This window comes from Desulfoferrobacter suflitae, from assembly GCF_022603395.1.
GTDB lineage: Bacteria > Desulfobacterota > Syntrophobacteria > Syntrophobacterales > Syntrophobacteraceae > Desulfoferrobacter > Desulfoferrobacter suflitae.
Genome location: NZ_JAIBKA010000012.1, coordinates 57672 through 167378 on the forward strand (window position 1 = coordinate 57672; position 109707 = coordinate 167378).

Sequence of the window (109707 nt, forward strand, 5' to 3'; positions counted from 1 at the left end):
CTGGTTCCAGCACTTGAAATGCCTGCTGCGATAATCCCCGTTGAATTTGTTCACAATACGTTGGAATTCGTATCGAGGTAGGAGACGTAAGAATTGACCAAGAACATATGGATGACGCGGCATAGGATGGCCATGGTTGGTTCCAGATCATCGTCAGTATGCTGTCCGGTAAAAATGTAACGCCCGGCAGAGAAAACATATCAGAATTCCAGATTTTTTGGGAAGGTTGAAATTTAATCTAAAAAAGGAAATATCCTGATTATCTTTTTAAGTACAAAGGCTTATTGTGGTCACGAAAAAGTTAACCGGACAGCAGTGAGCAGATTCAAACTCAGTGGTGCCCCGTCAGAGTCAGGTGTTTAATCGGAAGAATCTTTTTTAACCGCCTCTGCCACTTCTCTTTCTCCTTATTGCACATCGCCTATGCCTGCCATTTGCATGGCGTCATCTCTGTTTCTATTGTAGCAACAAGGTCGCAAAAGGCAAAGGATGCTCTGTCTACTGAAGTCATTCGCGTGGCTGATCAGCGCTCTGGCGCAGTCTTGCTTGTTTTTGTGGAAGTAAAATTGTACCTGCCGTCCGCGATGAGCTTTAAAAAAACCGCTTGACGCAAACACGACGGATGACTATTTTTCGATAAGTGGCGAATTATAGGAGATGACGATGCGCGACTTTATGGCCATAACCAAAGCCCTGGCAGATCAAAACCGAGTGACCATTTTGCTCGCCCTGCAAAGCTGCGAACTGTGCGTCTGTCAGATTACTGAGCTGCTGAGGGTGGCACCTTCTACGGTTTCCAAACACCTGTCTATCCTCAGGCAGGCGCGCCTTGTGGAGGATCGCAAGGACGGGCGTTGGGTCTACTACCGGTTGGCCGGGGAAGCTGCTCCTCCGGAGGTGCGGGAGGCGCTGGCATGGGTTTGTCGTTGTCTTGCCGACACTCACTGAGTGCAGGAGAACAAAAAACGGTTGGAGGTGGTTCTTGCAGCCGATGCGGACACGAACAAACTCTGTAGAGCGTAGGAAGGCCATTGAGGGGGAACAAAGGCATTTTCTTGGTGCATACACCTCCAAGCTTTGGAGTGTATTAGTGCCTCGATATTTTAGTGAATATAGAGTGCAGAAAGGAGCCTATCATGTTCAAATTGGAAATATTCGATCCTGCTATGTGCTGTTCGACGGGGGTATGCGGCCCCGTGGTCGACCCCGTACTGCCACGCTTCAGCGCCGACCTGGAATGGCTGAAGAGCGGGGGCGTGGTGGTGGAGCGGTTTAATCTCGCTCAACAACCGCAAGCTTTTGCTGCGAACGAAACGGTCAAGCAGGCAATGAAAGAAGATGGAATGGAGTGTCTTCCGCTCATCCTGCTGGACGGGCGCATCGTGAGCCGAGGGGCTTATCCCGGCCGGCAAGAACTGGCTGAGCTGCTTGGTTTGCCTGCACCGCGGGAGCCTAACCCGGTGCTGCTTCCGATGGCGGACCTTGAGTCCGCGTGTGACCCGTCTTCCAATTGCTGCTGAGTTGAAAGGAAAGTAAAATGAAAATTATCGATAACGCATCCCGATATTTATTTTTCACCGGTAAAGGGGGAGTGGGTAAGACCTCGCTCTCCTGTGCCACGGCGATTGCTCTGGCCGATTCCGGCAAACGTGTGCTGCTGGTGAGCACCGACCCGGCCTCGAACCTTGACGAAGTGCTGGGAGCTCGGCTTTCATCGACCCCCACCCCCATCGGCTCTGCACAGGGTTTGTGGGCCGTTAACATCGATCCCGAAGCGGTTGCCGGTGATTACCGAGAGCGGATGGTGGCCCCTTACCGTGGCGTGTTGCCCGATGCCGCCGTTGCCAGCATGGAGGAGCAGCTTTCCGGGGCCTGCACCGTGGAGATCGCCGCTTTTGATGAGTTTTCGAAACTGCTCGGCGACCCGGCCGCCACCGCCGAATTTGACCATGTGGTTTTCGACACCGCCCCCACCGGCCACACTCTTCGCCTGCTGCAGCTTCCTGCCGCCTGGAGCGGTTTTCTGGAATCCAATACCGGCGGAACGTCCTGTCTTGGACCTCTCTCCGGGCTGCAGCAGCAGCAAGCGCTCTATGCAGCCACACTGCAGACGCTGACCGATGGCGCCAAAACCACCCTGGTACTGGTGACCCGCCCTGAACAATCGGCGCTGGCAGAGGCCGACCGGACCAGCGCGGAGCTTTCGGCTTTGGGGGTCGCCAATCAACATCTTATTTTGAACGGCGTTTTCCAGGCTCGAGATGCACAAGATGCCATTGCACGAGCGATTGAGGCGCGCGGCCAAGAGGCGCTCGAGCATTTTCCGCCCGGCCTGGCGGGTCTCCCGTGCAGCCAGGTGCCGCTGCTTCCTTTCGGTCTCATCGGGGTGGACGCCCTGCGGGCCATACTGCATCCGGAATCCGCCCTGGCCCGAATTTCCACCGATGGATTAACGGCATCCACCAATGGAAACGGCTTGCAACCGCTCTCCTCACTGGTTGCCGAGATGGCCCGTCCGGGCCGTGGGGTTTTGATGGCAATGGGCAAAGGTGGTGTGGGGAAAACCTCCATTGCATCAGCCATTGCCGTCGAGCTTGCGCTGCAGGGATACGGCGTGCACCTGACCACCACGGATCCGGCCGCCCATCTCGACATGTCGCTGACCAACAGCGTGCCCGGCTTGAAAGTCAGCAGGATCGACCCGGTTGCGGAAACGCTCGCTTACAGGCAGGAAGTGATGGCGAGTGCGGGGAAGGACTTGGATGCGGAAGGGCTGAGGCTGCTTGAGGAAGATTTGCGCTCACCCTGCACCGAGGAGATCGCCGTATTCCAGGCCTTCGCGCGCAGCGTCGCGGAAGGAGAGGACGGATTCGTGGTGCTCGATACCGCCCCCACCGGCCATACGCTTTTGCTGCTGGACGCCACCGAGGCATACCATCGCCAAGTGTTGCGAACCAGGAGCGATTTGCCCGATGCGGTGAGACATGTTCTGCCCCGGTTGCGCGATCCCGAGCTCACAAAGATTTTGCTGGTCACCTTGCCCGAGGCGACCCCGGTTCACGAGGCTGCGCTGCTGCAAAAAGACCTGGATCGAGCAGGCATCAGCCCGTTCGGATGGGTCATCAACCAAAGCCTCACGCCTCTGCAGGTGACTGACCCGGTGCTTTGGGCCAAACGCGAGAGCGAGTCTTCCTATATCCACGAAGTGGTGGAACAACACGCGGCGCGTGCGGCCCTGCTGCCCTGGACGAAACAGGCACCGAGTCTGCTTGAGTGGCTGCGCATGCTGATGAACGGTGCGCAATCTAAGCGATGATGCGACTATCAATTGCCGTACACTCGATGCATGCATTGAAGTATGGCGCTTGAGATTTTTTGAATCGCGTTCTCACCTCCATTGTCTGCTGGAGGTGGGAATCCGCATTCGGTGCGCGAAACAATCGATCAATTCTACACCTCAGGGTGTCCCACAGGAGCATATCCCAGAAGGATTCTACCGAGGTTTTTTGATCCTTTAATCACTTTGTTTTATCTTTAGGCCTTGATCATCGTTTCGGTCGGACCATATCCGTTCGTGCTGAGGTATCGAAGCACGAACGAGCCTGTTCACCCTTCGATACCTCAGGGCGAGCAGAAATACATTGGACGGTGGCCGAGACGATGATCAAGGCCTATCATCACTTATGGGTTTTTACCGGTACCAGTCAGCGCGTGTCAGTGGTAAGGCGGCTTTGCCTCGGTCCAGTTTGGCCAGTAGCGTCTGATAGACATTGATCTGGCCTTTTTCAAAGCCGTAGGCGGAGCCGGCCATATACAGCCGCCAGACCCGGTAGGTGACTTCGTCCGCCGAGCTGCACGCCTCATCGTGCTGCGCTTCCAGGCGCCGCACCCAGTGGCGAAGGGTGAGCGCATAGTGCTCGCGCAAATTTTCCACGTCGCGCACCTCGAAACCGCTCAACTCGGCCACCCGCAGGGTGGAATTGATGGGCAGCAGATCACTGTCGGGAAAAACGTAAGTATCGATGAAGCTTGGACCGATGCGTTTGCGCTCGGTGGCTGAGCGACCGATGCCGTGGTTGAGAAACACGCCTCCCGGCTTGAGCAGCCTCCATGCGCGGTTGAAATATTCGAATAGCTGTCCTTCGCCGACATGTTCGAACATGCCCACGCTGACCAGCTTATCGTAGCTTTCGGGCTCATCGATGTCGCGATAGTCACGTACTTCGACCCGGCATCGATCCGCCAATCCGGCCTCGCGAATACGCTGGTTGGCCAGTTCCGCCTGCGGTTTGCTGAGAGTGATGCCGAGCACCCGCACCTGATATTCCCGGGCGGCGTGCATCACCAGCCCGCCCCAGCCGCAGCCGATATCGAGCAGCCTCTCACCGGACTTGAGTCGCAACTTACGGCAGAGGTAGTCGAGCTTTCTCTGCTGCGCCGTATCGAGATCCTCGTCAGGAGATTCAAAGTAGGCGCACGAATAGTTCATCAGACTGTCGAGCCATAAGGAAAAGAATTCATTGGAGACGTCGTAATGGTAGGTGACCGCCTGCCGATCGCGTTCCTTTGAGTGGCAGGCACCTTCGAGCTCGGCCGGCCGGCGGCCATTGACAGATCGGTGCCCATTGCGCGGCAGCTGCAGCAGCAAACCGGCACACCGCAGCCATTTGCCGGCATTCTTGCGCGGGTCGGCGATATGGTCTCTGAGGGCAAAGACGGACTCGATGTCGCCTTCCACATCAAAATCGTCATATAGGTAAGCCTCGCCTAATGTGACATCATTGGGCAGCCAAAACATGTTGCGCAGAGCCCCCGGATGGCGAATCACCAGGGTGAAGCGGGTCGGCCGGCCCGGCTCGGCCTCCCAGGTAGTGCCGTCCCAAAAGCGCACGGCAAAGTCGCGCGGCCGGCAGTCTCCGAGCAGGTTCTGAAAAAATGAGAGGCTTGTTCGAACCAGCCTGTCAGGCTTGTGCTGAGTTTGCAGGGTCATTGTTTCCTCCTTTCTTTAAAGCACACCTTTTCGACCTGATTGGATACCCTTCGACACCTCAGGGCAGGCCCGAGAGGAGAGTGGAAGACCTGCCGGGTTTCCCCGCCGCCCGCGGCAGGATGCGGCCGACAGGTGCTATCTTGAATCCGCCCCGGCGTGGGTAACAGGGGGTCTGTGGTGTGAGCGAATTCAAGGCCCCGGCAGCTCCATTGCCCTTTATATGACCTGCCCTGAGCTATTGAAGGATATCTAACGGGTCTTCTACTGCATCCTTGCATGTATACATTATTGGCGTTCGCTCCTTTCCGGAAGCAGGAGGCTAGACGCTGCAGGCTAGAACCCAAAAACCGGAAGACAAGGTTGAAAGTTTCTGTTCACCGTTCACTGCTCACTCCCTAGATCCCGCCCATATGTTGCTCCACATACTCCTTAACGGCGGCCTCATCCAGCAATTCTTTGAGCTTCTCGAAGCACTCCTCATCGCGGCCGATCTGCGGCCAGATGGCAGGGAGAACTTCCATAATCAGCCCTTTCTGATGTACCGGGCTCCAATTCACAGCGGTTGTTTTGATTTGTTCGAAGTCCATTTTATCCTCCTTTCCTGATGCAGGCTGCGGCTTTTGGCATCTCGGCTGCTCACAATGTCAGATAGGCGGCGATAATTGGGAGGTAGATTTCAACCAGCCGATAGCTTTGATCCAGAATGCCGTACGTGCGCATTCGACCAACCATTTGACTGAGCTCTTCTGCCGGGATTTGAAGCTGCTCGGAGCAGGCCGCGACCCTTTTGCGGATTTCTTGATAGCCCTGCCCGGGAAAAGCGCCCAGAGAGTCCGGGTTGTCAACTAGGAGCCGAAGAAAAGTGCGAATGGCTGTCTCCGGCACCGTGACCGACTGGGTGAAGCGGCAGAATTCGCGAACTTCTTTGGGCACTGCATCGAGCTTCCGGCGCAGTTCCTTGATTCGGCGGTAGCGGAAATCCATCTCTCCGTGAAGCATTTCCCGGTCAAACTCGCCCTCGGGATATTCGGCCTTGATTTCCGACAGCAGGTTTTGACATTCGGCGAGCTGTGTTTTCAACGGCATGTTCATGACATATCCTCGTTTTCCGCTAAATTTTTTTTGGCTCTGGCAGATTCGAGCAGTGCGCGCAGAAACCTCACGTAAGCGATGCTACGGTAGCACCTCTTGGCCGCGAGCTTGTGGTTTGCTCTTCTGGCAGATTGCCGGGCCAGTTCCTGCCTGATTTGGTCTTCGTTCCAGCTTCGTGCAAGTGCCGCCAGGACCACATCCACCTTTTCGTAAGGGCCTAAGATTTCCTCGTCGCCGATCCCGCCGAACCCCGGTGAGGGCGGCTGCGCAAGCAGATAATCGGGCAAGCCCAAATATCCTGCGGTGCGGTAGACTTGGGATTTATAAATTCCGGCGAGAGGCGCATAGTCGCCCATAGTTGCGTCGTCAACACCCTGCTCGACGAAGAAGCCGAGCGAGACCTCGGTCAGATTGGCACAAACGACAACCAGCAGATGGTGGTCCGCGGCAAAGTTTTGCAGCACTTCCATGCGAACCCGATGGGCAGTAGTGAGAGCTTGATAATGGCGCGTTATCCATGATGGGGCATTTGCCGACATGATCTGCAAGATGATATGCCTGCGCACTTTTACCGGCAGCCACCTAAGCAAAACCTTCATTCCCATTGTGGTCAGAAAACGCGATGGCGCCCCCAGTCGCCTTTCCGCCTGCTCGATCCGGTGTGTGAGGTCAATCCGCTCGAATTCGGCTCCCACCACTCGGTAAACTTCGGAATTGTAGTACTCTCCTTTCACTCTTGCATCGATCATCTGCAACGCGGCTACACGGCTTTGCCCCGAGTGCCGCAACGCTCGAGCGCAAAGGGCCGCCGCAAGCGCGCTGTCGATCCCGCCGCTGGCGCCCAGGGCGACCCCCTCAAGTCTCCTGGAATCCATTTTCGCTGCAAGCTCCGTGTGGCAGGATCGTACGAAGTCGGCAGCCGGAAACTTGAAAAGCTCCTGCTCGATGCTCGGCATTGGGTTCGCCTGCAAAGCCTCTGTTTCATTTTCAACATGCCAGTGTGCCAGGGAGGATTTCATCTGTTCCTCTCATTGCAGTTGCAGGCTGCTCGGAGTTCAGCAGCATGCATCATAGGATAGAACATCGACCTGCCAGCAGGGGTCAAGCAGTTCGGCCAGGCGTTGGTCGTAGGTGAGCATGCATCCGCGGTATTGCGAGTCTGCCAGCGCATCGGCTGCTTCCTTATTAAGCGGTCGGGCGCCCGTAGTTTGAATGGCGTGGTAGGCAAAACCATAATGATCGCGTATGGGGCAGGGACGGAACAGATTTTGAACCCGATCCGGAGGTTGCGCGTAGCCGTAAGCAGCCTGCCAGCCGCGGATGGCGCAAAACAGCTCGGATTCCAGGACTGACGAGATGGAGCCATTTTTCCGATAGATGTCATGGATGTTATCTACATAATAAGGGAAGAAGACGCATGGCGCCACGTTGCCGTTCCAGTCGATGTGCAGGTAGCCGCCCGGACGTCCTGCGGCGATGCACCCGACCGACATGGGGCCGCCGTTCCAAAAGTCGATATAAAAGAGCTCCCTTTCTCTAAGCAGCTGCATCTGTCGCTGCAACATGAACAATCTCTGCTCCGGTGTGACTACCAGGTCGAAGGTATAACTTCGGCCGATGGGCATATATTGAAAAATCCAACCGTAAGCGGCCCCCTGCAGATCGAAGAAAAACCGAACGAAGGATTCGGATACGATCAGTTCTGCGTTGTTGCGCGTTGCCGTTACCGAAATGCCGAACGGCACACCCGCGCCGCGCAGATTCTCCATAGCTTCGAGCACACTCTGAAAGACCCCTTGGCCGCGCCGAGCATCTGTTTCCTCTTTAAAACCTTCCACCGATATGGCCGGTGTCACATTACCGAGATCGGCCATCCTGCGGGCTACTTGCCGGGTTATGAGGGTGCCGTTGGTGAAAACAAGGAAATAGTTGTCCGCGTTTTGTTGCAGCAGCTCCCAAAGGTCTTTGCCTTCGCTGCGATAGAGCCACGCTTCACCGCCGCTCACAACGGTGAAATGAGAGCCCCAGAGCTCGGTTTTTTCGCGAATAACCCGCTGCAGCACCGAGTAGCTCAGCGATTTCGCCTTGCTGGCGCGAGCGGCCGCATAGCATCCGGTGCAGCGCAGATTACATTTCTCTGTCGGGCTGACGATGAGAAAGCCCGGCGGCTCGTAGCCGTGTTTCAGCTGGAACGTTTCCGTGCGGGCCGGGTCGGCTATAACGAATTTTTCAACGAAGGTGTCGAGCAGCGAACGTCTTTCCGCGTCGCATATGCGCCCGCGCGCAAGGGCCCGTGCTCCGCTGCGCAGCAGGTTGCGCATACCGAGAAAACGCATTTCCTGAACTTTTTGCGGCCGATGGTCGGCATTTTGACTGACAATATAGTCCTCCAGCGCCCGCTCTGCCTTCTCCACCGCCTGGCGGCGAAACAAGTTGTTTTTGAGGCCCACTTTCATGAGGTTCTTTGACAACGCCTGTCGGAAGTTTCGATCGCTCATAACCGCCCTCTCTTTATAGTGTCAACCTGTTGATTCGGTTTTCATGGCAGGCTTGCCGTCTTTTCAGCGACCTGTCAGTGAGGAAATTGCGGTCAATTTGCCCAGGACCTCTTCCACCTCTCCAGTCACATTGGCGATTACCCGGAGGCCGCGCCTTTCCAGCCAGCACTGGGTGGCTTGGTCGATGCCGTTGCAAACCAACGTGGTTACCCCCAGGGACAGCAGCTTATTTCTCCTATCCACCAGGGACACCGCCGCCAGCGGCATGATCATCGTCGAACCGGGCCGCTGCTGTTGCACTACCACCACCATCAGCTCCGGGGCGGTGGAGAAATGGGGTGAAACACGCTCTCCGTACAATGGTATGGCGATGGTCATCGATCGGCTCCCAGATTCCCGTTGTGTTGTGAGATACAGTAGGCAATTTTAGTGCCACACCTCAAAAGTGGAATGAGGGCAACACTTCCGCGGTAAGACTGCGGATTGAAGCTGCTTTTGAGGATGGCGTGGTGATGAGTCAAAGCAGAAGTGGAACTGTTGCAGTGAATCAGTTGCAGATTTGCAACGATATATAGTGAGCAGTGAACGGTGAGCAGTGAACAGAATAGTGGGGATTTCACTGATTGGGTGGGACTGATGGGCTGGGGTGGTTTTCAGGGGGAGTCGATGTGCAGTTTCTTGATCTTGCGCCACAGAGTGGTGCGGCTCACCCCGAGCTCGCGCGCTGCAGCGATTTTGCAGCCGTTATGCGTTGCCAGAATTTGGCGGATGGTGCGGGCTTCGGAAGATTCCAGCGGATTGACGGGAAACGAGGCATCAACAGGCCTTTTGGCTTTGTCCAGAAACTCCTGCGGCAAATGCTTTGTTTTGATGAGCGGTCCTTTGCACAGCACGTAGGCGTGTTCCAAAATGTTTTCGAGCTCCCGCACGTTTCCGGGGAACTGGTAATTCAGCAACAGCTCCATGACCTCCTCGGTGACTCCCGAAACACGCTTTCCCTTGATGGAGCCCAGCCTGGCGAGCAGGCGGTCCACCAGCATCGGAATATCTTCCTTGCGCTCGCAAAGGGGGGTCAATTCCAGTTTGATGATGTTCAGCCGGTAGTAGAGGTCATCGCGAAAACTTCCCGCATCCATCAGTTGTCTGATGTCTTTATGGCTGGCCGCGACGATGCGTACATCGACCTTGATGGGAGTGGTTCCTCCCAACGGTACGAACTGCTTTTCTTCCAATACGCGCAGCAGCTTGACCTGAAGGGCGGGGGAAGTGTCGCCGATTTCATCCAGAAAGACCGTGCCACGGTTGCCCAACAAGAACCTGCCCGGTTTGTCCTTTCGCGCATCGGTGAAGGCACCCTTGACATAGCCGAACAATTCGGATTCGAGCAGGGTGTCGGGAATGGCCCCGCAGTTGATTTTAACCAGCGGCTGGTCTTTCCGCGGGCTCAGCTCATGAATCAATCGGGCCACCAGTTCCTTGCCCGAGCCGCTCGGCCCCTGGATCAGCACCGTGCTGTCGCTTTCCGCCACGTCCGGCAGAATTTCAAAGAGTTTTTGCATCGGAGCGCTCTTGCCGATGAGGTCCCCCAGGCGATACTTTTCTGAAACGGCGGTTCGCAGAGTTTCTATCAGGGAGAGGTCCCGGAATACCTCCACCATGCCCAGAACTTGACCCTCATCGTCACGCAGCAAGGCCGTCGAGATGCTGACCGACACTTCGCTGCCGCTTCGGTTGATGATCACCGCCGGCTGATCGTATACGGGCTCCCCGGTTGCCATGGTCTGCCTGAGGGGGCAGTGAGTCTGACAGATGTCCGCGCGAAACACGTCGAAGCAATAGCGGCCGATGGCTTCCTCCGAGCTGAAGCCGGTGATCTGTTCCGCAGCTCGATTGAAAAAGCCGATGATGCGCTGGTCCCTGCCCACGGCAAACACGCCGTCGTTGACACTTTCCAGTATGACGCAACACGCCGATGCTTTCTCGCGATCGTTGCAAAGTATTTCCCGGTGCATTTCACTGCAATTGCGGGGTGGCTGCTTTGTTTCCATAGACAGTAACAGTGCTCACTTCATCAAGGGTCATTCATGTGCTCTGGAGTCGGCGATAGATTGCATCATCATTTCTTTTCCCCACTAAGGCTACCTTGAGACAATCTTGCTCGACCCGATAGAGAATTCGATATTCTCCAATGTCGGCTCTTCTATAGGGATAGCCTCTAAGGGGAGAAGAATCAGACGGCTCCGGGTCTTCCATGAGCGCCGGAATCTTATTAAAGATTTGGCGATATTGCCTTGCCGGCAATGGACGCAGGAACTTCATCACCTGTCTTGTAATGCTAAGCTTTAACACGGAGGGAGCTTTCAATGAATTCCCTGGTTTCCGCTTCGCTCAAATACCCCTCTGCCTCCGCGGCTTTCGCCCTTTCCCCCCAATAAGCATCTTCGAGCCTGGTGAGACGTTCGTATTCCTTCATCGACATCAGCACAGCTACCTGCTGGTTGGTTTTTTCAACCACAACCGGTTCCACCAAAGCCACTTGCAGATAATGGCCCAGCTTGTTCTTCATCTCAGTTGCTTTTACGGTTACCATGGTCAACACCCTTTTCTCTCAACCCACTTTGACTATTTTAGCTATTATAGCTGCTTCATCTTTTTCTTTCAACTTCGTTAACAACCAACGCGACCACGAATCATTTGGGTGCCTCCTTTATCGTGGCTTTTCTATCTCCTCATCTAAGGCTATGATAGCTAGGATCTTTGGGCACAATCAACGGGCCAACGGGCGGTTTTTCATCTCTTCTGCGCATCCCCAAGAATAGCTCTCGGCCGATTGGCGAAATGAGGTTGGTGGTCGGCTTCCGTTTACGCAAAGGCCCACCCTGAGTCCTGCTCTGAATTATCGAGGGCTATTTTGGGAAAGCACAGCTGATGATTCTTGAGGTATAAATTCTGCATATTCAATTCGGTGAGCAGCAGCCATTGGGGGCCTCGTCCGTTCACTGTTCACTGTTCACCGTTCACTGTATCACCGGCAATGCCATTGGGGAGAACTTTCAGATGTTCAAAAAAATTCTATTTGCCACAGACTTATCGCCCGCTTCCGAAGCCCTCATCCAATGTGCCGGCGAGCTCAAGACAATCGGCATGGAAGAGGTGGTGCTTGCTCACATCATCTATGTTGCCAACCGGCCTGGAGTGGGTGAAATGCTGGCCCAGGATGCACAGCCGGACCTGGATCGGCAAAAGGAGATTTTGCAGCAGCAGGGCCTGAAGGTCACCTGTGAGCTGATCGTCGGCCCGGTCGGTTTGCCGGCTGTCATTTTAAACGACCTTGCGGGCAAGTATGGCGTTTCAGCCGTCCTCATCGGTTCCCACGGCAAGGGTATCTTTGCGCGCGCCGCTCTCGGCAGCGTCTCCTCACGACTGCTTGAAATCACTGCTTACCCGGTGCTGCTTGCCCGGATCGGCATCGGGGAGGAAGAGAAGTGTTTTTTGCAGTGCGAGCGCCTGCTTGCGAACTTGCTGTTCCCCACCGATTTTTCCGATACGGCCGAGCGGGCTTTTTTCTACTTGGGATCTATCGTGACAGCTGCAAAATGTCCGGTAACGCTTCTGCACGTGCGCAACCGAGATGCCGTCCAGCCTCATTTGCTGCACCGTCTGGAGGACCTCAAACAACTCGATTTATCCCGCTTGGGCAGGATGAAAACCAGGCTCGAGTTACTTGGATCGAGCCGCGTTGCCGTAGAGGTCGGCTACGGCGTTCCCAGTCGGGAAATCATCGAGAGGGTGGGTGGAGGTGATTTCTCGATGATTGTCATGGGAGGCCGGGGCAAGGGATATATCAAAGAAGTTTGTCTGGGCAGTGTGGCCAATGAGGTTGCACAGCATAGCAAGGTTTCCGTGCTGTTCATCTCGGCAATACGCTAGGAAGCTGTCCGAGAATGCGTTTGCCATTGTTTCCGTTATTCCCGCGGGCATTTGGCGGGAATGACCGGGGGGGATCCGGTGAGCGCGTGGTGAAACCGTGCTACTCATCGAGTTCATTTTTAAAAACTATTCGGCTGCGGCCAGTGGCCGTGCGTTGACCCGAGAGGACGAGGATGAGCCATGCGAAAACGCGGCTGCGGGCATGGAGCCGGCTGCGCCACATGCCTCTGCGCTACCGGCTCAGCATGGCTTTCTTTCTGCTCGGTTTTGCCGGCACTGTTACCCTGGTAACTTTGGCCATCCTGAGCCAGAATGAACTCATCGGCCAGCAGGAGCGCGAGCGATTGCACGGTTATGCCCGAGCCTTCGAGTACAACCTGGATCTGCAGGGGCGATGGGCGGTGAGCCTTGCTTCCAGCTTTGCCCGCAATCCCGAGGTGGCTTTTGCTCTTGCCCAAAAAGACCGCTATCGGCTGATCAAGCTTTGTTATCCTTCCTACCTCTTTATGCAGCAACATTACGGCATCACTCAGTTCAACTTTCACGTGCTGCCGGCGAGGAACTTCCTGCGTTTGCAGCGATTGTACGAATTCGGCGACGATTTGAGCTATCGCAGCACCATTGAAGCGGCAATATCCGGCAAGACAGAGATATTCGGCCTGGAAGAAGGCTTGACCGGCTATGGTATGCGCGGCGTAGCACCGGTCTTTTGGCGCGGTGAAATGATCGGTACGATTGAAATCGGTTTCAGCGTGGGGATGCCCCTGCTCGCCGAAATGAAAAGACAGTTCGGAATTGAGGCTTTGCTCTTGATGCCTGATACGGACAAAGGGTCTTTTTCCGTCTATGCCGGCACTCTGCCCGAATCTCTTGATCGCAAGGGCTGGCAATATATGGCCGCCTTTCAAAGCGGCAAGCCGCAGCTTTTGCTGCGCTCGTTTGGCGGCTCGTCCTATGCCGTGCTGGTTGCAGCCGTGCATGATTACAGTGGGAAAACCGCAGCCCTGGTGGAGCTGGCGGTGGATCGCGCGGCCGCTCTTGCTCTAAACGAGCATTATCGCTACCTATTGCTCGGCGTGGGAATGATCGGGTTGCTTCTCACCGTTGCCGCCACCTATTTGATCAGCGCCTTTTTCGCAAAAGATATCGAGGCCATGGTGGGAATTGCTCAAAAGATCGCCGCGGGAGGTGAGGTCCGCCCTCTAGCCGCCGGGCCTTCGGGCGAACTGCGCTTGCTGGCTGAAGCCTTGAATGAAATGCTGGCATCTTTGGACAAATCACGCCGAGCGATGCATCGATACAAGGAAAATCTGGAGCATAATGTGCAGCTGAGGACCAAAGCCCTGCGCGAATCGGAGGAAAAATACCGAACTCTGGTGGAGAGTGTTCCGCTGGTGGTTTACCGGCTGCTTGGCAACGGTCGAACCATTTTTGTGAGCCACTTTATTGAAGAACTGATGGGCATTTCGGTTCAACAGGTCATGCAGGATTTGAACTTTTGGAAAAACAAGGTGTGTGAGGACGACCGGCAGCGCATTTGGCCGCTTATGGACGGCTGTCTGCAGGACGGGCATCTGTTTAGGGCAGAGTATCGAATGTACAATGCCAAAGGGCAGGTCTTGTTCGTTATGGACTATGCCCTGCCGGTCCTGGACGAAGAGGGAAAGGTGGAATCCGTGGACGGCATCCTGGTGGATGTGAGCGACCGCCGTCGGCTCCAGCAGCAAATCATTCAAACGGAAGAGCTACGCACGCTGGCCGAGATTTCCGCGCGTCTCGCCCATGAAATCCGCAACCCATTGGTTGCCGCCGGCGGTTTCGCCCGAAGGCTGTTGGAGAAACTGACCGAAGAAGACGCGAATCGCGCTTCGCTGGCCATCATCGTTAAAGAAGTGGCACGGCTTGAAATGATCCTGGACAAGACCATCAAATATCTTCGACCTTTTGAGCTGCACCGGCAGCGAACGTCCCTCAACGCGCTAATCGTCAAACGGTTGGAGCGCCACCAGCCGCTGCTTGCAAGATGTTCCTGCGGTGTTGAGCTGAGTCTGGCCGGCCAGCTGCCGGACGTTCTCCTGGATCGGGATCTGTTCGGCAAAGCCGTGGAAGATATTTTTTTGGCGCTTGCAGGTTACTGCCGGGCTGGCGAAGGGCTGCAGGTGCTAACTTACCAGCGCAGGGAAACGGTCCACCTTGAAATTCAGGCTTTTGCCGCATCAGTTACCGACGACGATCTGGAGCACTTCTTTTATCCCTTCGCCAGTCGGCCGGGGTACTTTGCAGCAGGCGATCTGCCCCTCGCCAAAATGGTTGTACACAAGCACCAGGGGATCATCGAGCTGCGGCGCAAACGGCCGCACCAGATTGTCTTGACCATCACTCTGCCGGTTTAGACGGTGAGCGGTGAAGGGAGTTGATTCTTTGCCTTGGTAAGGCCAAAGGGGCCAAAACAGGCGGCTCATCGTGGATTAGCGTCATCGTGTCGCTCTGCAGCCGTTTGCCCTGAGGTATCGAAGGGCAACCCACCCGTTCGTGCTTCGGTACCTCAGCACGAACCGAGCGCGTAAATTACGGTAATCTGCGATGAGCCGAAATTGTTAAGAGGAAAGTGTTGGACACTCCGGTTTTCCAGATTCACCACCTCTCGGCTTTGGCAGGAAAAGACTTGCCGAGGTATGCGCTGATTTCGGTTTGGATCTTCCGGAGATATTTCATGCATTGTCCAGGAAATGAGTAAAAGCTGACTCAACACAGAGCGTTAAGAAGATAGCAGCCAAAAACAAATATGGAACCAATGGATATCTTGGAGATAAGAAGAGACGTAAACAAAGATTCTTAACCTTAAATTATGGCAGAGGGCGGTGTTAACGATTTCTTACCCATTTGAATCTCAACCTTCCTTTCTCAAGTCTTATGATTACAAATATCGATCATAGGCCGTTTCCATGAGTGCCATCATTTGCCGATAGCGCTGACCGACTTCGTTTTCGTCAGCCTTATGAACTGCATCGGCGAAGACGTCCACGGATTCGGAAAACCTCTCCAGTGCTTCCGTATCCCGGATAATCGCCCCCGTGCCGTCAACGGGATGTGATACGGCCCGTTTCTTCAGATCCAGAAGCGTTTGAACCGCAGGTGTGATTTCAGCGAGATTTTTGTCCCGGACCTGCTGTTGCAGCGACTTGGCGGCCTTGCGAAATCGAAATAGAACATCGGTAGTCAGTTCAATGCCGGCTTTTTGATTCATTTCAACGAAATTCCGGCAAGTGCGGCCACAAGAGGAGAAAGCGGTTTTCACATCCTTGGTTTCCACCGCCTTGAGCATTTGCCGCATATTGCCTTCAACCGCCTGAGCGGCTTCTTTCCAAGCCATATTTTGGGCAAAAACCGGAGGCGTAGCATCGGCATGGTCCTTGAGAAATCTTTGCCAGCGATTCAGCGCGAGGGCCGTTTTCGCTTCCGCTTTATGCAAGAGGCCATCTTCATCTTTCGCTTCCGCATCAATCGTCTTGATCTTTGCGCATGCGGAGCGCAACGACCGCCGCACCTGGGAAATTTCCGATAAGTCGCTGTGTTCGGGAGTATGACTTGACGTTGCGCCAAAGACGACAGGCGCCGAAACGCCCAGCAAGATGATCAGGCAAACAGCGACCGCTGTCATTAGGGTTGAACTCTTAGTATCCACCATATCCAGATTTCCTTTCTAATTTACCCGTCCGTTTGAAAGTTTCTTCCTCTCAGAGACCGAAAGGCACGCTGCTCTCGCGGCTTTGCTGAGCATCCCATAGCATTTTATAAACCCCATTTCGATTCAGCAGTTCCTGATGCTTACCCGACTCGGCGATTTCCCCCTGCGAAAGCACGACAATACGGTCCATTTCGGCAACGGTCTTCAACTGGTGAGTAACCACAATGGTGGTTTTTCCCTTGGTCAATGATTTCAACGCCTCGCTGACTTTTTGTTCGGAAATGGGGTCGAGTCCCGTGGTCGGTTCGTCCAGCAAAACAATGGGAGCATCGCGCAAAATCGCGCGGGCTATGGCGATCCGTCTTTTCTGGCCGCCCGACAATCCGGCTCCCCCTTCACCGAGGTGGGTGCGGTAGCCTTGCGGCAGCTTCCGGATAAATTCATCGGCCCCGGCGGCCCTTGCCGCACGAGCAACTTCGAGCTCGGTTGCTCCGGGCCTTGCCATGGCGATGTTACCCCTGATGCTCAGGTTGAAAAGATGCGAGTCCTGGAGTACAATAGCTAACTGAGTGCGAAGCGAGGAGCACGCTAAAGCGCTTATATCAAGTCCATCGATTCGTACCGTCCCCTGCTGTGGACTGTAGAGTTTCATGATCAGATGAAGAATGGTGGATTTGCCGTTTCCAGAATCCCCGACGAGTGCAACTCTCTGTCCCTCTTCGATGATCAGGCTGAAGTCGCTCAAAACGGGGCGGTCCTTATGGTAGCCAAAAGTCACCCGCTCAAGTTCAATGCGACCCTTCAAAGCGAGCTTCTTCCCCAACTGCTGTGTTCGCCGGCATTCTTTATCCAAAGGCCTTAGCTGCATGACTTCTTCGATTCGCTCCAGGGCGGATGCGGACTTCGCCAGCCTGTTTGTAAATTTGGCAATTTCCCGAACGGGTTTGAACAGGCTGTTCACATAGGCGATGAAGATTGTGAGCTGGCCGATGGTGAGATCTCCGTGGAGGATTCGCAAAGCTCCAACAAGAATAACGACCATTGATGTTACCCCAACGAGTGTGTCCATTGATGCGGTTAGCATGCCCTGCAGCCGCCCCGCCTTTACTCCCTGGACGGCACTCTCTTGCCCCCCCGTCAAAAAATCCCCTATCATTTTATTTTCAACGGAAAGCACCGTGACCGCCCGATGATTGTAAAATGCCTCCTGGACGTTCGCGGCCAGGGCACCCTCGATTCGCATCTGTCCTTTCACAGCTTCCCTGGCCCGCTGCATGAAAAGCGCATTGGCCCAGCAGGCCATGGGAACAACGAACACCAGGGTAAGGGCAAAACTCCAGTCCATGACAAAGCTCACGATCAGGATTCCTAAGACCAAAGGAAAGCTTCGGATGCTGACAATGAGGAGAGCCTCCAGCACATCCTGAATATGCGCCGTGTCTTTTGAGATTCTGCTGGTGAGATCACCCGTCCGAGCCCCGTCGAAAAATCTCTGGGGAAGAAACATGAGATGAGAGAACAGGTTGCGACGAACGGCAAGAATCACCTGCTGGCTCAAGCGCGCAAGAGCAAGATTTTGGAGATACAGCAGAAAAGCGTTCAGCAGATAGATGCCGAGAAGTATTGTCAGGTACCCGAGAAGAAACCTCACGTCCGGCGAGGTAAAAAACTGGCTGATGCGGGCTGCCGCAAGCTCCATCACACCGCCGGTAGGCCTGAAGTCATGGCTTATGGTCGGGCTTTTGACAACGTAGTCGATAATGACACGAACCGGCCAGGGCTGGGCCAAAGTAAGGATCGTCTGGCCTACGAGGCAGAATACGACTGCAGTCGCTAGCGCCCAGTGGCCCCTCAAGGCAAGGAACAGCTGGGAATTCCTGATGAGTTGAAGGTAGCGTTCGAGTCGGCTGTTCATCATCTCCATAATCACACGATCAAAAACAATAATTAATCATGGTAAACCCCCGGCTTTGCCGGGGGACTCCCAGAGTTTGACAATTCCGGGATTGTACGAAAGCCTTCCTATTGTGAACCGCTCAAAGTTTACAGAAAGGAAAGCTTTCGTATGGATGAATATCAAAGTCTAAGCCACACCGTCTGGGACTGCAAGTACCATGTAGTATGGATTCCCAAGTACCGAAGGAAGAATCTCTATGAACAGCTTCGAAAGCATCTGGGCCAAATGCTTAGACAGCTTGCCATGCAAAGAGAGAGCAAGATAGTGGAAGGGCATCTCATGTTGGACCACGTTCACATGCTGATCAGCATACCACCCAAGTATAGTGTTTCGCAGGTGGTAGGTTTCATCAAGGGCAAGAGTGCTATCCATGTTGCAAGGAGCTTCCTCGGGAGAAAGAAAAACTTCACTGGCCAAAGTCTATGGGCCAGAGGATACTTTGTATCTACGATAGGCAGAGACGAGCAAACTATTCGCGAGTACATCAAAAAGCAGGAGGCTGAAGATCGAAGGCTCGACCAACTGCATATGTTCAGAACTCTTGATCTCTGGCACTGCTATGTTCATCGGATTCTATTTAATAACAGACCCTTACCAATTTTCCTATGTTCCAAAGGCCGGAAAATGCTGGTGACACCTCTCGGCTGAAAGGTGTCAGGAAAAAACTTGCTACTATTTACACAAACCATTGAGAGGCAGGCGTTTATTAGTTTCATGACTAAAGATTTCCTGCCACCTTGGCACCGAATGACGTCATTATAACCGGCGAAGGTGTCACCTTAACTTCCCAGAGGTAAGGAGTTCTGATGTTTGAGTAGCTGCCACCTTTAGGTGGCTAATGGTTTACAACCGCTTTGAGCGGTCCACACTTTCAAGCCTCCGGCTTTGCCGGAGGTATTTGACTAATATGAGAATTCAGAATTCAGGAGTCAGAATCCAGAATGAAAACCAACAATTCCCCGGCATACTCCAACCATTCTCACGTTTTGTAGTGTAGTGGCCGGGCTATGGGGGTTTATCCGGAGTCACCATTATGGTGTGCCCAGAAGGTCGGTCCGCTGTCCGGCACATACCCATGGCAAGTCGCGTGCCAGGTTGCACTGATTGTGCCGGCAGGAAAGGCAAGCTATTGAAAAGACAGGTTAGATGGCCTGCGGCACACGATGCACCGGGGTGCGGGTAGCATGGCACAGAGCGGCAATGAATGTCGAACCGCTGTCCGGAGGTTTTTGAAAATTGTCAATAAATTTAATTAAATATCAATTCGACAGATCCTGTCGTGATTAATACGGAGCTCGACATAAATGTCTACGATGCACGCCCGACACCTGGCAACCTGTTTCGGGCACCATCAGGGCCGAGCGTGGATTTGCGGATTGGCATCAACCTTGCTTTTGTAAAGATTCGATCACTTGGCCACAGGAGGTTGATATGCGTCAACAGACAGGAATCGGACTGGCTCTAAGCGGCGGCGGGGTCAGGGGGCTTGCGCATGTAGGGGTTATCAAGGCCCTGGTGGATGAGCGAATACCCATCCATTTCGTTTGCGGGACAAGTGTGGGGGCGCTCATTGGCGCCGCCTTCGCCGCCTGTTCTGATGTAAAAGACTTCGACCTACGAGTTTCGGAGATTATCCGACACAATGACAAGCAGTTCCGCAGCCTCTCAGCACTTTCTCCCTTGTTGGCCGGTCCACAGTCGGAAGATCTTTATGCCAGGATTTCGCAGCGCTTTTGGCGGCAACTTTTATTCAATCTTTTGTTTTTCCGAAAGGCTTTGATCACGCTCGATGAGGCAATGGATTTTGTCAGTCTTTTTGTCCCCGACATAGATATTCGAGAAACGCTGTTGCCTTGCGCAATCACGGCGGTCGATCTGGTCTCGGGTAAGCGGGTGGTGTTGACGGAAGGGCCTCTGATCAAAGCGGTTGCAGCGAGCAGTGCGATTCCGGGGATAATGGCCCCGGTGCCCTGGCGGGATCGGCTGTTAATCGACGGAGCGGTATTGGATCCAGTCCCCGCTGAAACGGCGCGCTGTTTTGGAAAGCCCCCTGTCATTGCGGTGGATGTTTACAGCTCACCGCGAACACAAACCGGATTGCAGGATGGAATCGAATTGCTTTATCGGACCTTGGAAGTCATGAGCCTGCAAATCGCAGAATGGCAGTCTCAAGGCGCGGATCTGCTGTTGCGACCGGTTGACGACAAATTTTCTTGCGGAGAGGAGAGGTCCATTCAAGAATGGATCGACTGCGGAAAGATCGCGGTCCAGGAACTGCTGGGGGCAATCAAGAACTTACTGGACAAGCCGGTGCTTGGCAGTTTGCCTCGTACTGCAAAGAAATTTCGCCATGATGGCGCACGACGATCACACCGGCCGAATTTTCCGCTTTCGAGCATCCAAAACAGGTCGGCCTGAAAGACAAGGCAAGTGTTAACGGTCCCATCAAGGAACAATATATCTTCATGGGCATTGCTCAGCGTTTTGATCGTTTCTATCGGGGCAGTGGTAAACAGTGAGTAGTGAACTAGAGGGGGGACGATGAATGGTCGGATGATCACCTGGAGTTATATTTTAGTGCTCGACACATGGCGCCCCACATGATTAAGTTCAGGAGTATTATTCAACAGTTCCATTAGGTGGATGCAACAACTGCAAGCGGATCTGTCGGCGAGAAAGCGGGGTGAACATGGCAGTCTATGACCTTGTGATAATCGGTGCAGGACCGGGTGGGCTGGCTTGCGCCATCAAAGCGGTGGAGCTTGGGCTCAATTATGCGCTGCTCGAAAAGGGGGCGCGGCCCTTTCAGGGCATCGTCGATTCCTATCCCAAGGGCAAAAAGGTGTTTCCAACCATTCCCAAAGACGAGACGGGGCCTTATCCAATCCCCGGCCTGGAGCCGGGCGCCGAACATCCTCCCATCGAAGAGTATCTGGAAACCATTGAGAAATGCATCGCGAGGCACCGGATCGATGTTACTCTTATGGAAGAGTTTCAAGAGCTTGCCAGGGAACAAGGGCAGTTCGTGGTGGTTACCCGAACCGGTCGATACAAGACCCGGAATGTAGTCCTTGCTTTTGGCAGCAACGTCCCCATAGATCTGGGAGTTTACGGTGAAGCCAAAACCATCGCCCGCACCCTCGGCAATCCGGAGGATCACATAGGGGCCCCGACATTGGTGCTTGGGGGCGGCAATGCAGCGGCAGATGTGGTCTCCACTCTGTCCAAGGCGAAACGAGCCCAAAACGACGATACTCCCGTCTACTGGGGGCACCGCAAGGAACATTTCAAAATCGATAAGGATGTGGCCAGAGATCTGGGTGAGGAAATTCTTCTCGGCGGACATATCAAGATCCTGCAAGGGGCTGTACCCAAGATCGGGGAAGTGGACCAGGACGGCGTCGAACGACTCATCATCCAGACCCAGCAGATACCACTCCAGCAGGGCGTTCAGTTGCAGCAGGGAATGAGCTTTCCGATGCGCAACGTGATCGCCTGCATCGGAACCCAAGCGCCGGCGGCCGTGTTTGATCGGTTGGGCCTGCAGCAGATCACTTGCACCGAAGGGGTTTGCAGGATCGGCAAGGAAGGGGCCAAGCTCATCATGCTGACGCGCCATTTTGAAACCACCAGCAAAGGGATCTATGCCATCGGTGGAGCCGTCAGTCCCGTGTTTATGCTTATAGAAGAAGAAGGAACCTTGAAGGAACGCAAGCATTCCAATCTCATCTTCAGTGCGGTTCGAGACGGAGTTGTGGTGGCCGAGCATATTGCCGGCAAGATGAGCATAGGCTAGGAGCTTGTCGGAGAATTGACTCGTTGCCCCGGTTTGTCATTCCGGCATGTTTCCAGCCGGAATCCAGCCACACCCAAATCCAACAGTGGCGCTGGTGTGGATTCCGGCTTAATCCCGCCCCGGCGGGACTGCCGAAATGACGGTGTGAGCTACAAACTGTATTCTCAGACAAGCTCTGGAAGCACGTTCGGGATGGCCGGTATTTTGCCGCTTCACCTACCTTGGATTTGTTTTGAGTATGGAGTAGGAATCAACATGGAGATAATACCATGAGCATCCGGGAAATCACCTCATTGACCATGCTAATTTCTTTTGTACTTTGTGTCCTGACGAGTGTCGTACTCTATATTACGCCGCACGGCCGCATCGCATACTGGACGGATTGGCGTCTATGGGGCTTGAGCAAGACGCAATGGAGCGACTTGCATCTCAATCTCGGTATTCTGCTTTTATTGGCTGGATTGCTGCACGTTTACTACAATTGGAAACCGATAACCGCCTATTTGAAGAACAAGGCAAAAGAGATGCGGGTGTTTACTGTAAATTTCAATGTGGCTTTGGTTCTTACCCTTATTGTGGGTGTCGGCACTTATTATTCAATTCCACCAATGAGCACGATAGTTGAGTTGGGCGAATCAATCAAAGCCTCGGCCGGCATCAAGTACGGCGAGCCGCCTTATGGCCGTGCAGAGCTGTCCTCCCTAAAGATGTTTACCCAAAAAGTCGATCTTGACCTGCCCACAAGCATCGAGTTGCTTCGAAAAGCCGGCATCAAGTTTGACAATGAAACACAAACTCTGGCAGAAATTGCAAAGAAAAATGATCTTTCGACAAAACAGCTGTATGAGATCATTAAGCCTGCAGTTCGCAAGGAGCAAAGCCTCGGAAGTCCCGGTATGCCGGACTCACCGCCTCCCGGGTTTGGCAGGAAGAGACTTGCCGAGGTTTGCGCTGATTTTGGTCTGGAGCTCCCGGAGATATTGGATGTATTGTCGGGGAAAGGAGTACAAGCCGACGCAGTGGAAAGCATCAAGGAGATAGCCGCAAAAAACAATATGGAGCCAAAGGCCATTTTTGAGATAATCAAAGACTTGAGCAAAGGACCGTCTTCCGGATGAGCCGCGTTGCCCAGTGAAGGTGTAAGCTGCGGCCCGTTTCTTTAAAATCGGAAGCGTTTAGACAGCAGGTGTGACATTCTAAGACGATGCTCAGGGCGCTTGACTCGAGTGGAGGGCGTTGATCAGCATGAAGACGGCGGCGGCAAACGTTGTCCAGGCAAACAGCAGTTTGAGGCTTTTGGGTTTTGTTTCTAAAGCGAGTTTGCCGCCGAGCATTCCACCGGCAACCGTTACGCTTGCCAGCGGGATTGCCCACATGGGATCAAAATCGCCTTGCAGAGCATGACCGACAAATCCCAGAGATGCCGTGGCGGCAATCAGTGTTGAAGCGGTCCCGACGGCAATGCGCATGGGCACTCCACATACCAGCACCATTAAAGGCACCAGAAAGGAGCCGCCCGATACGCCCACCATCCCGGAGCCGAATCCAGCCAGAAGGATTACCGGAACAGCCACCAAAAAATTGACCGAATAGCCAAATGGTTTTGCGCCGAGTCGCCAAAAACCGAATCTCCCGCTCGGCGCCTCCTTGATGGCATCATTGACCGGGAGAAACATCAAGATCCCTGCGAGGAACAGCATCAACGCGAAGACAATTTTCAACGCAAACCCGCTGAAATGATGGGAAAAGTAACCCCCGGCGAGAGCTGCCAGCGCGGACAGTGGTCCGATAAAAAAGGCGATGGGCCAGGCAACCATTTTGTGTTTCTGGAAAACGAGCAAGGCCGCCAGAGCGGTTACGGCCAGGATAAACTGTCCCGTGGTTGCAGCTTGATGCATCGGCATGCCGGCAACGACCAGAGTTAAAACATAAAAATTGCCGCCGCCGCGTCCCGCCATGGTCATCACCACGGCCAGGATAAAAATGACAGACGCTACTGTGATAAGTTCCAGCACCTTTTTCCTCCAATTGGCCGTCTGCTCCGCCCTTTGCCATTGGCGACCTTGGAGCCGCAGTGCCAAAAAGCGAAGGGCTCCAGAGACTTCCCCTGCACGAATGCTATCCCGCTCTAATTGTCTGGTGTAAGTTGAGCAATTTTTATTCCAAGTCTTATGGTGGTTTTGCGTATTGCCCCGCGGCGGTTGCTTGCTGTCTTTTTAGCTCGAATCCGAAGTACCCAAAATATCATATAATTTCCTTGACATACCGAACTTGAAAAGAACCGATGATGGTTCCTTTATTCAGGCGTTGGGCATAAAAGTTGCCTCTACTCAACTTGAGGCTTTGCAGTATTCGGGTTCAGGTAAATGGCCAGTCGGTTCGACACTGCAAGAAGATGGCTATATGCATGCCATATGAAAATCCCGAGAAAGGAAGGTTCAATCCATGGAAAAGCATTTTTTGATCACCGTTGGAGATGATCCGCAGTATCTTTATGGAGCAAAATTTATGGCCTTTTTTTTCAAAGACAAAACGGGGCTGAAACTCAATCTGCTCTATATGGCGTCGCGCTTCGACTGCATTTGTGAATCTGACAACCCACGCCTGCATGAAATCAACGCGCGACTGGCTGAAATTTATCGCAAGAAGGGAGAACTGGCGCTGAAGGAAAGCAGAAGAATTCTACAAGAGCACGGCTTCTCTAGCCGTCAAATTAGCACCAAGGTTTTTGACTTGATACACGATGTGGTCCAGAACACCGTCGAATATGCCAGGGTCGGTGCTTATAACGCGCTGCTCCTGTGCAGACGTGGCTGCTCCGTGTTTGCAAAGACCTTTCGCCCCATCGTGAGTGAAGCCATAATCGATCTTCAAATTGATTTTCCGGTGTGGATCATCAGACGCCCTCAGCCTGATCGGAAGAACGTACTGCTTTGCGTGGATGGCTCGGAGGCAAGTTTGCACGCTGCGGATCATGTCGCATTTATGCTGGAACAGCAGGAACAGCACAAAATCATTCTCTTTCACCTGCGGCGCGAGGAAAGCGGCGATCCCGAGACAGTGCTGGATCAGGCTCGGCAGAGGCTGACCGAGCGAATCGAGAGCCACCGAATTGATACACTCCTCATTCAGGGCGGTCGAGTATCGGAGACCATCCTCAACGAAGCAACCAGAGAAGGGTTCGCCGCGGTTGCCATAGGCCGTCGCGGCCAAAGCGCCGGCAGCCCGGCTGAAAAGCATATGGGGTCCACCTGCATCAACCTGCTCCATAACCTCGAAGGCGCGGCTCTGTGGGTGAAATGGTAAGGATTGATCCTATGAAGATTTGCACACACACTCATCGCGGCTTAGCGTGTATACACCATCCAGCCCTCGTGAGGGATCTTAGCATTAACGGATGGCTGACTCTTCGATACCCTAGAGAGAGCGGTTAGAAGCGATAGGAGCGCGCTAATCCGCGATGAGCGAACTTGCATTACCGGCTCACGGACTCAAATATCAATTAACTTACGTTTCTCAGCACCTCAGTGCTTCTGTGAGAAGTCATCCCCAAAGGACCTTTTCAAAAGATAATTCAAGACGGTCCTTATGCGGTGTACCCGGAGTCTGCCTTTGCCTATTTGACGGCAGCGCCTTCTGACTGCCCATTGCATGCTGCCCTCACAGCCGCCTTCACTTGTTCGATTTCTTCACGTTTGAGCTTAAAGTTCTTATTCTTTTCGATGCCGTGTTCAGTGAGAACCACGTAGCCTTTAACAGTTATTTGGGCGTGCTCCAGGATCGCCTTGGTGCAGGCCACCGGACAACCGTCGATGGCGACCATTTGGGGCACATCCTTGGCGGATTGTACAAAACCGCTCAAGTGAGCACCGATGCCCGCCAGGCAAAACATTTTACCGAAGCCTTCCTGAGTGAGCTCGACGGCGGCCTGATTAGTCAGCTGCCCCACGTTGGAGGCGCCCGAGCATGCCAGAATCATAATGTTTGAACCGGGTGTACAACAACCTTCAGCCATTTTGTTCCTTTCTCTTTTCGTTTGAAGCGGGCGGGCTAAAAACGCAAATGAGGCCCCACCGGCTACCCATGAGTAAATTTTTCCCTGCCAGTTTCTAATCGCTTGCTTCTTGCTTCCTGCTTCCAGCCTCGACCAAATACCTCCCCAGAGCAGTCGAAAGCCCGTCTCAGCTCTAGGTGCCACCTGGGGTGGTGAAAATCATGCCCAAATCCTGGAGTAAGAATTGATGCCATTTTTATTCCGTACTTCTCGCCACTTTCAGGAATGCTTTTCTCTGTGATTGAACCGATTGACCGATTTTTTCCTTGAACCATTCATGGATCTTTTTAGTTGGAACTGCTTGAAGCGCTGTTTGGATTGCGTCCTGGGTCGTCTTCGATAGAAAAGCTGAAAATGATAGGAGCATGGATGTAAAACCACTTTTGACTTGATCTTGTTCAAGGGTCTTGAACTTACCAATAGCCGATTCAAGGACTTCGCTGCTTCCAAGCAGAACTTCGTCTGGTTTGGCATTTAATGATTGTTGTTCTACAAAACAAATCAATTCAGCGCGAACCCGGTTTGCTCGATCGTCATTGCCGCATTCCTCGATAGCAGTTTCCAAGTCGATACTGCAATAGCGGTAGATTCCAACGGACCTCACGAAATCAACGGCACTCTCGACCACATTCATCAGAGTGCTCCAGCTACCAATTTGTTCACGGTATTCGTGCAGCCAACCAAGCTTTTCATTCATCCGGGTGAGATCGAGTCCATCATTGCTGACTCCTCGATCCAAGTAATTGAGCACATCTTGTCCCCATTGGACCAACTTATCCACGTTCATGTAGCGCGCCTTGCTCCTCTGGTTGGGTGGAGCGAACGCCATTAGATTCGTTTGCTGAACTTTCTTGGCAGTCTGAGCGGCGCTTTGAGTAAACTTGATCCAGTCTTCGTCGTCTTGAAGTTCGCGCTTTAGCAGGACGGCTCCCTTGTGTTTGATATCGTAAATGTAGCATGTGTTTTGGTACTGGCGGCAGAATCTTTCAATTCCCGACTTTATGTCCGGCCCGTAATCACCCACGATTTGCCGAGGCACCCCGGTTTTCTCAATCGTTTTAACAAGCTGTTCATACACGATGGCGCCGTTGGAGTGCGTCACGGGCAACAACGCAATCGGTTCCACATCTTCATGGGTCAGGCGAAGCTCAACAGCCGGCAAGGAACTCTGGCGAATCCCCACAATGACTAAACACTTCTCACTTCCCAGTTGAACGGTGTGGTCCACTATCCATATCCAGTCCGTTGCTTTCTCCTTTGCTCGCTCAAGCTTATAGTAGCCCAAACGAAGCAACCAAAACCGACCCGCATACCAGGACGGAGTCGATCTACCGAGTCCCAAAGAGGATGAAATGATCTTGAGAATCCGACTTGCCCCTCTCAGACTCGATCCCCCTGATAAAACAAACTCCACGAAAAGAGAGATATGCGCGATGGAATAGGTATGAAACGTTGGGACGATGTCGAATTTCTCACAGCCAGGGATGCTTATCGTTTTTTTTCCTGCAACTCTTCGAGCTCCTTTTCAAGCTTCTTCACCCTTTTTTTAAGATCTGCCTTGCGCTTCTCCAAGTACCGAATCTTGTTGCTCAGCAATTTGATCTGGTACTTTGCGCTCAGGCATTTGGCCTTCCATTGGTCACGGCTTTCTTCAAAAAATTTGATGAGCTTGCGGGCCGGGCTTCTGTAACAATCACTTTCAGATTTCGAGTTCTTATCAAGCATGGATCGGTTCCTCCTAAAAGATGAGAGCCTAAAATTCTATCCATACTTGAATTTATTCAAAAAGTCCCGCACAATCGACTTTGTTATGTTGAAAATACAACAACAGTTCGGAACAATTCTCGGTTGAAATATTTGAGCATATCAGGGACGATTTTCACCACCCCAGGTGCCACCTAGCGGTAAATTGGGCACTCCCAAAAATTGCACGCACTGGCCCGACCGCCGTCACCGCCAACTCCGGCTTCGCCCGTATAAATGAAGGCAAAGCTGGATATCGATGCCGCTTCGGAAAGTATCAACTTGTTGTTGAATGTGACATCACAGATGTTATCGAGAGATCCAGTGGTGACCAGCGCGCGGTTATTGATGATGGTATTTTCTTGATCGGCAAAAACGATGCTCAAATTGAAATAGCGCAAGCCCACAAAGTTGCACGTTAAATGGCCGGCAAAATGGACGCTCCCGACGATTCGAAACTCCTCATTTTCTAACGTGTACTTGTAGGTGATTGTAAGGTCCCTGATAAGGTAGCTTCCCGCTTGTGATTTATTCGCTACAATAGGAATTTCCCGACCCTGTTTTATACGAGCCCCCTTGTAGGTTAATAAGAGTCGTCCTGCGCAGCCATAAATCGTGAAGACCGTGAGCAACGCTGCCGGTATAGCAACAAATCTGAGTACCGGGATGACTTTTATCAATGTTTGCCTCGCACCATCTCGCCAGTTATTCGATACCGCGTAAGCTTAAAAACGTTTTATTACCGCTTTTTCATTGGGTTTCGCTCCAAACCGACCGACCCGCAGCAAACCCTGCCTTCAGTTTCTAGTTTCTCTCCTCTAGCCTCCAGTTTCTCGCCTCTCGCTTCCAGCTTCCAGCCTCTAACTAATCCACCCTTTGACTTCTTCCTTGGTGGGCACCTTTCCAACCGACTTGACTTCACCATCGACCACCACGGCCGGGGTGCCGAACACTCCATATTCGCCGATCTTCAATACATCCGTTATCTTATCTATGGCGGCCTGCATGCCCAGTTCACTCACAGCCTCGTTGACCACCTTTTCGGTTTGCTGACATTTTGCACAGCCAGGACCCAAGACTTTGATTTCCATCTGTATTCTCCTTGTTATCTACCTTTTGATTACGATGACTGGTTTCCTGCTATGTCGGATGACATGCTCGGAAACCGAGCCGAGGAGCATTTCCTTAAGGTTGCTGCGACCATGGGAGCCCAAAATGATGGCATCCACGTTTTCCTGCTCCTCGACCTCTAGGATTTTGAGTTGCGGAACACCTCTTTCAATTCGTGTCTTAACCTTGAAATGCGCTTCTTTTAGAGCGGCTTCGAACGGTGCAAGGCCTTCTCGTGCTTCCTCTTCCTGTGCCCGATAAACGCTTTCCAGAAACGCCGCGACTCCTTTTCCCGGTGTCTCCAAATGAGCGTGAGTGCCGGGAAAAAAGTGTTTATGGTATTGCGAGAGGCTTTCCGCGTTGCTTTGACTGATCACCCGCAGCAGCACCACTTCCTTGACGCCTCCACTTTTCATGGCAAGCAGACAATTGAGGGCCTTCTTCGACACATCGGAAAGATCAGTTGGGTAAAGAATTTTCTTGAACATTTCAGCTACCTCCCGTAGGGATCAAGTGTTGCTCGCAGGCTCTCTAGCGAAAGTAATGCCCGAAGATCATGCCGCAGATGGTAGACATGATTACGACCAGAGTCACAAATACCACGGTCTTTTTGGTTCCCATGACGCTGCGGATCACCAGCATATTGGGCAAGGAAAGCGCCGGCCCTGCCAGAAGCAGCGCCAGGGCCGGTCCCTTGCCCATGCCCGAGCCGATCAGTCCCTGCAAAATGGGCACCTCGGTCAGTGTGGCGAAGTACATGAATGCCCCCACAATGGCGGCAAAAAAATTCGCTCCGAGAGAATTTCCTCCCACCAGCCCGCTCACCCACTTGGAAGGGATGAGCCCTTCCGTGCCGGGCTGTCCCAGCAAGAGGCCGGCCGCCAGCACGCCGCCGAACAGGAGCGGCGTGATCTGCTTGGTAAAGCCCCAGGTAGAAAGAAACCACTCCTCGGTTTCTCCGCGGGTGGTGGTGATGATTACGGTGAGGGCAATGATGCCGGCCCCGAAGGCAATCAGTGGCTCATGCGGGAAGGCGAACGCCAGGGCCGCCACAATGACGCCGGCAATGACCACCTTGACCGCCTTCACCCGAAACCAGATGCTGAGCTCTACGCCGAAGACCACCGCAAAGGCCCCCGTCAACCACCATTTAACCTCGTATATTGCATTCCAGAAGCCCACCGGATCGGACGGCCGGCCCCAGGTGGCGGAAATGAGAAGGCCCACCATGGTGGCAAAATAGATCACATTCTGCCACAGGGGCCGCTCGACCTCGGCGGTCGGAAGGTGCAGGGCAGCCTCGGCTTTCTGTTTTTCTTCCTTGATGAATATGAGGTACATGAGGAACCCGATCACTAAAGCGAAAATAATGGCCCCGACGGCGCGGGCGATGCCGAGCTCAAGGCCGAGGATTCGGGCGGTGAGCACAATGGCGAGGATATTTATGGCCGGCCCCGAGTAGAGAAAAGCAATGGCCGGTCCCAGTCCGGCGCCGCGCTTCCAGATGCCGGCGAAAAGCGGCAGCACGGTGCAAGAACAGACTGCCAGAATGGTGCCCGAAACGGAGGAGACCCCGTAGGCGATGACCTTCTTGGCGTTGGGTCCCAAATAGCGCATCACCGCCGCCTGCGATACGAAGCAGGAAATGGCTCCGGCGATGAAAAAGGCCGGCACCAGGCACAGCATCACATGCTCCTGGGCATACCACTTGGCCAGGGAAAGGGATTCCATTATGGCGTTGGTGAACCGCTCGCTGTCCATGGGAAGATAGAACAGCACCAGAAAAGCCCCCACGATCAGCGTCATGGGCATCCAGATGGTCTTCCAGTCGATGCGGCTCGGCTCTACTTCCTCCCGGCTTGCCACTGCGTCGCCGCCGATCATTTCCTTGCCGGACACTTGCGTGTTACTCATTATTTGCTTCTCCTTATCGATCTCATCAAGAAACTTTTTGGTTTGCGCAGTCAGGAAAAACGGCTCATTTTGCTTCAGCAGCCCAGCCGAAGGCTTCCCGCTGGTATGCTTGGATGACCTCCCTGGCCGGACCGCGTCGATTGTCCAGTACGACTGCGCCCCTATCTTCCAACCATTGTTTACAAGCGCTCTGCATTCCTCCACAGATAATCGTCTTGACGCCAAGGTCGATCAATCGGGCCGCCAACTCCATGGCGCTACTTTCGCCCAAATCCCAGACCGCTTGCTGGATGATTCGACCGTTCCCCAGTTCGATCAACAAAAACCGTGACGAAGAACCGAAGTGCGGCGACACACGGTCTTGGAAAAGGGGAGTCGCGATCTTCATCGGCGCAGGCCTTTACCCACTCAACCTCTCATAAAAAGAAACGACCAAAGACCAGACCCACCGTTGCACTCATAACGACCGTAAGGAAAACGAAGACGGCAGTTTTTTTGAATCCGAACACACTATAGATCACCGCAATGCTCGGCAACGATAGTGCCGGGCCGGCCAAAAGCAAGGAAAGGGCCGGACCCCGCCCCATCCCGAGGCCGATCAACGCCTCCAAGATCGGAATTTCCGTGAGGGTGGCAAAGTACCACATGGCTCCCATAAGGGAAGCCGCCAAATTCGCCGTTAGACTGTCCCCCCCAACCCATCCTGCCACCACAGTTTCCGGGATCAAGGCACCGACAAAGCCGGTGACGAAAACTCCCCCGAACAGCAAAGGTATGATCAATCTGGAAAACTCCCAGGTTTCTCTCAGCCACGCGTTCACCTCCTGTCGGTCGAACCATCTCCACACCATCAGAGCCGTTGCCGCCAGGAATGCCAATGCGAAATACCATCGGTTCACATACACCCACTTGGCCCATTCGTAGCCCGGCGCAGTGTTGAATTCGCTTGTGGCTATTTCGCTTTTGGGAATATCGAGCTTCATGCCCCTTCTAAGGTCTCCGACGGGCTCTTTCAGTTGCACCCGCAACGTTTCGGTCATCTCCAACAGCACATCGACCTGCATCTTGGTTCCGTCGGTCTTTTGAATGATTGTCCAGGTCGGGTTGGCCCAGTCGCTGAAGACCAGAAAAAGGATCATCGAGGCCAGAAACAAAGCGGTTTGCAGCAGGTTGCGCCGGCTGGGAGGTGGATCTGGAAGGTGCATCACGGCAGCCTCGCGGCGCTCTTCCTCCTTGTGAAAGATGGCTGCCATGATGACGCCGATGATGACCGCAAAGACAACGGAGCCGATCACCCGGGCGATACCGAGATCGAACCCCAACACTCTGGCGGTTAGAAAGATGGCAATGACATTGATGGCCGGTCCCGAGTAGAGAAACGCCGATGCCGGCCCGAGTCCCGCACCGACCTTGTAGATGCTTGCAAACATGGGCAGGACGCTGCAGGAACAAACCGCCAGCACGGTCCCTGAAACCGAAGCTACCGAATATGCTTCGATTTTATTGGCCCTCGGTCCCAGGTGGCGCAGCACCGCTTCCTTGGAAAAAAAGCAGGCAATAGCGCCGGCGATGAACATGGCGGGTACTACGCAAGCAAGCGTGTGATTGCGCGCGTACCACTGCAGCATGTAAAATGCGTCCATGATCGCCCCCTGAATCTTGGGATCGGTAAAATTCAGAAAGTAGGCAATCAGGAAAACGGCCAGCAATCCTATGAAAAAGCGCCAATCTTTGCTCATGAAGCACCTCGCAGAGTGTGGGTCCGCACGCCAGGTTCTACGGACATGTTCCTGGCAAAGCGATCATTCGAGCCCGACTTTGCCGTCGCGGTTAGTAATGGCAATCTTTGTGCCAGGCCGATAGGGATTGCTAAATTATGGAATTACGAGAGCTTAGAGAGTCAGGAGGAAGGGATTCAGGGATAAATGAAGCTTCGACGTGTCAAAGAATGAAACTGTGTCATGAAACGTTTCAAATCACTCGGCCATCAGCCCGTGCTTTTTCATTTTGCGCCATAGGGTGCTGCGACTGATGCCGAGAGCGCGGGCTGCCTCTACACGGTTGCCCTGATGGTGCAGCAGGGCAGAGCGAATCTGTTCCGCCTCAGGGTCCGACCCGGCAGTGGAGTGATTTGGGAGCGACGTCCAATTTTCAGCATCCTTTTCCAGCAGCTCTTTTGGCAGGTGTTCCACGTCGATCAGGTCGCCCTTGCAAAGGATGAACGCATATTCGATGACGTTGGCGAGCTCGCGAATGTTGCCCGGAAACGAGTGACGCATGAGTCGTTCGAGCACTTCGGGAGTGACGGTGCGAATCGAGCGCCCCTTGCTCAGGTTGAATTTTTCTATGAAGTGTGCCACCAGCAGCGGGATGTCTTCTTTTCGTTCGGCCAGGGACGGTAGGCTGATTTTCACCACGTTGAGCCGATAGTAGAGATCTTCGCGGAATTCTCCGCCGCGGCTCAGTGCCTTCAAGTCGACATTGGTTGCTGCGATCACGCGAAAGTCGGCCTGTCTGGCTTTGCTTCCACCAAGCGGGGTGAATTCCCCCGTTTCGAGCACCCGCAGCAGGTCGGCTTGAAATGCAAGGGAGGTGTTGGCGATCTCATCAAGGAACAAGGTGCCCTGATGGGCCAGCATGAAACGGCCTGGTTTATCCCGGTGGGCGCCGGTAAAAGCGCCTTTCGAGTGGCCGAATAGCTCCGATTCCAGCAGCGTATCGGGCAGGGCAGCGCAATTGACGGCGACAAAGGCGCCCTTGCCTCTGGCACTGAGGTTGTGAATCGCCCTTGCCACGAGCTCCTTGCCGGAACCGGTCGGCCCCTCGATCAAAACGGTGCTGTCACTTTGGGCAATGTCCGGCAGAACGGAAAGGATTTCGCGGATTCTGGGATGTTGTCCCACGATGTCGGCAAAGCTGTAGTTTTGGTTCAACTCTTTGCGCAAACGTTCCATGTCGGTCAAATCACGGAATATTTCCACTCCTCCGGTGATCTTGCCCTGCTTGTTCTTGAGGACGGCGGTGCTGATGCTGATGGGCTTTTGCTCGCCGTCCTTGCTGATAATTAAGGCGTTGTAATGGGACCGGGGTGACTGGGTTGCCAGAGTTTCATCCAGAGGGCATTTTTTTTCACACACATCCGCTCGGAAAATGTCGAAGCAATACTGACCAACGGCTTCCTCCTTGTCGAACCCGGTGATGAGCTCAGCCGCCCGGTTGAAAAAAGTGATCTGGTTGTCGAGATTGATGGTGAAAACACCCTCGCCGATACTATCAAGAATAGTACAGCAGGGAGAACCGCCCTCAAAGGGATTCTCGCAGAACAAAGGGCCGGTCGGGACGGACGAGGAAGCATCCTGTTGATCGTGTCTTAAGCTCGGATGTTTTGATTTATTTTTCATCGTGCAAAAGGTTTCCTATCATCTCGTATACATAGGCGGCAGTTGTAAATGTAATATTCTCTCTGATGAACGCCAAGGGATAAATGCTTTCGATGGTGGCCGAAACGATATCATAACCGGTCATCGTTTGCCTGAAGGAAATTGAATCGACTGAAGACCGGGGTGGATCCCGGACATATGCCGCGAAAAATTTAGGTTGACACTGTCAACTAAATCGTCTATTATTTTTTCGGGAGGAAATCGGATGAATAAGACGCAGATGCCTGAGCTAAGCCGTGCACTGATTGAGATTGTTTGGCATTTCGGCCCCAAAGGTTTGGACGGCCAATGCTGTGAAAATCTGTCGTTGCCGGAGTTTTTGGCGCTCGATAAGGTGGCCGGCACGAAAGATTGTCCGGTGCAGGAGGTGGGGCACGCGCTTGGATTCACCAAGAGTGGAGCGACCAGGATTGTGAACCGGCTGGAAAAGAAAGGATATGTGGAGAAAGTCAGATCCGATGAAGATGCAAGGGTTTGTTGTGTAATTGTGGTTCATCCGGTTAATGAGTACCCGGAGTTGAAAAAAGAAAATGGACATGGCAATAACCCCAGTTGTTTGACTGTGATCGAACAACGGGAGGGGAAATCAAGCCATGTCCACATCCATACTTTACCATGCTTTCGGTCTGAAGGGTATTCACTATGAATCCACTCACTTTTTGGGAGATTGTATTTACATCAATGCCCGAATGACAGATCAATATGTGAGATGTCCAGAATGCAGAAATCGAAAAGCCAGCTTCAAAGGCCAGAAAAGAAGACTTCTGCGTATGAGTCCCATTGGAAGGAAGAGGTGCTTCTTGGACCTTTTGCTCCACCGACTCAAATGCCTCAGGTGCGGACATCTTTGGTGGCCCACTCTGCCCTTTATGGATGGCAAACACCGTTATGTCAGGTCCTTCGCACTGACAGCTTTGGATCTTTTGAAGTTCGGCACCATCCGTTCGGTCGCGGAGTACCTGGCAGTGGGCTGGGATCTTGTCAAACAGATCCACAAGGAGCGCCTCTCTTTGCTCTACAGGTCGGTTCCCTTGCATAAAGTCAAATACCTTGGAATTGATGAGTTCAGCATAAGAAAGGGCCATGAATACATGACCATTTTCGTCAATATCGAGGATGGAAGAATTCTGCATGCCGTTGAAGGCAGAAGTAAAGAAAAGATCCAACCCTTCATCGAAAAGCTCTCCAAAAAGGCAAAGAAACTCACTGCGATCGCCATGGACATGAGCGGAAGTTATTATTCTGCTGTACGTGGGTGGCTGCCTCATGTTGATATTGTCTTTGACCGTTACCACGTATCGGCTCTCATGAACCAGGCCATTGATGAAATCCGAAGAGGCCAGCAAAGAGAATTGGACAACCTCGGACAAAAAGCTCTCAAAGGGAATCGCTTCCTACTCTTGAGAAACTATGATTCCCTTGAGCCTGATCGCAAGGCCCGACTTGATGCCCTCCTTAAGGCCAATCACCCCCTTTTCATTGCTCATTCCATGAAAGAACAGTTGCGACTCTTTTGGGACGAGGACTTTGACAGTGCAAAGAGCTTCCTTGAAGTGTGGATTAAGGATGCCATGCAATCTGGAATCGGCCCCCTTGCCAAGGTGGCCAAAACTCTGGCTGGCTACAAAACAGGGCTTCTCAACTATTTTAAATATTCTATCACCAGTGCCGTTGTCGAAGGAACCAACAACAAAATCAAAACCCTTAAAAGGCAGGCGTATGGGTTCCGAGATATGGTCTACTTTAAATTGCGACTCTATCATCTCCACACCCAGAGGTACTCATTAACCGGATGAACCGTAATTGTAACCAAAGATGGGGAAAGGATTCTCAAATCGGCGACCGAGAGGTATTCGAAAGAACTTGAAAGAATAGTTTCCCGGATGCCCGAAGAATCGTTGCCCAAAATGAAAGAATTGCTCATCACCATGGCCAGGCTACTGAAACAGTAATTTTTTTTCGAACATAGGTTGATAATGTCAACTATTTGGAGGCTGGAATGAACACCTTTATCGCGACCCTTGAATACTTTATAATCATTACAGCGGAGTTGACGGTCCTTTTTCTCGGTATCAGCGCAATCGTGGCGTTGGCATTGATGTACATCCCTCAGGAGAAGCTCAAGGCATGGCTTTCCAGGCGGGGCATTTTAGGTAATTTGCTGGGCGCTGCGGTTGGCGCATTAACCCCTTTTTGCGCTTGCTCGACCATTCCGATGACATTGGGAATGCTCAATGCGGGAGCCCCTTTTGGACCGGTCATGTCGTTTGTCATTGCTTCGCCGCTTCTCAATCCAATTATCCTTACCATGATTGCAACACTCATGGGCTTGAAAGCAAGCCTCACTTATTTTGCTATAACTTTTTTAGGCTCGGTTGTTTTTGGCGTGCTTTTGGAAAAAACCGGTAGCGCCAGGTATGTCAAGAACGTGCGATTGAAGTCCAGTTGTTGCGGCGCCACAATCGAGGCTGTCCCTGCCGCTTTCTCGATCAAGGTCAAAGTTGCAGCAAGGGCGGCCTGGGGGGATTTTAGAGCGGTCTTGATCTATCTCCTCATAGGCGTTGGCATTGGCGCGGGTATTTACGGCTATATCCCGCAAGAATTTGTCGCCCAGCTCGCAGGACCGCAGAACCCGTTCGCCATTCCCGTTGCCGCGGTAATCGGCGTTCCTCTCTACATCCGTGCGGAAACAGCTATTCCCATTGGCTTAGCCCTGTCGCAAAAAGGCATGAGCATGGGGGCGGTTATTGCGCTCATTATCGGCGGAGCCGGGATGGCCATCCCGGAAATGGCGATGCTCATGAGTATATTCAGAAAGCAACTGGTGGCGTCCATCGTTGCGGTCATTTGGGCGACGGCGGTTATCGGCGGCTATGTGTTCAATGTGATCGGGTGATTTCTGCAGGAGATCGACCAAAGACATTTCTAGAGAAAGGAGACATTCATGACAGAGCGAAAGTCGGAAAAAGGGTTTTTCAACAAACTGTTTGGCCAAAAAGGCAGCTGCTGTTCTTTTCAGGTCGAAGAAGCGCCGCAGCCAGGCAGTGACGATGTGGCAGAGGAGAAGCACAAAATTAACAACATTGAAGTGGTTTCAGAAGATGAAGCCGGAATGGGTCGAGATTGAACATGAACTAGATTAAGATTTATCAATGGATCAAATTTGCCGAGGGCAACCTGCCGCCTGATTGGATTGGCAAGTCGATGGCACTGCGGTGTATGCAAAGGCATGTTGGCAGAGAGCCCTCGATCCTTCATCGGATTCATTGGAGTCATTTTAAACCGCATATTTTTCGTGATTGGTTTTCAGTTCCTCTCTGGCTTTTTTTATGAGCTCATGCTCTTTTATCAAGCGGTGAATATGGCTCACGGGAGGAAAGCTGACGGCATGTGCGGGGCAGATGTTTGCACAGGTTACACAGCCAACCGCACAGCTGTCGGGATCTTTCACTACGGCCTTTTTGTCTTGGTAGTCGTAGCGGAAAACCAACCTACCGCATCCCGTTACGCAGAGTCCGCAGCCGATGCACAATGTTTCATCGACGGTCGGGTGCCACGAGATCTTCTCCCGGGGTATGCCATGCCAGGGTTTTAATTTAGCATCCATCCTACTCCTCCTGTGAGTTAGTGCCGTTAAAGAGTCAATGAACCTTTCTGCTTCGAATACTCATTTTGACATACCCTTATATAGTGGACTGGAGCCCTCTTCGTCCGCTTTGTGTTCCAGCTTGTGCAGCGTCTGTTTCGACCTGGAGGTCGGAATGGCCTTGTCGGCCAAAAATACCAGGTGTTCAATGACAGGTGACAGAGCCGCGGCGGGAAACCCAAGAAGCGCTTCTCCCGGTGCTATATCAGTTGCTTCCCGGCAACCGTAACAGCCGTAGCCGAAGTTCAAACGGTTTTCCAAGTAGGGGACAATGGTGCTGTCCACGCATGCGTTTTGGAGGACCGCTGTGGTGGACATGACGCGCTGCCCGCCGGTGGCATGAAGATAAGAGAGCACAATCCACATGAGCCTTTCGACCAGGTCCTCGACCACGACAATGTCGGGTACGTACAGTGAGGCTTCCAAAGGAAAGAGGTGCAGTGCCTCAATTTGTCCGGGCGGCAGCGTCGGCATATCGGCGAACATCCTTTTGCCGACGGCCTCATCCGAAACAATCCCGAATCCGACAAGGGTCTTGCCGGACTGCAATCCGACCGGTCGCTTGCGAAATCCAAATGCCGCCGCTGCAGCCGGACAGGAAATGCCCTGCCCATCGAGCACCACATCGTCACCTCTGCGGGCCAGCATCAAGGCCTGGCAATAGCGATGGCGCCTCAACCGTGTCGCTCTCTCGGGCCATGGTTCAGCTTTCCGCAGCAGCCTCACCCCGACCGGCGAGTTCGACAATCCCACAGCTGCAATCATTTTTCGACCCGCAGCCCGGATTTCATCGATTTCCATTTGCCGACTCATCTTTTACTCCTCAAGGCTCATAAATTGCTTCACTTTATTCATCCACCCTGGAGCCTCCAGCACGCTCTTTTCACGCCTGGCCCCGACGGAGACATTTTCCTTGAAGGATGTGGACCACCGTGGAGTCCACCAAGCCCATCCCTTCAAGCGATATTCTGCCCAGATTGCGGATCGATTGTTCGGCCGAGCAACCGACGATCCCGTCTTCCATGGAGATGCCGTAACCGGCAAGGGCCATGAAAGCCGAACGCATGGCCGTATCCGCTCCGGTTACGATTTTCATGGAGCAACCCGGCTTGGCTCCGTCACAGATGATACCCGAGAGATCCGCAATGATATTGTGGACGGCGCAGGTGATTTTTTCCATGTCGATTCCGGCCGTCTGGTAGACGATGGCCGTCGCTGAAGCGATGCCGGCGGCAATGGTGCAGCCGCATACTACGGACAGCTCCCCCGTGAAGCATTTGATATAGGAATTCACAGCGTGGCTGACGGCAATGCTTTCCTGGATGCGGGGCAGCTCAATCGATCTCTCCCGACCGACCAGATACGGCAAAAGAATGGTGAGCACGCCCTGGTTGCCGGAGCCGCCGCTCGTCATCACCGGCTCCGCAAGGCCACCCATGCGGGCGTCAACTGCAGAGGCGACCCGCTGTTTGACCCGGTAGAATAAATCGTCGGCCATAAGGCCTTGTTTCATCATCTGCTGCAACTGATAGGCGTTTCTTTTCAGATCGACGCCTTTTTCCGATATGGCCAGGTTCATGTCGATGCCGCGCTGGATATACGAGCGTGATTCATCATCCAAGCTGATGACCTCGCGCAGCACCTCCTCCAGTTTCATTGCCCTGAGCCTGTCTCGGTAGCCTCTGGTCTTTCTCCCGGCATGGTGATGGACCTCGATGACAGACCGCCCGTCTTTTTCCAGGCGGGAGATGTTTGTATGGCCTTCCGATACGATGCAATGAACCCGGGAGCCGCCGCCATGGACATGGACTTCCACGTGTAAACTCTTTGCATCTTCTTTGCAGCGATAGGTCAAGTGTCCTTCATCGACGAACCGCTTTGCCTTTTTGAGGATCTCCGGGGTGACGGCGCTTAAGATCTCCAACCGCAGGCTTGATTGAGCGATCATGGCACCCATCGCCGCCGCGATCACGTTCCCCTTTTGTCCCTGACTATTCGGGATGGTTACTGCTGCACCGTTTTTAAAAGTGCCCGGATCAACAGTAAGTTCAATCCCTTCCACCGGGGCATTCAGCTGCTCCGAAGCAGCGGCGCACGCATAAGCACAAGAGATCGGTTCGGTGCACCCAACCGCCGGGAATACCTCGCCGGCAAAGATTTCCTTGATCAGATCCATTGCAGTCCCTTCATTGTTTCAAGCTCCATGGCTGTCTGCGGTCGGTTTTTGCAGTGGGACAATCACTAAAGCCCATGACCGGTCTCCCGAATGGTCTGATCGATCTCCTCTTCCAGGCCGGGCGGCAACCCTTCGATTTTTACCTTGAGAAAGCCTCGAACGATGGCGGCGACCGCCTGGTCTTCATCCATGCCGCGTGCCATAAGGTATTCGATCTCCTCGGCAGCGATCCGGCCCACCGCCGCTTCATGCGACATTTCGACCCCCGCCGTCCTCCCTTCGAGCTCCGGCACGGCATAAATGACACCGTTTTCAGATAGAATGAGGCCGCGGCATTCCAGGTGCGCTTTGACCTCGGGCACCATGCCGATGAGGTGCCCGCGGCTGACGCAGACCCCGCCAACTGTGACACTGCGGGAAATAATTTCGGCCCGCGTTTGCGGAGCATCGAGGATAACCTTGCCGCCGATGTCCAGTTCGGAGCCCGGATGTGCGACCAAGATGGAATTGATGCGGGCAACGGCGCCTTTGCCCTGCAGGGTGACTGTTGGATAGGTCTGCACCGAGCCTACCGGCTTGAGCAGGATATAATTGGAGATAAACCGCCCGGCTTCTTCCACCAAAACTGCCGTTCGAGGCCGCACGTGCACGTCTTTGGCCCAGTTGTGAATCATGGTCGAGGTAAGCCGGCCTCCGGCGCGTACATAGAATTCGGACACACCGATGTGCAGGCCCGTGCTCACCACGGGGTGGACGGTGCAGCCGGTGATGACATGCAGGCTGGCGCCTGGCTCGACGACGATCAAATTATGGATGTGTTGAGCCAAACCGTGGGTACGCATGTAGAGGCATGTTTCAACCGGCAGAGTCATTTGCACTCCCGGCTGGACGCGAATGAAAAAACCGTTGTCCAGTTCCAGCTCGGCCTGCGCCGTATACTTGTCCGTATCCACCGGCACCAGCCGCCACAGGTGGTCAGCGACCCAGTCGTAACGGTTGATCGCCTCGGCAACGGGCAGCACCTCGATGCCGGGCATGTTCACCTGGCAGTGGACCACCGACGCATCCGCCTGCATGAATGTGGCGGCATGCTCTACATCGGTCAGTTCGACACCGACCCGCAGCAGCTGGTCGCGCTCTTTGTTGTCGAACTTTTGAAATTCCGAGTCGTAGTCCCAGGATTCCTTGGGGCGCGCAAAGTCCTTCAAGTTCACATCGGCACCCAGCAGGGCTTTTTTGTCGCGGGCTTTCTCAGCCTTTTGCTTTATCTCTGACATTGGATGCACTCCTCATAGCCCATGTTTTTGATATCCGAAAGCAGTTCCAACGGGTGCCCGAAACAGCGGATTTGTCCATCGGAAAGAACATAGCCGCGGTCGGCATGGATGTAGTCCAGGATGAAGCCGGTGTGACTGATGATGAACCCGGATTTTTGCCGCTTCTCACAGCGGCATTCCTTCTGCAACAGACGTCCGATGATTTCTCCGACCAGCTGCAAACTCTCGAGGTCCACCCCCGATTCCGGTTCATCCAAAAGCACCAGCAAAGGGTCCTGCACGAGCAATTGGAGGAGCTCCGAGCGTTTCAGCTCACCTCCGGAAAAGCCGTAGTTGACGTCCCGGTCTAGAAACTCTGAGAAATTGTACTGTTGGACGAACTGCTCGGAGGAGATCCCTGCAGCGGAGCACTCCCGCAAAAGGTCCCGCATGGTCACTCCGCGGATTACCGGCGGGCGCTGAAAGGCTAGGCCGAGACCAAGCCGGGCTCGCTCATAGACGGGAAGATGCGTGATATCCCGTCCGCTAAAGGCTATCCGGCCCTGTTTGACCCGGTAGCGGGCGAAGCCCATAATGGTCATGAGCAGGGTAGACTTTCCCGACCCGTTCTTGCCGAACAGGATATGAGTTTCTCCCTGGGGAATCTGCAGCTTGACCCCCTTGAGAACTTCCTTTTCCTCGACATCCACCCAAAGATCTTCAATTTCAAGCATAGCGACTCCTTTATTTGCTCAGTGAGCAGTGAACAGTGACCGGTGAGCAGTTTCTATAACGGGTGTGCGGCAAGCTGAGACATTTTGGCTGTTCGCGGATTGCCAGCCTCACGGCGATCCCTCAGCATGCACGGAATCCAACAACGCGGCGAAACGCAATGGGGTCGATAAGCTCACCTTGGGCCGGGGGGCAGCATGGCCTCTTCTCCCGGGAAAATAAATGGTGAATTTTGGCCATCGGTTCCGGGTTTATAGTCAAAAACCTCCTCTACCAGCCTGTTCACTTCTTTATAGAGCGTGCGTAGATGAATCCTTGCCGGACAAACCTCTTCACACAGTCCACAGTCGATGCATCGGCCCGTCATATGAACCGCACGAACGAGATGAAAGGAGGTATCGGGTGGAAGTTTGTTTGAGGGAATCAGCTTTTCGTGCTCCATGCTGCAGTCCGTACAAAAGCAAACCGGACAGACGTCTCGGCAGCCGAAGCAGCGGATGCAACGGTTGAAGTGGGAGAGCCACCACTGCAGGCGGTTTTCAGCGGTCATTTTTTCCAAATCCTGGACCCTTTTGCTGCCTTTCACCGGTGGCACAGGCTTGCCGTAATCCACTTGAGAGGGATACGGCTGCCAGCACTCGCAGTGGCGTGCGAGCTCCGCAGGACAGGCCTGGCCAAGCATCACCACACGCTCTCTTTCAAGCTGGCCCCACTTGAAGAGCTCCCTGATTGCCCTTTCTTCGCAGCCGCGTACAAGGATTCCGTAAGTTCTATTTGGATTCCCCCGCGCCAGGGCGAGCAGCAGTTTCGCCATTGGGTAATGCGCCTTGGTCTGCTTCCAGGGCTCCAACTTCCGGGCATTTTCCCTTGAGAAGAGATACGGGAAAAAAAAGCCGTGGATGGTCCTGTATGCGAGGAAACCGTCAACTCGAGCTTCTTCAAGAAGCTTCCCTATCTTGGTATTCATGGGCTGTTCCTGTAATTCATCGAGGAGTTAGCGTTTTATGTCACTTTAATGGCTGTCGCTTTGGGCACCGCCTCGAATGAAGGCGCCGGGCCGAGCTCGCGTATCCTTTCCGTGAATTCGCGCACTGTATCTGCAAACTTTCCCCCCTCCGCCGCCGAGATCCATTCAAGATGCAGCCTCTGCGGTTCGTATCCGGCAAAGCGCAACAGCCCCTCCAGGAATTTCATGCGTTTCATCGTCAGGTAATTGCCTTTGAGGTAGTGGCAGTCGCCGATATGGCAGCCTGCCACCAGCACGCCGTCCGCTCTCCGTTGAAAAGCATGCAGAATATGGTGCGGGGAGACGGTCCCGGAGCACATGACACGAATGATGCGGATATTGGGCGGGTACTGGAGACGGCTTACTCCCGCGAGATCGGCCCCGGCGTAGCTGCACCAGTTGCACAGAAATCCCAAAATCCGTGGCTCGAAAATTTTGTCTTTCATGATGTCACCTGTGTTTCTAGGTAAACAGCTCAATGGGCAGTTATGCACCAGCGAAAACGGCTGGCGTTACTGTTCACTGCTCACCGTTCACGGATCACTGCAAGGTAAGCGCCTCATCGATCTCCGCGTAGAGCTGAAGATGGCTGAAGCCCATCAGCGTAATGGCTTCCGACGGACAGGTTGCCGCACAGGTGCCGCAGCCCTTGCAGAGCGCCTGATTCACCTCGCATTTCTGTTCCTGTTCAAGATAACTGATAGCCCCGAAGGGACAGCAATTCAGACATGCCTGGCATCCGACGCAGGCAGGCTTGTTGACAACCGCGACAACCCCGCCCGCAGTAATAGAGTCCCTCGCCAGCACCGTTCCCGCACGGCCCGCAGCCGCCTTGGCCTGGGCGATGCATTCCTCCGTTGCCTTGGGATAGTGCGCCAGCCCGGCCACAAAAACGCCCTCGGTGGCGAAATCGACGGGGCGAAGCTTCATGTGCGCTTCCAAAAAGAACCCATCGGCGCTCACTGGAACCTTGAAAAGCTTTGCCAGCTTCTGCGAATCCTTCACCACGAGAGCACCGGCAAGCGTCAGGATATCTGCGTGCAGAGCCAGCGGCCTTTGCAGCACGTGATCGAGCACGGTGACCCTGATGGTACCATCTGCTGTGAGTTCGACCTGAGGCCGACGGTCTAGATTGTAGCGAATAAAGATAACCCCTTTTGCGCGGGCTTCTTTGTAAAGGTATTCCTTGAAACCGAAGGTCCGGATGTCGCGGTAGAGGACGTAGACCTCCATGTCCGGGTTAAGTTCTTTGAGACACAGCGCGTTTTGCACCGAATGGGTGCAGCAGATCCTGCTGCAGTAGGGCCGCTCAGGTATCCTCGATGCCACACACTGAATGAATACTGCCGACCTGGCGTTGGCGATGCTCTGGCGATGCTCGTGGATTGCCCGATCCAGATCGAGGTTGAGATACACTCTGTCGCTCTGACCGTAGAGATACTCCGTCGGAATGTACGGTTCCGCTCCCGTGGCGATGATGGCCGCACCGTGATCGACCTGGTGGCGGCCGCCGTTTTCTTCCAAAACCGTGTGGAAGTTTCCGACGAAGCCGCTCACCTCTTTTACCTGGCAGCCCGTACGGACGGTGATGAGCGGGTGAGCTCCCAGCCTTCCGATGAGATCGTCCAGGTATGGTGCAACATGTTCCCCATCCCACACAGCCAGCAGCTTTCTCGCATGCCCACCTAATTTCTCGGCTCTTTCAACCAACGTGACCGGGTAGCCCTGAGCAGCCAGGGCGAGAGCCGCTTCCATACCCGCAATACCGCCGCCGATCACCAGACCGCTTTTGGTAATGTTCAACTGAAGCTCGGTAAGGGGTTGCTGGAGGCCGATCTTGGCCACGGCCATGCGCACCAGGTCTTTTGCCTTCTGCGTTGCGGCTGCGGGCTCGGATTGGTGCACCCAGGAATCCTGGTCCCGTATGTTGGCCATGTCAAAGAGGTACTTATTGAGCCCGGCTCCCCGGATGGTGTGCTGAAAGAGAGGCTCATGAGTCCGCGGGGAGCAGGAAGCGACAACGACGCGGTTGAGTCTCTTTTCCCGGATGATCTCCTTCATTTTCTCCTGAGTGTCCTGCGAGCAGGTGAAAAGGTTCTCTTCCGCGTGGACGACGTTCGGCAGAGTGGCGGCATACTCTTTCACCGCCGAAACATCCACTACCGAGCCGATGTTGATCCCGCAATGGCAGACGAAGACTCCCACACGCGGTTCGGCCATCTCCGCAAGATCCACTTCATTCACTTCCGCAGGCTTTTCGATCAGTGTGCCGCGAACCGGGGCAAGCAGCGATGCTGCCTCGGACGCCGCGGCCGACGCCTCCATTACGGAAAGAGGAATATCCTTGGGCCCCTGGAAGGCACCGCAAACAAAAATCCCGGGGCGCGACGTAGTGACCGGCGTGAAAGGCGAAGTTGCGGTAAACCCGTCTTCGTTGAGATCGATTCCCAATCTTTGGACTAGCTGAGAGGTTTCAGGAGAGATCTCGATCCCGACCGAAAGCACCACCAGATCGTATTCCTCGCTTGTAATGTCTCCGGCCTCGGTGACATATTGGATAGCGAGATTCTCCGAGCCGGGGTCCGGCACCACCGTGTGCACGCGCGAGCGAATGAAGCGTACGCCATACTCTTCCCTTGCGCGGTTGAAGTACTTCTCGAAGTCTTTGCCGGGAGTGCGCATGTCCATGAAAAAGACGGCGGTGTCGAGATCGATCTTGCTGTGCTCTTTGGCGATCACGGCTTCCTTGATGGCAGCCATGCAGCAGACGCCGGAGCAGTAGCCGTTGTCGCAATGATGGATGTCACGAGACCCGACGCATTGGAGCCAGGCAATCCGCGCGGGCTCTTTTCGGTCCGAAGGGCGCACCAGGTGCCCCTCGTAGGGACCCGTTGCAGAAAGGATTCGCTCGAACTCCATGGAAGTCACCACGTTGGGGTGACGCGCATAGCCGTAGGTGTCGTAGACCGCAGGGTCAAACGGCTCAAAGCCTGGAGCCAGAATGATGCTTCCCACCGAAAGAGTGAGGTCCCGGTCCCGATCTTCGAACTTTATGGCCTTTGCCGGGCAAAACTTCTCGCACGCACGGCACTTTCCCTTCTGAAAGTAGATGCAGTGGTCTCGATCGATGGCATATTTCAGGGGGACCGCCTGCGGGTACTTGACGAATATTGCCTTGCGCATGCCGAGCTTCCGGTTGTACTCGTCGGGCACCTTCTTTGGGCATTTTTCGGCACAGGTACCGCAGGCGATGCATTTTTCCATATCGACGTAGCGAGCCCGGCAACGCAGTTTGACCTCGAAATCCCCAGCTTCCCCCGAAGCATCCAGCACATCGGTCAAGGTATGGATATGAACGTTTGGATGTCGCCCGCACTCTACGAGCTTTGGCGAGAGGATGCACATGGAGCAGTCGTTGGTTGGAAATGTCTTATCCAAGGCGCTCATGGCGCCGCCGATGGCTTCGGACTTTTCCACCAGATGCACCAGGTAGTTACTTTCGGCCAGATCGAGGGCCGCCTGCACGCCGGCGATTCCGCCACCGACCACCATGACCGAGCCAATGATTTGTTTCGGCATATTTCTTCCCTCTCTCCTGTCTTCTACTGCAAAAATTCATGCATGGCGATCCCCGCGCGTCTCCCTTCACCCATGGCGCTGATTACGGTCGCTCCTCCAGATACTATGTCTCCACCCGCCCAGACGCGAGCCTTGGATGTCTTTCCGCGCTCGTTTATCGTTACCGTCCCTTTGCGGCTTGTCTCCAAGTCAGGAGTGGTGGAGGCAATAAGCGGGTTGGGTGAAGTGCCGAGCGAAACCACGACCGTATCTACATCCATGACGAACTCGCTTCCGGGCATGGGCGAAGGTCTCCGGCGACCGCTTGCATCCGGCTCTCCCAGTTGCATGCGAACCAGCTCCATTGCCGCAACGTTGTTGCGCCCATCGCTCAAAAGGGCAGTGGGCGCGCATAGAAAGAAGAAGCGAATGCCTTCCGCTTCAGCGTTTTCCACCTCCTCATGGCGAGCGGGCATCTCCTGGCGGGAGCGTCTGTAGATGACGTCAACTTCCCGGGCGCCCAGCCGCAGGGCACAGCGGGCCGCATCCATGGCCACGTTTCCGCCCCCGATCACCGCCACGCGCTTGCCCATCTTAATCGGTGTGGCATAGTCAGGGTAGAGATACGCTTTCATGAGGTTGGTGCGTGTCAGAAATTCGTTTGCCGAGTAGACCATGTTGAGGTTTTCCCCCGGGATGTTCAAAAACATGGGGAGCCCGGCTCCCGTTGCCAGGTAGACTGCATCGAAACGGCCGTTGAGCAGTTCGTCCAGACTGTAGTTTATACCGATCACCGTATCGAGCAGCAACTCGACGCCCAGCGACTGGACATAGCGCACTTCCCGCTGAACGATTTCCTTGGGCAGCCTGAATTCCGGAATTCCGTACATGAGCACGCCCCCTCCGACGTGCAACGCTTCGAAAATGGTCACGGCATGCCCGTTGATGGCAAGATCGGCTGCGGCGGTAAGGCCCGAAGGACCCGAGCCGACAATCGCCACGCGCTTGCCCGTGGGATGAGCCAGCTCCGGTATGCTCGATTTTCCCTCCGTTCGCTCCCAGTCGGCGAGAAAGCGCTCAATGCGCCCGATAGCTACGGGAGCGCCTTTTTTGTCCAACGTACAGGCCGCCTCGCACTGAAGCTCCTGGGGACACACGCGGCCGCAAATCCCTGGAAGAGAGGTCTTACTCTTCAGGACGCGCAAGGCGAGTTCCAGCTCTTCGCGTCGGAGGGCCTCAATGAAGTCCGGAATGTCGATATTGACGGGGCACCCTTGTTGGCACGGGCGCTTTTTGCACTGGATACAGCGTCCAGCCTCCTCGATGGCCATCTCGTACGTGTAGCCAAGGGCCACCTCCTCGAAATTGTGCCTTCGTACTTCCGCAGCCTGCTTCGGCATTTCGACCCGGTTCAGGTTGATCTTGGCTTTCTTGCCCGTGCCTTTTTCGGAACCATGCCCGATCTGTTTGCTTTCACTCATGTTTCGACTCTCTTCACTGCTCACTGCTCACCACTGCGAGCAGCCGCGGCATTGAAATCCTTGCTGCAGGATGCTTTGATCGGCATACGTGCAGCGCCTCGCCATCAGCACCTCCCAACCGTCTATCTGGTGCCCGTCAAGCTCGGGACCGTGTACGCAGGCAAAGCGATTCGCGCCCCGCACGCTGAGTCGACAGGCACCGCACATTCCTGTCCCATCCACCATGAGGGGAGTGAGGTGCACCATCGTTTTGATTCCCAGAGGGCGGGTCATTTCGCAGATGATCCGCATGAGGCAGAGCGAGCCCATGCACACGACTCGGTCGACAGCTCGCTGCCGATGCCGATCAAGCATCTTTCTCAGCATGAATGTCGCCGTCTGGTGCATGCTATCGCCACCATCTCCCAGAGCCAAAAAGACCTCATCGCTCACAGCTTCCAGCTCCGATTCACCGAATAGCCGCTGCCGGTCCGGCGCCTGGTGGATGACGCTTATGCGGTTCCCCTTCTCTCTCAACGCCCGCAGAATGGGCACCATGGCGGCAGCTCCGTAGCCGCTCACGACCGCAACCACGTGGCCGTAATGATCGATCTCCGCCGGGCGTCCGAGAGGTCCGACGAAATGGGCCAGAGCGTCTCCGGGGCGTAAATTAGCAAGCTGCTTTGTGGTGTTGCCTACTTGGATAAAGACGAAATCGACCGTTCCGGATTCGATGTTCCATCCGCTGATGGTGAAGGGGACCCGCTCTCCCTTCTCATCGACAATCAGGATGACAAACTGGCCGGGCCGCGCTTTTTGTGCCACAAGAGGCGCTTCGATGCTCAGCCGATGAACCTTCGGAACCAATTCTTGGTGTGCAACAATGGGAAACATGGCTATCCTTTCTCCAATCTGGCAAAGCATACGCTTCTGTCGAGATCGACCGATCCGGAAGAGCTTCGGTACACATCGGCAGAAACGGCCACCATCTTCGAAGGAAGGAGGCGACTGATCACAACTCGGCCTGCGAATTCCCCATTTCGGTGAATCACCCGCACCTTTTCCCCCTCCTTCAAGCCCATTTCGATCAGGTCCTGTGCATTCAAGGAGATTCCCGGGAGAGGATTCAGCAATGCGACAGATTCGGGGGAGAGCAGAGGGCCGAAGACATTGGGTTTCAGCCTTTCCCAAGAAGTCACTGCAAAGGGATACTCAGCCTCCCATCCACTTCGCGATGGTTTCCGGATGCTAAGTTGTGGGGCCTTCCACTTTGGCTGGGAATTGCCAATGATACACGTTGCATCGAGCTTGGGGCCAAGACAGGGCCACTCACGGGGGCTCTTGCGTATTTGTTCAGTGGTCGAACCCTGGTAGGCTCGATAGAATGGAACGAGGCGGCGGATTTCAGCAAACACCTGCTCGACGTCCTCGTAGCGAAAGCCCGCTGCACCCATTCTTTCTGCGAGTGCCGAGAGGACCCATTGAACGGACTGGGCCTGTCCTGGTGCGGTAAGTACCGGAGATACCATCTGGATTTTTCTCTCGCTGTTGGTCATGGTGCCGCTCTTTTCGAGAAGAGACGCCAGGGGAAACACGACATCGGCCCCGAGGCCGTCAGGGGGAGCGTAAGTGTCTTGGATGACGACGAAATCCAGACCTTCCACATACGGCCGCAGTGTATCAATCATGCTTCGGTTAAGGTTTTCCTGAACCACGTAAAGGGCTTTGATCTTTCCGCGTGCAAGCTCCTCAATGACACTTTCCGCCAAGGGAAGATCGAGATCGCTCTCCCAGGCGTCGGAGAACCGCTTGCGCCGTGCTGCATCCGACCAGCTTGTGTGGCCTGGAAGGAGGTAGTGTGCCATGCCCATATCCCACGCTCCCTGGATGTTTCCGTTTCCGTCAGCAAGAGCGATTCCGCCTCCCGGCTGTCCGAAGCTCCCTTTTATATGCTGCAGAGTGACCAACGCTCGAAGGAGTGCATCAGCCAAGGGCGAATCCATGACGCCGGGTCCAACCAGAATGGCGACCTTTTTGCTTTGTGCGAGGATGGCAAGGGCATCGTTCAGGATTTCCTTCGGGATTCCGCTTCCTTGGTGGGCCGCATCCAAGTCAAAACCGGTCAGACTTCCTCTCAGCTTCTCGATTTCAGCAGAATGGTCTTGCGCAAATATGCAATCGATTCCACCTCGGTCCATCAGCGTGTGCAGAAACGAAAGGACAAGGAGAGGCTCGGTTCCCGGGGGCGCCGGCAGATGTACGTCCGCGAAGCGGGAGGAAGGGTTGACGCAGGGATTCATAACAATTAGCCGGGCGCCGCTCAAGCATGCCTCCCGCAGGCGCACTCCCAGGATGGGATGAGTTGCTGCGGGGTTGAAGCCAATTGCAAGCATACACTCGGCCTGTTTGAGATCCTTGACACTGTTGGTGCTCAATGCCATCACACCAAGCTCTTCAAATAGCACCTGAGCAGCCAGATCGTGTCCCGGTGGGCCGAGGCATCCAATGGCGTTGGTTCTCAGTGCAAGACGGGCGAATTTCTGGAACAGATAGAGCTCTTCGTTCGTCAGGCGGCCGTCCGTCAAAACGGCCACCTCGCCAGGGGCGTACTTGTTGAAACGATCGGCCACAAGTCCAAGGGCCTCGCCCCATGTTGTTTCGACCAATGCGCCGTTTTCCTTCATCAGCGGGAGCTTCAGGCGTTCAGGTCGCATTGGGTGGCGCTTCAGCAAAAAGCGCCCCTGCACGCAAGCCTGCCCCTGGTTTGATGGCCCGTTGAGGTCTGGTCGTGCCCGGATGATCTCGTTACCGTCATTAACTTCGAAAGTAAACCGGCACCCGGCACTGCAGACCGGACAAATCGAGGTAACCCTCCGGTGAGGGCGCTCCTTCAAATACAGGCTCATCACAATATCGGTGAGGGCCGCGCATATTCCATCCATATGTCCGCGAGGCTCTCCATTGAAAAGCTCCATATTCTCGTGCAGCGCTCCCGTAGGGCATATGTCGACACATGCTCCGCAGAACTGACAACCCACCTCTTCAAGCGGCCCGTCGAACGGTGTTCCCACTTCCTGTCGACCGTCTATTTCGCGAAATACGATGGCTTTCGCCCCGCGTACCTCGTGACACATCCGTACGCACCGGCCGCAGCGTACACAGAGACTGTAGTCGCGTTCAAAATAGGGCCCTCCGGCTTGTACCGGCGGACGCTTTGCCGCTGGTAGCGTGTAGGGAAAATCAATTCCTATGGCCAAAACGAGATGCTGCAGTTCACATCTACCGTTCCTTGCGCAGGCCAGACATTCTCGCGGATGCTCCTGAAGAATTAGCCGCAGCAGTTCCCGCCGAAAGTCGACAACTTTTGGTGTTTGCGTGTATACCCTCATGCCTTCGGCAACAGGCGTGGTGCACGCGGAGGGAAGGCCCCGGTAGCCGTCGATTTCAACGGCGCACAGTCGGCACGATCCACCGGGCTTAAGCTCGGGATGATAGCAGAGGCTGGGGATAGTAACACCCAATGTGTGGGCGGCTTGCAGAACGGTCTTGTCCGCTTCTGTCCTGGTTTCCAGGTTGTCTATCCATAATCGAATTTCGCTCATAACACGCTCAGTCCTTTTTGCATATCCTTAATCCCGCGATTTTCTTAGATCCAGGAGCTCAACCGTCATTGCGGCGAACGCCTGAAACAGCAATGATCCACTACCCCTTAGTTGACGGTGCTTGTCCTGGCCCCGATCCGTGTCTCTGCTGCATGGCGGGTATGCAGCGATCAACTTGCTAAATTTGACTATATATACACGAGTTGGTTGACAATGTCAACCAATGTCCATCGCCCAGCGGGTGGCAAAAGAGCAGGCGAATCGTTGGGACATAATGGATAACATCTCGTTTTTTTCTTACTTGTTGCTTCTGCCTCTTCCATCTGTTGCCTTTCTGTTGGTTTCTCGCCCAACTGCTTGCCGGAGACTCAGTCGAGTGTTTTGGAGATTGACACAAAGAACATCGTGCCTTCATCCGAGGTCGATTCGACCCACACGCGGCCGCCGTGCCGTTCGGCAGCTTCTTTGACGCCGGCGAGCCCAAGGCCCAGGCCTTCGACTCTTTTGTCCCTCGAGTTGCGTTGGAAGAGTCCGAAGATCTTTTCGAAATCATCGCACTTGATCCCAGCCCCGTTGTCTCGTACCGAGAAAATATGGGCCTCATCCGATTCATCGTAGCCCAACCGGATCATGCTCAGGGTTTCACCCCCATACTTGAGGGCATTGTCCACCAGGTTGCGAAAGATCCGTATGAGCGACAGGCGATCGGCTCGGATTTGCTCGGAAGCGGCCGATTCAATCCAGAGGATGCCGCGCTGTTCGACCCGTTGTGAAAACTCATCGCGGACAGCCGCAAATATTTCTTCGACTTCGAGAGGAGAGATATCCAGCACGGCCTCCTTGGCGGCAATGTAGCCGTTGATCTTTTCCACCAGGGCTCCCAGCTGTTCGGAGGCCCGCAGGATCTGCTCGCAGTAAGTCCTGCCCTTTTCATCGATGAGATCGCCGTATTGTTTGCGCAGCAGACGAGCGAGGCCATAAATTCCGATTGCAGGACTTTTGAGATCATGACAGATGAGGTAGGCAAACAACTTGATTTTTTCCGTGCTCTCTTGCAAGGCTTGTTCGGCCTTCTCCCGCTCGGCGATCTCCTGTTGCAGTTGCTCATTTTTGGCCGAAAGCTCGGCGGTGCGATCCTCAACCTTTCTTTCAAGCTCCTCATAAGAACCGCGCAGAGCGCTTTCCGCTTCTTTACGGCGCATGATGTTGCGCGCGATCATGGAGGCGCCGACGACATTTCCCTTCAGGTCCTTGAGCGGAGAGACAATCAACGAGACATCGATGCGGCGGCCGTCTTTCCGCATGTGCACCGTTTCATAGTGATCCCTGGTTTCTCCATTGCTCACCTCGTCCAGACTTTGTAGCATGGTCCCCCAGTGCTCGGCCGGGATAAGAGTCAGGATGCAGTCACCCACCATTTCTTCCTCACTGTAGCCGTAAACGTTTGCAGCTCCTGAATTCCAGCTCAGGATTTCGCCTTCCAGGTTCATGGAAATGATGGCCGCATCGGAAGATTCGACCAGAGAGGCCAGCTGCAGCGCTTTTTGTTCCGTCCGCTTCTGTTCGGTCCGGTCGTTGTGGACCAGAACAACTTCGCTTGACGGCAGTCGATACACGGAATACTCGTGCCACCTGGTCACGCGCCCATCCTGCTCGAAAGCATCCAGCCAGGTCTCTGCCTGCCCCGTTCGCCATACCCGCTGCAGAACCTCCAACAGATCCGAACCGCGCATGCGGGGGAAAACTTCCAGGACGTTCTTGCCTCTATGATTTTGGCGATTGACCCCATCGATCTGTTCAGCCGCCTGGTTGCAGTCAATTAGAATGAAGTCTTCTTCACCCTGCCCCAAAGGTCGGCATACCGCTACGCCGTCACTCATGTGTTCGAACACCAGACGATAGCGGGCTTCGCTTTCCTTCTGTTTTCGTTCGGCCTTTTCGACCCTTCCTGAGAGCAGCGCAACAATCGAAGCGGTGAGCACCAACACCAAAGTCCGCAGGAGATCATCATTGCTCATAGCTTCTTGGGGCCAGCAGCAGTAGCGGCTAAAGAGCATGTAGCCCGCCAGCAAAAGAGGAACCAGCAACCCTTTTCGTTTCCACCAGAAGGCGGAGAGCACTACCGGGATGTAGAAAAGGTGGGTAAACAGAGTGCTCGACCTTAAGACCACATGGAAATAATAGGTCAGTGCCAGGCAGCCCAGCGTCAGCAGGCTGACAATGGCGATTTTGAGAATGTTTTTTGTACTTGAGGCTTGCATAAATCCTTTCTGCGTTTCCACGCTTGAGCGTGGAAACCAGATGAAAACGCCGGGACCTTTTGTCCGCAAAACCCTGGTGGGTACAACCGAGCATGAAAACGGCTCTTTTTCTGCTTAGCGCTCACCGCTCACTGCTCACTGTTCACTGTTCACCGCTCACTGCCCCAGGTCCTTGGCTACGGCCACGTAAAAGGTAACTCCTCCGGATGCACGCTCCTTGAGCCACACTTTCCCGCCGTGTCTGGCGGCGACCTCTTTCACGATGGCCAGCCCCAAACCGGTGCCCTCCGTTCCCTGGGAAGTCTTCTCCCGCTGGAACGGTTTGAATAACTTCTTCATATCCTCATCGGCCAATCCCACCCCGTCATCCATGACCGAGAGGATATGAAAGCTTTCATCTTCTCCGTAGCCGATCTCGATCCGGCTAAGTTTCTCTCCCCCGTACTTGACGGCATTTTCGACCAGATTTCTAAGAATTCGCTTGATGCCCAGTTCATCCGCGGTAATTTCGGGCAGCGCTTCCGGCTCGGACCATGAGATGCTACGCTGATCCAGTTTGGCTGCGAATTCTTCCCGGATGGAGCCGATCAGCTGCTTCATGTTGATACGGACGAGATGCAAGGGACTTTCCTTCGACTGCACATAGCCGTTGATGCCGTCGATCAGCGCCACCACCTGCTCGGCGGCTTTGAGGATTTGGTCGCAATAACGCCTCCCTCGTTCATCCAATACGTCAATATACTGTTTCTTCAACAAATTTGTGAGGCCGTACAGCGCGATGGTTGGACTCTTCAGATCGTGGGATGCAGTGTAAGTGAAAAATTCGATGGTCTCTTTTTTGTGTTTTATCTCCTCCAGGCTCTTTTCCATATTTTCGCACAGTTCGGCACGGTTCACAGCGACGGCGACCGCACTGCCGATAGCGACCAACACATCGATCTTTTCTCTGGTGAGGCGGATTTTTCGGTCCGTTCCCAAATTGATGACTCCAATCACCTCGTTGCCAAGCAGCAGGGGAACGCAAACGATGGTTTTGATTCCCTTACTCAGCAACAGCTTTTTTCGATCTTCATTCCCTAGATCAGTAACTTTTTGGGCAATAAAGGAACGCGTGCCAGCCGCCCGGCCCGTGAAGCCTTCAGAAATTTTGACGACCTCCAACCCGGTCGGATCAATTCCCCTGGAGCTCACCAAGGTAAACAATTGCCTATCCTTATCCAGCAAATACACCCGCCCGGCTTTGAACTGGAAATGCTTAAAAACTTTGGCTAGTGCTCCATCAAAGACCTCTTTAACTGTCTGACAGGTTGCAAACAGGTTGTTCATCTCTATCAAGATGGAGACGTTCTTATTACGCCTCCGCAACTGAGCCTGGCTTAATCCAATGGTGATTTGCTCTGTGTTTGCAGCGGCCATCAGCAACCTCTTTTCTATCGGTTGATTGTGGATTAGCGGTGGTTGAGTTAGTTCCAGTCTATCGGGATTCATGTATTCCGTTCATGCTGCGGCCTGTTCTGAGGTACCCAAGGGTTTCGAAGCATGAGTTCCAGCATCCGCCCATCGATACCTCACTCAAGAACGGCCTTAATTAACGGTATTTTTCCAGCTGACCACCATGACCGCGACGGGTGCAGCAAAGCACGAAAGCCGGCTTTCTTTCTCTCTTCTGCTCACTGCTCACCGCTCACTGCTCACTGATTCCCAAATAATCTCAATGGGATGAACCACTCGATACGGAACCATCTGGTTGAATTGTATGCGGCAGCTCAAACAGTCGCTCACCAGTCTTTCCGGATCCATTTCTCTAATCTTATCCATCAGCCGGCTGCCCATCTCAATTGAGACTGCGTGAAAATCGCGCTTGAACCCCATAATGCCGGCGATGCCGCAGCAATAAAACGACCCCTCGATGGTTGCCAAATCGATCTCCGGGATCAGGCGGAGGAGCTCGACATAGGGCTGCCCGATTTTTTGCTCGCGCATATGGCATGGCGGATAATAGGCCATGCGTCCATTGATCGGCCCAAAGCGGGTGTCGAGAGCTCCGGTACGGTGCAGATTGAGCAGGTATTCTCCCAGGTCGTAGGTATGGGCTGCAATGGCGATCCGATGGCGAGCGCTGATGGCGGCAAAATAGCCCTCATCCTTGAGCAGCCCTTCGATGGGCTTTTTGGCGGTGGAAGGTTCGCCGGCGCCCTTGTGCACGGTAGCCTGCGGGCCCTGAGAAACTGTTCCGAGACGATCGGCGTGCCGACCCGTATCCGGAGCATTGGCGGCACCCTCGGCCATCACCTGCTTCAGCATATAGCCGCAGGTCGGGCAGGAGCAGACAATGTCGTAGCCGGCCTCCACCGCTGCAATCAAATGTCCAACGTTGAACTTCACAAATTCAAAGGTGAGATCGCCGTCCCCTTCGAGCAGGCTCGGCATGCCGCAGCATTTCTGCTCCGAGTAATAGACCTCGATGCCGTTTTGGCGCAGCACCTCGACGGCGGCTTTGGGCACTTGAGGAAACAGGTATTGGCCGGTACAGCCCGCAAAGAATGCTACTCTTTTCTCGCCTTTTGCCCGCATGACATCAAGCCCCTGCTGTTTGGCCCAGACCGGGAAGCTTTCCAGCGGAAACTCCGGCACCTTTCTTTGCGGGTGTATGCCGGCCAGCTTCTTCACTAACTCACCGCTGCCTTTGCTCTGCAAGAGTCTGTTGGTAAGTCGGGGATAGGCGCCGCAAACTCGCGCGACCCGTTCAACATCTTCCAGAAAACGAATGGAGGGCTTCAGCCCGTCACGGCTGACAAAGGCATGCTTGGCCTTCATGATGTCCGAGCGAATGTTGGGACAGGGGCATAGACCACAGAAATTGCACAGCTCTATCAAATGCTTCAGTTCTTCGTCAGTGACTTTGCCCCTTCGGTCCACTTCTTTATCATACAGTCGATATAATTCTGGAAACACCAGACAGGAGGTGTCCTCCATGAGATATCGGCAGATGTCGCAATCGGCGCAATCGTCAAGAAATTTGCGCGCCATTTTTTCAGGATCTTTGCTGAGCATATTTCATCTCGCACTTATAACAATCATTGTGGGTCAAAATTCGCAGGCCTGGCTCTTTCGATGAATTCTAAGAACTCAAGGAAAAATCGGTCATGTCTCTTCCCCCTGAGCAAAGTGTACATTCTAAATGTACATATAGCGAAACAATGCAGCGACCCGGTTGATTGGTTTCTTCCGGAATATCAGTCACTCTGTCAATGAATGCAGGTGAAACACCGCTGTCTCAACGGCTAAAGCGGTCCTGCTGGCGAGGCCCGTAACTGGCCTCGAAGACCGGCACTCAGTGGGGCTGCAGGCATTTTTTGACCTGCTTCGCCAGGCGCTCCTTGATAAAATTGAGGGCGCGCCCGGCATCGTCGTCCAGATCGATGGCCAGGATCTCCTGTACATCGGCAATATCCAGTTCGATGTTCACTTTCTTCAGATTCATGGTTCAACTCCTGTGCCTCAGTCTGTTCCACCCTTCTTTGGAGTCATCCAAAAGGGAATAGAGCACCGGGGTGACCACCAGCGTCATCACGGTGCCTGCCAAAAGACCGAAGCCGGCTGCGGCCCCCAGCGGAGACATCCGTTCCAGTCCGACGGCGGTTTCCAGGATGATCGGCAGCATGCCCACCACGGTTGAAATGGTGGTCATGAGCACTGGCCGCATGCGCAAGCGCACCGCCTGTTCCAGCGCTTCCTGCCGCTCCATGCCGCCTTCCCGCGCCTGTTTGATGAAATCGATCAAGAAGATGGAATTGTTGATGACGATCCCCGCCAGCAGCACGATTCCCATCATGGCCGGCATACACATGGGCTTGCCCAGCAGCAGTAGTCCCCAGAGCGATCCGATGAGGGCCAAAGGGATGGCTACGAGCACCGGGACAGGCAGGAGAAACGAGCGAAAGGTGCCGACCAGAAGCACGATCAGCAGCATTGAGCCCAAGGCCATCGCCCCCATCATGCGGCTCATACTCTCTTTCATTTCCGCGGCGGTGCCGCTCATGCGCATGCCGTAGCCGCCGGGGAAGGCAACCTGCTGGGTGCGCTCACCAATCTCCGCCAAAACCTGTGAGATCCGCACCGTGCGATTGTATCCGGTGAGGTCGATGGTGTTTTCAAGGTTCTCCCGGCTGATGACCGTCTGGCTTTGCGCTCGTTCAACGGTTGCCAGAGTCCGCAACGGCACAGCGCCCTTAGGCGTGTAAATATCCAGCTCGGAAAGCCTTTCCGGAGTCGCTACCCATTCATCGCCGTAGGCGAGCTGAATAGGGATGTCCAGAAAGCCGCTCAAACGAAAGCCGGAAACCGGCAAGCCGCCGACGGCCAAGCGCAGCTGGTCGGCCAAAGTTTGTGGGTCGGTTTCATAGAGTCTCGCCGTGCGGGGTGAAACCCGGACCTGCACCTCTTCCTTGTCAAGCCACCAACTGGGAGTGAAATCCAGCAGCCCGCGAGTCCCCGTAAGCGCATCTTGCAGTTCCAGGGCCAGTCGATCCAGCACCACCGAATCCCTGCCGGTCAAAATGATATCGATGGGCGCGCGCGAAGTGGACATGGGAGTTGCCCCATACTCATATATTTGCAGCGAGCGCAGCTCCGGCATTTCTTCAATGCGCTCGCGCCAGTGATCGGCAATTTGCCAGATGGATCGCTCGCGCCGGTCCCGGGTGGTGAGATTGATGGTGAGCAAGCCCTTTTGGGCGGTCTGGCCGCCGGCCCCGAAGGAGACCTGGCCGGGCTCCGAGCCGACCACGGAGGAAATCATCAATACATTGGGCTCCTCCAGCACCACCTTCTCGATTTCCGTCAGCGCCCGGTCAAGGTCCTGGATGAGCGCGTCCGGCGGCAGCTCGAAAACGATATTGACGATCCCGGTATCCATGGGCGGCATCAGTTCTCGGCCAATGACCGGCATGACGGCGCCCACCGTCGCTATCAGCAGACCGAACGCCGCGCCCACCGTCAGCAAACGGTGACGCATGCCTTTGCGCAACAGCGCCACATAGCCTTCCGCCAGCCGGGCAAGGAGGTCTTTGACCAGCTGCGATGCTCGCACTCCCCGGCGCAACAGCCAGATGTGAACGACCGCAACAAACTTGCGAGCTCCCCTAAGGGGTGGACATTCACCGGTTGGACGCCTCTGGGCAGTCGCTTCAAGCAACCGGACGGCGATGGGCGGAATCACCAGCACGGCGGCCAGCAGGGAGCCGAGCAGGGCAAGAGTCACCGTCAGGGTGAACTGGCGCATGACCTTTTCCACGTAGCCGCCGGCAAACATGATGGGAATGAGCATGGCGACGGTGGTGAGCATCCCGGCGGTGATGGAGGTGAGAATCTCGCCCACCGCCTTTTCCACTGTTTCCCGCGGGTTTTTCTGCGCAATGGCCCAATGGCGGTTGATATTTTCCACCACCACCACAGTGGCATCCACCACCATTCCGGTAGCGATGATGAGACCCGACAGGGTGACCACATTGAGGGTGTAGCCCGTAAAGCCGAGGGCCGCCAGGCAGAACAGGAAAGAGAGGGGAATACTGACCAAGGCCAGCATCGAAGAGCGCAGGTCGGTGAGGAACAAAAAGATGATGAGCACCGTGAGCACAATGGCGCTGTAAAGGGAGGCGCGCATGCCGGCGGTGTTTCTCTCAATCAGCGGCTCCTGATCGTTGGTGATGGTGAAGTCGATATCGCTCCACATGGCGGCCATGAGGGGCAGTGCCTGTTTGACCGAATGGATGGCTTGGATGGTGTTGCCGCCCTCGGGGCGCAGTACGTTGACGCCGATGGCCGGCCGGCCGTTGCCGTGATAGAGGCTCCTGAGCTCCTCTATGCCGAGCTCCACCCGGGCTACGTCTTCCAGCCGCAGGTAGGCATCGGCACTGCGTTTGACTATCAGGTTTTCAACGTCCCGAAGGTCTTTGAATTCTCCGACGGTCTTCACCAGGGCTTCCCCTTGCACTCCTTCCATTAGTCCAGCCGGGGTTGTGATATTCTGCGCCTTGATCGCCGCGGCGATTTCCATGGGGGTCAACTGGAAGGCCCTCAAGCGATCCCGATCCAGCCAGATGTTGATCTGCGGCTGATTGCCGCCGAAGGTATCCACATCCGCCACACCGGGAAGGTTCAGGAGATAATCGGTTATATCGTTGTCGGCCAGCAGGCGAACCTGGGCGAGGGTGAGGGCAGAGTCTTTTTTAGGGGCAAGCGCCAGGGTCAGGACCGGGCGGGTGGCATCGGTAATGCGATAGATGCGCGGCTCCAGAATGTCTGCCGGAAGGTCTGCGCGGATTTTGGAAATGGCGTTTTGTACATCCACCACAGCTTCGCCGATGGGCTTTTCATAGACAAATTCCGCGTTGACTGAGGAAACCTCATCGCGGGAGGTGGAGGTGAGCTTTTTCAGCCCGGAAAGGGTGGCGATCTCTTTTTCGATCACTTCGGTGATGCGGCGGGCGACGTCCACCGCCGGGGCGCCCGGTTCAACAGTGACCACCGCCACCTGCGGCGGATTGGTGTCGGGGAAGTATTCCACCGGCATCAGGAAAAATGCCCGCAGCCCCAAGACCGTCACCAGCAGGGCGCCGACCAGCACCAGCCATGGATTATCCAGAGCGAAACGGTGGGGCTTCATGGTTGATACTCGAGGCTGAAAGCTGGAGGTAAGATGCTCGAAGCAAGATGCGAGAGGCTGGAGGCAAGAAGGAAGAAGAATATGTGACGATGGAATTGGGATTCACAGCGCCTGCCTTCGTCGTTCCCACTTGCTGCAAAGCTGTGCAGCATCATGGCTGCACCTCGACCCGTTGGCCCTGGGAGCGCCTCACCCATTGCAGATATTCTCCAACTGCCACCTGTTCACCTACGTGGAGGTCCCCTTCGACTAATGCGCGGGTCTCATCGGCAAGCAGAATGCGTACCGGGACCAGTTGCAGCGAACCCGAGCGCACCACGTACACCGCCGAACCGCCTTGCTCGGTTGGAAGCAGAGCGCCGCGCGGCACGGTCAGACCCTCACCTTCCTCGGTCACCACATCGATGGGGACAAAGCTGCCGATTTTCAGATGCCCTGGAAGCACGCAAAACAGGTCGACTTCGGCGCGCACCGTTTTGCCGGCTTCAAGAGAAGGAAAAATGCGCGAAATCGTAGCCTGATAGGAGGCCTGGAGGTCTTCGGAAGGAGAGGAAGCAACGGGATCAAATCTAGCGGTGTGGGTATCCTGCTGCCAGTAGACAAGCACCTTTTGGCCCTGTTGGATGCGCACCAGGTCTTCCTGCACCAGGTCAAAGGCGAGGCGATGGCAGGATATATCCATCAGGCTGAAAATGGCTTCGCCGGGCCGGGCCATATCTCCCACTTCCAGGTATTGCCGCCGGATGATCCCGGCTGAGGGACTGCGGATCTCGGTGAAAGTTAGCCGGGCACGGGCTTCTTCGAGCTGAGCCTCTAGGGCCTTGCCTTCGTTGACTATGCCAACGCTTTCCTGCTCCAGGCTCTGCAGACGGCCAAGGGCGGCGTCCAGCTGATTGCGGCTGCTTTCGACTTGGGAAGCACTGATGCCTTTTTCACGAAACAGGCGCTGATCGCGCTCGAATTCCCGCCTGCGGAAGGCAACATCCTGGCGAGCGGCTTCGAGCGATGCCTGATTGGCCTTGAGGCGGGCTTCCTGCGCTGCGATTTTTGATTCTATGGCCAATACTTGCGCCCGGATGTCGCGGTCGTCCAGAGCCGCAAGAAGCTGGCCGGCTTTTACCCGATCTCCGTCATCAACCTTCATATCTTCAATGCGAGCGCTGATGCGAGGAGAAATTTCCGCAGTCGCCAACGGCTCGAGGCGGGCCAGGTAGCTTACCGTTTCACGCATAACCGAGCGTTCAACAGGCTGTACGTTCACCGGTGCCGGGCTGGGCTGCCATCCGGGAGCGGATGCCAGACGATCGCGTCCCTTCTTCACGGCGACAGCCAGCAACCCAATTGCTGCGAGCAGGACTAGAGCGAACACAATCCGCCTGCCAGCGAATCTCGAATTCAAGGATTTTACTGAACTAAACAATGGATCTCCAATCCTGTAAGCATCCTGCCTCCAGGTTCTAGCTTCCGGTCTCCCATCGATCAATGAAGGCCTGCAGATCCTCCCCTTTCGATCTCTCCCAGCCGATCCGAGCCAGCAGATAGTCCACTACGGCTTGAGAATACTCCACGTCGGCGCGCAGCATGGCCGACTGCGCGTCTAATACATCGTTGATGGTGTTGCGCCCTTCGGCATAACGTAGCTGTTCGATACGCAATGTCTCTGCGGCCGCGGTGACATTCTTTTCCGTTACCTGCAGGCGATTCATGCTGTCGGCAAGCTCTGTCAGCGACCGATCCAAATCTTCATCGATGCGCAGCTTGACGTCCCGCATAGTCTGCTCGGCCTGGCGTATTCTTAAGGCGGCCTGTGAGACGCGGGTCTGAATGGCGCCGCCGCGAAACAGCGGGATGTCCATGGCCACCCCGACCGACCAGGTATCCTCATTGTCCAGCAGGTCCGCGCCACCAGACTGGGAAAACGGCACGCCGCTGCGCACCCCGTAGCGGGCGAATCCGTCGATCCGCGGCCAGTGTTCGGAACGGGCAACGTCTAGTGCTTTTTTGGCTTGTTCCAGTTGCGTGTGCGCTGCTTTGAGCTCGGAGCGATGGGCGCCGGCAAATTCACGCGCCGCCCCCATATCCGGCAATCTTTTGGGTACCACCTCGAGCTCGCCGGTGAGCTGCCAAAGATCGGCCTGCTGAGCGTCGGCCCCCAAAAGCCGGCCCAATTGGACCAGCAACACATGTCGATCGGCTTGCAGCTTTGACAGCTCCTGTTCGATACTCGCTACCCGCACATCCACTTTCATGGCGTCCACCGGAGCCGCCCGACCAACATCGAGCATCATGTGGATGGTTGCCGCCTGCGCTTGCAGGGCTTTAAGCGATGCCTGCGCTGCACGAATCACTTGTTCGGTTTGCAGAATTTTGAAAAACACCGAGGCCACGTTGAGTATCAAATCCTGCTGGGTGGTGACCAGTTGCGCTGTTGCCAGCTTGCCGGACAGCTCGGCAATACGGTACTCGGCAATGCGCCGGCCGCCCTGAAAAATCGGCAGAAGCAGCACCAGCCCGGCCTCCACCAAGTCATCATCAAAGACTCCCAGTTCGTTGTTGGAGTGAGCCGGGGCAATGCGCTGCTTTTCGCCGAAACGCGTGTAGCTTCCCTCGACGTCCAGGGTGGGAAGAAACGTGGAAATGGCCAGGGGTTTTTCCAACCGCTGGATGGCTTGCTCGGTCTGTGCAGCCTGCAAAACTGGATTCTGCTCGACGGCCAGGCGAACACATTCCTTAAGACTCAGAGCTATGACAGGCGAAGAGGTCGTCTCCGGTTCGCGGCCTCTTGCCCATGATTCACTTGACTGCTCGTTTTTGCCCATTTGCCCGCCCTGGACTTGGACGGATTGAACCAGCAACAAGAGACAGCAAAAGAAGAGAAACAAAACTCGCTTTATGGACATCATTTTTACCTGAAGCAATCGGCGCCTTTATCATCGTTTTGACGAACGTCCGTTTGGCGAGGCCGGATGCTGCATCAAGCGACTTTATGCGCCATTCGGTATCCATCATGCAAAATCTGATCTAAGCAAGCTGACGAAACAATGTTCGTCGCCGCAATCAAAAAACGGCATCAGTTCGATTGTAGCCCGAAATATCAATCCAGATGGGATTTGAGTCCCTGGTTTTTCTGCTGCTCCAGCCGTTTCACCAAGTCCTTGAGGATGCGCAACGCCCCTTCTTTGTCGAGGTCCAAGGCAACCATCTTCATACGTACAAATTCTTCATCGGAAATGTTGAGAACCATTTTATCTCCAGTGTTCAGTGTTCAGTGAGCGGTGATCAGTGAACAGTGAGCAGTCTTCTTGCAGGATGATTAACGAGCACGACCATCATGCTCTTTAAGTTTCTTATGCGCCCATGAAGGGCCGGACAATGAAGTAAACACCAAGAATGCCGATGGCGATTCCGGCGCATTTGCGAAACCACAGGCCTCCTTCGTGAAAAGAGCTGCTCTCAAGTAGTTTTCTAACCGTTGCGGTCGAGCTGCCGGCAACGGCAATGGGAATGGAATGGCCGATGCCGAAGAGCACGATGAAGAAAACCCCCGTAATCACTTTCTGTTGAATAGTGATAATGGCAAGGATCGGGGCAATAAAGCCGAAGGTGCAAGAGCCCGAAAGGATCCCATAAGCCAGACCCAGAGCAAAGGCGCCGAGCAATCCCTTGATTTTAATGCGACCGAGCAGACTGCCGCCCATCGAGCATTTGGCAAGGCCCATCATATCGAACGCCACCCAAATGAGTATGATCCCCACCAGAATGGTCCAGTATGACCCCACATCGCCCAGCATTCGGCCAAGCAAGGCGCAGACGATGCCGACCAGGGCAATGGTGATGAACAGGCCAACCGTGAAGGCCACCGAGTACTGCGCTGCAGACCTTGCGTTAAGGGCTTTTTCCTGCCCGGCCACATAGCTCACAATCAGTGGGATGGATGCCATATGGCACGGGCTGAAGACCACGCTCACCATGCCCCAGAGAAAGCAGCCCACGGCAGCCAGCGCAGTGCCGGTCATCATCCACGAATTGATGGTCAGCAAAAATTGATCGAACATGTATAAATCCTTTATTGAGTGAACAGTAGACAGTGAGCGGTGATGAGTGAGCAGTGAGCAGTTAAGAGATTATTTGTTTCTCAGGTACTTTATGAGGCCCACTGTCAGTTTTCGGACCTTCTCTATGCCCATCTCCAAGGCCTGAGAGCCGCTGATGAATTGGAGCTCTCTTGCCAGAATGTACTGAGTATCAAGTTCAGCTATAGAGCCTAAAGTTATGTGTAAAAAATGGATGAATTCCTTATCTGTGGCCCTGGCTGCACCTTCGGCTATGTTGCTCGCAATCGAAACGGCCGAGCGCCTCATTTGGGAGGTCAGCCCATACAATTCAGACGAAGGAAATTCACCAGTCAGCTCGTAAACGATTTTCGCCAGCGCAATCGCCTGTTTCCAAACTTCCAGTTCCTTATGAGTCGCCATTCACCATACTCCACCCAACTACCGATACTCTTTCACCGTTCACCGTTCACTGCTCACCGTTCACTGCTCACTCAACACCCAGTTTCTGCAATTGGGCGACGATGCTCTCTTTATCCATAAAGCCTACGTGGCGGTAGGCTTCTTCTCCGTTCTTGGCGTAGAAAATCTGGGTAGGGATTGCCTGGATATTATATTTGGGCACTTCATCCCGGTGCTCCCAGACATCTATGAATAGAATGGCCGCCTTGCCTTTGTACTCTTCCTTCAGTTCCTCGATGATGGGGGCCATCATTTTGCACGGAATGCACTTGGTGGCGCCCAGATCCAGCATGGTCACCATGCCTTTGACCGGCACTTCCGGCGGCAGGGGCGACTCTTCCGCTGCAAAGATCATTGCTGTCGATCCAAAAAGAAAAGTAAGAACAGCCATCAACAATATGCACTTTTTCACTCATATCTCCTTTCAACTATTCATGCCTTCAAGCAATTGGTAATTCCCAATTGTGCATCACACCTATTCCTTTGCTTCCCGTTTCCAGTCCCTATCTTTTCGGTTGTGGTCTCCCGCTTTCTTCAGAGCGGCATCAATCAAATCCTGGAAGTTCTCCAGGGAAAGTGCGCCGGAAGAGGGAACTCCATTGATTACGAAGGTCGGTGTCGAGTTGATCCCCGCCTTGCGCGCAGTCTCGACATCGGTCTCGACGGCGCTTTTATATTTTCCCGAGTCCAGGCATTCATCAAATTGACTGGTCTGTAGACTCAACTCAGCTGCGTGTTGTTTCAACCGGTTCGGGTTGAGCTCCTCTTGACTGGCAAATAAAACATCTTGATATTCCCAAAATTTTCCTTGTTCACCTGCGCAACGGGCTGCCTCGGCCGCCTTTTCCGCCCATTTGTGCATACGCAGGGGCAAGTCTTTGAAAACCCATTGGATTCTACCTTTGTATAGTTCCTTAACCTTACCGGTCACTTCATGGGCTTTGCGACAGGCGGGACAGAGATAATCGGAAAACTCAATCACCGTCACTGGAGCATTCGCCGGCCCAAGGCTGAAAGCCCCTTGCACATTCAGGTGAGCCAGGGGGGCAGCGGGTTCTTGCAAGTAGACAACGACATCCTGCGGTTCGGCCAACGATCTGCTGAACTCAACTACCTTCTGTTTGTACTCTTCGCTCTGTAGATAAGCCCGAATTCTGGCCTTAAGCTCGGCCTGAGAGTCCTTCCAGTCGAGCCATTTGTCCTGATTGGCTTGATAGTACTGTTCCACTTCCTCCTCAGTCACACTCACTTGTTGTGGAGGAACCGACTCGCGCACCAGCTGTTGAATGGTAACCCCACGCCGCTTGGCCTCTTCTTCCAGCAATCTTTCGGTGATGATCCGATCGAGGCGCTCCTTCTTCTTGGCGAAGATCTGCATCTGCAACTGATACAGTTCGGATGCCAGCGGTTGCACCAGCTCTGCCGCGGTGATGGGCCGGCCCTTCACCATGGCGACAATTTTCTCGCTCTGCCGGTCAGGTTCCATGGCGAGCGATTGGTTTTCTCTGGGGATGATATAGGTTGCCAGAATGAAGGCGAGCAGGCTCACTGCGATGGTTTGCCATAAGCGCTCCCGCTTGAACGAAAAGAGCACAATCAAAATGACTATCAAACAATTGACCAGACAAAAGATACACAGGGCATGAAGCGAAACCATGATCCAGAGCAGGCTCAACTCAACTCCGAATGCGACCGCCACCCACCAGAAAACCAAAAAATGCGCCCAATACAGCAAAACCGCCAGAGCAATGTAGTAGATTGCACCCCAAAGCCATAACGGTAGTGTGAACAGAGTGAATTCGGCGGTTTCTTTGCAGCCGCCCGAAAAGCTGCCACACATTGACGCCAGCCATGGAACGTATTCGGCGGCCCCGCTGACAGCTGCCACCCCTAAACCCAGCAGGCTCAGGACCAGCAAGAGCCTTTCTCTATTGAACTTCAATGACATTCTAACCCCCATCACAACAACGGTCGCAATGAAACATCAACGTAACACTCTTTCTGCTCACTACCACTCCTCACTGCTCACCGCTCACTTGCACCAGCAATAAGCTCCTTGTAGAACAGGTAGCCGCCCAAGATGAGGAATAAGCTGTCCCGAAACAAGTACCAGGTGGTGGCGGGGTCTCCCTCGGTGTTGGTAGTGAAGCAGCCGCAGTGCACATCGAGGCCGCGGGCTAGATTGAACAGTAATGCTCCGAAAAAGGCGACCAGCAGCAGATTGGTCAGCAGCAAGGCTCCGGGCAGCCATAAGCCAAATACCAGCAGAAGGCCGAGCGCCAGTTCCAGCCATGGCAAGATGATGGCGGTCAGGTTGACGACTGCGTCTGGAAGAATCTGATAATTGTAGACGGTTTGAGCAAACGCTGCAGGGTGCCATATTTTATCAATGGCGGCAAAAACGAATATGGCTCCCAGCAACAGTCGAACCCAGAACTGGAGGGGCTTTTTCGTGAACCAGCGGGTGCCCGTCGAGGTCCGCTTGTCTTCGACGGAAGATGAAGCATTGTCAGTGTTTGTGCAGGACAGCTCGCAAAGGACGCTGCCGTTGCCGCATGCCGCGGTCTCGAACTGCAGAATCGGGTGATCGATGTCAAAGCGATCGTGCAGTTGTCGCCGTACTTTGTCACACAGGTCGTCCACTCTGCTGAGATGCTGGTCCGGCACGACCACATGGCACGAGAAGGCGACGCTGGATGAGCTCACATTCCAGGCATGCAGGTAATGAACCCCGAGGATGCCCGGCATTTGCTCCAGATAGTCCCGCACCCGATGGATGTCGATGGTGGCGGGGGTGGCGTTCATCAGAATGCGGGTTGCTTCTTTCAATATGGACCAGCAGTTTTTGAAAATGAAAAGGGCGATCAAAATCGACAGCACCGGGTCGAGCCAGTACCATGGCTTGAACATAAGCACCAGGCCGTTTAAGAGTACCACGACCGAGGTCAAAAGATCTCCCAGCATGTGAAGAAAAGCTCCGCGCACGTTGAGATTATGCTTTGAATCGCGGTGCAGAAGCCAGGCTGAGAGGCCGTTGCCGGCTACGCCAATGCCGGCGATGAGCGCCACCCAGCTTCCCAGCACGGCTTCGGGATGGTGCAGACGATGCAAGCCCATATAGATGATGAAGGCTCCTGCGCCTAACAGCAGCGCGACGTTGATAACCGCCGCGAGGATCTCGGCGCGTCGGTAGCCGAAAGTATTACTTGTGGTGGCCCCCTTCATGCCGATGCGGTTGGCCACATAGGCGATCAAAACCGCGGTGAAATCGCTGAAATTATGCGCCGCATCGGAAATGAGCGCCATACTGTGCGCATACAATCCTCCGATCACCTGGGCTATGGGAATCAGCAGATTGAGGCCGAGGGTGATCAGCAGCCTGGAGCCGCTGGTATCTCTCACATCCACGTGGCAGTGCCCAGCCACATGAGCATGGCCTGCTTGTTGATCATAATCGTGTGCCGTATGTTCGTGCGAACAGCAACCCGAAATTTCGTTTCTGTGTTCCACTTTCCTTCCTCTTTAAACCTGTTGTTGCAATTCGGCCTTAACCGAATGATTGGATACCAAACGCTTCCCGGGCAAATTAGTCAACCAACTCTTTCGCCTTATCTCCCCGTAAATACTCTGCTAATGCTACCAGACCGTCTTGCAGGTATTTCACTTCAAAGCCTTTGGTCTTCAGATAGACCATAGCGATGATGGCGCGGTCTTTGTGCGGACATGCCGCTACAATGGTCTTGCTGCGATCCAACTCAGCAAGTCTGCCGGGCAGCTCATTCAATGGGATGTTTATGGCAAATCCCATGCGCCAGGCTTCGAACTCTTCCTTGAATCGAATATCAACGAGCTGAACTTTACCTTCCCTGTATTGCTTTACCAACTCCTTGCTGTCTATTTTCATGTCCTTGCGGGCCTGGTAGTCGAAACCGGCAAGATAATCCTCGAGTGAGGTTTGAGCTGGCAAAGCGGTTGCAGAAAGAGTGAACAAACCTATCGAAAACAAAGCAACTATCAATATTATTCTCATTTGTTACCTCACCATTGTCGCCACTTAAAAAGAAGCAAATTCTAAGGCTCGGGACCTGTTGCAACCGGCAGAGAATTTTCCTGCCAAAGCGTCCAGCCGTTGACCAGCACACGAACGTTGGTGTAGCCCTGATCCATCAGTGCAAGAGCCAGCTCTTTACTCAAGTTGCAGCTCTCCCCGTCGCAGTAGGTGATGATAAGATCCTCCCTGCCGACGTCTTTCATCACTTCATCTACGCGCGCATCAAACTGATCCCACGGCAGATTATGACCTCCCGCAATGTGCCCCTCGGCATACAGCTCGGGCGAGCGGGCGTCAATGAACAAAGCCGCCTCGGCATAAAAAAAAGCTTCGGCCTCCTGCAAAGAGATCATCAGGTTCTCGCCGGTCTCCAGAGTCAGCTGAGCTTCGGGTGTCCAGTCTCCAACCCAGGGCAGTCTCCCTGGGCGCAGCCCATTCACCAAAAGAGCAAAAAGCCCTGCGAGAAGAATAATCGCCACAGCCTGTAGGACGCTCTTTAATCCCGTCGAAATACTACCACCTGTACCGTCCACATTCACCTCAATCGCAAGTAGTCTCCTGTGCTATAGCTCGGGAAACCTATGCTCTGTCTTTCTGGGAATCAAAAGGACCGGACAGGGAGCGAGACGAGCGATGTTGTAAGCCACACTTCCAAGCAGTATTTCCGAAAGCGGGCTTTTTCCTTGAGCGCCCATGACCACGAGGGAATAGTCTCCCGTCACAAGGCATTCCATTATTCTCGATACGGGATGGCCTTTGGAGATTTTGCCATGAACCCGTGGCACTCCTGCATCCTTTATATGCTTAACCACAGTTCCAATCTCGCTTTGCCCAGCATCGTCGGGCTGTTTCAGGACAGACAAAGGAGAGATGTACACGGTTTCCAGCGCGTGCAAAACGGTAACCTCAGAAAGTCCTTTGGGAACCAGGTACTCCAGATAGGCGGTAGCGCCGGCGGCTACCTCGGAAAAATCGGTCGGAAAAAGTACATGGCGCAGCAACTCTGAAGTGCGCAACTGGCAGCTGCCTTCACGTCCTCCTCCCATGAGGCGATCAACATTGATGAGTAACACCGGGAATCGGGCATTGTGCAGCAAGGCAGCGGAGAAGGAGCCCAGCACCATCTCGCGCCAGGCGGATTTGCCGTGAGAACCCAGCACCATGAGCGAAGCGTGATGTTCTTGCGCGACTTCGTTCAAGGAAGCAGCCGGCCGGCCCACCGGGGTCTCCACGATCACTTCAAACCCCTGGCTTTCCAATTGCGATTTTTGTTCTTCCAGTTTGAGCCGGGCTGCCGAACGTAGAGATTCATCCGCCCCGACCAGGCTTTTGGTGACGATGACATGGGTGAGTATCGCTTGCGAACCTCCCAGTGCCCGAAGATCGGCGCCACAGCCTACAATCAGGTCCCAGTCCCTGGAAAGATCCGTGGCCAGCACCATCGTTTGCAACATGAGAGTATCTCCTAGTCAACTTTCTGCTCACTCATCACTCAAGACCGAGGGCAGCTTCTCGACAAATGTCCTGATTTCATCGCGCACGCGCCGATAGTGGGCCATAATTTCTTCTTCACTTGAACTTCCGGCGGCAAGTCTTGGCGGATCATCAAACCCTACGTGCATCACTTTGGTTTTAGCCGGGAAAAACGGGCACGACTCGTGGGCTCTGTCACATACGGTGACAACGTAGTCAAAATCGATCTGCTCGACCTCAGAGACATCCTTTGATCGATGTTGCGATATGTCTATGCCGACTTCCGCCATCGCCTTGACCGCCCTTGGGTCGATGCCATGTGGTTCCACTCCGGCCGAGTAGGGTTCAATGAGATCCGTCTTCAGATGTCGCGTCCAGCCTTCAGCCATCTGGCTGCGGCAGGAATTCCCGGTGCATAAAAACAGAATTTTCAATTTTTCCATTCTGAATTACCCTTATTTGTCCTCACCGACCGTCATGCTCTTTTTAAGACGGAACAAAGCATGACAGGTGCTATCTTTCTGTTCACTCATCACCCTTTTTACTCAAATTGGAACTGCTGCAGATAGGCTTCGAGCTTGGCCCTGTTTTCTCCGGTTAAGGGCGGACAATCCTCCGGGCCTTTACCACCTTCAGCCACCTGGGTGGCAAACACCATGCAGGTCGGCTGACCGCACTCACGGCAATTGGTTTTTGGCAGCAATTTCAGGATATCGATGACCCTTGGCTTTGGAGCGCCTTCGAAACGGGGCTCGATGGTTGCACGATTCTCCCATGCAGAATTCACTTCGTCCTTGAGCCATGCCAGGATTTTGTCCGCCTCCGTCTCGTCTCGAAGCGCATTAACGGCGATCTTTCGCGGATGAACCGCAATCAACTTGCCTTGGGCCTTGAAGGAAACCGACGGCGGATCCTTGGTGTACTGAAATCCCCCCAAGACTGAGTTCAGGTAAGGCAAGGCCTCACCAATATCTTCATTGAGATGAGCGATGCAGTGGAGTGATTCCGCCTCTCGCCGGCATTCGGGCCGAATGATTTCTTTTCGATAACCGCTGAGTAACATAGTGCACCTCCTTGGTTGGTGCATTGGGGCATAGGGCAGCCACTCAAACAGCGGCCTTTTGTTGATCTCCCATGCAGGACTGTTTAATGGCCTCCTTGACCTGTTCAATCTCCTCGCGCTTCAGATTAAAGTCCTTGTTTTTCTTGATGCCGAGATCGGTCAACACCACATACGTTTTGAGCGGCACTCCGGCCTGCTCCAGAGTAGCTTTGGCGCAGCCAAGCTCACAGCCGTCAATGACCACCATCTGCGGAACATCCTTTGCCGATTGGATAAAGCCCTGCAGTTTGCCGCCAATGCCGGCCAAACAAAATATTTTGCCGAAGCCTTCCTGAGTTAGCTCGACGGCGGCCTGATTGGACAACTGCCCCACATTTGAGCCGCCCGAGCAGGCCAAGATCATGATGTTTCCACTCGTTGCACAACAACTCTCAGTCACTTTTGTCCTCCTTTACCTTCTGAAACTCCAATTTTGCATTTATTGTTGATCACCACAAAGAGCACTGAGAAATACGAAGAAAAGACAAAGAGGTAAATAAATTCCTCTTTGTGATCTTGGTGGCCTTCGTGGTTCAAATGAAATCAGCTAATTACGTGAGAAGTGCAAAACCATAGATTCTGAGACTGTCTATAGCCCGGAACCTGACACTATAGCCCGAAGGCTAAAAGCAAGAGGCTGGAAGCAGGCATCAGCCTTCCCGTTTCCTGCCTCTCGCCTCCAGCATCTAGCTAATCCAGCCTTTGACCTCATCCTTGGTGGGGACTTTACCTACCGACTTGACTTCACCATCAACAACTACGGCGGGTGTTCCGAATACGCCGTAGCTGCCGATATCCAGTATGTTGGTGATCTTTTCGATGTTGGCCTGTATACCGGCTTCGCTAACAGCTTCTTTAACCACTTTTTCCGTTTGTTGGCACTTCGGGCAGCCAGGACCCAATACTTTGATTTCCATTTGAATCTCCTTTCTTATTTATCTTTTGACCACAATGACAGGTTTCTTACTATGCCGGATAACGTGCTCAGAGACTGAACCAAGAAGCATTTCCTTGAGGTTGCTGCGGCCATGGGAGCCTAAAATGACGGCATCCACATGCTCATCTTGCTCGATTTGCAGAATTTTCAATTTCGCGACGCCCCGTTCGATTCTAATCTTCACTTCGAAACCTGCATCTTGTAATGCTGATTCGAAGGGTGCCAGACCTTCGCGAGCTTCCCCTTCCTGCGCCTTTTGTACTTCTTTGAGAAACTCGGCGACCCCTTTGGCGGGCGTCTCCAAATGAATCCCAGGGAACAGGTGGTGATGATATTCCGAAGTGCTTTCAGCCTCGCTTTGGCTAATGACGTGCAAAAGTATCACCTGTTTTATGCCGCTGCCTTTCATCTCAACCAAACAACTCAGAGCCTTCGAGGACACTTCAGAAAGATCAGTCGGGTAAAGAATTTTTTTAAACATTTCGGTTACCTCCACTGGAGCTCAAGTGTTTTGAGCCGGTTCCCTAACTGAAATAATGCCCGAAGATCATACCGCAGATGGTGGACATCACCACCACTAGAGTCACAAATACCACGGTCTTTTTGGTTCCCATGACACTGCGGATCACCAACATGTTGGGCAAAGAGAGCGCCGGGCCGGCCAAAAGCAGAGCCAAGGCCGGTCCCTTGCCCATCCCGGAGCCGATCAATCCCTGCAAAATGGGCACCTCGGTTAAGGTGGCAAAGTACATGAACGCCCCTACAATGGCGGCAAAAAAATTCGCTCCGAGAGAATTTCCTCCCACCAGTCCGCTCACCCACTGGGAGGGAATGAGCCCTTCCGCGCCGGGCTGGCCTAAAAGCAGTCCGGCCGCCAGCACACCGCCGAACAGGAGCGGCGTGATCTGCTTGGTGAAGCCCCAGGTGGAAAGAAACCACTCCTCGGTTTCCCCGCGGGTGGTGGTGATGAGCACCGTGAGTGCAATGATGCCCGCCGAAAAGGCGATCAGAGGTTCATGCGGAAAGGCGAACGCCAGTGCCGCCACAACGATGCCGGCAATCACCACCTTGACCGCCTTCACCCGAAACCAGATGTTGAGCTCTATGCCGAAGACCACCGCAAAAGCTCCGGTCAGCCACCACTTGACCTCGTATATTACATTCCAAAAGCCGACCGGATCGGAAGGCTTCCCCCAGGTGGCGGAAATGAGCAGACCGACCATGGTGGCAAAATATATCACATTCTGCCACAGGGGCCGCTCGACCTCGGCGGTCGGAAGGTGCAAGGCGGCCTCGGCTTTCTGTTTCTCTTCCTTGATGAATATGAGGTACATGAGAAACCCGATCACTAAAGCGAAAAAAATGGCCCCAACGGCGCGGGCGATGCCGAGCTCAAGGCCGAGGATTCGGGCGGTGAGCACAATGGCGAGGATATTTATGGCCGGCCCCGAGTAGAGAAAAGCAATGGCCGGTCCCAGTCCGGCGCCGCGCTTCCAGATGCCGGCGAAAAGCGGCAGCACGGTGCAAGAACAGACTGCCAGAATGGTGCCCGAAACGGAGGAGACCCCGTAGGCGATGACCTTCTTGGCGTTGGGTCCCAAATAGCGCATCACGGCGGCCTGCGATACGAAACAAGAAATGGCTCCGGCGATGAAAAAGGCCGGCACCAAGCATAACAGCACATGCTCCTGCGCGTACCATTTAGCAAGCGACAATGATTCCATGATGGCGTTGGTGAACCGCTCGCTGTCCATGGGAAGATAGAACAGCAGCAGAAACGCTCCCACAATCAGCGTCATGGGCATCCAGATTGTTTTCCAATCGATGCGGCTCGGCTCCGTCTCCTCCTGAACCTCCCCCACATGGTCTCTTGTCATGTCCTTATCGGCAACGCGAGTATCACTCATGATCAAATCTCCTTTTGTAACTGCAGGTCCGATTTCTACGAACCGCTTTATCGCATGAAAGGAATGTCTCTCTTACTCAGTAATAGAAAAAGCCTTTTCGCGCGTCGGGTTAAGCTGACTTCTGAACAGCTCTCTTTTGCTGCACTGCGGGCAGCCTGGCTGCCAACTCGAGCACATCCGGCGAATTTTCCAGCCAATGCTTGAGATGCCCTAAGATGCTTGCTGCATAAGGTGAACTGCTGCCGTCGGCGAGACGATAGCTCACCCACAAGCCATCTTTTTGATACACGACCAAACCGGCATCCGTTAACAGTTTCAAATGGCTCGAAACGGTCGCTTGCGCTATGCTCAAAATTTCTTGTATTTCGAAGACGTACATGGATCTCCGCTGCAACAGCTTAAGTATTTTCACTCGATTGGGCTCTGAAAGGGCTTTCGTTACTTTGACGAATTCTTTCATCTCTTCCTCCTGAAGAGGCAAATCTATACTAAAATATTGAATAAATAACCGACTATTAGGATGCCGCAGGCAACTACAGCGATGAAGGTTGCGATCAGACGAACTTTCAGCACGTTTCGCAGGATGACCATCTCCGGCAAAGACAGCGCAATGACCGACATCATGAAAGCCAAAACCGTTCCCAGGGCGGCGCCCTTGCCGATCAGCGCATGCACCACTGGAATAATTCCGGCGGCGTTCGAATACATGGGAACTCCAATGATTACTGCAAGGGGCACCGACCACCAAGCTCCCTTGCCCATGATCGAAACCATAAAGCCTTCGGGAACATACCCGTGAATGGCTGCGCCCAAAGCAATACCAAGCACCACATAAGTCCAAACTTTGCCGACAATGGTGCGCACTGCCTCGAAGCCGTAATCAATTCGCTCCTTCCAGCTTAAAGATTGTTCTTCAGGCTCCTCATCGCCTTCCTCCTGCATCTCATAGACCCAATCCTCAAGATGTCGTTCCATGTGCAGACGGCCGATAGTCCAGCCGGAGATCATAGCGATGAGCAATCCCATGCCGAGATAAATGCCGGCAACTTTCCAGCCAAACAGTCCATAGAGCAGGACCAGGGCGATTTCGTTGACCATGGGCGCCGCCACCAGAAACGAAAAAGTGACCCCGAGCGGCACGCCGGCGGTTACAAATCCAATAAAAAGAGGCACCGCCGAGCAGGTGCAAAATGGAGTGACAATACCAAGCAATGCAGCGAGCACATTGCCGAGCGATTCGCGCTTGCCGGCCAGAATTGAGCGGGTACGCTCGGGTGTGAAAAACGATCGAACCACACCCACCCCGAAGACGACCAATGCGAGCAGCATCAGCACTTTGGGAGTGTCATACAGGAAAAACTCGACCGCGCTGCCCAGATGGCTTGATGCTGACAAGTCAAGCAAACTGTAGGTGACAAATTTGGAAAAGTTGGAAAGATTTCGATAGATGAGCCACCAGGCAGCGAGCATCAGCAACGCCAGCAGTCCTTTTTTGACTGATATACGCCGGTCTTGCCCGCCATTGGTTGGCAGGCCCGCCCCCTCGACAGCATAGCAGCAGGTTTTATCATTACTCGAATTCATCACTTATGACTCCTACTTGGTGGCTGTTTGGGCAGCGGCCTCAGTCACCCATTTTCTGATCTTGTCTTTGCTCGGCACATTTCCCTTGGCCATCACCTTGCCATTGATCAGCAGCGCCGGCGTGGACATGATGCGGTATCTCGCGATCTCTTTCATGTCCCGAACATGCTCGAGGCCGGCCGGCAGGTTCAGTTCCGCAAGCAGCTCCATAATGATTTTTTCCAGCTGATCGCACTGAGGGCATCCCGGGCCGAGGATCTTGATTTCCATCTCCCCGGTGGATTCCTCTTCGTAAGGTTGTCCCATGAACTTGCGAAACTCACGCAAGAAAGCAATGCCATATTCCTCTCTCGCCCCGGATGGGATATAGTTGCTTTTACCCAGCTGCTCCAGCATATGTTCTTGAATTTCCTTATTGTCCTTGTTGGCGTAGTCCTCAGCCATTTCCTCCATGAGCTCTTTAATTCCAATAATGCCCACCCCGAATTGGCCTACTTTTATACGGGCAACTTGCTTCTCAGTCATACAACGCTCCACATTCAATTTTTTGATATCGATGTCCAACTATTTAATTGTTCACCATCATTTTTTGCAAATTCTGTCCCTAGATATCCCGGGCAGATGTCCATAAAGTCGCGTGACTTCGGGATCATCGTCCAGCCAGTGCCTGAGGTTACCGAGAAGTGCCGCCGCATAAGGGCTGCTTTCACCGTTGGTAACAAAATAGTTGACCCAAAGACCGTCTTTCTGATAAGCGAGCAACCCTGCCTCCTCCAGCACCTTGAGGTGATTCGATACGGTCGGCTGAGAGACTCCGAGGAGCGACTGGATTTCGCAGACGCAAAGGGATCTGCGTTGCAGCAACTTAACAATTTTGACCCGGTTTGGATCGGATAGCGCTTTCATGATCTTAACGAACTGCTTCACCGGTGTGCCTCCTTCATACATAGTGAAATAACTATATATAAACTTAACAATACGGGCAAGGTTTTTTTCTCGTTCATCACACATTTCTGCAGATTTATCTTTAAACAGCTTAAGTAAATGGAGAATGCGGAATCAGACAGCAAAGATCGCCTTTAATAATCTGAACCACCAAGCCATATCGATGAGCAGTAATTTATAAATCCGGCAATTGAAGAAATTCGAACATGGCAAGCCGTTCACCCCTTCCAAGAGACTATGACACGCTTAATTCAGAGTCAAAGATCAAGCCCGATCCTATCCTCAAGCCTGCCACCCCGTCTTTATCGCTAATCGATGGACAATAACGGAAAATCTTCTTGTAGCGCTCTAGTTCATGAAACCCCTGTTACTCGTGATGATGAGGCCGGCCCGCCCTCAACAGTGCACAAGGAGGCGGGAAAAGCTGCCGGCCACCTCGTGGGTGAGCCGCAAACAGCCAATGTCGTCTGTAGTAAGATGCCTTAAATTGACGGCGAGGCTGTGCTGTCCGGTGTTCATGAACTAAACCGGTTGATTGCCTGTTCTGCTTGAGATGAAGCGCCAGAAGTTGCCTCGAAATTTGGAAAAAACTGCATTTGGGAGCAGGTTTTTTTGTCCCGTTTGGTTGTACGAATTCTTTCGTTGCACATAAAAACGATATGACAAGAGTGATTCATCAATCGAGTCCTCTTGATGTGTCGCCCACGTGATTCTTGGCGTACCGGCCGAGAAAACATTTTGTAAGAACAAAACGTTGATATAGCAACATGTTACAGCAAATGCGAAAAATTAGGTGTTATAGATGTGTCAACCAAACACAAAGGAAATGCAAATGCAAAAGGGAGGAATCATAATCAGTATCAGTAATAATAAGGGCGGGGTCGGGAAAACCAGCGTTACCTGCAACCTGGCTGTTGCTCTGTCCAGATTGAAAAAACGGGTCTTGGTTGTGGACATGGACCATCAATGTAATGCCTCGGAGATACTGCGGATGGAAGGAGTGCCGCCAACAAACACAATCTATGAATTGCTGGACCCGGACTCAGGTCATGCCGGTAATGTTTCAGAATTCGTCTACCCATCCAGACAGTCGAACGTCGATTGCATCAGCAACATCGAAGAATCATCGGCTCTCGATATTCCCCTCGCAAAAGCATCTCCACAGTCCTTTACCATTCTCCGTGATAAAATCCGCAGGTTTTGTCTTAAAAGTTATGACTACACATTGATCGATAACCCGCCAAGCATAGGGCTGTGGCTGACTCTTTCCCTGTACGCAAGTGATTTCGCCTTGGTTCCGGTCGACGCCGGATCGGGAAACAGCCTCGATGGTCTGCGCCGTGTGCTGGAAATGATCAATGACATTCGCACTGCCGGAAATAGCGACTTAAAATTTCTTCGCCTGCTGGTTAATAGAGTGCACATGCGACTTTCAGTCAGCCGGCAGATTGTTAAATACCTGCAAGAACGTTTACCTGCCGACCAGTTATTCGACACCAATGTTCCAAGCAACACGGCTATTCAGAAAGCTGAGTTCATGAAACAGACAGTCTTTGAATACGAACCCACAAGTCGAGCCGCCTCGGCGTATCGACAGCTTGCTAAAGAACTTGTCACTATCACCAATGGAGCAAATACGCTGGAGCCTGCTGATAAGGAGTAACCGGTGGACGAGATGAAACGGCCCCGACGTAAGAAGTTCGGAGACCTGATTCGAGAGCTGGATGAGGAGAAAAGACTTTACCCGTCATTGGATGAGGCGGCTGAAAGCATTAAACGTCTCTCTGAATCATCGGAAGAACCAGCAGTAGTAATTCCAATCACTCAAGCTGGGTTGAAACAAGATAGTCAAGCGCCCGGACGGACACCCACTCGCTCACCCGCTCAGACATCCGGTCAAACACCCGATCGCTCAGCCAGTCAGTCGCTCACTCACCCAAACACCCACCCGCTCACTCAGTCAAACACTCACCCGGTCAGTCGCACACCCACTCGCACACCCGATCACTCAGTCAGTCACCCGGTCACACAGCCCCCGGTTCGCCCGAGGACCTTTGTCGACATCGAGATCACTAATCCGCTTGCTGCATTAACCGAAGCCCAGTTTAGAATACTGGCGACCATAATCGAGCACCCGACTCGCCGCCTATCCTATAAGGAACTATCTCAACTAACTGGAATAGCAAAGGAAACTGTTCGCGGTTCAGTTACTTCCATGTCTCGGCAAGGAATTCTTCAAAAGAAACCAGATCGGTTTGGGCGATTTCAAGGATTGAAGTTTTCCGTACCAGATACCATCATTTCCAATTATAAAACGGTCGAACACCCACTCAAACAGGCAGTCAGTCGCTCAGTCGGTCATACAGTCGCTCACTCATCCACTCGGTCACCCACCCACTCACCCACCCCAAACCACTCTATAGATGATGATTTTTTATGTAGTAATAGAAATCATCATCTAGACGACAACCAGTTGCACGACATGTACCCAAATCTTTGGAGTTTTGGATTTCGCTTCCATCACCTCGATCAGGTTGAATCCGCCTGGCGGATGAAGAAAATAGACTTGGAGCTTCTTAACGATTCACTCGAGATGGCCGATTGGGATGTAGAAAAACATCCCGACAAATTCCACACCGGAGCCTGCGCCTACGTTATTGCCTCTCTAAAAAGAGGTCCATACAGCAAACCGGCCGGCTTCAAGTTCCAACGGGAGATCGCCGCCGAAATGGCCAAGGCCGCCGATGAAAACGTAAAGCGGCTACATGAAGAATCGCTGCAGCTAAGGTTTATGCAATGGTGGGCCGAGCTTTCAGAGGATGAAAGAAAGCAGATCGATCATGAGTGCAAAGCGCATCTGGCGAATCGAGACGAGAATAAAAGTGAGATGCGCTTGAACTATTACAGGAAATCATGTCAGAGGCTCCACGGCTAAGGCCGGGGGACATGCGGATAAGCCAGACCGGCGCTGACCGGACAAGGCCACCAGCGACAGAGCTGACAGGGCTGTGTCATTCGGGTCATAAATCTTCCGTCGATAGTTGGATTGCCTCGAATTTAGGAAAAGAGTCCATTTCGGGGCTTCGTTTTGCATCCCACGTAGTTGAACGCTTTCGTTTCTTTCCCATAAAATCGAATCCACGTTCTTTGAAAACATATTTGAGGATTTGCGTTCGCTGTCCGTCCTCGCCTTACGCAGCGGGATGTCCGCTTGAGGGCATACCAGGCGGCAGTGAAAAAGCAGGATTGACCCCCATGTGTCGGGAAAAAAGCATGTCTCCCCCCCGCCATGGGAGAGTTGCATGCTTTTTCGCCCAAAAAGGAGAAGAAAGCATGCAGAAAGAGAAAGGAAAAAGTACAGCCAAGGGCGGTAACACCGTTGAATGCCCGCGGTGCTACCAGGAAGTAAACAGCAGCAACATGCGGTGTCCTCGATGCGGGTACTGCATCAGGTGCTGCGGATAAGTTTGCACCCGCAAACCCTAACGAGTGGGGGAGGAACATATCACCCTGCTCTAAAGGGGTAATCTCCCTCCCTCGGTCAAGAAGTGACGGAGGTGGTTTATGGTACGAACTAGAACGCATGCGACCGTCAGCATGCGGGCCGTTGTCAAGAATCCACCGGTCTTTCGGCGCACCCGCGATGGAGACCTGGTGAATCTGACTCTCAAGGTGAAGCAGGATTCGCAGGGAGGGGAATGGCTGGACTATGATGCGGTCGCATTCAACCAGGCGGTGGTTGCCAGGTGCCGCGCGCTCGAAGCGGGAATGCTGGTCTCCGTTTGGGGCCGTTTTCAGAGCTGGAAGCGAAAGGATCGGCATGGCTATGCAGTGAAGATCCGCATCGAGCGAATTGCTGTAGATGGCGGAAGATCTTTAGCCTCCGAGGTTTTTCACCATCGGCGAGAGCAAGAGAGACCCGAAAACGGGCCTTTGGCACGCTATGTGGCGTTAGTCGTTGAAGGAACGGCTGAAAAAGCCGAATTAGAAGCTGCTTATGCCCTGGTGCCGGAGAGCCAGCATTCTTTGATCCCGGCCGCGGTAAGATGCATGCAAGCTGTGGTGAAGCGAGAACGCGAACGTCGAAATACGACAGGCAAAATGGTTTCCCTCAGGTAACTACCCCAAAAAACACCCACCCCTCAGCGGGAAAGATGGTCGTCTCCTCCCGCAAGGGTCCGAGCTGTGCCGTCTTTCCGCAATGAAAGGAGAAAAATGGCACGGTTGGCAAGTCAATCAAAGTTGGGGTACTACCCCACTCCCTCAGAAGTAATCACACATCTCAGGAGATCGCTCAGGTTTGAAGCAGGTACTCGAATACTGGACCCGTGTTGTGGTTCAGGAGAAGCGCTTGAGCAGCTTACAACCGGTCTGCCCGTTAACACCTACGGGATAGAACTGGAGCAGAACAGGGTACTCGATGCTTCGAAAAGGCTGCATTCGGCACTTTGGGGCGACGCTCTAAGGGATGTACCTGTGGCATACAACCAGTTCGACCTCATATATCTCAACCCGCCTTATGATTTTGAAAATGGCGGGGACGAGAAGTCTCAAAGGTTGGAATTTCGCTTCCTCAGAAGATTTAAATCGTTCCTGGCTCGCAAGGGCCTCATGATCATGGCGTTTCCATTGAGTGCACTCAAATCTGAGGCACTCGTCGACCAAATTGCCAGATTCAAGGATCTGGAGATCTTTGCCTTTCCGGGCGAGCTGTACGAGGTATTCAAACAGCTCGTCATAGTTGGACGGAAGGATAGTTGCACTAAGGCTGCCTATGAAGAGCAAGCCAGGTATCTGGAGAAGATAGCCGGAATGCCTGCCGCCGAAGTTCCCGCAGTTGTCGGGACGACAGAGCGGCTGGCCTCGAAAGAATATAAGGTAGCCCTTGTCCGTGCGGAGCAGCAACCATTTCGGTTCGAGTCTTATCGACTTGATCCGGATACTGTGGACACCGCAAAATCGGGTGTACTGACAAAGGCATTGGCCTTTCTAGAACCACCCACAATGCAAAAATTCAGACCCCTCTCGTCTTTGCGTCAGGGCCATCTGGGTATGGTGGTCGTATCGGGACAGTGTAACGGTCTCCTGATTACCGACACCGATGAACACAGGGGCCGCATGCTGGTGCAAGGATACGTCAGAAGCTCTTCCAAAACCGTAGAAGAAAAGGAAGATGATGGAACAACGATCAGCCGCACCACACGGTCATATAAGGCCGGCCTCCGGGTGCTTTACGTGGACCAGGCGAAGATCGTAACCATTGCGCAAGGAGAAGATGAACAGGAGGAAACCTGCCATGCAGCATAGGGCAATCCATTCCAGCTATGTCCACGGTATCGTCACGTGTTACTCGGACGGATATATCCTGGATGCAAGCGGAGAGATCCTCTATCTGTCCATATTCGGCGGACAGATGGAGCTTAAGACGATAACCGCCCAAATCATGCAAGGGTGGCAGGTTAATGTCTATGAGGACTGCACCGACTGGCGATATGTTACACGGATCGCCAGAGGACGGAAATTTGTCAAACCATGGAACGCAAATATAGCTAATGTCGGCCATAAAGTGTTTTTCAGTTTGACCGATTTTACTCCGTGGAAAAATGAGTTTTCAGGGCCTTGCGCACTGGTGTTTGGCCGAGATCTTGAGCAGGCCAAAGAACGCCTGTTTCGGATTGTCAGAGCGATGTCCACAGTGCCACTGAGCCCGCAATGGTCGGACTGGCTGTGGTCGGTCTGTGAAGACTTGGAGTTTCAGAAGTTCGGAGAACAAGAGGAATTCAAGGTTTGTCGATATGCCTTTATACCGGATAACCTCGACGAGATCCTCCTCGATGACCTCCGGTCAGGAAGGCTCACCCTGAATCGAAAGGAATATTAGCAGGAACCAAAACATCTACCCACCCGAGGGGGCGGAGAGCTTCGCCCCCGAGAGGCTGCGGCGCGTTCTCTGTCTCCCTCTTTACGAAGGAGAAAAGAAAAGATGAGAATGCGCCGTTTCGGCCATACTGTTCCGAGTCCATTGACGTTTGCAAGAATCGCGGCAGAGTCAGGTGTGCCCGTGGATACCACGATGGTACACCTGGCGTACGCTGCTTTTCCCGTAACGAAAGTAAAAAAGGAAAATGTCCCCGGGGCGCTGTTCCGCGCGCTCATGAGCGATGCGCCGGCTCTTTTCTTTCAGGGCCTTGAGATGCTGGGGATCAACCTCTTCCCTGAAGTATCCCGCCTCAAAGGAATACCTCAGCCGAGAAGCCATTGCGGGTTGGATGTCTTCGATCACACTATGAAGGTCATCGAAAATACCCCACGTGAAATCATCCTGAGGTGGACCGCCATGTGCCACGACCTGGGAAAAGGACTTACCCCCCGAAGTCAGTGGCCGCATTTCATCGGGCACGACCGATTGGGCGCAGTCGAAGCTGCAAAGCTAGCGCGACGCCTGGGTGTGCCAAAGGATATAGCAGCAGCAGGTGTGTTGGCGGCTAATGCGCATATAGTGTCACTTTCGGCCACCACACTCCGACCGTGTACATTGGTCCGGCTCGTTCGCCGGCTTGAAGAAGAGTTTCCCGGTGGGGTGAAATACTTCTGCCAGTTTTTGCTGGCAGACGGCGGAAGTCGGAAGACCGCCGAGTATCTCTGCAAGGCGGCAGAAGCCATGGAAAGCCAAAAATATGAAACGGCCTGCCACGAAATAGCAGCGCTACATGATGCCAAGTGACCAATACCGACCCAACGGGGGAGGGCATGATATCCCCCCTGGGGGGAAAAGCATGCTCTCCCCAACCATCCAGGAGGGCTGATGAACTTCAAGGAATTTATTGAAACATATGCCTCGGAGTTGAAGCGGGTCATCATCGAGCATAACAGCCCGGTGTACGATCCAGACGACGAGGGCATTTGGGAACAGGAGAAACGTGAAAGGTTGAAAAGCCTTAAGCGAGCTCCTTTTCGAGCTCAAGCAAATGCAGTGATTGCCCTTGCAAAAGGGTTTCTAAAGCTGAATGAGCGAGGACTCATCCTGACGGCCGAGATGGGAACGGGCAAAACGATGATGGCAATCTGCGCTTCGTTTCTTGTCTGCGGCCCGAAGTCCCGAACGATCGTCATGTGTCCCGGCCATCTCGTGAAGAAGTGGATCCGGGAAATAAAAGAAACGGTGCCTCATGCGGTATGTGTCAACCTGAACCGCCCGGGGTTGCTTGATCTTTTCCGGTTGCACCGCACCAAACCGAGTACTCGCGAGTTCTATGTGATCGGCAAGGAACGGGCTAAGAACCACTTCCAGCGTGTGCGTGGAACGATGGAGAGGGAATACCTCACTGCAATTTGTCCGCGCTGCGGAAATGAGGCCGCGGAAGAGGTAAAAGCAAATATCCGCAAATGCCGTTGCGCAGAATGCGGCGAACCGTTGTGGCAAGCAGACCACAAAAGCAATCTTCGGCGGTTTGCCAAATCGGAGTGGGTCAAAAGATACCTTGGGAGGGGCTTCTTCGACTTTTTCATCGCCGATGAAGTTCACCAGTATAAATCCGGTAACTCGGCCCAGGGTCAGGCTTTTGCAAACTTCGTAAATGCTTCGAAGAAAACGCTTTGTCTGACCGGGACATTGATGGGCGGCTACTCGTCCAATCTTTTCTACCTCCTTTGGCGGCTTTGCCCGAGAAGAATGTCGAAACTGACCGGCACGGGATATTCGCACGTGCAGGCCTTCTCGGAGCGATACGGAGTCATCGAGGAGATTGTCAAGGAAGCGGAGAGCGCAAATGCGGCCTCCATCGGAACCAGAAGAAGGGTGACGGTGAAAGAGAGGCCGGGGATCTCCCCCTTAATCTTCACCGACATACTTCTTGAAATATCAATCTTCATGAGGCTGGAGGATGTAGCAACAGAGCTTCCTCCGTATAGAGAGCACGTAGTCACTGTCGATATGACGGAGGCACAGCGCGAAGAGTACATCGATTTCGAGAGGACTCTTCGCGAGGAGGTGCAAATGGCTCTTCGGGCCGGCAGCCGCTCTCTGCTTGGAGCTATGCTCCAAAGCCTGTTGGCGTACCCTGATGGGGCCAGGCGGGGTGAGATTGTGAGACACCCCTACAAGGTCTACCCGAATACCGGCGAGCCTTTGGTAATCGCAGCCGGGAGTGCACTTGATATTCCGATCCTGCCAAAAGAGGAAAAGCTCCTGGAAGTGCTGAAGGAGCAAAAAGCATTGGGGAGAAAGGTCATGGTGTGTCTGGAACATACAGGCACTCGGGATCTCATCCCCGACCTCATGGAAAGGATGGAGGAGGCAGGACTCAAGTTCCTGGTCCTGCGTCAGACCACAACTTCTGCGGAAAACCGGGAAGAGTGGTTAAAGTCGAGGATTCAGGATGGATATGATGGTCTTATCAGCAACCCCAGGTTGGTTGAAACCGGTCTGGACTTGTTGGAGTTCCCGACAATTCTCTTTTTCCAGACGGGATACTCGCCGTTCACGTTACGCCAAGCGAGCCGTCGATCCTGGCGTATAGGCCAGGATAAGCCGGTTGAGGTGTATTACCTGGCCTACAAAAACACGATGCAGGAGATGGCCTTAAGTCTTATGGCTACCAAAATGCAGGTGGCTCTTGCTGTCGAAGGGGATCTCTCGGACAAAGGATTAACCGCCTTGGCCGAGGGGGACACTTCGATGCTGGTCCAAATGGCCAAATCGTTAGTGGCAACCGAGAAAACAGTTTCGGTGGAAGATGCGTGGACGGAGTACACCAAAGCGGCCATGAAAGCGGAAATGCCGCTCGGCGATAAAGATAAGGTATCGATTACGGTCAACAATGGCATTCGCGAAATTGCCGTTACCTTCGATTACGTTCCCTGCGGAACCGTGAAAGTCCACAAAGGCTACGCTGTGGCCACCGTAGATGGAAAACAGTACCTGTTCCGGAACTGTCGCATTCTGGATGGAACCAAGGTGGTAGGAAACTACGACCGTAGTATGCGGGGAACACTCAACGAAAAGAGTTTCTTCCTGAAATCGGCCGGACTGCCGGGAGTATACCAGTTGCTGCAGGAAAGGGAAGTCGAAGCGGCCTGAAAAGGCTTAGGTGCAAGCTATTTTGCACAAAAAAACCAAACGTAATGGGGAGGAAAGTTTCGCCACTGGAGGCAATACTTCGTCCTCAGTCAACGCAAGAAGGAGAAAAAATGAGCAGATCACTGAATAAAGTCACGTTGCTGGGTCATCTCGGAGCAGATCCGGACATGCGATACACAGACGGCGGGACAGCGATAGCAAGATTTTCGCTCGCGACCAGTGAAAGTGTGCAGGCGGGCGAAGGAAACTGGGAACCTCGAACCGCATGGCACCGAGTCGTTGCCTTTGGTAAGCACGCGGAGAACTGCAGCCAATACCTCAAAAAGGGCTCTCAGGTCTGGCTTGAAGGAAAGCTGCAAACGCGGCAGTGGGAAGATTCGAAGGGAGTGCAACGGTGGAGCACGGAGATTGCCTTGAGGGATATTATCTTTCTTAAAGGCGGAAATGCGAGCGAAAATAGCGCCACCGCACCTGAGGATGCCAAGTCAACCGGGTCCCCGGAAGAAGACATCCCATTTTAGGACATAAGAGTCGAACAGTGAGAAATATACCCTTTCGTGGGGGACGTATGCGGCCCCCCACGGGGAGACCTTCATGCATATGCTTTCTCACGTTGGGATTCCGGGAGGAGCGTATGTTTGATGAACTGTTGTTTGAGGCCCTTTCAAGGCCAAAAACTGACATCGGAGATCGAAAACGGATAGTCGGGAGCAGTGACCTCGTGTGCGCGTTCAAGGCTTACCACTCAAAGGTCAACCCGAAAAAAAGGGCGCTCAAGGATCTCTTGATCTTTTCTCGTGGAGACGGAAGAGAGCAGACCATCCGGGAAGCGATGATGTGGCTTCACCAGAAGGGCAAGTTGGGAAAGAACACTGAGATGATATCCCAACTTGAGCTCAAGCACATAGATTATCCAGCATTCATGGCCCATTTGGATATCACACTTATGAACCAGAGGGTGATGTCTATTGTGGAAGTCAAATCGACGATGAACTTGCCCGAAACACTTTATCCCGGCTGGTTCTACCAGGGGACGTTCCAGGTAGGACTGGCGAAGATGGCGTACCCGGACAAAATTATTCGCTGCACGATTCTTGCGGTGGATGAAGCTAAGGGAAAACACCGGAAATATATATGCGATGTCGACTGGCAGTTCGATCATCTCGTTTTCAACGAGTTGGTCGAAAAGGCTAAGAAGATCCATGCGGCAGTTCGAGCCAATGACCCGAGTGGAGTGCAGCCGGAACCCTCGCTGCTTTGCTCCAAGTGCGAGTATGCAGCAGAATGCCCAGCGATCTGGCCCGACACACGGCAGCCTCTGGATCTCAGTTCGCATGAAGATTCAATTGCTGAGTACGCAACTGTTAATGACACATACAACAAAGCGAAAAAGAGGCGCGAAGCCATCAAAAATCAGCTCGAGTTCTTTGTTCACCGGGTATCGGGAGACGCGGCAAATACAGCCAAGACGCTCTTCGGGCAATCACATGGGTTTGACGTTAAGCTGCAGGCTCGAGAACAGTTTCGTGTTTCCTCTGACAAGCTGAAAGAGAAGTACCCCGAGGTCTACGCGGACGAAGAGATCTGGGACAAGTCGTCTTACTCTTTTCTGACCGTGAAAGCTCGTAAGGACTTTAATGAGCGTCTTGAAGAAGAGAAGCCTTCACAGACAAAGGGCAAAAAGAAAGTAGCCCAGCAGCCAGTGGTGGAAAAAGCCGCATAGCAGACCAGTTGAGTAGAATATCAAAACAGATCCCACGAGGGGATGCAGCATTGCCCCTTTTGTGGGGCGATCTGTATCTCCTCAAAAGCGAGGAGAACTCAATGGTAGAAATAGAAGACAAAAACGGAAACCTTAAGGCTTATGAAACTGTGGCTGAACGTGTGAGGAAATTCCGGGAAAAACACCCGATTTCCTCCGGGTGGAGGCTTCTAACAGAGGTTTCTTTCCCCTTCGATAAGACAGTGCTTTGCCGCGCAACAATCGTCGACCCGAATGGACAGACCATCGCTACTGGAACAGCAGAAGAGATCCGGGGCCTTGGCTATGTCAACAAGATTTCCGCAGTGGAAAACGCAGAGACCTCCGCAATCGGAAGGGTCCTTTTTGCGGCCGGTTTTGGCGGAGGCGAGTTCGCCTCGGCGGATGAACTGCTTGCCGCGATAAAACGGCAGGAGGAAATCGCAAAAGAGGTAGAGAAAACCAAGGGCCACGGTGCGAATGGAAACGGGCGGAAAAGCAGTCCAGACACTGGGGCTTCAGGTGGTGGCAACGGCGCTCAACGCGCCGGCGGTCCAACACGGTCTAAGACGGTTGCACTTCCATCGCTCCCGGGGATAACGTATGAGCGGAGCGGCGGCAATCTGGTTGCCAGGGAGAGTCAAAAAGGTGCTACTTTCACGTATAAGAAGCAACTTTCAGCAGCCGGCTTCTCTTATTCACTGATGGATGGGGCCGGCAAGAAGTGCTGGTGGAAAGCAGCTTAGTTTGACTTAAAGACCATCAAATAAGGGAACCGTCCACCGTTTTGCGGCTGGACGGTTTTTTTTGCTCAAAACTCGCCGGATGGAATCCTCATCAGTAATTTTTCGCCTTCTTTTTCCAACCCTATTTGCCTCTTTTTTAAGAAAATACTCTATTCCCGGCCATGAAATTACACCCCACGCGGTTGAGCGGTTTTCTTGCTTTCGAATAAGATATTCGCATGTAACACAAAACCCCTGACTGAGGCCTTAAAGGCCAAATGTTCTTTCCCCCTTGTCCCCCCTTCTGGAGGCCACCCCTCCTCCTTGAGGGGGGACATCTATATCCGTTCAAAAACCTGATTAAATGTCGCTTTCCATGCAGCGGGGTCAGATATTGCCTCGAAATTAAAAAAAGAATGTATTTCGGGACTTCGTTTTACATCCCACACAGTTGAAGACTTTTCAGCCTCTCCCATAAAATCGAAACCACGTTCTTTGAAAATCTATTTTTGTATTGGCGTTCGACTGTCGCTCCCGGGTTACGCACCGGGATGCTCGCTTGGGAGCATATAAGGCGGCAGCGAAATCAGACCCCTGGACGGGGAGGAATGGATAAGTTGCCATTTCCCCCTCTGAGGGGAGTTGTGCGGCCTGCCATGGCTCTCCCTCCAAAAAGAAGGAGAAAGGTAGGCCAGAATGAAATCGGCAAAACAAAAGAGAGAGCTCATTACCAGTGATGAGCTATTGGAACGGTTGAAGGGTTTAAAAATCAAATTGGACTGCGGTCATTGTTGCACAGTGGGCCATCAGTTGGCCAATACGCTGGTGGTCACCTCCACGGGTGGCGGGAAAATCAGAACGTACTGCCACGAATGCTACAACTGATGCCGTTCAGTTCTTTTTGAAGCCAGTAACCCCAAGGCGGGGGAAAGACGATCCCCGCAGCAAGGGTGCGCCTTTCTCCTGCGCCATCAAAGGAGACAAGATGACCCCGGTTGCCGATGTGTCTGATATGATAATCAATGAAACAATGTATAATGAAAAAGAGCGTGAATACCTAATGAACCTTATCGATGAGGCACTCAAGCAAGAATCCGCGCACGGTTCCTCGGAAGACCTCAGCAACGAGGATGGCGAAGTCTTCTGCATCGACGAGGATGAATTAAAGCCTCTCGAGAGGCTCTTGGTGATAAGATAAACATAAATGGCAAAGATAGTGAAAGGGGGAAGCGTCCAACGCCTTCCTCTTTTTTTTTGCGAGTGCAGTCTACTTAGGACGGCGACTGTCAGATTTACGATTTGAAACGACGGAAATGGAACCTTGAAATTTTGAGCGAACGCGCCACAAATTCCCTTATTCCGTCAGATTGTGGAGGATCTATTACTTCTCGCTAGTATTCGTTTAAGAACCGGGGGCGGTCAAAGATCCCGAACGGCGCGAGTTGGTGGTCAAATGGCTGGCCCCCAATTCCAATCAAGCTTGAAGAGACAAAGGATCTGCTTTCGATCATTCGCCGGCTGTTTGTTATGGACGAAAGTGTGCATCAAGCCATCACGCCGGGCTTCCAAGGACCGGAAGCGGACCAAATCAGGTTGAATTCCGCACCTTCTTGAATGCAAAGAACTGGGGGCATAAGGAAATCTCTCAAGAACGCGGTGACATTCGGGAAAGATAGCTTCTCTGTCGACAAGCGATTTTTGTGTAAGAAAGCATCCCACTGGGTTGCCTTTGCGCGGTCCTGTGAGAAGGAATTCGTGAGTGCCAGTGGATCTTCCGCGGGCAAGTTTGTGCGCCGCCGCTCAAACGTCGCCGCAATTGCCCGGCTGAGCAGCAGGCCGTCAAAGTCAAACTCGCGCGCGAGCGTCCAAATGTCGTAGAAATCTTTCATCCGGCTGTTGGCAATTCCCAGCATGACCATCGCCTGGAATTTTTCTGAAACGACCGAATATCGAGAATATGCCAGAACTTGTGGTGGCGGCAGGTCAAGAATCGTTGGATAGCGAACTTCTTCAGGAGCCGGCACGACAGCATCTCCAAATGCCACATCAACCTGCAGGGGAAGCATCGCGCCGGCAAGAGTTGCTGTCATCCGGATTCGCACTCCATGATACTCGTTCTCTCCTCTGATCTCAGCGCCACGAACGCTTTCTTTCATGAACGCGAGGCCATCTTCTTCAACAGGGATTTCGCACAGGGCACGAAAGGTCTCTGTGAGGTGTTCGATATCGTACTGACCAAAGGCGAGCAGATCCAGGTCCCTCGTAGGCCGGTATGGAGCATCATAGCAGAGGGTGAATAGCATCGCGCCTTTGAGCAAAAACCTTGTCCTCCATTGAGATTGGCCTATCCGGTACAACAGCCGTTCCAGAGCGTAGCGGGTCAATACCAGATCGAAAGCTTCGGATTTTTTCCTGGCAAGATCGAGAAGGCGCTGACGGATGGATGCCGCGAAGTTGCGAGGTTGATTCTGAGTCAAGGCAGCGACTCCAGATAGGGCCTCATCACATTGGCAACACGGCACATCTTGGCATAGTGCCAAAGATCATCCATCACGCATCGCCGCTCTAGCCAGCATTCTCGAAGAGCTTCCAGCGCTACATCGAGACCAATCTTGTTACGATATTTGAAGCAGTCGGCAACTGTCTTGGCTGGATTATAGACCTTTATTGTGACACCCTGGATGAGATGCTCTTCAATTCCGGAGCGAAGGGAATCCCCCGAGAAACGCACGATATGCAGCGGAAGACCGTCCCCTTTTGGCTTTCTCGCCTTGACATCAATGGCCATCCAAACTTGGAATGGCGCCTGCGTGGTCAGTCCGTGAAAACGAAGAGCCGAGAGCAGACAAATCACACCTTGGGGGATTCTCTTACCGGCCTCCGCCAGACTATAGTGTTCGCTGATGTCAGCATCCGCCAGAGTGTAGAGGCCTCTTCCCACTCGCTGCACCACGCCTTTGCGGTACAGCCTCATGAGGTATTCGCGAGGGATGCCATGAGGATCGAGATCTTTCGGACGGAAAATCCCAGCTTTTCTGACAAGTTCGATGACCCGTTCAGTTCCTTTTGAGGGCATTTTAGGCTCTCACACTCTGTTACTATATGTAGGTTATTCTCAGTAAGTACCGACATTATGTAACTCAATCTGCACAAGGAGTCAACCCATTAGGCTATCGGCAACAATTCAAAAGCTGCTCCAGCCAAAATTTTTCTCAGCTTACAACCACGAGAAAGAGAGCACGAAGCTATAGTTTCAACTCTGAGAGTCGCAGCCAAATCCTTGCCGGCTGGTTCTCAAGGTCCACAAGGCATTCGGTTTCAGAAATCTCAATGACCTTGCCCGGCCCGTGAGGCGTTTGAAGTCCTTCGCCCAACTTGATGGACCGCCGGATTGCTGCAGGTTTGGGTTTCCTTTCGATCCCAGATCTGTCTGGTAATCGTTGATGCTCGCCGGTTCCGAAATTTTTGCGGCCGCTTGCAGTCAACCCAGATTGCTTCGATAGAGTTTTTTTTGCCAGAGTCCGCAAATGGTTCCTCCATCGGCTGCTCAACAAGGTCTGGAAGACAGGTGGCAAGTGGAGGTGACTGCCGGCGCGGGTGAAGCCCACATAAGCCACATTGACTTCTTCGTCGAATTGCTCCTTATCGCCATCCGCTGCCGCGGCAAGCGTTTCGGCGACATCGGTTTCGATATAGACCTCATCATATTCCTGCCCTTTTGCAGAATGTACAGTTGAGAGGACCACACCATCCTGAATTTCAGTGCCGTTTCTGCTGCGCGAAATATCAGACATTTCAAAAACCACCGAAGGGAATGAATCGTCGCCATATCTTTTGACTATTTGATACATTCCCAGCAGTTGAAAATCATTCATAGTCTCCGCGTAGTCCCGCAACTGAGAAAGCGATTCGAAAGAGCCGATAAGCGTATCCCTGATCTTGCTTCTTTCTTCCCGCGACAGCCAGTAAAGGTCAAGGGTCCGAAACAAAACAGAGTGGAGATCTCGCTCAAAGCGAAAGGCTTTCCTCTCGGCCCGCATTCGCATGGCGCCGGCAAAGAGGGCCAGATTGGTGCGGCTCAAAATCGCACAGCTGGCGTCTTTTTGCCTGAATGGGATTCTTGACGAGACAGAAACATTCGAGGACTTTTCGGGGTTTCCTGCAATTCTAAATATGCGATCTTGTTTTGCCTCGCCAATGAATATGCTGGCGAGATCAGCAATTGCAGTGCCGAATCTAAAGCTCAATGTCAGCTGCAATTCCTGATCACAGGGGAGTCTTCGCATGGCATCCATTGCATAGCGAAAGCTATAGATTTGCTGGTGGGTGTCTCCCACGAGGACGATGCGGCTGCGGCATTGTTTCAGAGCATCGAGCATGACCGGAGAAAGATCCTGGGCTTCATCTACCAGGACCATATCATACCGGTTGAGCTCTCTTTGAAACGCCCCCGAACGGTGGAAGAGCTTCAGGTAGAAATCATGTGGGCAATTTTTTTCTCGACGATTCCATGCAGTCGCGATTTCCCTGCAGGTTCGAATGACTTTTTCGGTGTGCTTTTCAAAAATCACCGCCGCATCCTTTGGGAGGTATTTAACAAAGGATTCCGGTGCATCTTCGAGTTTCCTAAAAGGAGAATTCAAAAAATAGGTTAGAAACTGATGGCTCATTGCAGCGAGTAGGTGCGCTACCCTGCTCCTCCCGAACGCAGGCAGCATATCGGCGACAGAGAAAGCACCGAGGTTTTCTTTCCATTTACGACCTTCGTGCTGGAAGGCGAAAGAGTGGACGGTGTGGGCACGAACATTCGCCGGGAACCTTTGCCGGGCTGTCTCCCTGGCTTTACTATTGAACACCAAATAAAGGATTTTTTGATGCCGGTTTTTCTCTGAAAGCATCACCAGAGTCGTTGTCTTACCCGTTCCTGCTCTTGCGTTGATTCGAATTATGCGACCATTGGCATCAAGAATGGCTTCTTGCTCATCTGTAGGTTTCACGCGGGACCTCAAGAACTCCTAAAAGGCTAAGGATGGCTGCCTGGACATGTTTAGCTATTCTGTTCAGTTATTTGTGATACCTTCCTGGTATTTCTCTACAGAATCCATTCCGACTAGGAGTCCACCGCCTTCTGGGTGCTTCCTCCATGTAATGTCACTCGCGGTCGGGTTTTTACTTTGATGGCCTTTTGGGTCCAGTCCGTGTGTGTCGCCTTATTCGCCCAAACAAATGCCTCACCCGGTTGTAGCGATGCCAACTGGGTCGCCGTTAGATCATTGAGGGCAACGACTGATTTCTGTATGTGTCTCAGCCATGCAGGGGAATTGAATCGATGCAGGATGAGAACCGAGCTCAGTTCAATCACTGCATTCGGAAGTGACGGTGGATCTTGTGAGGCGATAAGCATGGTGACACCCTGATGGCGCATTTGCCGAATCACCTCGACTACATGGGAAGTTAGGTCTGAGTGAGTTATGTATTTATGGGCCTCATCGAACACAATTAGCTTATTGAAAAGACCTCCGTCTTTTGTTCGAGCCCCGGCAAAGATATTCAGCATGACCACAAAGAGACCGAGGGCCTGGTCTTTTTCTATGAACTCATCACGTAAATCCACAATTACAATTCGACCTGGCTTTAGGAATTCGCGCAGCCTGCACGAATCATCAATGAATTGGGCGGCTAATTCCAAGCGATTGTGGGCGTAATCTTTTTGTGCATCGCTCAATCCAGAACTATCAACTTCGTTGCGGATATATTCTAGACTCAGCTTGTCTCTTCCCTTTTTCATAATCATGTTGAGGTGCTGAATATACATGGCCTGGTTCCCCAATGCTCCCATGAGGAATTTCCAATCTTTTATGGACAATTCCTTACTTGAGAAGGCGATGGGGGCGACTGTGAGTTCGGGATATTGCCGCTTGCGGTCGCTTATCTTGTCGGCCGGAGCCAGTAAAACGATGTCTTCAATAGCATCCGGTTTTGCCCCATAGACTTTTTCGAGAAGATCAACTTCGCTGCTGTTATCGTTTTTGTGCCGCATGCTGACGAATTCAGGAGGATAGTCTTCGCTTTCGTGAAAATGGAAGATAACGCTTGCCAGAGGACTCGGCAGACTGTTTATTTTGTGGATATTCTTTACAGCCATTTCGACGATTGTTCCCAGTGTGTAGCTTTTGCCTGCCCCCGGGACTCCGAATAAGCTGATGGTGTTGCAGCCATTGAGATCAAGAGCGATCATCCGATTATTTGGCGCGATTCCCAAGAGACCATACTGCGGACTCTCTTCCGAGTCTCCCAAGAGATCAGCAAAATGAGGAGGCACAATTTCCTGTGGAACCTGCTCTAGACTATTGGCTTTCCCAGCTTTTTCTACCCCATTCCCCAGTCCATTCGGCGAGGAGGATGCATCGATATTTTCAGGAAGAACCTTGTGTTGATCGATACCTGGTTTCATAGTTGGAGTTAAATTCTCCCCTTCTTCCTTCGCTGACCCAACAATCTCGGGCTGGTCTCCAACAGCACCCGGTTCTTCATTTCCAAGTTCCTGGCTGTCCGAAGTACTCTTGAGTTTCTCATCAGCTAATTCACTACCAGTAACAGTGGCGCTTTTTTCTTCTTCCCGAGATTCTACCTTAGCTGCCTTTTTTGGGTGCACGCGCCTATGCTTCGTAATGGTAGCCCTCAGCAGTTGCAGATCGGGAGTAAGCGGAGTCCTCCTGGTGACCTCTCTTTCTTCTTCCGGCGCAGTGAAACTGGTAAACAAATCTTGAATCACTTTTCTGCCCACACGAATGAACACCAGGTCTTCAGCCTCTTGAGACTGAATTACCCCCTCTTGATCCCCATCGAATTCGAAAATCAAACCCACCCTGTTAAAGATAAGTTTATGCCGACCGTGCAGGGACGAGAGAAAGCTGAGGCTGCTCAAGAAAGTCTCTTCACCGATCAAATGGTACCTTTGGGCTCTGTCCAGATAAAATCCGAGAAATTCACAGAGCTGCTGGTCTTTTAAAGGTCTGTCAAGGCGATCCGGTATTCGAAGCGAGGGGTCATAGTGGTACTGCAGGCATGAAACCGTTTTGTCCATTTGGTCGGTCATCTTGGCCTTTAAACTGTTCAAAGCCTCACCATCACCTACATGCTGTCTGCACTTAACCTCAACCACTTGCAGGTTTATGGTTTCTAGCCCCTTGTCACAAGAAACGATAAGCAAATCAGCACGTTCTGCGGTGATCTGATCGTCATTGGCAGCCTTTGCCGCTTCAAAAAGATCTTGGTGAGGGTCTAGCGGAATAATAAAATGATCCTTGAGGACACTAAGCCTCTCCAAAAGCATCCTCGACAGTCCCAAGCCGATGGTTTCAAGTGCCTTGTTGGGGCTCGATATAGATTGCATTATGACGACACCCGATACCGATCTAAGTATCTCGAGAAAACGAAGGATTGAGCCCGTGCCTTCCGATCGCATAAGGCCTAGCTTGGTCAGGAGCGGAAGAAATAAACCCATGATCTCTGAGGCCGGCCGAGTCGTAACAAAAAGTGGAGCCTTCTCGATTCCTGAACCCGGTGAGTAATCCAATAAATATGGAATGCAGTCTTCGTCTCCTGGTGCATCGTAGAAGTCCACCCCCATATTTTCATCGATGGTGATGACCCAATCACTGTATTTATGAATCTGATACAGTAATGTTCTTTGGGTGTCGTTGATAAGCAGTGACAACGCTGGTGAATCTTCCGTCCAGCGCCCAGCCAATGCAATAGCCACAAGCGACTGGTTTTTGCCCAACGCGTCTACGAGAATCTTCGTCATAGAATCGTCATCGGATATTGGCACCGGTTCATTCAATCGAAGGCAATGGCTCCAACCATGGACTCCTTGATCGGAGGTAAGCACACTATTTGCAGGTCGAACTACAAGACCAAAACAAAAGATAGAAGGCTGGCCAGATTCAGACATCTTTTCAAGTCGGACGTCTACCGGCAAGACCTCAATCATGAAACTCACATGCGCGGGGTAGTCCTCAGGGCTATTTTGATATTCCGATATGGTGCTTCTGCTAAAACGGATTTTGGGAAACAGCGCATTATCTGAGGGAACTGTAAATACATCCGCCTCTTCGCTCACATTTCTGGATGGATTGAGAAAGTCATCAAAAGCACCGCCTGCGGCTTTCAATCGATCTTCCGATGCAAACAGCCTTATTTCATATCTAAGGTTCGCAAATGCAGTTTCGCGCTGAAGGTACTTCAGACATTCCACGAGTTTGCGGCCATCTCCTGGATTGAACACATTGATATGCAAAACTTCGACATAGGGATGCTGAATCAAGAACCTGCGGATTTGCCGATAAATGCTTTCAGGAGAAAAGCCTACCAGGTCTCGAAGCGAATTAGGGATGCCCAACAGATTTTGGATCTGCCCAAACAAGGCCCGGTCAATGATCGTTTGATCACCGGCAGTGTTGATAAAAGGAACCGGAAGATAGCCGGCCCAGCCTGGAGATAATTCCCCCGCATAATAGTAGGACCTCAGGTTTGCGCCGTGCAAGACCAGAGGATGATTGGTGGGATACAGATCCCCCAGGAATAAGCTCTGTACTTCTTTAGTCCACAAAGCGGCTGGATTTGATTCGGAAATACTCTTTTCTTCCCAATCCATGCAGGTCCTCTGCAACTGTAAGAACCAAGCCAGCTTAAGTGGATGCAGCGGCGTTAGCACAAAAACATATTGCCTGTAGCCTGCAGACGAAGGAACAATTAATTCTGCGTGGTCCAGTAATTGAAGTTTCCTGATGGTATCGAGAAGTCTTTCATCAACATTCACTTTAGCTTCTGGAAGCAAGGAATCCATCCATTGGTCATAGGCTGCTAGATAGATTTCAATCTCGTTGGCCATGCTGATAAAATCACATGTCTCAACAATGCCAAGGCCCTGACCGCTATCATCTTTGACACTCTCCAGGATAGCCTGGAACACGTTCTTCCGAGCTGTCAGAAAGCTGTCAGGAGCTGATTGAGCAAGCTGGTTATCTCGAAGATGCGCCTTTCCAGAATGGATTTCTCCCGTCGAGCTGAAATCCATCCGGAATGTCCCCAATTTATCCGGAGCTCTCAAAATTTGCAGGGAGAGTTCACGAAGTGCGGTAGCCATTGGGATGACATACTGGTGACGCACATCATTGAATCTTACTTCCAAAGCAGATTCTTTACCTTTTCCTTTTCCCTGGTCGACCCAAAAAGCCTCTTCAATCTTTATGTTTTTGATGTCTTTGTACTGCTTGGCTTTCAGGTAGTCCTGATGCGCCTTGAAAAGCGCCTGAAAAAGACTTGCTGCCTTTTGCCGCTTGCCCAGATTTTCCTCAGGTGGCTCAGGTGGATCTTCTGGATCGGTTTTTTCCACCTCGAAAGTAAAATCCTCAGAATCGCAGGTCAGTTTCCCATTTAGATCATCGCGGGAGGCGTTCTCTTCGCCTAATTCCTTTATGCGGCGTTCCCACTCTTCCTGAAGACGGGGATCTTGAAAGGCGTCTTTTTGATTGAGAACCACTCCCGCCTCGTCCAGAGCGAGCACTCGGAAAAAATAGGTTCCTTCGGCCAATTCAGCAGGACTCAAAGCAACTTGTTTGCTGCGTGAAGCGGTCTTTCCTGGAGATTTCTTGAACTTCAGCAGGGTATTGACATATTCGATTATTCCCTGATCTCCGGTTCTCATGATTTGGATGCGAAAATGAGTGAGGCTGTTGACTTCCATCGGTCCAGGTTTTGTTAAGAATCCGATAGTAACCTTAGCATCCCGGTTTTCTTTAGTAACGACCCTTTTGTTCGTATCCCCGGGCTGTCTCGGAACAATTTGCTTCCCTTTGAGAGGATGGACAAAAAGCTCGAGTTCTTGAGGAGGACGCAAGTCCAGAAATTTCCAATTTTCCAAGTCCAGGTGCTGCCAGTTGGCATCTTCCGCAATCATGCGCCCCCACCCGCGGACATCTTCAGCCTGGGCTTGAGAACTCAGTAGATCAAAAAGGGGCTTTTGAATATTGTTCCCTTCAATCTGAAGGGCTGCGATCCTGGAAATGAGCGGCTGTCGTTCATCTTTAAGACACTCAACCGCCATAGCGTTTTGGTGCAGCCTTTGTTCCAGAATGTCCAGATTCTTTGCAAGCAAACTGTCGGGAATAAGTCCTAGGTGACAGAGACACTTCCCCCATGATTCCAGTGAGTAACTGTTCTGTCGGCACGCTAGCAAATAGGAAGCCCAGTCAGAGAAATGCACGCGGACGAGAGTTCTATCCAAGAAGTCTTTAATCCTCAAAAAGAGCTTTCTCGAAGGTTCCGGAAGCTCCTCTTGAAGCTTTTTGACGACCATAAGAGGAAAGCTTCCCACCTCAAGTTGTTTGAAAGTTGCTCGATCGAATGAATCTTCCGCTGCGGTGCGCAGATTGGATGGTATGAGAACCAGCAATGGGTGTGATTTCTCTGCTGAATTGCGCAGTTCAATGAGCTTAGTGGCAGAAACCTGATAAGGTTCTTTCGGATTATTGGAAAGCAGCACAATTTTTGCTCCGTTCACCTCACTCTGAAGTGCACGGCAGACACTGTCTAAAACATTGTGGGGTAAACCCTCCAGGCGCAGGCAATGTCCGGGTTCTGCAGTCTGTAACAATTGGGATAAGCTGACCGTAATAATTTCAGCCAAAAGCTGCTGATAAGTAGTCGTACCTTCCATATCAAGCCTCTTGTTGTTTCTCGATTTGGTATCTTGGCCTAATCCGCTGCATGATGTATGCATCGCTCAGAACATTGAAAAATCCTATTTCCCTTAATCGTTCTTTAAGTCGCAAGATGTTGCTCTTGAAAGCCTTGTGAACCACGATACCCGACGAACTGAAACGATCACTCCCCACGCCGTTGATCACTATGCCGTAGCGGTTTTCAAGCCAGTGCACAAAAGAGTCAATCAGGATCGGCTCTGAACTGAATAAGGATTCCCCATTACCACCCTGATGGGGCCTAAGCACAGACAATTGCACCAAAGTTTCCAAAAGTCGGCTCGACAACCAAAACCGTCTTCGATACTTTCGGCTTCTTCCCAGCCATATGAGTCCAGTTTCACGGTTGCTTTGAAAAAGACTGTCCAGTAATTCCCTATGATATCTATAATGGAAGCTAGCTCTCGCCTGGGTCACAACCTCGACAAATGTATCGAACTCGCTTAATTGCAGATCCAGAATTGGTTTGAAGACATCGATAATCTCTTCCTGGTCGGAGTCTTTCAAATTTGCGAAGAGGTTTTGCTTGCGTATTTTGAAATAGGAATTCCAATCGACGCCGCCTTTGTTTATTGCGGCTAGCGCCTCATCAATATCTTGAAGACGCTGAGCATCCGATTTGGACAGAAACTGCAAGGCCATATTGATGGCAAAAGTAGCACGTATGTAATCGTGGATCCTTGCGTAATAAAACGTCGCATCTTCGTCTGCCAGTTTCGCCATATCCGAGGAAGGATCGTTGCCACAGTCCACTACGAACTGGACCTGATATGGGCAGTTATGAAACGGCTGTTCCATTTCTCCGTTGGCGGAACAATCGCGGCATTGAGGATGCCTTTCTCCTTGTTTCACCCAGTCTGGCAACATCTTGAAAAGCTTTAAAAGATAAAGGCCCACGTGCATGCCAATTAGAGTCCGTAGATATTCCAGAAGCACATGCCGTGGAACTGCTCTCTGGTAAACCAACAATTTTCTCACATCATCGGCAAACACCCTGGCTTGTCCCGGACAAACACAAGGACGGGGCTTAAATGTATGATCACCGGATGGTTGTTCTTTGGCCATCTCTTTTTCCACAATTCGAAGAATGCCCAAAGTATCCAGATCCACGGCGTCACCAGGGTCCAGAGCGTTGGTGAGGTCGTTCCATCCCCGCCCTAGAAAGTCTCTCAGTTTGCCGACAAGATCCACGTGCGACTCCTGGAGCATGCTATATACTTGCTCGGAAACATTATAGTCACGTGCATGCTTTGGATTCCTATATTTGTAACTATTGAGGTGAATCGCCCGGAGGGACACGACGGCCTCTTTTTCTGGATTACCGCGGTTTACCAGGTCGACTAAGTTTGCAGTGACCCACCACCGCAGTTTATCTTCATTCCCGGCAAATCCTTTAACAACACCGTCTGCTTCCCTCTTGACTAAATGCTTTATGAAAGTCTCTATGGTTACGGGTTTCCTGCCTACCTTGGCAGCAGGGCGAACGCCGTGATATTTGATCAGCATAAAAAGATTCAGCAAGACTCTTTCCAGGTCTATGGTCTTAGCATCGCCTGCAAACAAAAGAGGGTTGCGGAATTCCTGATCTGGCTTGGTCAATTTGAGTGCCATTTCACACTTTCTCCAAAACAAGCTGGTTCTTATCCGTTGCCTTTATACTGTAAAATTTGCGGTGGTCCTCTGTGATAACGACACTTCTGTACGGCAAATGCTGGAGCGTATTCTTGAAGATAATCAGCTCGATATAACGGCCATATAGATCATTGAGCGAGGGAGTGAAACCTTGAGCCACGTAGGTCAAGAGTTCAAAAAGATCTAAATTTACTTCCAGACTCACTTCCTTGCGATGCTTGTGGCGCAAGATGAATCGGTCCTGAGTATGTTCCAGATAATTTGCCAGTCCTCCCAATTTGGGCACATGGATTTCAAAATCGTTTTCAGGGAAGAGCCGCAAAGAAGTCCACCGAGGATCTTTTTCATTAGTGGCCGCCACACAGATATTGTTCCTAGCAAGGTCCTTATTTCTGCATCCCTCCCCTAGAGAAACAGCTTCAATAATGGTTGTTCGAGCTTTTTCCGTTGCTTTCTCGGAGCTTCCGGCAATCACCTCGACAAACCAGCTAATGTGCCTGTATGGTAGCCTTTTATGAGTCTCCTGACTCCTTCCTTCAAAAAAGAACTTTCGGACCGCAAGTGCGTGGTGTCTTTTGATCAGAGCAAGGGTCTCTTCGTCCCTTTCAGCTGGAATTCCTTCACGCATTGCAGCATGCATTTGTTCGAGCACTTGATGAGGAAAGTCATGACGATGATTCTCCATAACAAGAACGGGCATCTCGTCAAGTGGCAGGAAGTGTAAATCGCGGTCCACCCCGGGCTGTGCAACTCGGCCCACATCGATCGTCCGCAAGAGCCCTACCAACCTGTCCAATGCTCCGGTATCATTAGCTTCTTCGGTAATATTCCAGTAGCTATGACCGATGTAGTTCAGCCGCTCAACATCATTGCCGATTTTGTTTAGAAGCTTTGGGATGTCTTCACAGCCGCAGTCTCGGCAGATAAGGAAGGAGAGAGCGGAACGAAGATCGCGCATGGTGATATGAAGTTGCCGGCGCAGATGGACCGCTTCAAATATTTTTCCCAAACGAGCGCGGATTTCCGATCCCGCAGCAGGGTCTCCGAAACTCATAGAGTTGTAGTGGACGAAGCATTCGGAAGCATGATCACAGCTCTTGCAAGACGCCCAGAATTCCTCTTTGAGGAAAGCTCGCAATTGCTTTTCCAGGATGGACGGCGTTTCAGAATCGCCTGCAACTACCGATCTCCAGTTCAAGTTGACCAAAATCATCCCGGCAGGCAGTTGGACATCGCCTCGCTCGTTGAAATATTGGTCAATCACTTCATAAAGATGGCCATACTGGGTTGCCCGATCAGGCTCACCCATGAACTCCATCAGCCGCCCTTCGTTGATAGCCAGAATCCGACCCTCTTGAGTCAGGGAAAAGTCTTTCAACCCGGCAAAGATCCTCAGAAAACGTGAGAGCACTTCGTCATTTTTGATATCCCCTTCATCTTGCGAACCGTCGTAGTTGCTCTCAAAAGGAATACCTCCAATAGAAAAGCGACTTCCGTTCTTCGACGGCAAAACTTCGACACCCTTGGCCTGGGCTTCCAATTGTTGGATAAAAGCGGTTTTCCCATCACCCGCATTTCCTGTGATGATAACGAGCCGATAATTTCCGTGCAGGATAGCAGGTATGAGCTCTTCATCCAATCTGGTGGGGATGTAAGTGTGTTGCGCGACTTCATCCAGGCCGCGTGTCCCTGCGTTACTGAATTTTGCCTGGCTGAAAAGCCGACGCAGTCTCTTCACGAAGGGATTATAGTTTTTGAGCCCCTTTTCTTCTTGAGTGAGCTCGAACGTCTGCGGCATTTTCTCAGGATGGCGCAGGTTGTAGAAAGGTCCATGGGAGATAAGTTCAAGAGCGTCTTCCATCTCGTTTGCCGTTTTGAAACGGGCATCCATGATTGGTTGGACTGCTTTAAAAAGAAATTCAACAAACGGTTCCGAGAAGTCCTCACATCCAGCGATATCCCAAGGGTGGATTGGTGAAGCATCAGTCCGCGGCTCGCCATTCGGGTAAGGGTGTTTTTTACAGACCAGTTCATACAAGGTGACACCTAAAGCAAAAGTGTCTCCGGAGTCGTTCCAGTTGATTTTCGGCCCCTCAATGAGATCCGGAGCGATATATGGCCAGGTTCCTACAAAAGTTCTACATTGACGGGCTTCCTTGGCGATGTTGAAATCAATGAGCACAAAACTCCGCTCTGGAACCCAGATGATATTGTTTGGTTTGATATCACGATGATAAAGTGGCTTGCCTCCGAGAACGCCCGAGCGCAACTCACCCTCATGCAGATAGCGAAGAGCGCCCAAAATATTCTTCGCTAAATCAATCACCTGAGGAATCGCCATTTTCTTCTGGCCCCAGGCATATTCACCCAGTGATTCTCCCTCCAGGTACTCCATAGCGATGTAATAACGCCCACCGGGAAGTCGGCCGCTCCAGTGAACTTTGACTATGTTCGGGTGAACCAATTCGTTGAGATATCTGAATTCATCAATCAAGGCATCCAGCGGCACACTTTGATTGTTGACTTTGAGCGCGTAATCCTTGTCGTGCAGCACGTGGGTTGCTTGATAAACCTGGGCGAAGCCTCCACTCTTGATGTGACGGGTGATTCTGTAATCGCCTATCCGTTCCCCAACCTGGAAAATTCGATTCGGGTCAGTCAGTTCATTCACTTTTGGCGATGGTTCCGGTAAAGCTGAAGGAGATAGACTTGCAGGGGAAGGCGCCTGCTTCAGATAAAAATCCTTAAGGAAGCACTCTGCATCTTCATAGCGGTTTTTCACGTCTGCAGCGTATAGCTTTGATATCAGCTCATCTATCCATTCTGGAAGTCCGGCAACGGCCTTCGACGGCAATTTGTCTCCGGAAAGAACACCGCCGGCAGCTTCGAATGACTCCGGACTGTCGTAAGGCACATCTCCGCAAAGCAGTTCGTAAAAAATGGCTCCCAGACTGTAAAGATCCGATGCATCATAGACGTCGTACTGGCCTGCCGGGAGTGCCAGTTCGGGCGGAAGGTAGCGGCGATCCAGGTTAGCAGACCTGGCCGACCATACGGTGTGATATTTTCCTTCCACCATGTATGCACGATCAAAGTTCATGATCTTGGGACCGGAAGCCGCCATAAGAACGTTCTCCGGCCGCAGGTCACGGTGCACGATGCCTTTCCCATGGGCGGCCTGAAGACCCTGAGCAATGCCTTGCACGATGCCGAGCTTTTGGTCCAGGGTCAACGTCCCTTTGCTCATAACCATCCTGAGCGTCCCTTCTTCCGCCCAGTCCAAGACTTCGACCAGTTGGTCGGCTTCATGTTCATGAAAACCTTTCAGACTGACGATGTTCGGATGCGAACCGATGGTCTCCAGGGCTTCAAAATCGCGCATGATCCTTTCTTCAAGCAGTTTTTTCTCTTCGGGGCTTTTATAGAGGGGCAGCGTGAATACGCGCAGACGTTTGAGAGGCCCTTTGCCATGGCCGTGAATGGATCGTCCCAAATACTCGATCAATCCTTCCTGGATGTGGAGGGTTTCCTCCACTCTGTATCCTTCGATGATTTTGGGGCCATCTGAATGGGCTTGCCCTTTCCCAACAATGGCTTCGACCAGGTCCTTTTGAAACAAGGCTATCTGGTCCTCGGCGACCTTCTTAGGGGTCGAAAGCCGCAGTGGGTCTTTCAAATAACTCGAAAGACTGGAGTCCAAGGCATAGCTGGTGAATTCGCAGTTGCCTTGCAGATCCAGAAAGACGTTCTCGCGCGCGATGACCACAACTCCCTGGTACCAAACTTTCGTGTAGAGGTCGGCTCCCGCTTGACCCATGAGCGTGCGAAGAACCTGGCATTTATAGTTCAAGGTTCGGTGAGGGTTCTTGCGCTCACGCTTGCCATTGAGATACCAGAAATGGTCATTGCCCTCTATGCGAGGCCCCCAATCTTTGATCTCGACTACATAGACCGCATGAGGCGCGATAATGATCGCATCGATTTCGAGAAATCTGTGAGCTCCGGTGTCTGGAATCTCAATATTGGGAATAACCACATACTCGTTTACGCCACCCTTAAAACCATCCATTTTCGGCATAGGCGGCAAAGGGGGAAGGTTCTCCACCAGGAATTGAATTGCCCTCTGCTCACCTTCGTTGACTGGGCCGGAACCGTGTGGAGGAAGGATCAATCGAGCCATTTGGATAGCTCCTTTTGTATTAGACCGATTGCAGTATCTTCTAACTCAGCAGCCCGTTCAAAATTGGAAAAAGCGTCAATAATGCCTCTACCTATAAAATGGCGTAAATCTCGATTGGGCCAGATGATGGGAATCGTTGATACCATTTCAGGAACAATTCGCGGAATGGCGCTCCCGTAATTCAGTCTCTTGATAAGAACCTCCCCGATTGAGGATGACAAATAAGCATAAATATAACCAGCATCATTAACATTTTTTGCTTCAATCCTCATCAGATCATCACCACAAAAAATGCCGGACAATCTATCAAGGACGATCAGGGGACGGCCAAAATTACCGTCTGTTGAGCCGGCTGCTGGAAAGATGACCATGCCTTTTCTTAAAAGGAATTCTTGGATTAGTGGTTGCTTATGGGATAAGTAGTATTTGGGTTTAGGGTTTAACTGATAAGGTTCTGCCTGCCCCATGAATGGAATGCCATTCTTATGTTCAATCCTGTGCCTCTTAAATATTGGAGGTTTAAATATTCTAAATGTAACATCGCCAAGGCGGGACAGTATATGCTTATATTTCTGTATCATATCTTCAATTTTCTTGGCTATTTCAGAAAAGTAATCCGCTTTGAATCGGTTAACCTCAATCAACTGTGAACTCGTTACTGATCTTGTTGAGAAAGAATTAAATACTTCTATATTATTTAAGGGGATTTTCAATTCATTAAACAGTTTGTTGATAAATCTATCTTTAGTGTTATAGAATTTGTCCCTTTCGAAATTTGCTGCTATAATAAAACTATTAATCTCCATCATTATATTGTTTTCTAATACTGGTACAGGAGTTGAATAAATGTGGTGAGCTTCAATGTGTGGTATAACTGACCCGTATGTGTTTCTGGAGATAAGAGCCCTACCTAAAGTAGTTGACAAAAATGCAAATAAATAGCCCGGTAAAATTTTGTTCACATCAGGAACGATTCTAAGCAAATCAGGGGAACCCAAAGACCCCATAAAGTACTCAGAAATATAAACAGGATTTCCGATAATGCCCGAACAGGTTACCACCACCATTTTTGGTTTTAGTAGGAGTTTATGAACGTTTCGAGTATATTTACGAGAGAGGAATTTGCAGTTATTTAAAGGATCATTCTGTGTTATCCCAGCCCCAGTCAAATACGGATAACCAGTTTTCTTGCTATTAACAAATACTCTTTTGAAGCGACTAGGAATGAAAATACCCTGTTGCCCCCCAAGCGTAAGCTCGTATAATTCTTTTTTCTTCATCTTGCTTTGAAGAAAAGTTAGGCATTCCCCTTGCCCAGGACCACAATAAAACGAAGCGTCCAAGCGTTTTGCTTCCTCGTAAAGCGTCGTTGAATAGATTCTTGCACTCGACGGCATGTGAAATTTTCCTCCACAGAAAAGCTTACTTAGTACCGAGGGGCAGACAGGATTAAGATAGAATATTCCGTTTCATTACTCTTTCATTTTCTATCAACTGCGTTCTACCAAGCTAAACTAAGCAAAATTTTGATCTTCAATAGTTCTTATGGACTTGTTCATTCAAGCCTGCGATCTTTGCTTGATAAGTGTAAAAAATCCTTCCACTTTGTTAATACCTTAGGCAGGTCATCATCGATCTGCCGCTCATATATTTTCAATTCCTTAGTTTTGCGATTACCGTTTGCATCCTTCCGTAACTCTTCAATTACCTTTGGGAATACCAACTCGGCCCCATCTTCATCGCGGACATAAATGGGATTGCCACGCCGATCTTTACCCACCTTTTCAGCTATGGCCATGAAAACATCATATTCGGCAGGCGTGGTCATGAGCTTTTCCTCATACGTCTTGCGTTGCAGGAAAAGCAAAGAAGCCTGCACCCCGACTTGAGGGAGAAAAGCCTCAACTGGAAGGTCAATGGATGCCAGGACTTTGGTATTTTGCAAAATCCAATACCGGACATACTCCAGGTCCGGGTTGCCAAGAATACCATCGGGCAAAACAATCGCCATTTTGCCGCCTTCCCGGAGGAACTGAAAACAACGTTCGATAAAAAGAATTTCAGGCGGCTGGCTGCTTTGCAGATCGCCCGTCTTTCGCCACTTGCCGTCCAGTTTGCTCCAGCGATAGCCAAGATCGTAATTTTTGAGGATTTCGGGATCATCTATCGGGATTTTTGCTCCAAAAGGAGGATTCGTAAAGACGAAATCGAAATAGCCCAGGGAAATTTCAGGGCTCTTTGTCCCGAGGCCCGCTTGCCGCTCCCGAAGGCATTCTTTAAGCTCATCCAAATCTTTGTCGGCCCCATCGGGATACTGCAGGCTGTTCAAGCAAAAGATATTGCCATGTCCATCCCCGGACATAACCATGTTCATCCGAGCAGCTTTTTTAAGATCGTCGTCGAAGTCGATGCCAAAAAGCTTATCCTGAGCGTATTTCTTGGCCCTCGCCAATACCGCCGGGTCGCTGTTGGCCCGGTCGGAAAGTAAAATGCCGGTCTCTTCAGGATACAAATGTCTCGCGATCTTGCGGCGGACATGATCCAACACCATCACCAAAAAACCGCCGCTTCCACACGCAGGGTCAAGTACATAATGCTTTTCCGCCGGGTCCATCATTTGCACCATCAACCGGACGATGTTTCGGGGAGTGAAAAACTGCCCTCTCTCCTGCTTTAAGGTATTGGACACAATAGCTTCATAAGCCATGCCCTTGGCGTCGACGGATGCATCCAAAAAGCTGTAACGGGACATTTCGCCGGCGATATAGGCGAGGACCCGATCATTCAGACTGATTGTCTCATTGCCGGAAAAGACGTCGCTATACTCGTCCGACTGTTTGACTTCCTCAAAGAGCCCTCTGATCCTCTCTTCTATCCGGCTCAAACCCTCTTGAGTGTTTCTTTCCTTCACCCCAACCCAGAAGCGTCGCCGGAAAGTCTCGCCGTTTTTCTGACAAATTTCTCTTCTTCTCTCGTCGTAGATCTTGCAAAAGATGATATAAAGCAGTTCCCAGAAAGCGGTTTTAACCTTGCCCTGATTGCCGTAGATGTAGTCATGGCAGCGTTTGAAAGTGCTCAGGAGGGATTCGCCCGCGGCAATGCGCAGCATTTGCCGATCCGGGCGGTCCAGGTCCTCCAGGGATTCGTCTTTGCCCGGAAAATCCGAGATCTCCTCAAAGATCGGATCGGGTTCGTGTTCTTCATAGCGCTTTTGAACGTAATAGAGCTCCGACCCATTGGTCCATAACCCAAATGCACAGCCGGGGTTTTCTTCGCTCTGCTCTCCAGCCACAGATCCGAGGGCGTCATAGAGGAGATTGATGCCGTTCTTTTTATCAGTGGCTTTGGTTTTATCCGGAAGGATCATGGCGGTCCGGATAATATTTTCTTGCACATGTTCTAAATTCTCTCCAAAAACCACCAGGCTCAAAGTCATGCGCCGCGTCTTTCCGGTATTCGGATCTAAGTAGGCGACCTTGAAATCTCTTTCCATATCCTCTACACGGAAACCATATTCGCCGGATAGACTCCGCGCGACCATTTGCAGTGTCTTCTCTTTCGGAGTGGCCTTCATTGGCTTTCCGCTGAGGATGCAGACCAACGTGTTTTCTCCGGATGCAAACACCTCCTCAGAAGATTCTACTTGGTTATCTCCGCCTTCCAATTCATCAACACTCATAGATCCGCCCCCAATAAACTTTTTCAAGACAAACAAGATCCCAATGCCGGCATACGACGACGATAAGAAATGACTTCGGATCTTTGGCAAAAATAATTGACTGAACGGCTTAAAAAGTAGCCTCAGTTCCTTTTCTTCTTCGCATTTTGCAAAGCCCGTGAACGCGGTGTGTCCTTCTTGCGCTCTTCGATCCAAAGATCAATGTCTTCGCGTTTGAAGCGCCAAACATTCCCAAGCTTGAAAGCAGGGATCTGCCCTTTTTGCGCCCAATCGTAGATGGTTCTCTCTTTTATCTGCAGATATTCGGCAACTTCCTGCAGGGTCATCAGCCGGTCTCTTTCTAGATCCTGCCCGGTCACCACGTGTCCCCCTTTTACCCCTTTAAAAACAAGGGAATTCACCATTCCGTCATCTCACCCAGCTAGTTTACATGGATACTTGAGGATAAGTAAAATGTCAACAAACAACATCAATACAAAATATTTGACATTTAATGACACTAAATGTCAATATATGACACATTATACATCTGATATGTTTTCGAGGGGAAAAAGCCAAGATCACGGAAGAACATGAATACAGCCTGCCGGTACTCAGGAGCTAGCAATCAGAATAAAAGGAGGGGCACAGAATGGAGATCATCACACACAAAGCGCCATTTCTTTGGTTTGATCCGCGAATCCAAGAGGGTCTTAATGTTTATGAAGAATCTGGGCCACTTTTTCACATTTTGAGGGCTTCCGAAAGCGTTTGTGGTGTTTTGGATAGCCCGGATGATCAGACAGTCAAGGTTCTTAGGGAACTTCTTTCCCAAGA

96 protein-coding genes and 1 pseudogene (1 of these 97 cut by a window edge) are annotated in these 109707 nt (G+C 52.6%); 27 read left to right on the top strand and 70 right to left on the bottom strand.

The annotated features are described in order from the left end of the window. Positions 1 to 123, bottom strand: the 5' portion of a protein-coding gene (locus K1V27_RS22960) for a DUF4372 domain-containing protein (RefSeq protein WP_353740619.1). The gene continues 321 nt to the left of window position 1, outside the view; only the first 123 of its 444 coding nucleotides appear in the window; its start codon is at positions 121 to 123; its stop codon lies beyond the left edge, outside the window. A gap of 540 nt (positions 124 to 663) precedes the next feature. Here K1V27_RS22960 and K1V27_RS18580 point away from each other — a divergent pair. The 3 genes from K1V27_RS18580 to arsA all read left to right on the top strand — a co-directional run bounded on the left by K1V27_RS18580 (position 664) and on the right by arsA (position 3316). Further along, entirely contained in the window at positions 664 to 948 is a 285-nt protein-coding gene (locus tag K1V27_RS18580; RefSeq protein ID WP_258931550.1) for an ArsR/SmtB family transcription factor, read from the top strand. Between the two features lie 188 nt (positions 949 to 1136). Next, on the top strand, positions 1137 to 1520 hold the full coding sequence (gene arsD / locus K1V27_RS18585; protein ID WP_258931551.1) for an arsenite efflux transporter metallochaperone ArsD: 384 nt from the start codon (positions 1137 to 1139) through the stop codon (positions 1518 to 1520). Between the two features lie 17 nt (positions 1521 to 1537). Next, positions 1538 to 3316 (top strand): arsenical pump-driving ATPase, encoded by a 1779-nt coding sequence (arsA, locus tag K1V27_RS18590; protein ID WP_258931552.1) that lies wholly within the window; start codon positions 1538 to 1540, stop codon positions 3314 to 3316. A 375-nt stretch (positions 3317 to 3691) separates the two neighbouring features. On the opposite strand, the gene K1V27_RS18595 is transcribed toward arsA, so the two are convergent. From K1V27_RS18595 to K1V27_RS18630, 9 genes are all read right to left on the bottom strand, one after another. Further along, a complete protein-coding gene (locus tag K1V27_RS18595) occupies positions 3692 to 4990 on the bottom strand; it encodes an SAM-dependent methyltransferase (RefSeq protein WP_258931553.1) in 1299 nt (432 codons plus the stop codon). A gap of 395 nt (positions 4991 to 5385) precedes the next feature. Further along, entirely contained in the window at positions 5386 to 5577 is a 192-nt protein-coding gene (locus K1V27_RS18600; protein WP_258931554.1) for a hypothetical protein, read from the bottom strand. A gap of 49 nt (positions 5578 to 5626) precedes the next feature. Continuing rightward, positions 5627 to 6082 carry a hypothetical protein gene (locus K1V27_RS18605; RefSeq protein ID WP_258931555.1) on the bottom strand — a complete coding sequence of 152 codons (456 nt, stop codon included), beginning with the start codon at positions 6080 to 6082 and terminating at the stop codon, positions 5627 to 5629. Continuing rightward, positions 6079 to 7101, bottom strand: coding sequence for an adenine nucleotide alpha hydrolase family protein (locus K1V27_RS18610; protein ID WP_258931556.1), 1023 nt, complete (start codon positions 7099 to 7101; stop codon positions 6079 to 6081). The genes K1V27_RS18605 and K1V27_RS18610 overlap by 4 nt, the downstream gene beginning before the upstream one ends. Before the next feature lie 36 nt (positions 7102 to 7137). Continuing rightward, positions 7138 to 8580: a radical SAM protein gene (locus K1V27_RS18615; protein ID WP_258931557.1), complete on the bottom strand. Its 1443-nt coding sequence runs from the start codon at positions 8578 to 8580 to the stop codon at positions 7138 to 7140. 63 nt (positions 8581 to 8643) lie between these two features. Next, positions 8644 to 8958 (bottom strand): NifB/NifX family molybdenum-iron cluster-binding protein, encoded by a 315-nt coding sequence (locus K1V27_RS18620; protein WP_258931558.1) that lies wholly within the window; start codon positions 8956 to 8958, stop codon positions 8644 to 8646. Between the two features lie 275 nt (positions 8959 to 9233). Further along, the gene (locus K1V27_RS18625) at positions 9234 to 10628 is read right to left on the bottom strand and encodes a sigma-54 interaction domain-containing protein (RefSeq protein ID WP_258931560.1); all 1395 of its coding nucleotides are present in this window, start codon (positions 10626 to 10628) and stop codon (positions 9234 to 9236) included. A 34-nt stretch (positions 10629 to 10662) separates the two neighbouring features. Beyond that, on the bottom strand, positions 10663 to 10899 hold the full coding sequence (locus tag K1V27_RS22965; RefSeq protein ID WP_353740620.1) for a type II toxin-antitoxin system RelE family toxin: 237 nt from the start codon (positions 10897 to 10899) through the stop codon (positions 10663 to 10665). Positions 10900 to 10915: 16 nt separating this feature from the next. After that, positions 10916 to 11170 (bottom strand): type II toxin-antitoxin system Phd/YefM family antitoxin, encoded by a 255-nt coding sequence (locus tag K1V27_RS18630; protein ID WP_258931561.1) that lies wholly within the window; start codon positions 11168 to 11170, stop codon positions 10916 to 10918. Between the two features lie 467 nt (positions 11171 to 11637). Here K1V27_RS18630 and K1V27_RS18635 point away from each other — a divergent pair, with 467 nt between their 5' ends. After that, positions 11638 to 12510 carry a universal stress protein gene (locus tag K1V27_RS18635; RefSeq protein WP_258931562.1) on the top strand — a complete coding sequence of 291 codons (873 nt, stop codon included), beginning with the start codon at positions 11638 to 11640 and terminating at the stop codon, positions 12508 to 12510. Positions 12511 to 12683: 173 nt separating this feature from the next. Beyond that, positions 12684 to 14903 (top strand): cache domain-containing protein, encoded by a 2220-nt coding sequence (locus tag K1V27_RS18640; RefSeq protein WP_258931563.1) that lies wholly within the window; start codon positions 12684 to 12686, stop codon positions 14901 to 14903. A gap of 524 nt (positions 14904 to 15427) precedes the next feature. On the opposite strand, the gene K1V27_RS18645 is transcribed toward K1V27_RS18640, so the two are convergent. Together K1V27_RS18645 and K1V27_RS18650 are read right to left on the bottom strand one after the other, a co-directional pair. Then, a complete protein-coding gene (locus K1V27_RS18645; RefSeq protein ID WP_258931564.1) occupies positions 15428 to 16198 on the bottom strand; it encodes a hypothetical protein in 771 nt (256 codons plus the stop codon). 49 nt (positions 16199 to 16247) lie between these two features. Continuing rightward, positions 16248 to 18116, bottom strand: a complete 1869-nt coding sequence (locus K1V27_RS18650) for an ABC transporter ATP-binding protein (protein ID WP_258931565.1) — start codon at positions 18114 to 18116, stop codon at positions 16248 to 16250. 147 nt (positions 18117 to 18263) lie between these two features. On the opposite strand from K1V27_RS18650, the pseudogene tnpA reads away from it, so the two are divergent. The 4 genes and pseudogenes from tnpA to K1V27_RS18670 form a co-directional block, all read left to right on the top strand. Continuing rightward, a pseudogene (gene tnpA / locus K1V27_RS18655) lies at positions 18264 to 18692 on the top strand (IS200/IS605 family transposase); the annotation flags it as partial. A gap of 894 nt (positions 18693 to 19586) precedes the next feature. Beyond that, positions 19587 to 20573, top strand: a complete 987-nt coding sequence (locus K1V27_RS18660; RefSeq protein WP_258931566.1) for a patatin-like phospholipase family protein — start codon at positions 19587 to 19589, stop codon at positions 20571 to 20573. 271 nt (positions 20574 to 20844) lie between these two features. Then, positions 20845 to 21951, top strand: a complete 1107-nt coding sequence (locus K1V27_RS18665) for an NAD(P)-binding domain-containing protein (RefSeq protein WP_258931567.1) — start codon at positions 20845 to 20847, stop codon at positions 21949 to 21951. A gap of 269 nt (positions 21952 to 22220) precedes the next feature. Further along, a complete protein-coding gene (locus K1V27_RS18670) occupies positions 22221 to 23069 on the top strand; it encodes a DUF4405 domain-containing protein (RefSeq protein ID WP_258931568.1) in 849 nt (282 codons plus the stop codon). Positions 23070 to 23159: 90 nt separating this feature from the next. Here K1V27_RS18670 and K1V27_RS18675 read toward each other — a convergent pair whose 3' ends face one another. Next, entirely contained in the window at positions 23160 to 23966 is an 807-nt protein-coding gene (locus tag K1V27_RS18675; protein ID WP_258931569.1) for a sulfite exporter TauE/SafE family protein, read from the bottom strand. A gap of 430 nt (positions 23967 to 24396) precedes the next feature. Between K1V27_RS18675 and K1V27_RS18680 the strand changes: the two genes are divergently transcribed. Further along, positions 24397 to 25257: a universal stress protein gene (locus K1V27_RS18680; RefSeq protein WP_258931570.1), complete on the top strand. Its 861-nt coding sequence runs from the start codon at positions 24397 to 24399 to the stop codon at positions 25255 to 25257. 310 nt (positions 25258 to 25567) lie between these two features. Here the strand turns inward: K1V27_RS18680 and K1V27_RS18685 are convergent, their stop codons facing one another. From K1V27_RS18685 to K1V27_RS18730, 10 genes are all read right to left on the bottom strand, one after another. Beyond that, positions 25568 to 25966 carry a putative zinc-binding protein gene (locus tag K1V27_RS18685; RefSeq protein WP_258931571.1) on the bottom strand — a complete coding sequence of 133 codons (399 nt, stop codon included), beginning with the start codon at positions 25964 to 25966 and terminating at the stop codon, positions 25568 to 25570. A gap of 235 nt (positions 25967 to 26201) precedes the next feature. After that, the gene (locus K1V27_RS18690; RefSeq protein ID WP_258931095.1) at positions 26202 to 27167 is read right to left on the bottom strand and encodes a hypothetical protein; all 966 of its coding nucleotides are present in this window, start codon (positions 27165 to 27167) and stop codon (positions 26202 to 26204) included. 326 nt (positions 27168 to 27493) lie between these two features. After that, positions 27494 to 27730 carry a hypothetical protein gene (locus K1V27_RS18695; protein ID WP_258931096.1) on the bottom strand — a complete coding sequence of 79 codons (237 nt, stop codon included), beginning with the start codon at positions 27728 to 27730 and terminating at the stop codon, positions 27494 to 27496. Positions 27731 to 27903: 173 nt separating this feature from the next. Continuing rightward, positions 27904 to 28428, bottom strand: coding sequence for a hypothetical protein (locus tag K1V27_RS18700; protein ID WP_258931572.1), 525 nt, complete (start codon positions 28426 to 28428; stop codon positions 27904 to 27906). A gap of 180 nt (positions 28429 to 28608) precedes the next feature. Continuing rightward, positions 28609 to 28839 carry a thioredoxin family protein gene (locus tag K1V27_RS18705; protein WP_258931573.1) on the bottom strand — a complete coding sequence of 77 codons (231 nt, stop codon included), beginning with the start codon at positions 28837 to 28839 and terminating at the stop codon, positions 28609 to 28611. Positions 28840 to 28857: 18 nt separating this feature from the next. Continuing rightward, on the bottom strand, positions 28858 to 29346 hold the full coding sequence (locus tag K1V27_RS18710; protein WP_258931574.1) for a universal stress protein: 489 nt from the start codon (positions 29344 to 29346) through the stop codon (positions 28858 to 28860). 43 nt (positions 29347 to 29389) lie between these two features. Beyond that, entirely contained in the window at positions 29390 to 30742 is a 1353-nt protein-coding gene (locus tag K1V27_RS18715) for a permease (RefSeq protein WP_435051681.1), read from the bottom strand. 94 nt (positions 30743 to 30836) lie between these two features. Further along, complete coding sequence (locus K1V27_RS18720) at positions 30837 to 31160, bottom strand: NifB/NifX family molybdenum-iron cluster-binding protein (protein WP_258931576.1); 324 nt, start codon at positions 31158 to 31160, stop codon at positions 30837 to 30839. A 28-nt stretch (positions 31161 to 31188) separates the two neighbouring features. After that, positions 31189 to 32511, bottom strand: coding sequence for a permease (locus K1V27_RS18725; RefSeq protein WP_258931577.1), 1323 nt, complete (start codon positions 32509 to 32511; stop codon positions 31189 to 31191). 237 nt (positions 32512 to 32748) lie between these two features. Then, positions 32749 to 34173, bottom strand: a complete 1425-nt coding sequence (locus K1V27_RS18730) for a sigma-54 interaction domain-containing protein (RefSeq protein ID WP_258931578.1) — start codon at positions 34171 to 34173, stop codon at positions 32749 to 32751. Between the two features lie 244 nt (positions 34174 to 34417). On the opposite strand from K1V27_RS18730, the gene K1V27_RS18735 reads away from it, so the two are divergent. The 4 genes from K1V27_RS18735 to K1V27_RS18750 all read left to right on the top strand — a co-directional run bounded on the left by K1V27_RS18735 (position 34418) and on the right by K1V27_RS18750 (position 37339). After that, a complete protein-coding gene (locus tag K1V27_RS18735; protein WP_258931579.1) occupies positions 34418 to 34858 on the top strand; it encodes a MarR family winged helix-turn-helix transcriptional regulator in 441 nt (146 codons plus the stop codon). Continuing rightward, the gene (locus K1V27_RS18740) at positions 34806 to 36008 is read left to right on the top strand and encodes an ISL3 family transposase (RefSeq protein ID WP_309574017.1); all 1203 of its coding nucleotides are present in this window, start codon (positions 34806 to 34808) and stop codon (positions 36006 to 36008) included. Before K1V27_RS18735 ends, K1V27_RS18740 begins: the two co-directional genes overlap by 53 nt. A gap of 203 nt (positions 36009 to 36211) precedes the next feature. After that, positions 36212 to 37108, top strand: coding sequence for a permease (locus K1V27_RS18745; RefSeq protein WP_258931580.1), 897 nt, complete (start codon positions 36212 to 36214; stop codon positions 37106 to 37108). Between the two features lie 48 nt (positions 37109 to 37156). After that, positions 37157 to 37339, top strand: a complete 183-nt coding sequence (locus K1V27_RS18750; protein WP_258931581.1) for a hypothetical protein — start codon at positions 37157 to 37159, stop codon at positions 37337 to 37339. A gap of 150 nt (positions 37340 to 37489) precedes the next feature. Here the strand turns inward: K1V27_RS18750 and K1V27_RS18755 are convergent, their stop codons facing one another. From K1V27_RS18755 to K1V27_RS18940, 38 genes are all read right to left on the bottom strand, one after another. Beyond that, positions 37490 to 37819, bottom strand: coding sequence for a 4Fe-4S dicluster domain-containing protein (locus tag K1V27_RS18755; protein WP_258931582.1), 330 nt, complete (start codon positions 37817 to 37819; stop codon positions 37490 to 37492). Between the two features lie 60 nt (positions 37820 to 37879). Further along, on the bottom strand, positions 37880 to 38671 hold the full coding sequence (locus tag K1V27_RS18760; protein WP_258931583.1) for a DUF169 domain-containing protein: 792 nt from the start codon (positions 38669 to 38671) through the stop codon (positions 37880 to 37882). 70 nt (positions 38672 to 38741) lie between these two features. Then, positions 38742 to 40034 (bottom strand): L-cysteine desulfidase family protein, encoded by a 1293-nt coding sequence (locus tag K1V27_RS18765; RefSeq protein WP_258931584.1) that lies wholly within the window; start codon positions 40032 to 40034, stop codon positions 38742 to 38744. Between the two features lie 65 nt (positions 40035 to 40099). Next, entirely contained in the window at positions 40100 to 41311 is a 1212-nt protein-coding gene (locus K1V27_RS18770; RefSeq protein ID WP_258931585.1) for a SufB/SufD family protein, read from the bottom strand. After that, complete coding sequence (locus K1V27_RS18775; protein WP_258931586.1) at positions 41299 to 42024, bottom strand: ABC transporter ATP-binding protein; 726 nt, start codon at positions 42022 to 42024, stop codon at positions 41299 to 41301. The genes K1V27_RS18770 and K1V27_RS18775 overlap by 13 nt, the downstream gene beginning before the upstream one ends. A 173-nt stretch (positions 42025 to 42197) precedes the next feature. Next, entirely contained in the window at positions 42198 to 42989 is a 792-nt protein-coding gene (locus tag K1V27_RS18780; RefSeq protein WP_258931587.1) for a 4Fe-4S binding protein, read from the bottom strand. A gap of 35 nt (positions 42990 to 43024) precedes the next feature. Continuing rightward, complete coding sequence (locus K1V27_RS18785) at positions 43025 to 43474, bottom strand: hydrogenase iron-sulfur subunit (protein WP_258931588.1); 450 nt, start codon at positions 43472 to 43474, stop codon at positions 43025 to 43027. A 94-nt stretch (positions 43475 to 43568) separates the two neighbouring features. Next, positions 43569 to 46607, bottom strand: a complete 3039-nt coding sequence (locus tag K1V27_RS18790; RefSeq protein ID WP_258931589.1) for an FAD-dependent oxidoreductase — start codon at positions 46605 to 46607, stop codon at positions 43569 to 43571. Positions 46608 to 46630: 23 nt separating this feature from the next. Further along, complete coding sequence (gltA, locus tag K1V27_RS18795; RefSeq protein ID WP_258931590.1) at positions 46631 to 48067, bottom strand: NADPH-dependent glutamate synthase; 1437 nt, start codon at positions 48065 to 48067, stop codon at positions 46631 to 46633. A 27-nt stretch (positions 48068 to 48094) separates the two neighbouring features. After that, on the bottom strand, positions 48095 to 48940 hold the full coding sequence (locus tag K1V27_RS18800) for a sulfide/dihydroorotate dehydrogenase-like FAD/NAD-binding protein (RefSeq protein WP_258931591.1): 846 nt from the start codon (positions 48938 to 48940) through the stop codon (positions 48095 to 48097). A gap of 2 nt (positions 48941 to 48942) precedes the next feature. Continuing rightward, the gene (locus tag K1V27_RS18805; RefSeq protein WP_258931592.1) at positions 48943 to 51648 is read right to left on the bottom strand and encodes a molybdopterin-dependent oxidoreductase; all 2706 of its coding nucleotides are present in this window, start codon (positions 51646 to 51648) and stop codon (positions 48943 to 48945) included. 368 nt (positions 51649 to 52016) lie between these two features. Beyond that, the gene (locus tag K1V27_RS18810) at positions 52017 to 53909 is read right to left on the bottom strand and encodes a sensor histidine kinase (RefSeq protein WP_258931593.1); all 1893 of its coding nucleotides are present in this window, start codon (positions 53907 to 53909) and stop codon (positions 52017 to 52019) included. A 156-nt stretch (positions 53910 to 54065) separates the two neighbouring features. Continuing rightward, entirely contained in the window at positions 54066 to 55325 is a 1260-nt protein-coding gene (locus tag K1V27_RS18815; RefSeq protein WP_258931594.1) for an ATP-binding protein, read from the bottom strand. Positions 55326 to 55586: 261 nt separating this feature from the next. Further along, on the bottom strand, positions 55587 to 56963 hold the full coding sequence (locus K1V27_RS18820) for a heterodisulfide reductase-related iron-sulfur binding cluster (RefSeq protein WP_258931595.1): 1377 nt from the start codon (positions 56961 to 56963) through the stop codon (positions 55587 to 55589). 280 nt (positions 56964 to 57243) lie between these two features. Next, positions 57244 to 57393, bottom strand: coding sequence for a hypothetical protein (locus tag K1V27_RS18825; protein WP_258931596.1), 150 nt, complete (start codon positions 57391 to 57393; stop codon positions 57244 to 57246). Between the two features lie 3 nt (positions 57394 to 57396). Further along, positions 57397 to 60576 (bottom strand): efflux RND transporter permease subunit, encoded by a 3180-nt coding sequence (locus K1V27_RS18830; RefSeq protein WP_258931597.1) that lies wholly within the window; start codon positions 60574 to 60576, stop codon positions 57397 to 57399. A gap of 151 nt (positions 60577 to 60727) precedes the next feature. Next, positions 60728 to 61945: an efflux RND transporter periplasmic adaptor subunit gene (locus K1V27_RS18835; protein ID WP_258931598.1), complete on the bottom strand. Its 1218-nt coding sequence runs from the start codon at positions 61943 to 61945 to the stop codon at positions 60728 to 60730. Positions 61946 to 62033: 88 nt separating this feature from the next. After that, entirely contained in the window at positions 62034 to 63395 is a 1362-nt protein-coding gene (locus K1V27_RS18840) for a TolC family protein (protein ID WP_258931599.1), read from the bottom strand. Beyond that, the gene (locus K1V27_RS18845; RefSeq protein WP_258931600.1) at positions 63370 to 63585 is read right to left on the bottom strand and encodes a hypothetical protein; all 216 of its coding nucleotides are present in this window, start codon (positions 63583 to 63585) and stop codon (positions 63370 to 63372) included. Before K1V27_RS18845 ends, K1V27_RS18840 begins: the two co-directional genes overlap by 26 nt. 85 nt (positions 63586 to 63670) lie before the next feature. Continuing rightward, complete coding sequence (locus tag K1V27_RS18850) at positions 63671 to 63820, bottom strand: hypothetical protein (protein WP_258931601.1); 150 nt, start codon at positions 63818 to 63820, stop codon at positions 63671 to 63673. 103 nt (positions 63821 to 63923) lie between these two features. After that, positions 63924 to 64631, bottom strand: a complete 708-nt coding sequence (locus K1V27_RS18855) for a cytochrome c biogenesis CcdA family protein (RefSeq protein ID WP_258931602.1) — start codon at positions 64629 to 64631, stop codon at positions 63924 to 63926. A gap of 69 nt (positions 64632 to 64700) precedes the next feature. Next, positions 64701 to 65051: a four helix bundle protein gene (locus tag K1V27_RS18860; protein ID WP_258931603.1), complete on the bottom strand. Its 351-nt coding sequence runs from the start codon at positions 65049 to 65051 to the stop codon at positions 64701 to 64703. A gap of 67 nt (positions 65052 to 65118) precedes the next feature. Beyond that, on the bottom strand, positions 65119 to 65445 hold the full coding sequence (locus K1V27_RS18865) for a thioredoxin family protein (RefSeq protein ID WP_353740624.1): 327 nt from the start codon (positions 65443 to 65445) through the stop codon (positions 65119 to 65121). Positions 65446 to 65565: 120 nt separating this feature from the next. Further along, entirely contained in the window at positions 65566 to 67038 is a 1473-nt protein-coding gene (locus K1V27_RS18870) for a thioredoxin domain-containing protein (protein ID WP_258931605.1), read from the bottom strand. A 77-nt stretch (positions 67039 to 67115) separates the two neighbouring features. Beyond that, the gene (locus K1V27_RS18875) at positions 67116 to 68600 is read right to left on the bottom strand and encodes a cation diffusion facilitator family transporter (protein WP_258931606.1); all 1485 of its coding nucleotides are present in this window, start codon (positions 68598 to 68600) and stop codon (positions 67116 to 67118) included. A 76-nt stretch (positions 68601 to 68676) separates the two neighbouring features. Then, positions 68677 to 69120, bottom strand: a complete 444-nt coding sequence (locus tag K1V27_RS18880; RefSeq protein ID WP_258931607.1) for a rhodanese-like domain-containing protein — start codon at positions 69118 to 69120, stop codon at positions 68677 to 68679. 41 nt (positions 69121 to 69161) lie between these two features. After that, positions 69162 to 69620, bottom strand: a complete 459-nt coding sequence (locus K1V27_RS18885) for a rhodanese-like domain-containing protein (RefSeq protein ID WP_258931608.1) — start codon at positions 69618 to 69620, stop codon at positions 69162 to 69164. Positions 69621 to 69704: 84 nt separating this feature from the next. Next, positions 69705 to 70595 carry a universal stress protein gene (locus K1V27_RS18890; RefSeq protein ID WP_258931610.1) on the bottom strand — a complete coding sequence of 297 codons (891 nt, stop codon included), beginning with the start codon at positions 70593 to 70595 and terminating at the stop codon, positions 69705 to 69707. A 27-nt stretch (positions 70596 to 70622) separates the two neighbouring features. Then, positions 70623 to 71057, bottom strand: a complete 435-nt coding sequence (locus tag K1V27_RS18895; RefSeq protein ID WP_258931611.1) for an arsenate reductase ArsC — start codon at positions 71055 to 71057, stop codon at positions 70623 to 70625. Between the two features lie 98 nt (positions 71058 to 71155). Continuing rightward, positions 71156 to 71677 carry a (Fe-S)-binding protein gene (locus K1V27_RS18900; protein WP_258931612.1) on the bottom strand — a complete coding sequence of 174 codons (522 nt, stop codon included), beginning with the start codon at positions 71675 to 71677 and terminating at the stop codon, positions 71156 to 71158. 43 nt (positions 71678 to 71720) lie between these two features. Next, positions 71721 to 72116, bottom strand: a complete 396-nt coding sequence (locus K1V27_RS18905) for a putative zinc-binding protein (protein WP_258931613.1) — start codon at positions 72114 to 72116, stop codon at positions 71721 to 71723. Positions 72117 to 72402: 286 nt separating this feature from the next. Beyond that, the gene (locus K1V27_RS18910) at positions 72403 to 72633 is read right to left on the bottom strand and encodes a thioredoxin family protein (RefSeq protein ID WP_258931614.1); all 231 of its coding nucleotides are present in this window, start codon (positions 72631 to 72633) and stop codon (positions 72403 to 72405) included. Between the two features lie 18 nt (positions 72634 to 72651). Continuing rightward, positions 72652 to 73134 carry a universal stress protein gene (locus tag K1V27_RS18915; RefSeq protein WP_258931615.1) on the bottom strand — a complete coding sequence of 161 codons (483 nt, stop codon included), beginning with the start codon at positions 73132 to 73134 and terminating at the stop codon, positions 72652 to 72654. A 43-nt stretch (positions 73135 to 73177) separates the two neighbouring features. Continuing rightward, positions 73178 to 74530 carry a permease gene (locus K1V27_RS18920; RefSeq protein WP_435051682.1) on the bottom strand — a complete coding sequence of 451 codons (1353 nt, stop codon included), beginning with the start codon at positions 74528 to 74530 and terminating at the stop codon, positions 73178 to 73180. 139 nt (positions 74531 to 74669) lie between these two features. Next, positions 74670 to 75020: an ArsR/SmtB family transcription factor gene (locus K1V27_RS18925; RefSeq protein WP_258931617.1), complete on the bottom strand. Its 351-nt coding sequence runs from the start codon at positions 75018 to 75020 to the stop codon at positions 74670 to 74672. Positions 75021 to 75043: 23 nt separating this feature from the next. Further along, entirely contained in the window at positions 75044 to 76144 is a 1101-nt protein-coding gene (locus K1V27_RS18930; RefSeq protein WP_258931618.1) for a permease, read from the bottom strand. Positions 76145 to 76156: 12 nt separating this feature from the next. Further along, positions 76157 to 76669, bottom strand: a complete 513-nt coding sequence (locus tag K1V27_RS18935; RefSeq protein ID WP_258931619.1) for a thioredoxin family protein — start codon at positions 76667 to 76669, stop codon at positions 76157 to 76159. Positions 76670 to 76726: 57 nt separating this feature from the next. Then, positions 76727 to 77071, bottom strand: a complete 345-nt coding sequence (locus K1V27_RS18940) for an ArsR/SmtB family transcription factor (RefSeq protein ID WP_258931620.1) — start codon at positions 77069 to 77071, stop codon at positions 76727 to 76729. A gap of 850 nt (positions 77072 to 77921) precedes the next feature. Here K1V27_RS18940 and K1V27_RS18945 point away from each other — a divergent pair. From K1V27_RS18945 to K1V27_RS19000, 12 genes are all read left to right on the top strand, one after another. Then, the gene (locus K1V27_RS18945) at positions 77922 to 78752 is read left to right on the top strand and encodes a ParA family protein (RefSeq protein WP_258931621.1); all 831 of its coding nucleotides are present in this window, start codon (positions 77922 to 77924) and stop codon (positions 78750 to 78752) included. Between the two features lie 3 nt (positions 78753 to 78755). Next, complete coding sequence (locus tag K1V27_RS18950) at positions 78756 to 80024, top strand: MarR family transcriptional regulator (RefSeq protein WP_258931622.1); 1269 nt, start codon at positions 78756 to 78758, stop codon at positions 80022 to 80024. 629 nt (positions 80025 to 80653) lie between these two features. Further along, entirely contained in the window at positions 80654 to 81208 is a 555-nt protein-coding gene (locus K1V27_RS18955) for a single-stranded DNA-binding protein (protein WP_258931623.1), read from the top strand. A 96-nt stretch (positions 81209 to 81304) separates the two neighbouring features. Further along, entirely contained in the window at positions 81305 to 82396 is a 1092-nt protein-coding gene (locus K1V27_RS18960; RefSeq protein WP_258931624.1) for a class I SAM-dependent methyltransferase, read from the top strand. Continuing rightward, a complete protein-coding gene (locus K1V27_RS18965) occupies positions 82386 to 82970 on the top strand; it encodes a hypothetical protein (RefSeq protein ID WP_258931625.1) in 585 nt (194 codons plus the stop codon). Before K1V27_RS18960 ends, K1V27_RS18965 begins: the two co-directional genes overlap by 11 nt. Before the next feature lie 102 nt (positions 82971 to 83072). Further along, positions 83073 to 83813, top strand: a complete 741-nt coding sequence (locus K1V27_RS18970) for an HD domain-containing protein (RefSeq protein ID WP_258931626.1) — start codon at positions 83073 to 83075, stop codon at positions 83811 to 83813. A gap of 81 nt (positions 83814 to 83894) precedes the next feature. Next, positions 83895 to 86168: an SNF2-related protein gene (locus tag K1V27_RS18975; RefSeq protein ID WP_258931627.1), complete on the top strand. Its 2274-nt coding sequence runs from the start codon at positions 83895 to 83897 to the stop codon at positions 86166 to 86168. A gap of 110 nt (positions 86169 to 86278) precedes the next feature. Next, positions 86279 to 86689 (top strand): single-stranded DNA-binding protein, encoded by a 411-nt coding sequence (locus K1V27_RS18980; RefSeq protein ID WP_258931628.1) that lies wholly within the window; start codon positions 86279 to 86281, stop codon positions 86687 to 86689. A 113-nt stretch (positions 86690 to 86802) separates the two neighbouring features. Continuing rightward, positions 86803 to 87891 carry a hypothetical protein gene (locus K1V27_RS18985; RefSeq protein ID WP_258931629.1) on the top strand — a complete coding sequence of 363 codons (1089 nt, stop codon included), beginning with the start codon at positions 86803 to 86805 and terminating at the stop codon, positions 87889 to 87891. An 8-nt stretch (positions 87892 to 87899) separates the two neighbouring features. Then, positions 87900 to 88655 carry a hypothetical protein gene (locus K1V27_RS18990; RefSeq protein WP_258931630.1) on the top strand — a complete coding sequence of 252 codons (756 nt, stop codon included), beginning with the start codon at positions 87900 to 87902 and terminating at the stop codon, positions 88653 to 88655. A 675-nt stretch (positions 88656 to 89330) separates the two neighbouring features. Beyond that, entirely contained in the window at positions 89331 to 89519 is a 189-nt protein-coding gene (locus K1V27_RS18995) for a hypothetical protein (protein WP_258931631.1), read from the top strand. Positions 89520 to 89619: 100 nt separating this feature from the next. Continuing rightward, positions 89620 to 89832: a hypothetical protein gene (locus K1V27_RS19000; protein ID WP_258931632.1), complete on the top strand. Its 213-nt coding sequence runs from the start codon at positions 89620 to 89622 to the stop codon at positions 89830 to 89832. Positions 89833 to 90178: 346 nt separating this feature from the next. On the opposite strand, the gene K1V27_RS19005 is transcribed toward K1V27_RS19000, so the two are convergent. The 9 genes from K1V27_RS19005 to mads1 all read right to left on the bottom strand — a co-directional run bounded on the left by K1V27_RS19005 (position 90179) and on the right by mads1 (position 109295). Then, positions 90179 to 91111, bottom strand: a complete 933-nt coding sequence (locus K1V27_RS19005; RefSeq protein WP_258931633.1) for a nucleotidyl transferase AbiEii/AbiGii toxin family protein — start codon at positions 91109 to 91111, stop codon at positions 90179 to 90181. Then, positions 91108 to 91710, bottom strand: coding sequence for a type IV toxin-antitoxin system AbiEi family antitoxin domain-containing protein (locus K1V27_RS19010; protein ID WP_258931634.1), 603 nt, complete (start codon positions 91708 to 91710; stop codon positions 91108 to 91110). Before K1V27_RS19010 ends, K1V27_RS19005 begins: the two co-directional genes overlap by 4 nt. Before the next feature lie 169 nt (positions 91711 to 91879). Continuing rightward, positions 91880 to 93631: a UvrD-helicase domain-containing protein gene (locus tag K1V27_RS19015; protein ID WP_258931635.1), complete on the bottom strand. Its 1752-nt coding sequence runs from the start codon at positions 93629 to 93631 to the stop codon at positions 91880 to 91882. A gap of 113 nt (positions 93632 to 93744) precedes the next feature. Then, positions 93745 to 99357, bottom strand: coding sequence for a methylation-associated defense system ATP-binding protein MAD8 (gene mads8, locus K1V27_RS19020; protein ID WP_258931636.1), 5613 nt, complete (start codon positions 99355 to 99357; stop codon positions 93745 to 93747). A gap of 1 nt (position 99358) precedes the next feature. Then, a complete protein-coding gene (gene mads7 / locus K1V27_RS19025; protein WP_258931637.1) occupies positions 99359 to 101011 on the bottom strand; it encodes a methylation-associated defense system protein MAD7 in 1653 nt (550 codons plus the stop codon). Between the two features lies 1 nt (position 101012). Then, on the bottom strand, positions 101013 to 105212 hold the full coding sequence (mads6, locus tag K1V27_RS19030) for a methylation-associated defense system protein kinase MAD6 (protein WP_309574031.1): 4200 nt from the start codon (positions 105210 to 105212) through the stop codon (positions 101013 to 101015). After that, positions 105200 to 106609: a restriction endonuclease subunit S domain-containing protein gene (locus K1V27_RS19035; protein ID WP_258931638.1), complete on the bottom strand. Its 1410-nt coding sequence runs from the start codon at positions 106607 to 106609 to the stop codon at positions 105200 to 105202. Before K1V27_RS19035 ends, mads6 begins: the two co-directional genes overlap by 13 nt. A gap of 158 nt (positions 106610 to 106767) precedes the next feature. Beyond that, positions 106768 to 108891 carry a methylation-associated defense system DNA methyltransferase MAD2 gene (mads2, locus tag K1V27_RS19040; RefSeq protein WP_435051680.1) on the bottom strand — a complete coding sequence of 708 codons (2124 nt, stop codon included), beginning with the start codon at positions 108889 to 108891 and terminating at the stop codon, positions 106768 to 106770. 122 nt (positions 108892 to 109013) lie between these two features. Then, complete coding sequence (gene mads1, locus K1V27_RS19045) at positions 109014 to 109295, bottom strand: methylation-associated defense system helix-turn-helix domain-containing protein MAD1 (RefSeq protein WP_258931641.1); 282 nt, start codon at positions 109293 to 109295, stop codon at positions 109014 to 109016. Between the two features lie 227 nt (positions 109296 to 109522). On the opposite strand from mads1, the gene K1V27_RS19050 reads away from it, so the two are divergent. Next, positions 109523 to 109707, top strand: a 185-nt coding sequence (locus K1V27_RS19050; protein WP_258931642.1) for a hypothetical protein, incomplete at its 3' end; no start/stop codon positions are given.

Bases quoted from the DNA above. Each gene is read 5' to 3' on its own strand.
- K1V27_RS18580 (WP_258931550.1), top strand. From the start codon at position 664: ATGCGCGACTTTATGGCCATAACCAAAGCCCTGGCAGATCAAAACCGA.
- arsD (WP_258931551.1), top strand. From the start codon at position 1,137: ATGTTCAAATTGGAAATATTCGATCCTGCTATGTGCTGTTCGACGGGG.
- arsA (WP_258931552.1), top strand. From the start codon at position 1,538: ATGAAAATTATCGATAACGCATCCCGATATTTATTTTTCACCGGTAAA.
- K1V27_RS18595 (WP_258931553.1), bottom strand. From the start codon at position 4,990: ATGACCCTGCAAACTCAGCACAAGCCTGACAGGCTGGTTCGAACAAGC.
- K1V27_RS18600 (WP_258931554.1), bottom strand. From the start codon at position 5,577: ATGGACTTCGAACAAATCAAAACAACCGCTGTGAATTGGAGCCCGGTA.
- K1V27_RS18605 (WP_258931555.1), bottom strand. From the start codon at position 6,082: ATGAACATGCCGTTGAAAACACAGCTCGCCGAATGTCAAAACCTGCTG.
- K1V27_RS18610 (WP_258931556.1), bottom strand. From the start codon at position 7,101: ATGAAATCCTCCCTGGCACACTGGCATGTTGAAAATGAAACAGAGGCT.
- K1V27_RS18615 (WP_258931557.1), bottom strand. From the start codon at position 8,580: ATGAGCGATCGAAACTTCCGACAGGCGTTGTCAAAGAACCTCATGAAA.
- K1V27_RS18620 (WP_258931558.1), bottom strand. From the start codon at position 8,958: ATGACCATCGCCATACCATTGTACGGAGAGCGTGTTTCACCCCATTTC.
- K1V27_RS18625 (WP_258931560.1), bottom strand. From the start codon at position 10,628: ATGGAAACAAAGCAGCCACCCCGCAATTGCAGTGAAATGCACCGGGAA.
- K1V27_RS22965 (WP_353740620.1), bottom strand. From the start codon at position 10,899: ATGAAGTTCCTGCGTCCATTGCCGGCAAGGCAATATCGCCAAATCTTT.
- K1V27_RS18630 (WP_258931561.1), bottom strand. From the start codon at position 11,170: ATGGTAACCGTAAAAGCAACTGAGATGAAGAACAAGCTGGGCCATTAT.
- K1V27_RS18635 (WP_258931562.1), top strand. From the start codon at position 11,638: ATGTTCAAAAAAATTCTATTTGCCACAGACTTATCGCCCGCTTCCGAA.
- K1V27_RS18640 (WP_258931563.1), top strand. From the start codon at position 12,684: ATGAGCCATGCGAAAACGCGGCTGCGGGCATGGAGCCGGCTGCGCCAC.
- K1V27_RS18645 (WP_258931564.1), bottom strand. From the start codon at position 16,198: ATGGTGGATACTAAGAGTTCAACCCTAATGACAGCGGTCGCTGTTTGC.
- K1V27_RS18650 (WP_258931565.1), bottom strand. From the start codon at position 18,116: ATGATGAACAGCCGACTCGAACGCTACCTTCAACTCATCAGGAATTCC.
- K1V27_RS18660 (WP_258931566.1), top strand. From the start codon at position 19,587: ATGCGTCAACAGACAGGAATCGGACTGGCTCTAAGCGGCGGCGGGGTC.
- K1V27_RS18665 (WP_258931567.1), top strand. From the start codon at position 20,845: ATGGCAGTCTATGACCTTGTGATAATCGGTGCAGGACCGGGTGGGCTG.
- K1V27_RS18670 (WP_258931568.1), top strand. From the start codon at position 22,221: ATGAGCATCCGGGAAATCACCTCATTGACCATGCTAATTTCTTTTGTA.
- K1V27_RS18680 (WP_258931570.1), top strand. From the start codon at position 24,397: ATGGAAAAGCATTTTTTGATCACCGTTGGAGATGATCCGCAGTATCTT.
- K1V27_RS18685 (WP_258931571.1), bottom strand. From the start codon at position 25,966: ATGGCTGAAGGTTGTTGTACACCCGGTTCAAACATTATGATTCTGGCA.
- K1V27_RS18695 (WP_258931096.1), bottom strand. From the start codon at position 27,730: ATGCTTGATAAGAACTCGAAATCTGAAAGTGATTGTTACAGAAGCCCG.
- K1V27_RS18705 (WP_258931573.1), bottom strand. From the start codon at position 28,839: ATGGAAATCAAAGTCTTGGGTCCTGGCTGTGCAAAATGTCAGCAAACC.
- K1V27_RS18710 (WP_258931574.1), bottom strand. From the start codon at position 29,346: ATGTTCAAGAAAATTCTTTACCCAACTGATCTTTCCGATGTGTCGAAG.
- K1V27_RS18715 (WP_435051681.1), bottom strand. From the start codon at position 30,742: ATGATCGGCGGCGACGCAGTGGCAAGCCGGGAGGAAGTAGAGCCGAGC.
- K1V27_RS18720 (WP_258931576.1), bottom strand. From the start codon at position 31,160: ATGAAGATCGCGACTCCCCTTTTCCAAGACCGTGTGTCGCCGCACTTC.
- K1V27_RS18725 (WP_258931577.1), bottom strand. From the start codon at position 32,511: ATGAGCAAAGATTGGCGCTTTTTCATAGGATTGCTGGCCGTTTTCCTG.
- K1V27_RS18730 (WP_258931578.1), bottom strand. From the start codon at position 34,173: ATGAAAAATAAATCAAAACATCCGAGCTTAAGACACGATCAACAGGAT.
- K1V27_RS18735 (WP_258931579.1), top strand. From the start codon at position 34,418: ATGAATAAGACGCAGATGCCTGAGCTAAGCCGTGCACTGATTGAGATT.
- K1V27_RS18740 (WP_309574017.1), top strand. From the start codon at position 34,806: ATGTCCACATCCATACTTTACCATGCTTTCGGTCTGAAGGGTATTCAC.
- K1V27_RS18745 (WP_258931580.1), top strand. From the start codon at position 36,212: ATGAACACCTTTATCGCGACCCTTGAATACTTTATAATCATTACAGCG.
- K1V27_RS18750 (WP_258931581.1), top strand. From the start codon at position 37,157: ATGACAGAGCGAAAGTCGGAAAAAGGGTTTTTCAACAAACTGTTTGGC.
- K1V27_RS18755 (WP_258931582.1), bottom strand. From the start codon at position 37,819: ATGGATGCTAAATTAAAACCCTGGCATGGCATACCCCGGGAGAAGATC.
- K1V27_RS18760 (WP_258931583.1), bottom strand. From the start codon at position 38,671: ATGAGTCGGCAAATGGAAATCGATGAAATCCGGGCTGCGGGTCGAAAA.
- K1V27_RS18765 (WP_258931584.1), bottom strand. From the start codon at position 40,034: ATGGATCTGATCAAGGAAATCTTTGCCGGCGAGGTATTCCCGGCGGTT.
- K1V27_RS18770 (WP_258931585.1), bottom strand. From the start codon at position 41,311: ATGTCAGAGATAAAGCAAAAGGCTGAGAAAGCCCGCGACAAAAAAGCC.
- K1V27_RS18775 (WP_258931586.1), bottom strand. From the start codon at position 42,024: ATGCTTGAAATTGAAGATCTTTGGGTGGATGTCGAGGAAAAGGAAGTT.
- K1V27_RS18780 (WP_258931587.1), bottom strand. From the start codon at position 42,989: ATGAATACCAAGATAGGGAAGCTTCTTGAAGAAGCTCGAGTTGACGGT.
- K1V27_RS18785 (WP_258931588.1), bottom strand. From the start codon at position 43,474: ATGAAAGACAAAATTTTCGAGCCACGGATTTTGGGATTTCTGTGCAAC.
- K1V27_RS18790 (WP_258931589.1), bottom strand. From the start codon at position 46,607: ATGCCGAAACAAATCATTGGCTCGGTCATGGTGGTCGGTGGCGGAATC.
- gltA (WP_258931590.1), bottom strand. From the start codon at position 48,067: ATGAGTGAAAGCAAACAGATCGGGCATGGTTCCGAAAAAGGCACGGGC.
- K1V27_RS18800 (WP_258931591.1), bottom strand. From the start codon at position 48,940: ATGTTTCCCATTGTTGCACACCAAGAATTGGTTCCGAAGGTTCATCGG.
- K1V27_RS18805 (WP_258931592.1), bottom strand. From the start codon at position 51,648: ATGAGCGAAATTCGATTATGGATAGACAACCTGGAAACCAGGACAGAA.
- K1V27_RS18810 (WP_258931593.1), bottom strand. From the start codon at position 53,909: ATGCAAGCCTCAAGTACAAAAAACATTCTCAAAATCGCCATTGTCAGC.
- K1V27_RS18815 (WP_258931594.1), bottom strand. From the start codon at position 55,325: ATGGCCGCTGCAAACACAGAGCAAATCACCATTGGATTAAGCCAGGCT.
- K1V27_RS18820 (WP_258931595.1), bottom strand. From the start codon at position 56,963: ATGCTCAGCAAAGATCCTGAAAAAATGGCGCGCAAATTTCTTGACGAT.
- K1V27_RS18825 (WP_258931596.1), bottom strand. From the start codon at position 57,393: ATGAATCTGAAGAAAGTGAACATCGAACTGGATATTGCCGATGTACAG.
- K1V27_RS18830 (WP_258931597.1), bottom strand. From the start codon at position 60,576: ATGAAGCCCCACCGTTTCGCTCTGGATAATCCATGGCTGGTGCTGGTC.
- K1V27_RS18840 (WP_258931599.1), bottom strand. From the start codon at position 63,395: ATGGGCAAAAACGAGCAGTCAAGTGAATCATGGGCAAGAGGCCGCGAA.
- K1V27_RS18845 (WP_258931600.1), bottom strand. From the start codon at position 63,585: ATGATGGATACCGAATGGCGCATAAAGTCGCTTGATGCAGCATCCGGC.
- K1V27_RS18850 (WP_258931601.1), bottom strand. From the start codon at position 63,820: ATGGTTCTCAACATTTCCGATGAAGAATTTGTACGTATGAAGATGGTT.
- K1V27_RS18855 (WP_258931602.1), bottom strand. From the start codon at position 64,631: ATGTTCGATCAATTTTTGCTGACCATCAATTCGTGGATGATGACCGGC.
- K1V27_RS18860 (WP_258931603.1), bottom strand. From the start codon at position 65,051: ATGGCGACTCATAAGGAACTGGAAGTTTGGAAACAGGCGATTGCGCTG.
- K1V27_RS18865 (WP_353740624.1), bottom strand. From the start codon at position 65,445: ATGATCTTTGCAGCGGAAGAGTCGCCCCTGCCGCCGGAAGTGCCGGTC.
- K1V27_RS18870 (WP_258931605.1), bottom strand. From the start codon at position 67,038: ATGTCATTGAAGTTCAATAGAGAAAGGCTCTTGCTGGTCCTGAGCCTG.
- K1V27_RS18880 (WP_258931607.1), bottom strand. From the start codon at position 69,120: ATGAGAATAATATTGATAGTTGCTTTGTTTTCGATAGGTTTGTTCACT.
- K1V27_RS18890 (WP_258931610.1), bottom strand. From the start codon at position 70,595: ATGTTGCAAACGATGGTGCTGGCCACGGATCTTTCCAGGGACTGGGAC.
- K1V27_RS18895 (WP_258931611.1), bottom strand. From the start codon at position 71,057: ATGGAAAAATTGAAAATTCTGTTTTTATGCACCGGGAATTCCTGCCGC.
- K1V27_RS18900 (WP_258931612.1), bottom strand. From the start codon at position 71,677: ATGTTACTCAGCGGTTATCGAAAAGAAATCATTCGGCCCGAATGCCGG.
- K1V27_RS18910 (WP_258931614.1), bottom strand. From the start codon at position 72,633: ATGGAAATCAAAGTATTGGGTCCTGGCTGCCCGAAGTGCCAACAAACG.
- K1V27_RS18915 (WP_258931615.1), bottom strand. From the start codon at position 73,134: ATGTTTAAAAAAATTCTTTACCCGACTGATCTTTCTGAAGTGTCCTCG.
- K1V27_RS18920 (WP_435051682.1), bottom strand. From the start codon at position 74,530: ATGACAAGAGACCATGTGGGGGAGGTTCAGGAGGAGACGGAGCCGAGC.
- K1V27_RS18925 (WP_258931617.1), bottom strand. From the start codon at position 75,020: ATGAAAGAATTCGTCAAAGTAACGAAAGCCCTTTCAGAGCCCAATCGA.
- K1V27_RS18930 (WP_258931618.1), bottom strand. From the start codon at position 76,144: ATGAATTCGAGTAATGATAAAACCTGCTGCTATGCTGTCGAGGGGGCG.
- K1V27_RS18935 (WP_258931619.1), bottom strand. From the start codon at position 76,669: ATGACTGAGAAGCAAGTTGCCCGTATAAAAGTAGGCCAATTCGGGGTG.
- K1V27_RS18945 (WP_258931621.1), top strand. From the start codon at position 77,922: ATGCAAAAGGGAGGAATCATAATCAGTATCAGTAATAATAAGGGCGGG.
- K1V27_RS18955 (WP_258931623.1), top strand. From the start codon at position 80,654: ATGGTACGAACTAGAACGCATGCGACCGTCAGCATGCGGGCCGTTGTC.
- K1V27_RS18960 (WP_258931624.1), top strand. From the start codon at position 81,305: ATGGCACGGTTGGCAAGTCAATCAAAGTTGGGGTACTACCCCACTCCC.
- K1V27_RS18965 (WP_258931625.1), top strand. From the start codon at position 82,386: ATGCAGCATAGGGCAATCCATTCCAGCTATGTCCACGGTATCGTCACG.
- K1V27_RS18970 (WP_258931626.1), top strand. From the start codon at position 83,073: ATGAGAATGCGCCGTTTCGGCCATACTGTTCCGAGTCCATTGACGTTT.
- K1V27_RS18975 (WP_258931627.1), top strand. From the start codon at position 83,895: ATGAACTTCAAGGAATTTATTGAAACATATGCCTCGGAGTTGAAGCGG.
- K1V27_RS18980 (WP_258931628.1), top strand. From the start codon at position 86,279: ATGAGCAGATCACTGAATAAAGTCACGTTGCTGGGTCATCTCGGAGCA.
- K1V27_RS18985 (WP_258931629.1), top strand. From the start codon at position 86,803: ATGTTTGATGAACTGTTGTTTGAGGCCCTTTCAAGGCCAAAAACTGAC.
- K1V27_RS18995 (WP_258931631.1), top strand. From the start codon at position 89,331: ATGAAATCGGCAAAACAAAAGAGAGAGCTCATTACCAGTGATGAGCTA.
- K1V27_RS19000 (WP_258931632.1), top strand. From the start codon at position 89,620: ATGACCCCGGTTGCCGATGTGTCTGATATGATAATCAATGAAACAATG.
- K1V27_RS19010 (WP_258931634.1), bottom strand. From the start codon at position 91,710: ATGCCCTCAAAAGGAACTGAACGGGTCATCGAACTTGTCAGAAAAGCT.
- mads8 (WP_258931636.1), bottom strand. From the start codon at position 99,357: ATGGAAGGTACGACTACTTATCAGCAGCTTTTGGCTGAAATTATTACG.
- mads7 (WP_258931637.1), bottom strand. From the start codon at position 101,011: ATGGCACTCAAATTGACCAAGCCAGATCAGGAATTCCGCAACCCTCTT.
- mads6 (WP_309574031.1), bottom strand. From the start codon at position 105,212: ATGGCTCGATTGATCCTTCCTCCACACGGTTCCGGCCCAGTCAACGAA.
- K1V27_RS19035 (WP_258931638.1), bottom strand. From the start codon at position 106,609: ATGCCGTCGAGTGCAAGAATCTATTCAACGACGCTTTACGAGGAAGCA.
- mads2 (WP_435051680.1), bottom strand. From the start codon at position 108,891: ATGAGTGTTGATGAATTGGAAGGCGGAGATAACCAAGTAGAATCTTCT.
- mads1 (WP_258931641.1), bottom strand. From the start codon at position 109,295: ATGGTGAATTCCCTTGTTTTTAAAGGGGTAAAAGGGGGACACGTGGTG.